General features: G+C 70.8%; 100 protein-coding genes (2 of these 100 running past the window's edge). 57 read left to right on the forward strand and 43 right to left on the reverse strand.

Going from position 1 to position 113,614, the window contains the following annotated elements; genetic code table 11:
* Nucleotides 1-1,016: the final stretch of a hypothetical protein gene (locus ACN20J_RS28165; protein ID WP_419667072.1), read on the forward strand. 1,165 nt of this gene lie to the left of the window's left edge; the window shows 1,016 of its 2,181 coding nt (coding positions 1,166-2,181); the start codon falls outside the window, past its left edge; it ends in the stop codon at nt 1,014-1,016.
* Between the two features lie 66 nt (nt 1,017-1,082).
* On the opposite strand, the gene ACN20J_RS28170 is transcribed toward ACN20J_RS28165, so the two are convergent.
* Nucleotides 1,083-2,378 carry an ABC transporter substrate-binding protein gene (locus ACN20J_RS28170; protein ID WP_419667073.1) on the reverse strand — a complete coding sequence of 432 codons (1,296 nt, stop codon included), beginning with the start codon at nt 2,376-2,378 and terminating at the stop codon, nt 1,083-1,085.
* 117 nt (nt 2,379-2,495) lie between these two features.
* On the opposite strand from ACN20J_RS28170, the gene ACN20J_RS28175 reads away from it, so the two are divergent.
* A complete protein-coding gene (locus ACN20J_RS28175) occupies nt 2,496-2,996 on the forward strand; it encodes an SCO4402 family protein (protein ID WP_269654783.1) in 501 nt (166 codons plus the stop codon).
* A gap of 90 nt (nt 2,997-3,086) precedes the next feature.
* Complete coding sequence (gene purU, locus ACN20J_RS28180; protein ID WP_189836917.1) at nt 3,087-3,953, forward strand: formyltetrahydrofolate deformylase; 867 nt, start codon at nt 3,087-3,089, stop codon at nt 3,951-3,953.
* A 212-nt stretch (nt 3,954-4,165) separates the two neighbouring features.
* On the opposite strand, the gene ACN20J_RS28185 is transcribed toward purU, so the two are convergent.
* Together ACN20J_RS28185 and ACN20J_RS28190 are read right to left on the reverse strand one after the other, a co-directional pair.
* Nucleotides 4,166-5,515, reverse strand: a complete 1,350-nt coding sequence (locus ACN20J_RS28185) for a zf-HC2 domain-containing protein (RefSeq protein ID WP_419667074.1) — start codon at nt 5,513-5,515, stop codon at nt 4,166-4,168.
* Nucleotides 5,512-6,075 carry a sigma-70 family RNA polymerase sigma factor gene (locus tag ACN20J_RS28190; protein ID WP_190228997.1) on the reverse strand — a complete coding sequence of 188 codons (564 nt, stop codon included), beginning with the start codon at nt 6,073-6,075 and terminating at the stop codon, nt 5,512-5,514. The genes ACN20J_RS28185 and ACN20J_RS28190 overlap by 4 nt, the downstream gene beginning before the upstream one ends.
* Nucleotides 6,076-6,486: 411 nt before the next feature.
* Between ACN20J_RS28190 and ACN20J_RS28195 the strand changes: the two genes are divergently transcribed.
* Both ACN20J_RS28195 and ACN20J_RS28200 read left to right on the forward strand, forming a co-directional pair.
* Nucleotides 6,487-6,861 carry an STAS domain-containing protein gene (locus tag ACN20J_RS28195; protein WP_189836920.1) on the forward strand — a complete coding sequence of 125 codons (375 nt, stop codon included), beginning with the start codon at nt 6,487-6,489 and terminating at the stop codon, nt 6,859-6,861.
* Between the two features lie 176 nt (nt 6,862-7,037).
* Nucleotides 7,038-7,550 (forward strand): EF-hand domain-containing protein, encoded by a 513-nt coding sequence (locus tag ACN20J_RS28200; RefSeq protein ID WP_364198105.1) that lies wholly within the window; start codon nt 7,038-7,040, stop codon nt 7,548-7,550.
* On the opposite strand, the gene ACN20J_RS28205 is transcribed toward ACN20J_RS28200, so the two are convergent.
* Entirely contained in the window at nt 7,529-9,040 is a 1,512-nt protein-coding gene (locus ACN20J_RS28205; protein WP_419667075.1) for a class I adenylate-forming enzyme family protein, read from the reverse strand. The two genes, ACN20J_RS28200 and ACN20J_RS28205, sit on opposite strands and share 22 nt — an antisense overlap.
* Nucleotides 9,041-9,193: 153 nt before the next feature.
* On the opposite strand from ACN20J_RS28205, the gene ACN20J_RS28210 reads away from it, so the two are divergent.
* From ACN20J_RS28210 to ACN20J_RS28225, 4 genes are all read left to right on the forward strand, one after another.
* Nucleotides 9,194-10,387 (forward strand): amidohydrolase family protein, encoded by a 1,194-nt coding sequence (locus ACN20J_RS28210; protein WP_143639786.1) that lies wholly within the window; start codon nt 9,194-9,196, stop codon nt 10,385-10,387.
* A complete protein-coding gene (locus ACN20J_RS28215) occupies nt 10,387-11,541 on the forward strand; it encodes an acyl-CoA dehydrogenase (protein ID WP_419667076.1) in 1,155 nt (384 codons plus the stop codon). The genes ACN20J_RS28210 and ACN20J_RS28215 overlap by 1 nt, the downstream gene beginning before the upstream one ends.
* A 4-nt stretch (nt 11,542-11,545) precedes the next feature.
* Nucleotides 11,546-12,430 carry an acyl-CoA dehydrogenase family protein gene (locus ACN20J_RS28220; RefSeq protein ID WP_419667077.1) on the forward strand — a complete coding sequence of 295 codons (885 nt, stop codon included), beginning with the start codon at nt 11,546-11,548 and terminating at the stop codon, nt 12,428-12,430.
* Nucleotides 12,431-12,910: 480 nt separating this feature from the next.
* The gene (locus ACN20J_RS28225) at nt 12,911-13,420 is read left to right on the forward strand and encodes an ATP-binding protein (RefSeq protein ID WP_259333292.1); all 510 of its coding nucleotides are present in this window, start codon (nt 12,911-12,913) and stop codon (nt 13,418-13,420) included.
* A gap of 572 nt (nt 13,421-13,992) precedes the next feature.
* On the opposite strand, the gene ACN20J_RS28230 is transcribed toward ACN20J_RS28225, so the two are convergent.
* Nucleotides 13,993-14,919, reverse strand: coding sequence for a cyclase family protein (locus ACN20J_RS28230; RefSeq protein ID WP_419667078.1), 927 nt, complete (start codon nt 14,917-14,919; stop codon nt 13,993-13,995).
* Between the two features lie 96 nt (nt 14,920-15,015).
* Between ACN20J_RS28230 and ACN20J_RS28235 the strand changes: the two genes are divergently transcribed.
* The 3 genes from ACN20J_RS28235 to ACN20J_RS28245 all read left to right on the forward strand — a co-directional run bounded on the left by ACN20J_RS28235 (nt 15,016) and on the right by ACN20J_RS28245 (nt 18,263).
* The gene (locus ACN20J_RS28235; RefSeq protein WP_419667079.1) at nt 15,016-15,921 is read left to right on the forward strand and encodes an SDR family oxidoreductase; all 906 of its coding nucleotides are present in this window, start codon (nt 15,016-15,018) and stop codon (nt 15,919-15,921) included.
* 127 nt (nt 15,922-16,048) lie between these two features.
* On the forward strand, nt 16,049-17,203 hold the full coding sequence (locus ACN20J_RS28240; protein WP_419668972.1) for an acyl-CoA dehydrogenase family protein: 1,155 nt from the start codon (nt 16,049-16,051) through the stop codon (nt 17,201-17,203).
* A 10-nt stretch (nt 17,204-17,213) separates the two neighbouring features.
* Nucleotides 17,214-18,263, forward strand: coding sequence for a Zn-dependent alcohol dehydrogenase (locus ACN20J_RS28245; RefSeq protein WP_189836928.1), 1,050 nt, complete (start codon nt 17,214-17,216; stop codon nt 18,261-18,263).
* 172 nt (nt 18,264-18,435) lie between these two features.
* Here ACN20J_RS28245 and ACN20J_RS28250 read toward each other — a convergent pair whose 3' ends face one another.
* On the reverse strand, nt 18,436-19,416 hold the full coding sequence (locus ACN20J_RS28250) for a GlxA family transcriptional regulator (RefSeq protein ID WP_361922163.1): 981 nt from the start codon (nt 19,414-19,416) through the stop codon (nt 18,436-18,438).
* A gap of 71 nt (nt 19,417-19,487) precedes the next feature.
* Here ACN20J_RS28250 and ACN20J_RS28255 point away from each other — a divergent pair, with 71 nt between their 5' ends.
* The gene (locus tag ACN20J_RS28255; protein ID WP_190229005.1) at nt 19,488-20,828 is read left to right on the forward strand and encodes an MFS transporter; all 1,341 of its coding nucleotides are present in this window, start codon (nt 19,488-19,490) and stop codon (nt 20,826-20,828) included.
* Between the two features lie 42 nt (nt 20,829-20,870).
* Here ACN20J_RS28255 and ACN20J_RS28260 read toward each other — a convergent pair whose 3' ends face one another.
* From ACN20J_RS28260 to ACN20J_RS28270, 3 genes are all read right to left on the reverse strand, one after another.
* The gene (locus ACN20J_RS28260; protein WP_419667080.1) at nt 20,871-21,494 is read right to left on the reverse strand and encodes a flavin reductase family protein; all 624 of its coding nucleotides are present in this window, start codon (nt 21,492-21,494) and stop codon (nt 20,871-20,873) included.
* Between the two features lie 61 nt (nt 21,495-21,555).
* Nucleotides 21,556-22,335, reverse strand: coding sequence for an enoyl-CoA hydratase/isomerase family protein (locus ACN20J_RS28265; protein WP_419667081.1), 780 nt, complete (start codon nt 22,333-22,335; stop codon nt 21,556-21,558).
* A gap of 482 nt (nt 22,336-22,817) precedes the next feature.
* Nucleotides 22,818-25,043: an acetate--CoA ligase family protein gene (locus ACN20J_RS28270; RefSeq protein WP_361922157.1), complete on the reverse strand. Its 2,226-nt coding sequence runs from the start codon at nt 25,041-25,043 to the stop codon at nt 22,818-22,820.
* Nucleotides 25,044-25,361: 318 nt separating this feature from the next.
* Between ACN20J_RS28270 and ACN20J_RS28275 the strand changes: the two genes are divergently transcribed.
* Nucleotides 25,362-26,699, forward strand: coding sequence for a hypothetical protein (locus ACN20J_RS28275; RefSeq protein WP_419667082.1), 1,338 nt, complete (start codon nt 25,362-25,364; stop codon nt 26,697-26,699).
* 389 nt (nt 26,700-27,088) lie between these two features.
* Here the strand turns inward: ACN20J_RS28275 and ACN20J_RS28280 are convergent, their stop codons facing one another.
* Nucleotides 27,089-28,294, reverse strand: coding sequence for a flavin-containing monooxygenase (locus ACN20J_RS28280; protein ID WP_419667083.1), 1,206 nt, complete (start codon nt 28,292-28,294; stop codon nt 27,089-27,091).
* Nucleotides 28,295-28,503: 209 nt separating this feature from the next.
* Between ACN20J_RS28280 and ACN20J_RS28285 the strand changes: the two genes are divergently transcribed.
* The 3 genes from ACN20J_RS28285 to ACN20J_RS28295 are packed head-to-tail and all read left to right on the forward strand — an operon-like array spanning nt 28,504 to nt 30,055.
* Entirely contained in the window at nt 28,504-28,953 is a 450-nt protein-coding gene (locus ACN20J_RS28285) for a DoxX family protein (protein WP_190229011.1), read from the forward strand.
* Nucleotides 28,954-28,984: 31 nt separating this feature from the next.
* Entirely contained in the window at nt 28,985-29,425 is a 441-nt protein-coding gene (locus tag ACN20J_RS28290) for a Zn-ribbon domain-containing OB-fold protein (protein ID WP_419667084.1), read from the forward strand.
* A 27-nt stretch (nt 29,426-29,452) separates the two neighbouring features.
* Nucleotides 29,453-30,055, forward strand: coding sequence for a GNAT family N-acetyltransferase (locus tag ACN20J_RS28295; protein WP_419667085.1), 603 nt, complete (start codon nt 29,453-29,455; stop codon nt 30,053-30,055).
* A gap of 194 nt (nt 30,056-30,249) precedes the next feature.
* On the opposite strand, the gene ACN20J_RS28300 is transcribed toward ACN20J_RS28295, so the two are convergent.
* Together ACN20J_RS28300 and ACN20J_RS28305 are read right to left on the reverse strand one after the other, a co-directional pair.
* The gene (locus ACN20J_RS28300; protein ID WP_419667086.1) at nt 30,250-30,933 is read right to left on the reverse strand and encodes a pyridoxine/pyridoxamine 5'-phosphate oxidase; all 684 of its coding nucleotides are present in this window, start codon (nt 30,931-30,933) and stop codon (nt 30,250-30,252) included.
* Between the two features lie 27 nt (nt 30,934-30,960).
* Nucleotides 30,961-31,386 carry a pyridoxamine 5'-phosphate oxidase family protein gene (locus tag ACN20J_RS28305; RefSeq protein ID WP_189836939.1) on the reverse strand — a complete coding sequence of 142 codons (426 nt, stop codon included), beginning with the start codon at nt 31,384-31,386 and terminating at the stop codon, nt 30,961-30,963.
* Nucleotides 31,387-31,621: 235 nt separating this feature from the next.
* On the opposite strand from ACN20J_RS28305, the gene ACN20J_RS28310 reads away from it, so the two are divergent.
* Together ACN20J_RS28310 and ACN20J_RS28315 are read left to right on the forward strand one after the other, a co-directional pair.
* Entirely contained in the window at nt 31,622-32,188 is a 567-nt protein-coding gene (locus ACN20J_RS28310; RefSeq protein ID WP_419667087.1) for a hypothetical protein, read from the forward strand.
* 141 nt (nt 32,189-32,329) lie between these two features.
* Nucleotides 32,330-32,941 carry a dihydrofolate reductase family protein gene (locus ACN20J_RS28315; protein WP_419667088.1) on the forward strand — a complete coding sequence of 204 codons (612 nt, stop codon included), beginning with the start codon at nt 32,330-32,332 and terminating at the stop codon, nt 32,939-32,941.
* Between the two features lie 149 nt (nt 32,942-33,090).
* On the opposite strand, the gene ACN20J_RS28320 is transcribed toward ACN20J_RS28315, so the two are convergent.
* On the reverse strand, nt 33,091-34,263 hold the full coding sequence (locus tag ACN20J_RS28320; RefSeq protein ID WP_419667089.1) for a thiolase C-terminal domain-containing protein: 1,173 nt from the start codon (nt 34,261-34,263) through the stop codon (nt 33,091-33,093).
* Nucleotides 34,264-34,387: 124 nt separating this feature from the next.
* Between ACN20J_RS28320 and ACN20J_RS28325 the strand changes: the two genes are divergently transcribed.
* Together ACN20J_RS28325 and ACN20J_RS28330 are read left to right on the forward strand one after the other, a co-directional pair.
* On the forward strand, nt 34,388-35,605 hold the full coding sequence (locus ACN20J_RS28325) for an acyl-CoA dehydrogenase family protein (RefSeq protein ID WP_419667090.1): 1,218 nt from the start codon (nt 34,388-34,390) through the stop codon (nt 35,603-35,605).
* Nucleotides 35,605-36,171 carry a nitroreductase family deazaflavin-dependent oxidoreductase gene (locus tag ACN20J_RS28330; protein ID WP_419667091.1) on the forward strand — a complete coding sequence of 189 codons (567 nt, stop codon included), beginning with the start codon at nt 35,605-35,607 and terminating at the stop codon, nt 36,169-36,171. The genes ACN20J_RS28325 and ACN20J_RS28330 overlap by 1 nt, the downstream gene beginning before the upstream one ends.
* A gap of 64 nt (nt 36,172-36,235) precedes the next feature.
* On the opposite strand, the gene ACN20J_RS28335 is transcribed toward ACN20J_RS28330, so the two are convergent.
* Nucleotides 36,236-36,883, reverse strand: coding sequence for a TetR family transcriptional regulator (locus ACN20J_RS28335; RefSeq protein WP_079052949.1), 648 nt, complete (start codon nt 36,881-36,883; stop codon nt 36,236-36,238).
* 135 nt (nt 36,884-37,018) lie between these two features.
* Here ACN20J_RS28335 and ACN20J_RS28340 point away from each other — a divergent pair, with 135 nt between their 5' ends.
* Both ACN20J_RS28340 and ACN20J_RS28345 read left to right on the forward strand, forming a co-directional pair.
* Nucleotides 37,019-37,870, forward strand: coding sequence for a VOC family protein (locus ACN20J_RS28340; protein ID WP_419667092.1), 852 nt, complete (start codon nt 37,019-37,021; stop codon nt 37,868-37,870).
* A 289-nt stretch (nt 37,871-38,159) separates the two neighbouring features.
* Nucleotides 38,160-40,517, forward strand: a complete 2,358-nt coding sequence (locus ACN20J_RS28345) for a serine/threonine-protein kinase (protein WP_190229021.1) — start codon at nt 38,160-38,162, stop codon at nt 40,515-40,517.
* Between the two features lie 379 nt (nt 40,518-40,896).
* Here ACN20J_RS28345 and ACN20J_RS28350 read toward each other — a convergent pair whose 3' ends face one another.
* From ACN20J_RS28350 to ACN20J_RS28365, 4 genes are all read right to left on the reverse strand, one after another.
* On the reverse strand, nt 40,897-41,403 hold the full coding sequence (locus ACN20J_RS28350) for a hypothetical protein (RefSeq protein WP_419667093.1): 507 nt from the start codon (nt 41,401-41,403) through the stop codon (nt 40,897-40,899).
* Nucleotides 41,404-41,530: 127 nt separating this feature from the next.
* Complete coding sequence (locus ACN20J_RS28355; protein ID WP_419667094.1) at nt 41,531-42,301, reverse strand: enoyl-CoA hydratase/isomerase family protein; 771 nt, start codon at nt 42,299-42,301, stop codon at nt 41,531-41,533.
* The gene (locus tag ACN20J_RS28360; RefSeq protein WP_189836948.1) at nt 42,298-42,753 is read right to left on the reverse strand and encodes a Zn-ribbon domain-containing OB-fold protein; all 456 of its coding nucleotides are present in this window, start codon (nt 42,751-42,753) and stop codon (nt 42,298-42,300) included. The genes ACN20J_RS28355 and ACN20J_RS28360 overlap by 4 nt, the downstream gene beginning before the upstream one ends.
* Before the next feature lie 52 nt (nt 42,754-42,805).
* Nucleotides 42,806-43,960 (reverse strand): lipid-transfer protein, encoded by a 1,155-nt coding sequence (locus ACN20J_RS28365; RefSeq protein ID WP_189836949.1) that lies wholly within the window; start codon nt 43,958-43,960, stop codon nt 42,806-42,808.
* 102 nt (nt 43,961-44,062) lie between these two features.
* Here ACN20J_RS28365 and ACN20J_RS28370 point away from each other — a divergent pair, with 102 nt between their 5' ends.
* A complete protein-coding gene (locus tag ACN20J_RS28370) occupies nt 44,063-45,697 on the forward strand; it encodes a fatty acid--CoA ligase family protein (RefSeq protein ID WP_281402053.1) in 1,635 nt (544 codons plus the stop codon).
* 107 nt (nt 45,698-45,804) lie between these two features.
* On the opposite strand, the gene ACN20J_RS28375 is transcribed toward ACN20J_RS28370, so the two are convergent.
* The 3 genes from ACN20J_RS28375 to ACN20J_RS28385 are packed head-to-tail and all read right to left on the reverse strand — an operon-like array spanning nt 45,805 to nt 49,428.
* Entirely contained in the window at nt 45,805-48,420 is a 2,616-nt protein-coding gene (locus ACN20J_RS28375; RefSeq protein WP_190229024.1) for an ABC transporter permease, read from the reverse strand.
* A 4-nt stretch (nt 48,421-48,424) separates the two neighbouring features.
* Entirely contained in the window at nt 48,425-49,189 is a 765-nt protein-coding gene (locus ACN20J_RS28380) for an ABC transporter ATP-binding protein (protein ID WP_189836951.1), read from the reverse strand.
* Nucleotides 49,186-49,428, reverse strand: a complete 243-nt coding sequence (locus ACN20J_RS28385) for a hypothetical protein (RefSeq protein WP_189838532.1) — start codon at nt 49,426-49,428, stop codon at nt 49,186-49,188. The genes ACN20J_RS28380 and ACN20J_RS28385 overlap by 4 nt, the downstream gene beginning before the upstream one ends.
* Before the next feature lie 303 nt (nt 49,429-49,731).
* On the opposite strand from ACN20J_RS28385, the gene ACN20J_RS28390 reads away from it, so the two are divergent.
* From ACN20J_RS28390 to ACN20J_RS28410, 5 genes are all read left to right on the forward strand, one after another.
* Nucleotides 49,732-51,012 carry a sensor histidine kinase gene (locus ACN20J_RS28390; protein ID WP_419667095.1) on the forward strand — a complete coding sequence of 427 codons (1,281 nt, stop codon included), beginning with the start codon at nt 49,732-49,734 and terminating at the stop codon, nt 51,010-51,012.
* On the forward strand, nt 51,000-51,659 hold the full coding sequence (locus ACN20J_RS28395) for a response regulator transcription factor (protein ID WP_190229026.1): 660 nt from the start codon (nt 51,000-51,002) through the stop codon (nt 51,657-51,659). The genes ACN20J_RS28390 and ACN20J_RS28395 overlap by 13 nt, the downstream gene beginning before the upstream one ends.
* 201 nt (nt 51,660-51,860) lie before the next feature.
* Nucleotides 51,861-53,066 (forward strand): serine hydrolase domain-containing protein, encoded by a 1,206-nt coding sequence (locus tag ACN20J_RS28400; RefSeq protein ID WP_419667096.1) that lies wholly within the window; start codon nt 51,861-51,863, stop codon nt 53,064-53,066.
* Nucleotides 53,067-53,320: 254 nt separating this feature from the next.
* Nucleotides 53,321-53,869, forward strand: coding sequence for a hypothetical protein (locus tag ACN20J_RS28405; protein ID WP_361922122.1), 549 nt, complete (start codon nt 53,321-53,323; stop codon nt 53,867-53,869).
* A 317-nt stretch (nt 53,870-54,186) separates the two neighbouring features.
* Nucleotides 54,187-54,507 carry a hypothetical protein gene (locus tag ACN20J_RS28410; RefSeq protein ID WP_419667097.1) on the forward strand — a complete coding sequence of 107 codons (321 nt, stop codon included), beginning with the start codon at nt 54,187-54,189 and terminating at the stop codon, nt 54,505-54,507.
* A gap of 85 nt (nt 54,508-54,592) precedes the next feature.
* Here ACN20J_RS28410 and ACN20J_RS28415 read toward each other — a convergent pair whose 3' ends face one another.
* The 3 genes from ACN20J_RS28415 to ACN20J_RS28425 all read right to left on the reverse strand — a co-directional run bounded on the left by ACN20J_RS28415 (nt 54,593) and on the right by ACN20J_RS28425 (nt 58,431).
* Complete coding sequence (locus ACN20J_RS28415; RefSeq protein ID WP_419667098.1) at nt 54,593-54,745, reverse strand: hypothetical protein; 153 nt, start codon at nt 54,743-54,745, stop codon at nt 54,593-54,595.
* 219 nt (nt 54,746-54,964) lie between these two features.
* Complete coding sequence (locus ACN20J_RS28420; protein ID WP_246575157.1) at nt 54,965-55,249, reverse strand: hypothetical protein; 285 nt, start codon at nt 55,247-55,249, stop codon at nt 54,965-54,967.
* 215 nt (nt 55,250-55,464) lie between these two features.
* Nucleotides 55,465-58,431: a BTAD domain-containing putative transcriptional regulator gene (locus ACN20J_RS28425; RefSeq protein ID WP_419667099.1), complete on the reverse strand. Its 2,967-nt coding sequence runs from the start codon at nt 58,429-58,431 to the stop codon at nt 55,465-55,467.
* A 223-nt stretch (nt 58,432-58,654) separates the two neighbouring features.
* Between ACN20J_RS28425 and ACN20J_RS28430 the strand changes: the two genes are divergently transcribed.
* The 3 genes from ACN20J_RS28430 (at nt 58,655) to ACN20J_RS28440 (ending at nt 61,802) form a co-directional block, all read left to right on the forward strand.
* A complete protein-coding gene (locus ACN20J_RS28430; RefSeq protein WP_190229031.1) occupies nt 58,655-59,887 on the forward strand; it encodes an amidohydrolase family protein in 1,233 nt (410 codons plus the stop codon).
* Between the two features lie 95 nt (nt 59,888-59,982).
* Complete coding sequence (locus ACN20J_RS28435; RefSeq protein ID WP_419668973.1) at nt 59,983-60,885, forward strand: LLM class F420-dependent oxidoreductase; 903 nt, start codon at nt 59,983-59,985, stop codon at nt 60,883-60,885.
* A 140-nt stretch (nt 60,886-61,025) separates the two neighbouring features.
* Nucleotides 61,026-61,802, forward strand: coding sequence for a response regulator transcription factor (locus ACN20J_RS28440; protein WP_419667100.1), 777 nt, complete (start codon nt 61,026-61,028; stop codon nt 61,800-61,802).
* Nucleotides 61,803-61,959: 157 nt separating this feature from the next.
* On the opposite strand, the gene ACN20J_RS28445 is transcribed toward ACN20J_RS28440, so the two are convergent.
* Together ACN20J_RS28445 and ACN20J_RS28450 are read right to left on the reverse strand one after the other, a co-directional pair.
* On the reverse strand, nt 61,960-62,751 hold the full coding sequence (locus ACN20J_RS28445) for a hypothetical protein (RefSeq protein ID WP_419667101.1): 792 nt from the start codon (nt 62,749-62,751) through the stop codon (nt 61,960-61,962).
* 109 nt (nt 62,752-62,860) lie between these two features.
* Nucleotides 62,861-63,595 carry a hypothetical protein gene (locus tag ACN20J_RS28450; protein ID WP_189836961.1) on the reverse strand — a complete coding sequence of 245 codons (735 nt, stop codon included), beginning with the start codon at nt 63,593-63,595 and terminating at the stop codon, nt 62,861-62,863.
* Between the two features lie 253 nt (nt 63,596-63,848).
* Between ACN20J_RS28450 and ACN20J_RS28455 the strand changes: the two genes are divergently transcribed.
* The 8 genes from ACN20J_RS28455 (at nt 63,849) to ACN20J_RS28490 (ending at nt 74,206) form a co-directional block, all read left to right on the forward strand.
* Nucleotides 63,849-64,625 (forward strand): SDR family NAD(P)-dependent oxidoreductase, encoded by a 777-nt coding sequence (locus tag ACN20J_RS28455; RefSeq protein ID WP_419667102.1) that lies wholly within the window; start codon nt 63,849-63,851, stop codon nt 64,623-64,625.
* Between the two features lie 110 nt (nt 64,626-64,735).
* Nucleotides 64,736-65,854: an LLM class flavin-dependent oxidoreductase gene (locus tag ACN20J_RS28460; RefSeq protein WP_189836963.1), complete on the forward strand. Its 1,119-nt coding sequence runs from the start codon at nt 64,736-64,738 to the stop codon at nt 65,852-65,854.
* A 120-nt stretch (nt 65,855-65,974) separates the two neighbouring features.
* Nucleotides 65,975-67,705 (forward strand): N-acyl-D-amino-acid deacylase family protein, encoded by a 1,731-nt coding sequence (locus tag ACN20J_RS28465; protein ID WP_419667103.1) that lies wholly within the window; start codon nt 65,975-65,977, stop codon nt 67,703-67,705.
* 46 nt (nt 67,706-67,751) lie between these two features.
* The gene (locus ACN20J_RS28470) at nt 67,752-69,203 is read left to right on the forward strand and encodes an aldehyde dehydrogenase family protein (RefSeq protein WP_190229034.1); all 1,452 of its coding nucleotides are present in this window, start codon (nt 67,752-67,754) and stop codon (nt 69,201-69,203) included.
* Nucleotides 69,204-69,726: 523 nt separating this feature from the next.
* Complete coding sequence (locus tag ACN20J_RS28475) at nt 69,727-70,491, forward strand: SDR family oxidoreductase (RefSeq protein WP_190229035.1); 765 nt, start codon at nt 69,727-69,729, stop codon at nt 70,489-70,491.
* A gap of 65 nt (nt 70,492-70,556) precedes the next feature.
* Nucleotides 70,557-71,456, forward strand: coding sequence for an SDR family NAD(P)-dependent oxidoreductase (locus ACN20J_RS28480; RefSeq protein WP_190229036.1), 900 nt, complete (start codon nt 70,557-70,559; stop codon nt 71,454-71,456).
* Between the two features lie 122 nt (nt 71,457-71,578).
* Nucleotides 71,579-72,307, forward strand: a complete 729-nt coding sequence (locus ACN20J_RS28485; RefSeq protein WP_190229037.1) for a TetR/AcrR family transcriptional regulator — start codon at nt 71,579-71,581, stop codon at nt 72,305-72,307.
* 231 nt (nt 72,308-72,538) lie between these two features.
* A complete protein-coding gene (locus ACN20J_RS28490; protein WP_190229038.1) occupies nt 72,539-74,206 on the forward strand; it encodes a serine/threonine-protein kinase in 1,668 nt (555 codons plus the stop codon).
* A gap of 33 nt (nt 74,207-74,239) precedes the next feature.
* Here ACN20J_RS28490 and ACN20J_RS28495 read toward each other — a convergent pair whose 3' ends face one another.
* Together ACN20J_RS28495 and ACN20J_RS28500 are read right to left on the reverse strand one after the other, a co-directional pair.
* Nucleotides 74,240-74,635: a nitroreductase/quinone reductase family protein gene (locus ACN20J_RS28495; RefSeq protein WP_190229039.1), complete on the reverse strand. Its 396-nt coding sequence runs from the start codon at nt 74,633-74,635 to the stop codon at nt 74,240-74,242.
* 133 nt (nt 74,636-74,768) lie between these two features.
* Nucleotides 74,769-75,800: a medium chain dehydrogenase/reductase family protein gene (locus tag ACN20J_RS28500; RefSeq protein ID WP_419667104.1), complete on the reverse strand. Its 1,032-nt coding sequence runs from the start codon at nt 75,798-75,800 to the stop codon at nt 74,769-74,771.
* 241 nt (nt 75,801-76,041) lie between these two features.
* Between ACN20J_RS28500 and ACN20J_RS28505 the strand changes: the two genes are divergently transcribed.
* From ACN20J_RS28505 to ACN20J_RS28520, 4 genes are all read left to right on the forward strand, one after another.
* Nucleotides 76,042-76,689 (forward strand): TetR/AcrR family transcriptional regulator, encoded by a 648-nt coding sequence (locus ACN20J_RS28505; RefSeq protein ID WP_189836972.1) that lies wholly within the window; start codon nt 76,042-76,044, stop codon nt 76,687-76,689.
* A gap of 120 nt (nt 76,690-76,809) precedes the next feature.
* Nucleotides 76,810-78,321, forward strand: a complete 1,512-nt coding sequence (locus tag ACN20J_RS28510) for an alpha/beta hydrolase (RefSeq protein WP_419667105.1) — start codon at nt 76,810-76,812, stop codon at nt 78,319-78,321.
* Between the two features lie 131 nt (nt 78,322-78,452).
* Entirely contained in the window at nt 78,453-80,330 is a 1,878-nt protein-coding gene (locus tag ACN20J_RS28515) for a protein kinase domain-containing protein (RefSeq protein ID WP_190229043.1), read from the forward strand.
* 1 nt (nt 80,331) lies between these two features.
* Nucleotides 80,332-82,587 (forward strand): protein kinase domain-containing protein, encoded by a 2,256-nt coding sequence (locus ACN20J_RS28520; RefSeq protein ID WP_419667106.1) that lies wholly within the window; start codon nt 80,332-80,334, stop codon nt 82,585-82,587.
* A gap of 321 nt (nt 82,588-82,908) precedes the next feature.
* Here the strand turns inward: ACN20J_RS28520 and ACN20J_RS28525 are convergent, their stop codons facing one another.
* The gene (locus ACN20J_RS28525; RefSeq protein WP_419667107.1) at nt 82,909-84,468 is read right to left on the reverse strand and encodes a CehA/McbA family metallohydrolase; all 1,560 of its coding nucleotides are present in this window, start codon (nt 84,466-84,468) and stop codon (nt 82,909-82,911) included.
* A gap of 237 nt (nt 84,469-84,705) precedes the next feature.
* Here ACN20J_RS28525 and ACN20J_RS28530 point away from each other — a divergent pair, with 237 nt between their 5' ends.
* The 3 genes from ACN20J_RS28530 (at nt 84,706) to ACN20J_RS28540 (ending at nt 88,939) form a co-directional block, all read left to right on the forward strand.
* Nucleotides 84,706-85,551: an LLM class F420-dependent oxidoreductase gene (locus ACN20J_RS28530; protein ID WP_362296595.1), complete on the forward strand. Its 846-nt coding sequence runs from the start codon at nt 84,706-84,708 to the stop codon at nt 85,549-85,551.
* A gap of 97 nt (nt 85,552-85,648) precedes the next feature.
* Nucleotides 85,649-88,234: a bifunctional FO biosynthesis protein CofGH gene (locus tag ACN20J_RS28535; protein WP_190229047.1), complete on the forward strand. Its 2,586-nt coding sequence runs from the start codon at nt 85,649-85,651 to the stop codon at nt 88,232-88,234.
* 138 nt (nt 88,235-88,372) lie between these two features.
* Nucleotides 88,373-88,939 (forward strand): L,D-transpeptidase, encoded by a 567-nt coding sequence (locus ACN20J_RS28540; protein WP_055613748.1) that lies wholly within the window; start codon nt 88,373-88,375, stop codon nt 88,937-88,939.
* A 19-nt stretch (nt 88,940-88,958) separates the two neighbouring features.
* Here the strand turns inward: ACN20J_RS28540 and ACN20J_RS28545 are convergent, their stop codons facing one another.
* The 9 genes from ACN20J_RS28545 to ACN20J_RS28585 all read right to left on the reverse strand — a co-directional run bounded on the left by ACN20J_RS28545 (nt 88,959) and on the right by ACN20J_RS28585 (nt 96,244).
* Nucleotides 88,959-89,474, reverse strand: coding sequence for a hypothetical protein (locus tag ACN20J_RS28545; RefSeq protein WP_419667108.1), 516 nt, complete (start codon nt 89,472-89,474; stop codon nt 88,959-88,961).
* Nucleotides 89,458-89,949: an RNA polymerase sigma factor gene (locus tag ACN20J_RS28550; protein ID WP_189836979.1), complete on the reverse strand. Its 492-nt coding sequence runs from the start codon at nt 89,947-89,949 to the stop codon at nt 89,458-89,460. Before ACN20J_RS28550 ends, ACN20J_RS28545 begins: the two co-directional genes overlap by 17 nt.
* Nucleotides 89,950-90,054: 105 nt before the next feature.
* The gene (locus ACN20J_RS28555; RefSeq protein ID WP_361916610.1) at nt 90,055-90,696 is read right to left on the reverse strand and encodes a class F sortase; all 642 of its coding nucleotides are present in this window, start codon (nt 90,694-90,696) and stop codon (nt 90,055-90,057) included.
* A 32-nt stretch (nt 90,697-90,728) separates the two neighbouring features.
* On the reverse strand, nt 90,729-91,112 hold the full coding sequence (locus tag ACN20J_RS28560) for a Tat pathway signal sequence domain protein (RefSeq protein ID WP_189836981.1): 384 nt from the start codon (nt 91,110-91,112) through the stop codon (nt 90,729-90,731).
* A 109-nt stretch (nt 91,113-91,221) separates the two neighbouring features.
* Nucleotides 91,222-92,232 carry an RNA polymerase sigma factor SigJ gene (gene sigJ / locus ACN20J_RS28565; RefSeq protein ID WP_419667109.1) on the reverse strand — a complete coding sequence of 337 codons (1,011 nt, stop codon included), beginning with the start codon at nt 92,230-92,232 and terminating at the stop codon, nt 91,222-91,224.
* Between the two features lie 7 nt (nt 92,233-92,239).
* Nucleotides 92,240-93,046, reverse strand: a complete 807-nt coding sequence (locus tag ACN20J_RS28570) for an SDR family oxidoreductase (RefSeq protein WP_419667110.1) — start codon at nt 93,044-93,046, stop codon at nt 92,240-92,242.
* 67 nt (nt 93,047-93,113) lie between these two features.
* Nucleotides 93,114-93,539 carry a hypothetical protein gene (locus ACN20J_RS28575; protein WP_190229051.1) on the reverse strand — a complete coding sequence of 142 codons (426 nt, stop codon included), beginning with the start codon at nt 93,537-93,539 and terminating at the stop codon, nt 93,114-93,116.
* Between the two features lie 90 nt (nt 93,540-93,629).
* Entirely contained in the window at nt 93,630-94,292 is a 663-nt protein-coding gene (locus tag ACN20J_RS28580; protein ID WP_055613755.1) for a response regulator transcription factor, read from the reverse strand.
* Nucleotides 94,293-94,384: 92 nt separating this feature from the next.
* Complete coding sequence (locus tag ACN20J_RS28585) at nt 94,385-96,244, reverse strand: sensor histidine kinase (protein WP_419668974.1); 1,860 nt, start codon at nt 96,242-96,244, stop codon at nt 94,385-94,387.
* A 253-nt stretch (nt 96,245-96,497) separates the two neighbouring features.
* On the opposite strand from ACN20J_RS28585, the gene ACN20J_RS28590 reads away from it, so the two are divergent.
* Nucleotides 96,498-97,097 carry a hypothetical protein gene (locus ACN20J_RS28590; protein ID WP_419667111.1) on the forward strand — a complete coding sequence of 200 codons (600 nt, stop codon included), beginning with the start codon at nt 96,498-96,500 and terminating at the stop codon, nt 97,095-97,097.
* Here ACN20J_RS28590 and ACN20J_RS28595 read toward each other — a convergent pair.
* On the reverse strand, nt 97,089-97,277 hold the full coding sequence (locus tag ACN20J_RS28595) for a DUF397 domain-containing protein (protein WP_419667112.1): 189 nt from the start codon (nt 97,275-97,277) through the stop codon (nt 97,089-97,091). The genes ACN20J_RS28590 and ACN20J_RS28595 overlap by 9 nt on opposite strands.
* Nucleotides 97,274-98,083 carry a helix-turn-helix domain-containing protein gene (locus ACN20J_RS28600; RefSeq protein WP_419667113.1) on the reverse strand — a complete coding sequence of 270 codons (810 nt, stop codon included), beginning with the start codon at nt 98,081-98,083 and terminating at the stop codon, nt 97,274-97,276. Before ACN20J_RS28600 ends, ACN20J_RS28595 begins: the two co-directional genes overlap by 4 nt.
* A gap of 101 nt (nt 98,084-98,184) precedes the next feature.
* On the opposite strand from ACN20J_RS28600, the gene ACN20J_RS28605 reads away from it, so the two are divergent.
* The 5 genes from ACN20J_RS28605 to ACN20J_RS28625 all read left to right on the forward strand — a co-directional run bounded on the left by ACN20J_RS28605 (nt 98,185) and on the right by ACN20J_RS28625 (nt 101,022).
* Nucleotides 98,185-98,652 carry an ATP-binding protein gene (locus ACN20J_RS28605; protein ID WP_189836989.1) on the forward strand — a complete coding sequence of 156 codons (468 nt, stop codon included), beginning with the start codon at nt 98,185-98,187 and terminating at the stop codon, nt 98,650-98,652.
* A gap of 267 nt (nt 98,653-98,919) precedes the next feature.
* Nucleotides 98,920-99,738 carry a helix-turn-helix domain-containing protein gene (locus tag ACN20J_RS28610; protein ID WP_419667114.1) on the forward strand — a complete coding sequence of 273 codons (819 nt, stop codon included), beginning with the start codon at nt 98,920-98,922 and terminating at the stop codon, nt 99,736-99,738.
* A gap of 133 nt (nt 99,739-99,871) precedes the next feature.
* Nucleotides 99,872-100,030: a hypothetical protein gene (locus tag ACN20J_RS28615; protein ID WP_362296571.1), complete on the forward strand. Its 159-nt coding sequence runs from the start codon at nt 99,872-99,874 to the stop codon at nt 100,028-100,030.
* A 76-nt stretch (nt 100,031-100,106) separates the two neighbouring features.
* Nucleotides 100,107-100,517 carry an Imm10 family immunity protein gene (locus ACN20J_RS28620; protein WP_419667115.1) on the forward strand — a complete coding sequence of 137 codons (411 nt, stop codon included), beginning with the start codon at nt 100,107-100,109 and terminating at the stop codon, nt 100,515-100,517.
* Nucleotides 100,518-100,665: 148 nt separating this feature from the next.
* The gene (locus ACN20J_RS28625; RefSeq protein ID WP_189836992.1) at nt 100,666-101,022 is read left to right on the forward strand and encodes a hypothetical protein; all 357 of its coding nucleotides are present in this window, start codon (nt 100,666-100,668) and stop codon (nt 101,020-101,022) included.
* Between the two features lie 48 nt (nt 101,023-101,070).
* Here ACN20J_RS28625 and ACN20J_RS28630 read toward each other — a convergent pair whose 3' ends face one another.
* Entirely contained in the window at nt 101,071-104,496 is a 3,426-nt protein-coding gene (locus tag ACN20J_RS28630; protein ID WP_419668975.1) for a S8 family peptidase, read from the reverse strand.
* A 372-nt stretch (nt 104,497-104,868) separates the two neighbouring features.
* Here ACN20J_RS28630 and ACN20J_RS28635 point away from each other — a divergent pair, with 372 nt between their 5' ends.
* Nucleotides 104,869-108,210 (forward strand): tetratricopeptide repeat protein, encoded by a 3,342-nt coding sequence (locus ACN20J_RS28635; RefSeq protein ID WP_419667116.1) that lies wholly within the window; start codon nt 104,869-104,871, stop codon nt 108,208-108,210.
* Nucleotides 108,211-108,364: 154 nt separating this feature from the next.
* Here the strand turns inward: ACN20J_RS28635 and ACN20J_RS28640 are convergent, their stop codons facing one another.
* Both ACN20J_RS28640 and ACN20J_RS28645 read right to left on the reverse strand, forming a co-directional pair.
* Nucleotides 108,365-108,880 carry a DUF2165 domain-containing protein gene (locus ACN20J_RS28640; RefSeq protein ID WP_419667117.1) on the reverse strand — a complete coding sequence of 172 codons (516 nt, stop codon included), beginning with the start codon at nt 108,878-108,880 and terminating at the stop codon, nt 108,365-108,367.
* Nucleotides 108,881-108,983: 103 nt separating this feature from the next.
* A complete protein-coding gene (locus ACN20J_RS28645) occupies nt 108,984-109,655 on the reverse strand; it encodes a TetR family transcriptional regulator (protein WP_419667118.1) in 672 nt (223 codons plus the stop codon).
* 176 nt (nt 109,656-109,831) lie between these two features.
* On the opposite strand from ACN20J_RS28645, the gene ACN20J_RS28650 reads away from it, so the two are divergent.
* The 3 genes from ACN20J_RS28650 to ACN20J_RS28660 form a co-directional block, all read left to right on the forward strand.
* Nucleotides 109,832-110,668, forward strand: coding sequence for an oxidoreductase (locus ACN20J_RS28650; RefSeq protein WP_327398528.1), 837 nt, complete (start codon nt 109,832-109,834; stop codon nt 110,666-110,668).
* Between the two features lie 28 nt (nt 110,669-110,696).
* Entirely contained in the window at nt 110,697-111,728 is a 1,032-nt protein-coding gene (locus ACN20J_RS28655) for a hypothetical protein (RefSeq protein ID WP_419667119.1), read from the forward strand.
* Nucleotides 111,729-112,435: 707 nt separating this feature from the next.
* Nucleotides 112,436-113,614, forward strand: the 5' portion of a protein-coding gene (locus ACN20J_RS28660; RefSeq protein WP_419667120.1) for a YcaO-like family protein. Its footprint extends 90 nt past the window's final position; 1,179 of the gene's 1,269 nt are visible here — the first part of the coding sequence; it begins with the start codon at nt 112,436-112,438; its stop codon lies beyond the right edge, outside the window.

Raw genomic sequence — 113,614 nt, forward strand, 5'->3', positions numbered from 1 at the left:
GCCGGGTCCGGCCGGACGGGCCGGGACCGGCGTCCGCAGGCAACGGCGCCGGACCCCTGCCTCCCGCCGTCGACCCCGACGCCCAGCCCACGCAGTTCATCGCGCCCGTACCGGCCCAGCCCGGCGCCGCGCAGTACGGGGTGCGCCCGGGCGTACCCGAGGAGCGGCAGCCGCCCGCCGACTTCGACAACCTCTTCCGGGCCGACGCCGGAGGCTCCACGCAGCAGTTGCCCCGAGTCGACCAGCCGCGCGGGAGACAGGGCGCCGCGGCCGGTTTCGGCACCCCGAACCGTCCCGGTGCCCCCGGCGGCCCGGGCGTACCCGAGGGTCCCGCAGGTCGCGGCGGACGCCGAGGCGCGGCGGACGGTGACAACGGCCGCGGTGGCCGCACCCGTTCCCGCGTGCCCGTGATCGCCGCGGTCGGCGTGGGCATCGCCGTACTCGGCATCGGCGCGGGCGCCCTGCTCAGCGGCGGCGGGGGCGACGACGGCGGCGACGACAACAAGACGGTGGCGGCGACCGCGCCCGCCACGGACGACTCGGCCTCCGCGTCCGCCGACCCGGCCAAGGCGCAGGCCGTGGCCCTGGACAAGCTCCTGGCGGACAGCGGCGACAGCCGTGACTCGGTGGTCAAGGCCGTCGGCAACGTACGCAAGTGCGCCAACCTGGGCCAGGCGGCGACCGATCTGCGCAACGCGGCCAAGCAGCGCGACGGCCTGGTCACCAGCCTCGCGGACCTCTCCGTCGACAAGCTGCCCAACAACGCGCAGCTGACCGCCGCGCTCAACAGCGCCTGGAAGGCCTCCTCCGCGGCGGACACCCACTACGCGGCCTGGGCCGACCAGACCGCGGGCAAGAAGGGCTGCCGCAAGGGCCAGGCCCGCAACACGGGCCAGACCGCGGCGGGCAACCGGGAGAGCGGCACCGCGACCACGCAGAAGGCCAAGGCCGCGAAGCTGTGGAACTCCATCGCCCAGACCTACGGACTGACGGAGCGCCAGCCCGGCCAGCTGTGACCGGTCGGGCCGACCACGGCGTCGGCGGAGGTCGGCCCCGGCGCCCGGTGGGTGCCGGCCGGTTCTTCAGGACGTTTCCGTGTTCTCCAGCACCTTCGACACGTTCACGAACCCCTTGCGGGCCGAGACCAGTTGGCCCTTGCGCACCACCTGGAACGACACGTCCGAGTTGACCAGCCGGGGGAAGCCGCTCACCGCGGTCAGATCGTCGAAGCTCCAGCTGAGCGTCGGCGTCAGCCCGCCCGTGTTGATCTTCAGACCGTCGTCGAGCGTCCGCCGGAGCGTGCGCGAGGACACCTCGCCGTCGCCCAGCGACTCGATCGTCTTCTTCAGCACCGTGTAGGCGACCCAGGTCGTCTGCACCCCGGGGTCGGACTCGTCGATCCGGTTGTCGCCGAAGGCCTCCTCGCGGATGACGTCGCGCATCGGCTTCCACCGCTTGTCGCGCGACGCCGGGTACCAGCCGGTGACGTACGAGCCCTCGTACGCGCTGCCCGTCGCGTCGATCACCGACTGGTCGACGCTGCCCAGCACGGACGCCGTCCGCACCGTCGGGTACGCCTCGCGGGCACGCCGGAACGAGTCCATGAAGGTGTCCGTGCGGTCCCCGAGCGCGGGCACCACACACCCCTCCTCCGTCGGATCCGCCGTGACCCGCCGCAGCGCCTGGTCGGCGTGGCCCGAGTACTCCGTGGCGTCCTCGGCGGCCCGCTGGTCGACGGCGGCCTTGTGCCCCGCGGCGCTCAGGCCCGAGTCGAGCAGCACGGGCAGTTCGTCGCCGGCGATCGTGTCGGGGCGTACGAGGGTGACGGGGCCGCAGTTCCTGGCGAGCTGCTGTCCGAGGCCGGCCAGGAGGGCGGGCTGGCCGCCGTTGACCGGGTAGGAGAGCGGGCTGGTGAACTCGTCGTCGGTGACGCCGTACCCGCCGAGATACGGGATGCCGGCCGCCTCCAGCGGGGAGAAGAAGGAGCGGGCGTGCTGGCTGTACGAGCCGACGACCGCGACGACGTTCTCGTCGACCGCCCGGCGGGCGCAGTTCGCGGCGGACACCGTGTCGTTGTGGTCGTTGCAGGTGAGGACCTTCAGCTTGCGGCCGTTGATGCCGCCCTTGGAGTTGATCCAGCGCGCGTACGCCAGTGCCAGGGCGGGCATACCGGGCTTGTTGGTCGCCTTCGTCTCCTCCGGCGCCCATGTCATCACCGTGATCGGGTCGTCCCCGGAACCCCCCGTGGTACCGGGGACGACACCGCATCCGACGGCTATCGACGCACACGCCGCCAACGCGCCCGCGGACAGCACTCTGGCCCTGGCGGGACGGTGGTGGGCGGGGAGGAGGGTGCGGGTGCGTCGCCTGCCGGTCATGGACACGCACGATTCCGTCACATCGCTACGGCAGGTGTGACCCATGGTCAACGCTTGGTGACCAGAAGGTGAACTCCGGGGTGCGGGGCGGGACGAATCGGCGAGAACGTACGATCGGTGACCGTGCAAGGTTCGGAGAACTCTTCCCGTCGCGGGCGTCGCTCATCCACCATGGGCGGCATGCCACTGAACGACATGCCGTGGTGGCGCTGGCGCAGCAATGTGCGCTCCGCGCTGCACATGCTTTCCGACACCGAGTTCCAGCGAGGGGTCTGGCTCGCGGGGGTCGACGGGTACGGGGATGTGACCGACGCCGTCTATCGCCTCGTCGAGGACACCTGGCTGGACAACTGGTCCGCCGAGAAATACGTGGGGACGATCTTCCGGGACTCTCAGGAGGCGGCCCTCGTCGATTCCGCTGTGCTTCGGGTGTTGCGGATCATGCATCAGGTGGGGCCTGATGCTGCCGTCTCCGTCTATCTCGAACATCAGGGGTGGCCCGAGGCCGTGCGGGCTGCTCGGGATGCGCACGTTCGGATGGCGGTGAGCGATGGGGAGGATCCCGATGTGCAGCCTCGGACGCTTGAGGTTCTGCGGATCATGACCCGGTCTGCCTGAGGTTCCGCGCCCCCCTGAGGGGCCCGGCCGGCAGTCCGGCAGGCGGGACGTGTGGTCTGGCTCGGCCCGACTTATGGGACCCTGGCGGGCATGAATGAGCAGTCCGTGACCGAGCAGTACGTCCTTACGCTTTCCTGTCCTGACAAGCAGGGCATCGTGCACGCCGTGTCGAGTTATCTCTTCATGACCGGGTGCAACATCGAGGACAGTCAGCAGTTCGGTGACCATGACACGGGGCTGTTCTTCATGCGGGTCCACTTCTCGGCGGAGTCGCCGGTGACGGTGGAGAAGCTGCGGGCCAGCTTCGCGGCGATCGGTGACTCCTTCCAGATGGAGTGGCAGATCCACCGGGCCGAGGACCGGATGCGGGTCGTGCTGATGGTCAGCAAGTTCGGGCATTGTTTGAATGATCTGCTGTTTCGGGCTCGGATCGGGGCGCTTCCCGTTGAGATCGCGGCCGTGGTTTCCAATCACACGGATTTCGCTGAGCTTGTGGCTTCGTATGATGTGCCGTTTCACCATATTCCGGTCAACAAGGACAACAAGGCGCAGGCCGAGGCGCAGTTGCTGGAGTTGGTGCGGGAGCAGGGTGTCGAGCTGGTTGTGCTCGCTCGGTATATGCAGGTGCTCTCCGATGATCTTTGCAAGCAGTTGAGCGGGCGGATTATTAATATCCATCACTCGTTCCTGCCTAGCTTCAAGGGCGCGAAGCCTTATCACCAGGCGCACGTTCGTGGTGTGAAGCTGATCGGTGCCACCGCGCACTATGTGACGGCCGACCTCGATGAGGGGCCGATCATCGAGCAGGAGGTCGAGCGGGTGGGGCACCAGGTCACGCCGGAGCAGCTTGTCGCTGTGGGGCGGGACGTGGAGTGCCAGGCGCTCGCTCGGGCCGTGAAGTGGCATGCGGAGCGGCGGATTCTGTTGAACGGGCGTCGGACCGTCGTTTTCGACTGAGGCGTTGCGCCTCTGAGGTGTGTTGCGCCTCGCTCTGTCGTGGGGGCGCGGGCCGCGCCGGTACGTCGAGTCCGCCGCGGCGGGGTGTACGGCTGTTGGTTTCCAGCAGAGCCGTTCCTGGAGGAGCCGTATGCGGCGGACTTTCGACGTACCGGCACGGCCCGCGCCCGTTGCGTAGGGCGGGTGCGGTTTGGGGGCTGGGACTTTTCGCGCTACATGCGGCTCAGTGACGCTGCTGCGAAGAGGACGTCTCTGATTGCCTCTCGGTCTCCTACCTGGCCTGCTGCTGCTTCCTCCGGGGAGACGTGGCCTGCTGCCAGTTGGCAGAACTCGACGCCGTCCAGGGCTATGTGGGCTACCTCGTGGTCGGGGGAGGGTAGGGCGCCGGGGGAGTCCAGGGGGATGAGCCATTCGCCGCCGCCCAGGCCCTCGATCTCCAGGCGGAGGCTGCGGCCGGGGGTGCCGGCCGGGACCAGGTGGCGGGTCTGGCCGGGGGTGGCGAGGCCTGCCTGGCGGCGGGCGGCCAGGGCCGTGGGGAGCATGCGGGCGCCCAGGTCGATCATGGCGTGCAGGTGGCGGGGCGACGGCGGTTCGTAGGGGTAGTCGACCGCCTCTGCGATGTCTCCCGCGTGGACCCAGGTCTCGAAGGCGCGGTCCAGCATCGAGTCCCGCAGGGGGAGTTCGAAGGCGCCGTACGAGACCGGGAGGCGGCCGGAGCCGCCGCCCGCGAAGGCGACCGTGCGGACCAGGTTGTGGGCCTGCTCGCGCCACGGGGCCCGTACGGAACGGGTGGGCGGGAAGTGCGAGGTCGTCCAGAAGGCCTCTGTGCGGGCCGCGGGGGTGGGGGTGTCGGCCTGGGCTTCCAGGGGGTCGTCCAGGCCCAGGGTCAGGGCTACCAGGCCGTCGACGGTGAGGAGATGGGCGATCACGCCCGCGACGGTGGTGCGGCGGCTGGTCTGTTCGTCGCCCTCGAACCAGCGCAGGCGTACGGGAGCGTGCCACTCCGCGTCGCCGATGTCCTGCAGGAGGGCGTCCAGGCGGGCCGTCTCCGCGTCGTACGGCGTTGCCCACTCGGGGACCGGGATGCGGGGCGGGCGGCGGTCCAGGCAGCTCTCCAGGACGCGGGTGCGCAGGGTGGGGTCCAGGTCGAGGCTCTCCGGCGGGTGCAGGAGGCCCACCGCGTCGCGCAGGCGCAGAGCTTCGTCCGCGCACGCGCCACAGGTGCCCAGGTGGTCCTCCACCGCTGCCGTCTCCTCGGGGGAGCAGGCCGCCAGGGCCCAGGCGCCGAGCAGGGACTTGAGGACCCGGTGTTCGAGGAAGAGGGGAGCGGGGGCTGGTTCGGGGAGGGGCAGGCCGGTGTCCTCGACCGATGTGCGTGGCATGGGTATGCGCGGGGGTTCGCCGGGGGTGTGGGGTGCGTTGGGGTGAGGGGGTTCTGGGCCCGATGGGCCGCCGGGGCCGTTCTCCGGGGGCGGAGTGTCCCTCTGGGGGCCCGCTTGGGCGTTGTGGTCCTCCGGGTCCGGCTTCTCGCCGTAGCTGTCGTGTGCCTCTGTGCCCGTCATTCGGCACCCCCGGAGCGGCCCGTGTCGTGGGCCGTCGACAGGAGCTGGAGGCCCAGGCGCAGGCGGCGGCGGGCCTCGTCCTCGGTGACGCCGAGGTCTACGGCGGTCTGGCGGTAGTCGCGGCGCTGGAAGTAGGCGAGCTCCAGGGCCGCGCGCAGCGGGGCGGGCATGGACGTGACGATGTAGTCGGCGCGGGCCGCCACCGAGGCGCGGCGGACCTTGCGCTCCAGCTCCTCGGTGCTGCCCGAGTTGTCGTGGGCCAGCGCGGCCGTCTCCGTCGCGCGCAGGCGCTGTACGGCGAGGCGGTGGGTCAGTGTGGCGACCCAGGAGCGCAGGGGGCCCTGCTTGGGGTCGTACGCCTCGGGGTTCTCCCAGACGTGGGCGAAGACCTCGCGGGTGACGCCGTCGGCCGCCCGGTCGTCTCCGAGCACGCGATGGGCGAGGCCGTGCACGAGCGAAGCGAATCGGTCGTAGAGCTCACCGAGCGCGGCCGCCTCCCCGCGTGCGAGCCGCTGTTGCATCTTGCGGTCCCAGCGGGGCGGCGCGTCCTTGTTGGTCATGCGGCCCCTCACCCCCGGTCGTGCGGTGCGCCTGTCCCTGTGTCCACCGGATTCTCCTCTCCGGCTTCCTCCCGAATGTAGTCGGCACCCCTGACAACGCACGCCCCTTTGTGGCAATGCGCGCCCCTCGCGGAGCTGCGGATGGTAGTGCCCCGATCACACTGTGCGTGCGGCTCCTCACGGTGTGCGTGTGTCTGCCGTGGCTTGGCTCGATCAGGATCGACCGTACTAGACCGTTCTCGACCGAAACAGCCCAACTGGGGCACGCTTCGATTCCGCATCCGGTGTTTCATGGAGTGAGGGTGGGGCAGCCGCGCACCAGGGAAGTGACAGGACCACTTCCGGTTCCGTTTCCGGGTCCGACGTCGTCGGGCCGTCAGGGTCCGACAACGTCGAGCGAGGGGCAGGCGCGTGACGCTCAGGGTGACCGACGGCGAGCAGCACGGCTGGGCCGTGATCCGGGTGTCGGGCGAGATGGATCTGGTGACGTCACCGGTGCTGCGGCAGCGCGTGCACGACGCCGTGGCCGACGGGCGGCACAGTGTCGTCCTCGATCTCTCCGGAGTCCTGTTCTGCGACTCCAGTGGTGTGGGGGTGCTGATCGCGAGCCGGCGACTGCTCCGCTCCTGCCAGGGACGCCTCCGCTTGATCCTTCCCGCGCAGGGCGCCGTGGACGGATCCCACGTCAACAGGGTGCTGGGCGCCCTCGGCGTGCGCCGGCTCTTCGACGTGTATCCCGATGTCGGCGCGGCGATCGACGACGAGCCGGACTCCCTTTCGGCGTGATTCGCGTCACGTGCGGGTCGCGGGGAAGGGAAGATCGTCCCGTGACTGCGCGACACGGTTGTCGCGGAATTCCCCCGGTCTTGGCACAAGCGTCGTTTTCCCGCTCCCCGAGGGCCCCGGTCGTCGTACGCTCCCTGCCAGACGTACCCACGTGATGTAAGGCGGCCCGAAAAGACATGGTCAGCACCGAGTACGAGCGAAAGATCGCCGCGCGGTTCGCCACCTTCGATCAGGACGGCAACGGCTATATCGACCGCGAGGACTTCAATGCGGCGACCAAGGCGCTGCTCGCCGAGTTCGGCATCGCGGCCCGGTCCGACAAGGGCCAGGCCCTCTACATCGGCGCGGAGGCCTTCTGGCAGGGCATGGCCGGCATAGCGGACCGGGACGGCGACCAGCGGATCACCCGCGAGGAGTTCGTCGGCGGCGCGGTGAAGCGGCTGCGGGACAACCCCGACCGGTTCGCCGAGATCGCCCGCCCCTTCCTGGACGCGGCGCTCGCCATCGCGGACGGCGACGGGGACGCTGCGGCGACCGTGGACGAGGTCGCGCGTGCCCTCAAGGCCCTCGGCGCGCCCGAGACCGTCGCCGCCGCCGCGGCCGGTGCGCTCGACGCGGACTCCGACGGCCGGGTCACCGAGCCGGAGATCGTGAGCGCCTTCGCCCGCTACTTCACGGTGCCCGAATAACGTTCCCTGAGCTTGTACTTGAGCACCTTCCGCAGGGTGTCGTTGCGCGGAAGGGCGTCCACCAGCTCCAGTTGCTCCGGCAGCTTGTGCACGGACAGTCCTTCCGCGCGTAGATAGGCCGAGACGGCTGAGAGCGTCAACTGCGGCGATTCGGGCTGCTGTTCGATCACCGCGCATACCCGCTCGCCGCGTTCCGCGTCCGGCAGGCCTATCACCGCCACGTCTCCTACCGCCGGGTGGCGGTGCAGCAGATCCTCTATCTCCTTCGCCGAGATGTTCTCTCCCTTGCGGATGATGACGTCCTTCAGGCGGCCCGTCAGGATCAGATGGCCCGAGGGTGTGAGGCGCCCGAGGTCTCCCGTGATCAGGAAGCCGTCCTCGTCGAAGGCCTCCGTGGTCTGCGCGGGGTCCAGGTAGCCCGTGCAGACGGCTTCTCCGCGCAGTCTCACCTCCCCGTCCACGATCCGGATCTCCATGCCCTGTGGGGGCCTTCCCTCGGTCGTCGCGAGGTTCTCCTCGGAGTCGTCGGGCGAGCCCATGGTGATCATCGGGACCTCGGTCATGCCGTATCCGTGGGTCAGTTGGACGCCCATCTCGCGTACGACGGCGTGGTGGACCTCGGGCGGCTTCGGGGCCCCGCCGCCCGCCAGGAGGCGGAGGGTGGGGATGAGTCTGGTGTCCGGCTGCTTGCGCTGTTCGGTCAGGAACATCGAGTAGAACGCCGTCGAGCCGCCCGCCACCGTCACCCCGTGCTTGCGGTAGCCCTCCAGGGCGTCCGGCAGCGCGAACTTCTCGAAGAGGACCGCCGGGAAGCCGTACAGCAGCAGCATGACCAGGTAGTCGGGGCCGCCTATGTGCGCGAAGGGGAACGCGATCGAGCCGATGTCGTCGGCCGACAGGTGCAGCGCGTGGGCGAGGCAGGAGCCGCCGGCGATCAGCGAACGGTCCGTGTGCAGTACGCCCTTGGGGTCGGACGTCGTCCCCGAGGTCCAGTAGATCCAGCGCACGTCCGTGCCGCTGGTGGGGGGTGGGGGCAGCACCGACGGGTTCCCTTCGGGGAGGGAGTCGTACGCCTCGAAGACGCCGGGTGCGTCGATGCGTTCGGCCATCGCCTTGTGGTCGAAGCCGCGCCACTCGCCCGGTACGGCGAAGTGGGCGGCCCCCGACTCCCGTACGGCGAAGGCGACTTCGCGGTCCCGGTAGAAGGGGATCACCGGGGACTGGACCGCGCCCAGCCTGGCCAGGGCCATCGCCAGCAGGACCGTCTCGATACGGGTCGGCAGCTGCCAGGCGACCACCGTGCCGGGGCGTACGCCCAGGTCGTGGAGGCCGGCCGCGGTCCGCTCCGCGCCCGAGCGCAGTTCCTCGAAGGTGAGGGTGCGGTCGTCCTGGAGGAGGACGGGGCGGTCGGGGGTGAGCGCGGCGCGGCGCTCGACGAGTTCCCAGAAGGTGCGGGAGGCGCCCAGTGCGTGTGCGGTGTCCGTCGTCATGGCCCGTACTCCTCACAGCTGACGGGTAGTCAGATTGGCTGGAGAGCGTAGGGCTCGGTGCCTTGTCGGTCCAGGGGTGCGGGGCTAGCCTTCTAGGGGACCTTTAACTGACGGTCCGTCAGATACCCGCAGTTGGCCCGGCGGAGGGGACTCATGACCGAACTGCCCCGCATCATCAGCGTCGACGACCATGTGATCGAGCCCGCGAACCTCTTCGAGACCTGGCTGCCGAAGAAGTACCAGGACCGCGGCCCAAAGCCGCTGACGGCCGGTATCGGCGAACTCGCCTACGTGGCGGGCAAGTACCAGATCACGATGGACCCGGACGGGCCGCCGACCGACTGGTGGATCTACGAGGACCTGAAGTTCCCGTACAAGCGCAACATCGCCGCCGTCGGCTTCGACCGGGATGAAATGACGCTTGAAGGCATCACGCGCGCGGAGATGCGGCCGGGGTGCTGGGATCCCGTCGAGCGGCTCAAGGACATGGACGCGAACCACGTCGAGGGTTCGCTGTGCTTCCCGACCTTCCCGCGGTTCTGCGGGCAGACCTTCGCCGAGGCGCACGACAAGGAGGTCGCGCTGGCCTGCGTGCGCGCGTACAACGACTTCATGGTCGAGGAGTGGTGCGGGGGGAGTGGGGGGCGGCTGATTCCGCTGTGCATCATTCCGCTCTGGGACATCGACCTCGCGGTCGCCGAGATCCGGCACAACGCCGCCCGGGGCGTGCGGGCCGTGACCTTCTCCGAGATCCCCACGCACCTCGGGCTGCCGTCCATCCACTCCGGCTACTGGGACCCGTTCTTCGCGGTCTGCCAGGAGACCGGCACGGTCGTCAACATGCACATCGGCAGCAGCTCCCAGATGCCCGCCGCCTCGCCCGACGCCCCGCCCGCCGTCCAGGCCTCGCTCAGCTTCAACAACGCCATGGCCTCGATGATGGACTTCCTGTTCAGCGGGGTCCTCGTGAAGTTCCCGCAGCTCAAACTCGCCTACTCCGAAGGGCAGATGGGCTGGATCCCGTACGCCCTGGAGCGCGCCGACGACGTGTGGGAGGAGCACCGGGCCTGGGGCGGGGTCAGGGACCTGATCCCCGAGCCGCCCTCCACCTACTACTACCGGCAGATCTTCTGCTGCTTCTTCCGCGACAAGCACGGCGTCGCGTCGCTGGACGTGGTCGGCCGGGACAACGCGACCTTCGAGACCGACTACCCGCACGTCGACTCGACCTTCCCGCACACCAAGGAGGTCGCCCTCGATCACATGAAGGGCCTCGACGACGAGACCGTCTACAAGCTGATGCGCGGCAACGCCATCCGCATGCTCGGCCTGGACCTCGACAAGTAATGGACCTCTCCTGCACGCCCGAGGAGGAGGAGTTCCGCGCGCGCCTGCGGGAGTGGCTCGCGAAGGTCCTCCCCGGGCTGCCCCCGAAACCCTCGCCCGACGACTGGCCCGGCAGACGCGCGTACGACCTCGGCTGGCAGCGCATGCTGTACGACGCCGGGTACGCGGGGCTCCACTGGCCCGCCGACGCGGGGGGCCGCGGGGCCACGCCGACGCAGCACCTGATCTTCCTGGAGGAGACGGAGAACGCGGGCGCGCCCTACGTAGGGGCCAACTTCGTCGGGCTGCTGCACGCCGGGCCCACCATCGCGGCCGAGGGGAACGCCGGGCAGCGGGCGCGCTGGCTGCCGCCCGTGCTGCGCGGCGAGGAGGTGTGGTGCCAGGGGTTCAGCGAGCCGGACGCCGGCTCGGACCTCGCAGCACTGCGCACTCGCGCGCGGCGGGACGGCGACGACTACGTGGTGAGCGGTTCGAAGATCTGGACCTCCCACGCGGAAGTCGCCGACTGGTGCGAGCTGTTGGTGCGGACGGACGCCAAGGCGCCCAAGCACCGGGGGATTTCGTGGCTCGCGATGCCGATGGACGCGCCGGGGATCACGGTACGTCCACTGCGTACGCTCGCGGGTTCGACCGAGTTCGCGGAGGTGTTCCTCGACGACGTGCGGGTGCCCGTCGCCAACCGGGTCGGTGAGGAGAACGACGGCTGGCGCGTGACCATGGTGACGCTGTCGTTCGAGCGCGGGACGGCCTTCGTCGGCGAGGTGGTGGCCTGTCGGCGCGTCCTCGGCGAACTCGCGCGCGAGGCCCGGAAGAACGGCCGCTGGGACGACGCGGTGTTGCGTCGCCGGCTCGGTCGTCTCAATGCCGAGTTCCGTGCGCTCTGGCGGCTCACGCAGTGGAACGTCAGCGAGTCGGAGCGGTCGGACGGAGTGCCGGGCGTCGGGGGTTCGGTTTTCAAACTGAGGTACTCGCGCGCGCGGCAGGACCTGTACGACGCGGCTGCCGACGTACTCGGTCCCGAGGCGCTCGACCTCGACAGCCGGTGGACGCTGGACCGGCTGTCGTCCCTCTCGTACACCATCGCGGCCGGCACCTCGCAGATCCAGCGGAACATCGTGGCCGAACGGATCCTGGGCCTCCCGAAGGGGCGATGACCGTATGGATTTCCAACTCACTGATGATCAACGGGCGTTGCGCGCGGGAGTGCGCGAACTGCTGGACCGGCGCTTCGGGCGGGAGCGGTTGCGGGCCGCCGTGGACGCCCCGGGGCTCGACCGTGCGCTCTGGCGGGAGTTGGGCGAGGCGGGCTTCTTCGCGCTGCGGCTGCCCGAGGCGGAGGGCGGGGTCGGCCTGGGACTTCCGGAGGCCGTGCTGGCCTTCGAGGAGGCCGGCCGGGCCCTGCTGACCGGACCGCTCGTGGCCACGCACCTCGCGGCCGGCGAGATACCCGGAGCGGCCACCGGCGAGAGCGTCGTCGCGGCCGTCGACGGCACGCTCGTCGAGTGGCTGGACGAGGCCGACGTCGTACGCGGCGATGTGACCGGAGCCGTCCCGATGCGCTCGGCGGACCCGCTGACACCACTGCACCGGTTGCCCCGCGCCGCGCCGCCCGACCCGGTGGCCGCGCTGCTGACCGCCGCCGAGCAGTTGGGCTCCGCCGCCCGCACCTGCGAACTGGCCGTGCAACACGCCCGGACCCGTGAGCAGTTCGGGCAGCCGATCGGGGCCTTCCAGGCGGTGAAACACCTGTGCTCCGAGATGCTGGTGCGCGTGGAGGTGGCGCGTGGTGCGGTCTACGCGGCCGCCGTCACGGCCGATCCGCTCGACATCGCGGCGGCCGGACTGCTGGCCGACGAGGCTGCCGAGCTCGGCGCCCGCGACTGCCTCCAGGTGCACGGAGGCATGGGCTTCACATGGGAGTCCGACGTGCACCTTCACCTCAAACGTGCCTGGCTGCGGGCCCGTCGCGGGCAGAGCGCGGCCGAGGCGGAGGAAGTACTCGCGGAGGATCTGCAGGTCGCCGCAGCAGGGCCCCGGACGTGAACTGTGCACGATCATTGCCGTCGATCGTGGCATGACGGAACGGGCCCGAACGGACGGATGTCACTGAACGTGGCATACCGGAATTACCGAGCGTTGATATCGGGTTGTGTCCTATGCGTGACTTGTCACGGCCTGGAGTCGGAGCCGTGCTCCGGTACCTTGTGTGGGATGCGAGTGGTTGTGAGGCCGGGTCATCACGGTGTTGCCCCTGAGGCAGCTCCGGATCCGGCGATGCGCACCGCTCGCGAGGCGGGAAGCAGGACCGTTCCTGCCTGTTCGACTCCCCGTGACGAGCGTCGCACAGTATGCCGCACGCGTACTCCTTCGCGCTGGAATATGCCCGAAGCGCTTGTTGGGGTGACTGTACGTCAACCATGCTGTCTCCTAAGGGAATCACGTTCCGTGAACCCTTTTCTGACCACGATCGTGGCCCTTGCGAGGCGCGAGGCGATGTGTCCGCCGGTTCGGATGGTGTGAGCGGTGCAGGTGCTTCAAGTGCAGCTGGAGATCCGGCCCGACCCCGCAGAGGTGGGGCGGGCCCGGAGGTGGGCCCGTTCGCGGCTCGCGGGGTCCGGGATAGAGGCCGATGAGCCGCTTGCCGAGACGTTGATCCTGCTCGTCTCCGAGCTGGTCACCAACGCGGTGGTGCACACGGGCCGTCCGGCCGTGCTGCGTCTGTCGCTGCCGAGTCTCGTGACCGGGCCCACCGCGGGCGAGCGGGCCGTGGCGGAGGCAGTGGCCACCGTCCGTCTGGAGGTGCTCGACGCCAGCGCCCGGCCACCACGCCCCCGATGCGCGGACGGCGACGAGACCAACGGCCGGGGCCTGGCCCTCGTCGACGGCCTCGCCGACCGCTGGGGCTGGAGCAGCGAGGGCGCGGGCAAGCGCATCTGGTGCGAGGTGGACCGCTGTTCGGCGACGGCAGTGACCGCGGTGACGTGCGACTCGGTTCCGGCTGCTTACCAGGACCTGGCGTTCGAGGTGGTCTGAGCGGGCCGCGCCCCTTCGGGGGTTGAGTGGGGCACGCCTCTGCGGGGTCGGCTTCCGCGGTCGACCGGCCGCGCTGTCAGGGGCGCGGGGCGGTGACATGGCGGCCCCGCCACGGGGCGCGACCAGCCCCCAGTGACCCGCACATGGCATCCGGACCTCCAGGCGGAGCACAGAAGCACAGCGCCCTCGCCCCACTTGTCCCGTGCTGCCCGATGCGCCGTGCCGTGCTTCCGCCCGTGGCGGCACAAAGAGGGGCGTAAGCCGTGAATCCCCGAACAGGTGTTGACGAGTCGTGTCCGTTTGATCACGCTTGTGGTCAGCGATTCGCCGTGAGGGGACGGCGAGGGTTCCGGTGACGGGAGCCCTTGGCGAGCGTGGGTCGCGATCGGCGTCGGCTCCTCCAGGGTCGGGAGCAGGGCGGGTACGCCGGAGCCGGATGGCGGCGCGCGGTGTCGTGCTCGGGGTGAGGTGGGGTCCCTCCCGCCCGGGCGTGACCGAGTGTGGGGGAGGCGCGCCGCCAGCCGACCCTCTGCTGACAGGGTCGACGGAGTGGGCATGGTCGGCAGGGTGTTTCAGAGGATCGCGACGGGTGCCACGGGGGTTCCGGTGGCGCCGACGAACGGTTCGGGCATCGCCGACAGCAGGAACGTATGGCGGGAAAGTTCTCCACAGGCTGTGGACAACTCTTCGAGATTCCAGTTCTGGCCCTGGAGCATGCCCATTTCGACCAGATCGAGAGCGTGCACGGGAAGCCACAAGTCCTCTATTTCCGGAGGAAATATCTCAAAGGTGAGGGTGTCGTTCGCGATGGCGGCCACATCGCGCGCGTGGAACCACTCCGGGGTACGGACGGACAGCCCGGGCGACGGGAACGCGTACGCGTGCTTGTCGCCCGCCAGATAGAGCTGCATCTGCCCGGTGCGTACGAGGACGATGTCGCCCGCGCGGACCTTCGTCCCGGCCAGTTCCTCGGCCGCTTCGAGGTCTTCCGGGGTCACCGTGTGCCCGCCGTCGAGGCGGTCCTTGCCGAGCGCGCGGGCCACGTCCAGGAGGATGCCGCGCGAGACGATGTGGCGGGGCTTGTCGATGCCGCTGAACTCGGCGCCGCCGTGGGCCGTGACGGTGGTCGCCGGGCGGCCGTTGTAGATCTTCCCCGAGTGCGAGACGTGGGTCAGCGCGTCCCAGTGGGTGGCCGCCTGGAGGCCCATGGTCACGGCGTCGTCGCTGCACGCGACCGTGCCGGGCCCGAACAGTTCCTGGTTGATCTGCACCATCGCGTGCAGCGGGTTCACCCGGCCCGGGATCATCCCGGTCTGCACGCCGTCCTCCTTCAGCGGGAGGGCGAGTGGGACGCGACGGCCGGTGCGCACCGTCGCGGCGGCCTCCCGCACCACCTCGTCGGTGATCAGGTTGAGCGTGCCGATCTCGTCGTCGGACCCCCAACGCCCCCAGTTGTTCACGCGCTTGGCGATCTCGTGGAACTCGGCCGGCATCGACATGAGTGCTCCCCGGGGCTTGTCTCCAGGTATCTGACGGGTCGTAGAATCTGAGTCGAATCTAACGGACCGTCAGAAACTGCGGGAAGGGGCCGGGGCGTGGGGAACTTCTTGGCAGGCAAGGTCGTCGCCGTGACCGGGGCGGGCCGGGGCATCGGGCGCGCGGTGGCGCTGGCCGCCGCGGCCGAGGGCGCACGGGTCGTCGTCAACGACTACGGGGTGTCCATAGAGGGCGCGGAGCCGACCAGCGAGATAGCCGAGTCCGTGGTCAAGGAGATCGAGGCGGCCGGCGGCGACGCGATCGCCGTCGCCGACGACATCTCGACGATGGCGGGCGGACAACGGGTCGTGGACACGGCCCTGGAGACGTACGGGCGCATCGACGGAGTCGTGTGCGTGGCCGGGATCCTCCGCGAGCGGATGCTCTTCAACATGTCCGAGGAGGAGTGGGATCCGGTCCTCGCCACCCATCTGAAGGGCACGTTCACCGTCTTCCGGGCCGCCTCCGCCATCATGCGGCGGCAGGGCTCCGGGACGCTCATCGGGTTCACCAGCGGCAACCACCAGGGGTCCGTCTCCCAGGCCAACTACAGCGCCGCGAAGGGCGGGATCATCTCGCTCGTGCGGAGCGCTGCGTTGGGGCTCCACAAGTACGGGGTCACCGCGAACGCGGTCGCACCCGTCGCGCGTACGCGTATGTCCGCGAACGTGCCGATGGAGTTGAAGGAGATCGGCGAGCCCGAGGACGTTGCCGCGCTCGTGGTGTACCTGCTGTCCGAGCGGGCGCGGGAGGAGCGGATCACCGGGCAGGTCTACACGATCGCGGGGCCGAAGATCGCGGTGTGGGCTCAGCCGAGGGAACTCCGTTCGGGGTATGCGGAGGGGTCTTGGACTCCTGAGCGGATTGCGGATTTTCTGCCGGGGACTGTGGGGGTGGATCCGATGCCGTTGCTCGAGCGGGTGGAGGAGATGGCTCGGGCGGCTCGGTCGAAGAAGGTGCCGTAGGGGCTGGGCTGGGTGGTGGGTGCGGGTCCGCTGTGGCTGAGCGCGCAGTTCCCCGCGCCCCTAAAAGCCTAAAAGACTGCGCAGTTCCCCGCGCCCCTGAAGGGGCGCTGTGGTGGGCGGAGGACATGTGGAGTTCGGGGTTACGGCGGAGGATGAGGCGTTTCGGGGCGAGGCGCGGGCGTGGCTCGCGGAGAACGTCTCGGGCGGGGCAGACCGGCGTACCTGGGAGCGTGTGCTCGGTGGAGCCGGGTGGATCGGGCTCGGGTGGGGTGAGGGCGGGTACGGGAATCGGTCGGCCGGGCTCAGTCAGCAGGTTGTCTGGGCTGAGGAGTATGCGCGGTCGGGGGCGCCTCCGCGGTCCGGGCACATCGGGGAGAACTTGCTCGCGCCCACTCTCATCGCTCATGGCGGTGAGGAGCAGAAGGCCCGGTTTCTGCCCGCGATCGCGTCCGGTGACGAGCTCTGGTGCCAGGGGTACAGCGAGCCGGGGGCCGGGTCGGATCTTGCGGGGATTCGTACGGAGGCCGTGCGGGAGGCGGGGACCTACCGGATCAGCGGGCAGAAGATCTGGACCTCGCTCGCCCATGAGGCGGACTGGTGTTTTGTGCTGGCGCGTACGGAAGCGGGGTCGCGGCGGCATCACGGGCTGAGTTTTCTGCTCGTACCGATGGATCAGCCGGGGCGGATCGAGGTGCGGCCGATTCGTCAGATGACGGGGACGAGCGAGTTCAACGAGGTCTTCTTCGACGGGGCGCACGCGCGCGTGGATCACGTCGTCGGGGGCGAGGGCAACGGGTGGCAGGTCGCGATGAGCCTGCTCGGCTTCGAGCGCGGAGTCTCCACGCTCGCCCAGCAGATCGGCTTCGCCCAGGAGTTGGGGCGGGTCGTGGAAGCGGCCGTCTCGACGGGCGCGGTCGACGATCCCGTCGTACGGGACTGTCTTGTGCGCCAGTGGGCCGAGTTGCGTGTCATGCGGTGGAACGCGCTGCGGACGCTGGGGAGTTCGGCGGACCAGGCGCAGGACTGGGGCGCTCCCAGTGTGGCCAAGCTGCTGTGGGGGCGGTGGCATCAGCGGCTCGGGGAGCTGGCGATGCGGGTGCGGGGCGCGGAGGCGGCGGTGGGGCCCGCGGACTGGTCGGCCTCGGCGCCCTACGAACTGGACGCGCTTCAGCACCTGTTCCTGTTCAGCCGGGCCGACACCATCTACGGCGGTTCGGACGAGGTTCAGCGCACGATCATCGCCGAGCGGGTGCTCGGCCTTCCCAGGGAACCGAAGGGTTGAGGTGGGCGCCATGCGGGGTGTGATTTTCGATGGGAAGCAGACCCAGGTGGTCGACGACCTGGAGATACGGGATCCGGGGCCGGGTGAGGTGCTGGTGGCGATCTCCGCGGCGGGGCTGTGCCACAGCGATCTCTCCGTGGTGGACGGGACCATTCCCTTCCCCGTACCTGTGGTCCTCGGGCACGAGGGTGCGGGGGTCGTGGAGGCCGTGGGTGTGGGCGTCACCCATGTCCAGCCCGGGGACCATGTCTCCCTGTCCACACTCGCGAACTGCGGGACCTGCGCCGAGTGCGACCGGGGGCGGCCCACCATGTGCCGCAAGGCCATCGGGATGCCTCAGCGGCCGTTCACGCGGGCGGGGCAGTCGTTGTACCAGTTCGCGTCCAACTCCGCCTTCGCCGAACGGACGTTGGTCAAGGCCGTGCAGGCCGTGCGGATTCCTGAGGACATTCCTTTGACCTCCGCCGCGCTCATCGGGTGCGGGGTGCTGACCGGGGTCGGGGCCGTCCTCAATCGGGCGCGGGTGGATCGCGGGGACACCGTGGTCGTCATCGGTACCGGGGGGATCGGGCTCAATGTGATTCAGGGGGCGCGGATCGCCGGGGCGCTGACCGTGGTGGCCGTGGATTCGAATCCGGCTAAGGAGGGGGTGGCTCGGCGGTTCGGGGCCACGCATTTCTTGTCCTCGACGGAGGGGGTGCGGGAGGTTCTTCCTACCGGGGCCGATCATGCCTTCGAGTGTGTGGGGCGGGTGGAGTTGGTGCGGCAGGCCGTTGATCTGCTTGATCGGCATGGGCAGGCTGTGTTGCTCGGGGTTCCGGCTGCTACGGCCGAGGCGTCGTTCCTTGTCTCGTCGATGTATTTGGACAAGTCGATTCTTGGGTGTCGGTATGGGTCTTCTCGGCCTCAGCGGGATATTGCGTTGTACGCGGAGTTGTATCGCGAGGGGCGGTTGTTGTTGGACGAGTTGGTGACTGAGACGTATCCGGTGGAGGACTTTGAGAAGGCTGCGGCTGATGCGGGGGCCGGGCGGGTTGCTCGGGCTGTTCTTACGTTCTGACGTACGTTGCCGGGGCGGCGGAGGGGTTTTTCGCCCCCGCCGCCCCTACCCATTCCCGTCCCTTTTCAGGGGCTTCGCCCCCGAACCCCCAAAAGATTGCGCAGTTCCCCGCGCCCCTAAAAGGGCGCGGGGAACTGCGCAATCTGCCACAGCCGGGCCGTAGGTCGGTTGGTCAGCGGAAGGTTCTGCGGTAGGTCGTGGGGGTTACGCCCAGGGTTGATTGGAGGTGTTGGCGCATTGATTGGGGGGTGCCGAAGCCTGAGGCGTGGGCGATCTGGTCGATCGAGAGGTCGGTCGACTCCAGGAGGTGGCGGGCTCGTTCGACTCGTTGCTGGGTGAGCCACTGGCCGGCGCTGATGCCGGCCTCCTCGCGGAAGCGGCGGGTGAAGGTGCGTACCGACATGGACTCCTGCTCGGCCATGTCCCGCAACTGGATCGGCTCGTGCAGACGCGCCAGCGCCCACGCACGAGCCGCCGTCGTGGACGCCAACTGCGGCTCGGGAACGGGGCGTTGGATGTACTGGGCCTGCCCTCCGTCCCGGTGCGGCGGCACGACCGTACGGCGGGCCACCTCGTTGGCGACCGCCGTACCGTGATCGCGGCGCACGATGTGGATGCACAGGTCGATCCCGGCCGCGACCCCGGCGGACGTCAGCACGTCGCCGTCGTCGATGAACAGCACGTCCGCGTCCACCCGCACCTTCGGGAAGAGCCGCTGGAAGTGCTCGGCGGACGCCCAGTGCGTGGTCGCCGGGCGGCCGTCGAGGTATCCGGCGGCCGCAAGAACGTACCCGCCCGTGCAGATGGATACGAGCCGCGTGCCCGGCCGGATCAGCGCGAGGGCCGCGGCCAGCTCGTCCGTGAGTACGCCCTCGTCGTGCACCGGGCCGAGCTCGTACGAGGCCGGAATGACGACCGTGTCGGCGGTGGCGAGGGCCTCCGGGCCGTTCTCCACGAGGATGGAGAAGTCCGCCTCCGCCTCGACCCGGCCCGGCGGCCGGATCGAGCAGGTCACCACCTCGTACAGGCGGCGGCCCTCGGCGTCCTTGGCGCGGCCGAAGATCCGCTGCGGGATGCCCAGCTCGAAGGGGAGGAGGCCGTCCAGGGCGAGGACGACGATGCGGTGGCGACGGAAGGGGGTCTGCGTACCCATGGCCCGATTCTAGCTAATGCTGTCCTTCTGGCCACTCGTTCGGAGAGTCCGCAGGCCGGAAGCTCTATGACGTGACACAGACAACAACCGATGCCGCAGGCGTAGAAGCAGTCGGGGACGGATCCGCAGCCGTCGAGGACTCCGGGAGCGGCAAGCGCCGGCGGCGGATACATCGGGCCTGGTTCGTCGCCGCCGTGACGTTCGTGACGATCATCGGGGCCGCGGCCTTCCGTTCGCTGCCGGGGCTGCTGATCGACCCGCTGCATCAGGAGTTCCACTGGTCGCGCGGCACGATCGGGCTCGCGGTCTCCGTCAACCTCGCGCTGTACGGGCTCACGGCGCCGTTCGCCGCCGCGCTGATGGACCGGTTCGGCATCCGCCGGGTGGTTGCCGCCGCCCTGGTCGTGATCGCAGTCGGTTCCGGCGCCACGGTGTGGATGACCACCGCGTGGCAGCTGCTGCTGTGCTGGGGCCTGCTGGTCGGCCTCGGTTCCGGCTCGATGGCCCTTGCCTTCGCCGCCACCGTCACCAACCGCTGGTTCACCGAGCGGCGCGGCCTGGTCACGGGCATCCTCACCGCGGCCTCCGCCTCGGGCCAGCTGATCTTCCTGCCGGTGCTGTCCTGGATCGTCGAGGAGCACGACTGGCGTCCGGCCGCCGTCACCGTCGCCCTGGCGGCCCTCGCGGTCGTCCCCTTCGTCTGGCTGCTGCTGCGCGACCACCCGGCGGACGTGGGCCTGAAGCCGTACGGGGCAACGGAGTTCGTCGAGAAGCCGCCACCCGTGCCCGGCGCGGCACGACGTACGGTGAAGGTCCTCTTCTCAGCCGCGCGCACCGGCCCCTTCTGGCTCCTCGCCGGAACCTTCGCGATCTGCGGAGCCTCGACCAACGGCCTGATCCAGACGCACTTCGTGCCCGCCTCCCACGACCACGGAATGCCGATCACGGCGGCCGCGTCGCTCCTCGCGGTCATCGGCGTCTTCGACGTCATCGGCACGATCGCCTCCGGCTGGTTCACGGACCGCTTCGACCCGCGCCGCCTGCTGGCCGTCTACTACGCCCTGCGAGGCATCTCCCTCCTCTTCCTCCCTCTCCTGCTGGCTCCCTCGGTCCACCCGCCGATGATCTTCTTCATCATCTTCTACGGCCTCGACTGGGTCGCCACGGTCCCGCCCACCATCGCCCTGTGCCGCGAGCACTACGGCGACGACAGCGCCATCGTCTTCGGCTGGGTCCTCGCCTCCCACCAGGTCGGTGCCGCCCTCGTCGCCTTCCTCGGCGGCGTGGCCCGCGACACCTTCGGCTCGTACGACGTCATGTGGTACGCCTCGGGCGCGCTGTGCGCCGCGGCGGCGCTGATGGCGTTGGTGATCCGGAGGCGGCCGGTGGCGGCGCAGACGGTTCTCGCCTGAACAGGTCTCTCGCCTGAACGCGTACGGAGCCGGCGCCCGGCCTCAGTCGGTGAGGCGGCCGAAACGGCCGCGATGGAACAGCAGAGGCGAGCCGTCGTCGCCGTCCGCCGTGCCCAGGGCGTCCACCCTGCCGACCACGATCAGGTGGTCGCCGCCCGTGTGGACGGCGTGGATCGTGCAGTCGATCCAGGCGGGGGCGCCGACCAGGCGCGGTGACCCGGACACCGGGGCCGGGTCGTGGGCCACCCCGGCGAACTTGTCGGCGCCGCTCACCGCGAAGCCGCGGCACAGGTCGCCCTGGTGGGCGCCCAGGACGTTCACGCAGAAGACGCCCGCGCGGGCGATGCGGGGCCAGGTCGTCGACGTACGCGCGACCATGAACGCGATCAGCGGCGGGTCGAGGGACAGCGCGGAGAAGGACTGACACGCGAAACCGGCCGGTCCTGCCGACTCACCCTCACCCGCCGGTGCGGTCACGACGGTCACGCCCGTGGCGAAGTTGCCCAGTACGCGGCGGAATTCGGCCGGGTCGATCGGTGCGCGTTCGTCGTCGCCGACCGCGCGCAGGTCCGGGCGTGGGAGTGGTTCGACCCGGCCCGCGGTGTCCGGGGTTCCAGCCGACCTGAGGTAGCGGACCGCCGCGGCGGCCATCCCTGCGTGTCCCATCACAGTGTCCATTGAAGCTGACGGAGTGTCAGATTGGAAGGGGTTCTCCCGATCGCCGGGCTCAGCAGCCGTGGAACTCCGGTCCCCTGCGCTCCACGAACGACGTCACCCCCTCCTGTGCGTCCGCCGTCGTCATGTTGATCTCCTGTGCGGTGGCCTCGGCGGTGAGGGCGGTGGAGCGGTCGGTGTCCAGGGAGGCGTTCACCAGTTGCTTGGTGAGGGCGATCGAGCGGGTGGGGCCGGTGGCGAGGCGTTCGGCCCAGGTGCGGGCCGTCTTCTCCAACTCCTCGTCCGGTACGACTCTGTTGACGAGCCCCAGGCGTTCCGCGTCCGCGGCCGTCAGGGCGTCGCCGAAGAACATCAGCTCCTTTGCCCGCTGGGGGCCTATCAGGCGGGGGAGGAGGTAGGCGCCGGCGCCGTCCGGGACGAGGCCTCGGCGTACGAACACCTCGATGAATCTTGCCGATTCGGCGGCTATGACCAGGTCGCAGGCGTAGGCGAGGTGGGCGCCTATGCCTGCGGCGGTGCCGTTCACCGCTGCGATCACCGGTTTCTCGCAGTCGAGGATCGCGGTGATCAGGCGTTGGGCGCCGTGGCGGATTACTCGGGCGACGTCTCCGGCCACTCGGTCCGTTGGTGGGCCGCCGCCGCGGAGGTCTGCGCCTGCGCAGAAGCCTTTGCCTGTTGCTGTGATGACCACCGCGCGTATGTCCGGGTTCGCGGAGGCCTCCTCGAACAGCCGGATCAGGTGGTCGCGTTGGTCCGGGGTCAGGGCGTTCATGGCTTCGGGGCGGTTGAGGGTGATCCATGAGATGTGGTTGGTGGTGGTGTGGAGTATCACGGGGTGGTCCGATCTGGTGAGTGGGTGAGTGGGTGAGTGGGTGAGTGGGTGCGGGTGGGTTGTGGCTGGGGTGCGCAGTTCCCCGCGCCCCTAAAAGCCAAAGATTGCGCCGTTCCCCGCGCCCCTGAAAGTGCGGGTGGGGCATCGCTGAGTGCGCGGTTCCTCGCGCCCCTGAAAGACAAAAGACTGCGCCGTTCCCCGCGCCCCTATGAAGTGCGGGTGGGACGTCGCTCGGTGCGCGGTTCCTCGCGCCCCTAAAGGAACCCGGCCCCCTACCCCTCCGGCGGCCGCCCTCCCGGCGAAGGGGGCGTGTCGGGGTTTCCGATCGCAGCACGACCTCTGATGGGCAACCAATGGGTGCTGGATGACACAGCTGCGATCGGATGCCCCGTCGCGGCCCCGACCCACGGCGAACGGCAGGCGCATCTTTTAGGGGCGCGAGGAACCGCGCACCCCAGCCACAACCGACCCGCAGACGAAACTCAGCGGCACACCGCCAACGCATCCAGCGCAACCGCCCCCTGCCCCCGAGGCAGCACCATCAGCGGATTGATGTCCAGCTCGGAAAGCTCCCCGTCCAGTTCGAGGGCCATGCGCTGGACGCGGAGGACGACCTCGACGAGCGCGTCGAGGTCGGCCGGAGGGCGCCCGCGGACGCCGTCGAGAAGCGCCCGCCCGCGGAGCTCGGAAAGCATGGACCGAGCCTGATCCTCCCCGAACGGCGGCACCCGCACCGCACTGTCCCGCAACACCTCCACCAGCACCCCACCCAGCCCCACAGTCACCGTCGGCCCGAACAACGAGTCCTGCGTGACACCCACCACCATCTCGACACCGGGCTCGACCATCTGGCACACCAGCACCCCGTCGAGCGGCACATCCTCGTACCGCGCGATATCGGTTAGGTCGCGATACGCGTCCCGCACCTGGCTCGCCGACGTCAACCCGATCTTCACCAGCCCGAGTTCGGTCTTGTGGGCGAGCTGCGCGCCGGACGCCTTCATCACCACGGGATAGCCGACGAGCCCGGCCGCCCGCACGGACGCCGCGGCACTCGTCACCAACTGCTCCCGCGGCACGCGTATCCCATACGCGCGCAGCAACTGCTTCGCCGCGTGCTCGCTCAACTGCTGCCCCGGCCGCATCAACGCCTGCGCCTTGCGGAACGAGGGAGACGACGTACGCGGCGCCTCGTCGAACGGCGAGCGGTAGAACGACGAGAACCGCGCGTGCTCCAGATGGGCCCGCACAGCCGTGATGCAGTTCGAGAACGTACGGAACGTGGCCACCCGCGACGACCCGAGCAGCGTCTCCCGGTACGCGGCCTCCGTCCCCACCGGCGACCCCCACACCACGCACACCAGCTTGTCGGTCTCCTCCGCCGCGTCCACCAGGTCCTGCGCCAACTTGTCGCTCATCGGCGGGAAGGGCCCGGTGATGGGACAGATCAGCACCCCCACCGCCGGATCGGCGAGGATCGCGTCGATGATCTTCCGCCCGCGCCAGTCGCCCACCGGATGCCCGCCGTTGTCGACGGGGTTGGACACGTCCAGGTACTCGGGGATCCACTCGTGCAACTCGGCCTGCTTGCCGGCCGACAACCTGGGCAGCGACAGCCCCGCCTCCGTCGCGAGATCCGAGAAGTGCGCACCCGTACCCCCCGAGATCGAGTAGACGACGACACCGTCGGCGGACGGGGGCCGGGCACGCGCCAACAACGCGGCCGTGTCCTGGAGTTCGTCGAGCCCGTCGACGCGGATCACCCCGTACTGCCGCATCGCCGCGTCCACCACCGCGTCCGCGCCGGTCAGTTTGCCGGTGTGCGAGGCGGCCGTACGGGCGCCGGTCTCGGTGCGGCCGACCTTGACCGCCACCACCGGCACCCCGCGCCGCGCCGCCCGGTCCGCGGCGAGGAGGAAGGACCGCCCGTCCTTCAGCCCCTCGACGTAGCAGGCGATGGCGCCGACCTCGGGCTGCTCGGCGAAGTAGGAGATGAAGTCGGCGCTCTCCAGGTCGGCCTCGTTGCCGGTGGGCGCCCAGTGGGAGAGCCGTACGCCCAGCTCCTGCATGGTGAAGACGGGGCGCCCCTGGTGCCCGGACTGGGTGATGAGCGCGATGGCCGGCCCGTCCAGATCCTCGCGGAACCGCTCGAAGGCGTTCAGGTTCGTGTTCGGCCCGAGCAGCCGCAGCCCGGACCGCTCCACGGCGGCGGCCAGCCTCGCCTGCGCGGCAGCGCCCTCGGCGCCGGTCTCGGCGAACCCGGAGGCGAAGGCGACCGCGAACTTCACCTTGGTCTCGGCGAGTTCCTCGATCACGGGCAGCGGATCGGAGACCAGCAGCACGGCCAGGTCGACCTCTTCGGGCAGATCCCCGACAGTGGCGACGCACGGAATGCCGAAGACCGACTCGCGCGTCGGATGCACCGGGTGCAGCTGCGCGCCGACCCGCTCGGACCAGGCGAGCAGTTGCCGGGTGATGCCGGTGTTCGGCCGTCCCTCGGCGTCCGAGGCGCCGACGACGGCCACGCGTTCGGGGCGGAAGAAGCGGTCCAGATCGGGTACGCCGGCGTACAGCGGCCGGCCGCTGACGTCGAGGTCGTCGGTGGCGGCGGGCCTGCCGTGCACGGCAGGGGCCGGTTGCTCGCCGCAGGCGATGACTCGGGCCCGGCGGGAGTCGGTGGTGAGGGTGCCGTGGGTTGATCCAAGCATCGGTCCGCCCGCTCCTGTGTGGCTGCCAATAACTGACGCAGTGTCAGATTACTTAACTGACGCCATGTCAGGAACTGGTCTGCACGCAAAGAACTTGTGGCGAGCACAGGGTTTGTACCCGGCAGGTCCTGCCCGGGAACGCGCCCGGTCCGCCGTATCCGGCTCGGCATGCCCGGCTCGGCGCGCCCCGGTCCGGCGTATCCGGGCCGGGGCCGGGCGCACAGGTTCCGCACAGTTCGTGCGCAACCATCAACTGACCACGCTGGTCTAGATGTTGCACATGTCGAAGGAGACACGACCGAGTCCCTTGGGGGAGACATGAGACCCGACTCCGTCCGGCGCGCCCTGCGCCTCGGAGCCTGTGCCGGTGCGATGGCCGGCCTGCTGACGGTGGGCCTGGCCCTTCCGGCAGCCGCCGCCGACGACGAACCGGAGACCGACCAGCTCTGGATCAACTCGCCGTACGAGCAGAGCCTGCCGCTCGGCACGGACGGCGGTGAGCCACCGGCCCGGACGCTCGACCTGGGCCTCTACCACGACAACAGCAACTTCACCGTGACCGACGGCAAGCTCACCGTGGACGTCTCGGGGCTCGCCGGAGTCGCTGAGGTGACCTGGCCGGACGCCTGCACGCCGAGCGGCACGACCGCCGTGTGCGTCGTACCGGACGTGCCCGTCGTCGGGGAGAGCGACAACAAGCAGATCCATCTGGAGGTCAGGGCGGCCGACGGCGCCGCGAGCGGTGCGCAGGGGCGGATCACGTACGAGGCGACCGCGACCGGCGGTCCGGACGGCGTCCTCGTGGCGCCGCAGGACAGTTCCGACACGACGCTCACGGTGGCGTCGGGTCCCGACCTCTCGATCCGTGACGAGGCACCGGTCGGCGAGACCGAGCCGGGGACGACGGAGACGATCCCGTTCGCGCTGTCCAACAAGGGCAACGAGGCGGCGAACGGCTTCACGCTGACGATGTACGCGTCCTACGGGCTCGACTTCGTGTCGACGTACCCCGAGTGCGAGTACACCGACGTCGTTCCGGTCGCGCACGCCACCTGCACGTTCGACGAAGTCCTCGCGCCCGGGGAGTCGTTCGAGCTGCCCGAGCCGCTGGAGGTGGCGATCGCGGAGCACGCGTTCAACGAGCGGCTGGACCTGAGCGTCGAGCCTGGTGGCGGTGCCACCGACCTCTGGAACGACGACAACTACGTGGCGATGCAGATCGGCGCCGCCAACACGGCGGACTTCGCGGTGCGCGGTGCCGCGGTCTCGGGTGCCGCCGGGGACACGGTGACGGCCTCGATCGCCTTCCAGAACAAGGGGCCGGGCTGGGTCGGCAACCTCGGTTCCGGGGACCCGGTGGCCAGCGTCGACCTGCGGGTTCCGCAGGGCACCACGGTCACCGGGGTTCCGTCCGGCTGCTATCCGCGGACGCTGGACGGTGGCTACTACCCGGGGTCCACGGGTGCGCCGCGCTATGTGTGCAACCTGCCGTACTGGGTGTCGGAGAGTGCGGAGCGGTCGTACGCGTTCACGTTGCGCGTGGACACGGTGGTGCCCGGGGCCAGTGGGGCGGTCATTGTTCGGCCGGAGCGGGGGGACGGGTTTCCGTTTGATCCGGATCGTTCGAACAACTTGGCGAGCTTGGTCGTGAACTAGGCGCTTTGCGGGGGCGGGGTGGTGGCTGCGGGCCGGTGGGGGGCCGGTTGCGCAGTTCCCCGCGCCCCTTGGAGGTGTGGTTGAGGTCGGATGCGTTGGTGCGGGTGGGTCGTGTCTAGGTGCGCGGTTCCTCGCGCCCCTAGAAGACACAAGACTGCGCCGTTCCCCGCGTCCCTGAAGGTGCGGGTGGGTCGTGGCTGGGTGCGCGGTTCCTCGCGCCCCTGAAAGGCACAAGACTGCGCCGTTTCCCGCGTCCCTGAAAGTGCGGGTGGGGCGTCGCTGGGTGCGCGGTTCCTCGCGTCCCTGAAAGGCACAAGACTGCGCCGTTCCCCGTGCCCCTTGAAAGCCAAACGACTGCCCGTCCCCGTGCCCCTGAACAGGGGTGCGGGTCAGTGTGTGATTCGGGACGGGAGGCGGCGGTCCGTGTCGCGGGATATTGTTTTGGCGATTTTTTCGGCGTCCAGGGCGAGTTCGCGGAACATGCCGCTGATGGGGTTGGTGAAGCCGGTGAAGTAGAGGCCGGGGGCGTTCTTGGGGGTGCGGGGGCCGTGGACTACCGGGCGGCCGCGGGCGTCCAGGACGTCGAGGTGGCCGACGACGCCCTCCAGGGAGCGCCGGTAGCCGGTGGCGGCGATCACGGTGTCCGGGGCGATGTGGTCGCCGCCCGCGAGGACGACCTTGTCGTCCTCGAAGCCTTCGACCGCGGGCACGACCTCGACGCGCCCCTTGCGGACGGCGTCGATGAGGCCGACGTCCTGTACGGGGATGGCCCCCTCGTTCACACGGGAGTACAGCCCGGTGTCGGGCCGCGGCAGCCCCTGCGCCGACAGGTCCGGCACGCTGACCTTGGCCAGCGGCCCGGCCATCCGGTCGACCAGCCCGACCGGCAGCCGCCGGCAGAGGATCCCGGTGAACTGGGCCGCCCAGCCCGCCGTGGACCGGCGCACGATGTGCGGCGCGGTCCGCACCGAGAGCCGTACGCGCGAGGCGCCGCCCTCCACGAGGTCGACGGCGATCTCGGCGCCGGTGTTGCCGACCCCGACGACCAGGACGTCGCGTCCGGCGTAGGGGCCGGGGTTGCGGTACTCGCCCGCGTGCAGGAGCTCGCCCTTGAAGGCGTCCCGCCCGGGCCAGTCCGGCAGGTGCGGTGTGTGGTTGTAGCCGGTGGCGACGACGACCGCGCTGCCGGTCAGCTCGCGCCCGCCGGTGGCGTGCAGCAGCCAGCCGCCGCCGTCGGCGGAGGGCTCCACGCGGGAGACCTCGACACCCGTGACGATCTCCAGCTGGTGGTACTCGGCGTACTTCTCCAGGTACCGCACCACGTTGTCGCGCGACACCCACCGCCCGAACGAGCGCGGCATCGGCAGCCCCGGCAGGCCTGACAGCCGTCGCGTGGTGTGCAGATGGAGCCGGTCGTAGTGCCGCCGCCAGGACGCCCCGACGCGGTCGGACTTCTCGAGCACGACGGCGCGTACGCCCTGCGCGCGCAGCGCGTGCGCCGCCGCGAGACCGCCCGGGCCGCCGCCGATGACGTACACGGGGCGGTCGGCGGGGGGCTGTGCCGCGGGGTCCGCGGGCGCTGTGGAGTCGGCCATGTGCCAGAGCGTATTCATCTAGTCACTTGATGGGTCTCGGTCAAGCCCGGAATTGGTTGCGGATTGATCACGGCTGTAGGAGGAGTGCGTGGGGCTCGTGGCGTAGGTCGTCTGGTTGTGGGGGCCTGGTGAGACGTGGCTCTTGCGCGTACGGCGTCCGTACGCTGAACTGACGTACCGTCAGATCCCGTTCGGCGGCAGGGGAGTTCATGGACACGATCTGGCTCACCGGGGCGGAATGGGTCGCCGTGCTCCGTATCGGTCTCGGGCTGTGGTGGCTGGAGAGCTGGCGGCACAAGGACAAAAAGGGCTGGTTCGAGCGCGGGACCGGGATCGCGTGGGCGTCGGACGTCGCGGCCAAGCACCGGTGGAACGCGGTGCGCAGCGGGTTCGATGTGGTCGTCGCGCCACGGCCGCGCACGATGGCGTACGTCGTCGTGTACGCGGAACTCGCCCTCGGGCTCGGTCTGGTCGTGGGCTTCCTGACCCCGATCGCCCTGGTCGGCGGGCTGCTCCTCAACCTCCTCTACCTCGTGCTGATGATCCACGACTGGGCCGAGCAGGGGCAGAACGCGATGATGGCGCTGATCTCCCTGGTCGCCCTCTTCGCGATGTCGTGGCAGACGTGGTCGCTGGACAGCGTGGTGGGCTTCTTCTGATGGCCGAGGCACTTCGGGTGGGGGTGTTGTTGTGACCGGGGCGCGGTTCGATCTGCCTGAGGTCGATGCTTTTACGCGGCCGTACTGGGACGCCGCCGCCGAGGGGCGGCTGCTGCTGCGCCGGTGCGGGGCGTGCGGGCGTGCCCACCACTACCCCCGCGAGTTCTGCCCGCGCTGCTGGAGCGAGGACGTCACCTGGGAGCCGGCGAGCGGCCGGGCCACGCTCTACACCTGGTCCGTCGTCCACCGCAACGATCTGCCGCCCTTCGGCTCCCGCACGCCGTACGTCGCCGCCGTCGTCGATCTTGCCGAGGGGCCGCGGATGATGACCGAGGTGGTGGGGTGCGGGGAGGGGGCACTGCGGGTGGGGATGGCGCTGGAGGTGGCCTTCCGCGCGGAGAAGGCGGAGAAGGCGGAAGGGGAGGGGGCGGGCGCCGTCGCGGTTCCTGTGTTCCGGCCTGCTTCCACCTAGTACGGGCGACCGTTGTTGAATGGGACGATGACCGACTTGTACGAGTCCCACGCCGCCCGTCCCTTTCCCGAGCTCCACGGTCACGGTCTGCGGCTGCGGCCGTGGGACGCGGAGGCCGAGTCGGATGTCGAGGCATGGCTGCGGGGGTGTTCCGACCCCGAGTTCAAGCGGTGGAACACGCCGCTCAGGGCGATCGAGGACCTGGACAGTGCTCGGGAGTCGCTGCGGGCGCGTGCCAAGGCGGCTGCGGAAGGTGTCGGGGCCTCCTTCCGTGTCACCGACGCGGAGAGCGACGTGACGCTCGGGCATATCGGGGTCAACGACATCGACCACGTCATACGCGTCGCGCGGGTCGGCTACTGGGTGCTGCCGGAGGCGCGGGGGCGGCAGGTCGCGACGCGGTCGCTGGCGCTGGCCGGGCGGTGGGCGTTCGAGGGGCTCGGGGTGCATCGGCTGGAGCTGGGGCACGCGCTTGGGCACGATGCGTCTTGTCGCGTTGCTGAGCGGTGTGGGTTTCTGTATGAGGGGACGTTGCGGGGGGCGATGTTCGAGGCGGGGCGGCAGGATGCGTTTCGGGATGTGCATCTGCATGCGCGGCTCGCCACGGATTCGGAGGTTGTCGTTTTCTGACGCCCCGGGCGGCGGGGGGCGGGGGCTTGGGTGGGTGTGAAGCTGCGGGTGGGTCGGTGTTGCTCGCGCAGTTCCCCGCGCCCCTAAAAACAGCAGTCCCCCGCGCCCCTGAAAACAGCAGTCCCCCGCGCCCCTGAAAACAGCAGTTCCCCGCGTCCCTAAAGACAAAGCCCAGGGCACCCCCCCCGTCGGGCCTACGGCCAAAGCAGTTCCCGGTGCCACGTGGACTCGGTGCGGCGGTACGCAAGGCGTACATGCCGACGCTGGGGGTCGCCCTGGAAGAACTCGATCTCGTCGGGGGTGAGGACGTACACCGTCCATGAAGGGGCGGGGGCGTCCGGCTCCTGGTGGGCCCGGTGCCAGGCGGCCTGCGAGGCGTGCTCCAACTCCTCGTAGGAGTCGAGGACTTCGCTCTGTCGGCCCACCAGCGCGGAGGCGAGGGCGCCGGTCGAGCGGGCGTGCAGGTCGGCGTGGGCGACCTCGGGCGGGGCGACGGTCACCCGGCCGCGCACCCGGATCTGCCGGCCCTGCACGGGCCAGTAGAAGCCGAGTGCCGCGTACGGCCGGGCCGCCAGCTGCCGTCCCTTCCGGCTGCCCGCGTGCGAGGCGAAGTGCCAGCCCTCCTCGTCGGCGCCGTGCAGCATCACGATCCGCACATCGGGCCTGCCCTCCTCGTCCGCCGTGGCCAGGGACATCGTGTGCGGCTCGGTCTGCCCTGCCTCCACCGCCTCCGCGAACCACTGCTCGAACAGCGGCAGCGGTTCCGCGGGGGCGGTGTCCGGGGTGAAGCGGGGCAGCTCGGTGTCCCAGACCCGCTGGGCCCTCAGCAGCCGTACGAACTCGGAGGGCGGCGGGGAGGAGGAAGACTCGGTGCTCATGGGGCGATTGTCGCGCGGGCCTCCGGCTCAGACCGCCCCGAGGTCCGACGACAGCCAGCGTTCGGGGCGCATCCGGACGATCACCTGGGTGCCGTGCTCCTTCCAGGAGAAGTCGACGTACTCGTCGACCTTGTCGGCCGGGAGGTAGCGAGCCGAGATCTCGTGGAGCTGCTCACGGGTGGCGGGGGTCGTGTCGAGGACCGGTCCCTCGACGGACACGTACCGGATGGTGGGTTCGACCCGGTCGACCATGAGGGAGAACCGGCCCGCCGCGCCGAGCAGTTGGTTCTTGCGGGAGTCCGCCTGGATCAGGATCCAAACGGTGCCGTCGGGCTCGTACTGGTACCAGATCGGCACCGTGAGCGGGGCGCGGCCCGCCCCGGCGTCGACCGCGAACGCGGCGATGTGCGGCTCTTTCAGGAACGTCTCTCGCTCTTCACGGGTCAGGGCCATGCGGGGTCCTCCGGAGTGCGGTCGGTGGTGATTCCCTTTGGCCTTTCAGCGTGTTCTGTCCAGTTGTCTATTCCGGTTCCGCGGGCCGGATACGGGCGTACCCCCCTTCCATGGTGGAGCCAGCACCACCATGGGTTCGGGTGTGGGCTGTCTCGTTGGGGCGGGCGCGCGACGGCATTGTTGAACCCAGTTGATCGCAGGGGTTCACGGCCCCGCCGCCCGGAAGGAAATCCCCATGAAGCCGCAGCTCGCGCAGCAGGCGAAGACGGTGGGCGACGTCGCTCCGGGGCCGTTCGCCTCCTTCGTCCGGTTCGTGGTGTGCGGCGGCGGGATCGGGGTCCTCTCCAGCGGTGCGGTGGCCCTGCTGGCCGGTGCGATGCCGTGGGCGGTGGCGAACGCGGTCATCACCGTCGCCTCGACCGTCCTCTGCACCGAGTTGCACGCCCTCTTCACCTTCGGGACCGGCAAGCGGGCCGGCTGGCGCCAGCACTGGCAGTCCGCCGGGTCGGCCACTGCGGCGTACGCGGTGACCTCCCTCGCGGTGCTGGTCCTGCACCTCGTGCAGTCGTCGCCTGGGATGCTCACCGAGCAGGTCGTCTACCTCAGCGCCTCGGGGCTTGCGGGGATAGGCCGCTTCCTGGTGCTGCGGTTGTTCGTCTTCGCGGGCGGCAGGGACGGGGGCCAGGACCGGGACCGGGCCTTCGTCCGCAAGGCTGCCGCTGCCCGGCGCCGGGTGGTCCCGGTGCCGACACGCCTGCCGAACCGTGTCCTCACCCCCGCGGCGTTCGCGGTCGGATCATGAGCCTCGGAGTAAGAGTCTCGGGTCGTGAGTCGCGAGTCGGGGGTTTCGCCGATTAGTTTCTCCCGTCCTCGCCGTCTACCCGACGACACAGAGACGAGACAGAGTTGACCGATCAGCTCTGCCGGAACCTGGAGGAACCTCATGAGGAAGATCACCGCGGGGCTGTTCATCTCGCTCGACGGCGTCGTCGAGGCGCCCGACCAGTGGCACTTCCCGTACTTCAACGACGAGATGGGCGCGGCCGTCGGTGCGACCTTCGGTACGGCCGACACCATGCTGTTCGGCCGTACGACCTACGACAGCTTCGCCGGGGCGTGGCCCGAGCGGGAGGCCGCCGGCGGTGAGGACGCCGGGTTCGCGAAGCAGCTCGGTGACGTGCGGAAGATCGTCGCTTCCAGGCGGAAGCTCGCGTTCACCTGGCGGAACTCCGAGCAGTTGGAGGGGGACCTCGTGGAGACCGTCACCGCGCTGAAGAACGAGGAGGGCGGGGACATCGCCCTCAGCGGGTCCGTCTCGGTCGTACGGCAGCTTCTGGGCGCGGGGTTGTTGGACGAGCTGCATCTGCTCGTGCATCCGATTGCCGTGCGGAAGGGGATGCGGTTGTTCGAGGAGGGTGACTCCTCGATTCCGCTGAAGTTGATTTCTTCGAAGACGTTTCAGACGGGGGTTGTGAGCCTGGTCTATGGGCCGGAGGGTGTGGCCGGGGCCGGTACGTATGAGGAGGCCAAGGGTCATCTTCCTCAGGGGGAGTAGGGGTAGGGCGGTTGTCGGGTGCGGGTGGGTGGAGTGCTGGTTGCGCAGTTCCCCGCGCCCCTAAAGGCCAAAAGCCAAAAGCCAGGGGCGCCGCCCCGCTTTTCAGGGGCGCGAGGAACCGCGCACCCAGCCCTCACCCACCCGCACCGTCATGACATCCCCCGCCCCAGCACCACCGTCCCCGACGAGCAGAACCAGCCGCCCGTTCCTGAGGCGACCGCCAGGTCGGGGAGGTGGCCGTCGGGGCGGTGGACCTGGCGGGGGCCCGCCTCGCCGCGGAGTTGGCGGACCGCTTCGACGAGGAGGAACAGTCCCCGCATGCCGGGGTGCTGGGCCGACAGGCCACCCCCGTCCGTGTTGACCGGGAAGTCGCCGCCGACGACCTTCAGGCGGCCCTTCGCCACGAACTCACCCCCCTCGCCCTTCTCGCAGAAGCCGAGGTCCTCCAGCGTCACGAGGGTCATGTAGGTGAAGGCGTCGTAGATCTCGGCGAAGTCGATGTCCTGCGGAGCAACTCCCGCCCGCCGGAAGGCGGTTCGGCCGCTCACCGCAGCCGGTGACACCGTGAAGTCGGGCCACTCCGACATCGTCGTGTGGGAGACGTGCTCCCCGGTGCCGAGGACCCGGACGGGAGTCGTACGGCAGTCCTGGACGTACTCCTCGGCCGCGAGCAGGACCGCCGCCCCGCCGTCGGAGCGTATGCAGCAGTGCAGTTTGGTGAAGGGGTCCGCGATCATCGGGCCCGACAGGACGTCGTCGACCGTGATGGGGTCGCGGAACATAGCGTCGGGATTCAGCGCGGCGTTGGCCCGCGCCTGCACGGCCACCGACGCCAACTGCTCCAGTGTCGTGCCGTATTCATACATGTGGCGGCGCGCGGCCATCGCGTACTTGGCGATCAGCGTGTGACCGTACGGGACTTCGAACTGCAGGGGTCCGCGCGCGCCGAACGACAGGTTGCCCGTGCGGCGGCCCGCCTTGATGTCCGCTCGGGCCGTGGACCCGTACACCAGCAGGACCGCGTTGGCGTGCCCGGCGGCGATCGCGTCCGCCGCGTGGCCCGCCATGACCTCCCAGGTGGAGCCGCCGACGGAGGTGGAGTCGACCCAGGTGGGCCGCAGGCCCAGATACTCGGCCACCTCGACCGGCGCCAGCGTGCCGAGCCCCGCCGAGGCGAAGCCGTCGATCACCGTGCGGTCCAGGCCCGAGTCGGCCAGGGCCCGGCGGGCGGCCTGGGCATGGAGCGCGTACGGCGTCGCCTCGTCCACCCGGCCGCAGTCGGAGAGGGACACCCCGACGACCGCCACCTTCCGCTGAGTCATGAATCTGACGGTACATCAGATCCGGTGGGCTTCGGCAGGGTGCAACAGGGCGTCACGCCTCTGTGCATCTGGCCGCCACCGCTCTAACATGACGCGCCGTCAGATGCGAAGGAGTGTGCTGCCCATGGACGCCACCTTCACCGCGGAGCAGGAAGAGATCCGCCGCACCCTCCGTGAGCTCCTCCTCAAACGCTGTGGCCCGGAGGAGGTCAGGACCGCCGTGCAGACTGCGGACGGGTACGACCCCGCCCTCTGGGAAACCCTGGCGCAGCAACTCGGGCTGCCCGGACTCGCGTTGCCCGAGGCGTACGGAGGAGTCGGCTGCTCCGTCACCGAACTCGCCCTCGCCAGTGAGGAGTTGGGGCGGAGTCTTGCCCCCTCACCCCTTCTCGCCACGGCCGTGCTCGGCGCGCCCCTGCTGCTGGCCCTCGGGAGCGAGGATCAGCGGGCCGCGCTGCTGCCCCGTATCTCCTCCGGCGAACTCACCGCCGCCCTCGCGGTGCCGGGCGCGAGCCTGACCACCGCCCTCGGGCTGACCGGCGACAACCGCGGTGACTGGGCGGGCGGCGGACGCGCGGGCGGCGTACAGGCGCGGCAGACCGACGGCGGGTGGCGGCTGTACGGGCAGGCCGACCAGGTGCTCGACGGCCACAGCGCGGGCCTGCTGCTCGTGGCCGCGCACACCGGGGGCTTCGCCCGCTCGCGGACTCTCCTCTTTCTTGTGCGGAGCCCTCTCGAACGGGACGGTTCCGGGAGTGCGGGGGTGACCCGCGTGCGGCTCACCTCCCTCGACGAGACGCGGTCGCAGGCGCGGATCCAACTGCGGGACGTGGAAGCCGAGTTGCTGGGCGACGACGAATCCGCCGATGTGGATGTGGCCGGGGTGCTCGCCGGCGTCGGTGACTCGGCCGCCGCCGTCCTCGCCGCGGAGGCCGTCGGCGCTGCCGACCGCGTACTGGAGCGGACCGTCGAATACGTCAAGCAGCGCGAGCAGTTCGGGCGCGCGATCGGGTCCTTCCAGGCCGTGAAGCACCGGCTCGCCGACCTCTACGTACAGGTGCAGGCGGCACGTTCGGCGGCGTACTACGCGGCCTGGGCGACGGGCGCCGGGGAGGAACGGGTGGGCGGGCTCGCGCTGGCGCAGGCGCTGGAGGCGCTGCGGATCACCTCCTCCGAGGCCGTGCAGCTGCACGGCGGCATCGGGTTCACCTGGGAGCACGAGGCGCATCTGTACTTCAAGCGGGCGGCAGGCGACGAGCTGCTCTTCGGGCCGGTGCACCGGCTGCGGGAGCACGCGGCGGACGCGGCCCGGCTGTTCGGCGGCGGGGAGGTGGCGGTCTGATGGGCGCCGGAGTAGGAGTTCGGATCGTGCAGAGGGTGTCCTCGACACCCGCCTTCGCGAAGGTCGCGCCGCATCTCATCCCCGCAATGGACCGAGCCGTCCACCGGCTCACCCGCGGAAAAGTCCTGCTCAGCGCCCAGATGCTGCCCGGCGTCATCCTGACCGCGCGCGGCGCGAAGAGCGGACTGCCCAGGCGTACGCCACTCGCCTGCATGCCGGAAGGAGGAAAGGGGAGGGAAGGCACGAGCTGGATTCTGATCGGGTCCAACTTCGGGCGTACCGACCACCCCGCCTGGACCGCCAACCTCCTCGCCCATCCCGACGCGGAGGTCAACTGGAAGGGCAGGGACATCCCCGTCACCGCGCAGCTTCTGCGGGGCGAGGAGCGGGACACGGTCTGGAAGGCGCTGCTGGAGTTCTGGCCGCCGTACGCGACGTACCAGGCGCGAGTGGAGCGGGAGATCCGGCTGTTCCGGATCGTCCGGCGCGAGGCACCCGGAACTTCCGGAACTTCCGGAACTTCCGAGAGTTCCGGGAGCGCGACAGGCGGCAGCCCACCTGAGTGAACTGCCGCCTGTGTGACAGGACTTGTGCCTGGAAGACCCGGCGTCCGGCGCGGGGTGCGGCGGACTACTTGGTCGGCTTCTTGCCGGTCACACCCAGATGCACCAACAGGGCGAGGTTCGGCTTCAGTTCGGCCTGCTTCACGCCCCAGGACTGGAAGCCCTTCTGGTGCGAGGCCACCGCCGCGAGCATCGCGACGAGGGAACCCGCCATCGCGGCCGGGCTGACGTCCTTGTCGACCTTGCCCTTCGCCTGAAGCTCCTTGACCGTGTCCGTGAGGGAGTTGTTCACGGAGTTCAGGATCTTCATACGGATCTTGTAGAAACGTTTGTCGCCCTCGGCGGCGCCCAGGTCGACGACTCGGAGGATGGCGTCGTTTTTGCGCCAGAACTCCAGGAAGCCGTCGACGAGTTCCTGTGCGGTCTGCCAGCCGGCCTTGCCGACCCAGGAGCGCCCTTCGAGGAGTTCGGTCAACCCGGCGCCCTCCGCCGCCATTTGCTCTGCAATCTCCAGGACGGCGCCCTCGACGTCCGGGAAGTACTGATAGAAGGTCGCCGGTGAAGTGCCCGCCTTCCGCGCGACGTCGATGACTTTGACGTCGCGGTAGGGCGAGGAGCTGAGCATCTCGCTGAGGCAGTCGAGCAGCTTCTGCCGCGTCGCCTGCCCGCGCCGACCGGCCACACGGCCGTCGACGGTACGCACTTGTCCTGTCATGCCGTCAGCTTACCGAGGGGTGATCGGAGCGCGATTCGGCCGACTGCAAATGGGGTGCGCGGGCCTTCGGAGCGGGCGTGCAGGCGGGGTGCCGCTCGCTCTGCGGGATGCGTGAAAGGCCGTTAGCTTGGCCGCATGGCTGGATCTGAAGGCTCTGCCGCTTTCGCCGAGGGCGTCCCCTGCTGGATCGACGCCCAGCTTCCGGACGTCGAGGCGGGCAAGCGCTTCTACGGCGAGCTGTTCGGGTGGACCTTCGAGCCCTTCGACAAGACGGAGGAGGCGACCGGGCCCTCCACGGGCGCCCCGCGCTCCTCGGTGGCGCCGGGCGACCCGGGCTCACCGGGCTCCCTGGAGTCCCCGGCCCCCGCGGCCTACGCGGGCCCCAGCCCGTACGCGGGCTCCGTACGGGCGCACCTCGACGGCGAGCCCGTGGCGGCCCTCGTGCCGAAGCGGGACGGGCGGATGCCCACCGTGTGGACGGTGTACTTCGCCACCCCGGACGCCGAGGACCTGGCCGAGCGGATCCGGGAGGCGGGCGGCCAGGTGATCACGGCACCGGTGCCGGTGGGCCCGTACGGCACGATGGCGCTCGCCGCCGACCCCGAGAGCGCGGTCTTCGGGCTCTGGGAGGGCGGTACGCTCCCCGGCTTCGGCAGGCGGCACGGGCCCGGCTCCTTCAGCTGGGTCGAGCTGTACGCCCGGGACACGGCCGTCGCCGACTCCTTCTACACCGGTCTCTTCCACGACGCCCTCTTCGGCCCCGGCACCACCCGCGACTTCGGCCGGGTCCTGGTCACCGAGGCCTTCCCGGCCGAGATGCCGCCCCACTTCCTCGTCCACTTCGGGGTGGACGATTGCGAGGCCCTCCTCGGCACGGTCGTGCGGCTCGGCGGACGGGTCCAGACGCCGCCTTTCGACACCTCGTACGGGCGCGTGGCGGTCGTCACGGACAACCAGGGGGCGTCCTTTGCCCTGCTGCAAACTTGAAATTCGCGGTGCTTCGGTACTGAAGGGCGTACGAACGGCGTGCGCAAAGCTGCGAAAGGCGTCGAAAAACACCGGGCGGCGTTGAAAAGCAAGGCGGGCACGGGTCTTTTGTCACGAGACGCGCTGAGACATCCCGATTCGGGCCCGGGTTCGCAACCGGAGCCGCGGCCAGGAAGAATCGGGGTGCGTGCCGCCGGAGAGGCTCGGTGGTGAGACGCTGCGCAGTGGCTGAAGCTGCGGATGGAACGGTGGCTGGAAGCGCGGCCGCGTACGGGGAGGTGGCAGGCAAGTGGTGGATCAGCTGACACAGCACGATCCGCGGCGGATCGGGCCGTTCGAGGTGCTGGGACGGCTGGGAGCCGGCGGCATGGGGCTGGTCTATCTCGCGCGCTCGGCCTCGGGCCGGCGGGTGGCGATCAAGACGGTCAGGACGGAGCTCGCCGAGGACCAGCTGTTCCGGGTCCGCTTCTCGCGCGAGGTGGAGGCGGCCCGCGCCGTCTCCGGCTTCTACACGGCCGCCGTGGTCGACGCCGACGCGCGCGCCGCCGTGCCCTGGCTGGCCACCGCCTATGTGCCCGCGCCCTCCCTCGAAGAGATAGTGACCGAGTGCGGGCCGCTGCCGGCCCAGGCGGTCCGCTGGCTCGCGGCGGGCGTCGCGGAGGCCCTGCAGTCCATCCACGGGGCCGGTCTCGTCCACCGCGACCTGAAACCGTCGAACGTCCTCGTCGTGGAGGACGGGCCGCGCGTCATCGACTTCGGTATCGCCTCCGGGGTGTCGAACACACGTCTGACGATGACCAACGTCGCCGTCGGCACCCCCGCCTACATGTCGCCCGAGCAGGCGAAGGACTCCCGCAGCGTGACCGGCGCGAGCGACGTCTTCTCGCTCGGCTCGATGCTCGTCTTCGCCGCCACCGGCCACGCGCCCTTCCACGGCGCGAACCCCGTCGAGACCGTCTTCATGCTCCTGCGGGAGGGCCCGGACCTCGAAGGCCTCCCGGACGAGCTGCGCCCGCTCATCGAGTCCTGTATGCAGATGGAGGCGACGGGCCGCCCCAACCCGGCCGACCTCCAGGCCCAGCTCGCACCCCACCTCTTCGGCTCCGGCTCCGACGACAGCGGTACGGCGTCCGCGTGGCTGCCCGAGCGGGCCGTGGGCCTGATCGAACAGCGCCGCGGGGGCCGCCCGGCGGCCAAGCCGTCCTCCGGCCGCAGCGGCGGACGTGGCGCCCCCGTGGTGCCGCCCCCGCCGCCCCACGACCCGCCGCCCGTCCCGGTCGGCGCCGGTACGGGCCGGCACGGCGGCGCGCCCGACACCGGGCCCGTACGCCTCGCGGGCGCCCAGGTGCCCATCGGCCCCGGCCCGCGGGTCGCCGACGCCCGCGCCGCCGCCGTGAAGGCACCTCCTCCCGAGGCGGGCCTCGCCGCCTCCTGGTCCCGGGCGCGCCCCGGCGTGAACGGCGCCGACTCCGCCGGGCCCGTCCCGGTACCCGCGCCCGCCCCCGGCCCCGACTCCGCCACCTCCTGGCGGCCGTGGCGCTTCCGCATGTCGAACGACGTCTGGGGCACCCCCGCCGTCGCCGGCGACCTCGTCTACGTCACGTCCTTCGAGGTCCACGCCCTGGACGTGGCCACCGGGCGGCGCCGCTTCAAGACCCGGGACGTCGCCTGGTCCATGGCGGTCGCCGGCGGCCGCGTCCACGCCTCCGACGGCCCCACCCTCTTCGCCCTGGACGCCCGCGAGGGCACCGACCTGTGGCGGCTGCCGACCGACGCCTGGGTGTACTCCCTCAAGGCCGACCGCGGCACGGTCGTCACCGGCACCCGCGGCGGCGGCGTACAGGCCTGGGAGGCCGCCAACGGCCAGAAGCTCTGGGAGATCACCGGCGCCCAGACCGACTTCGAGTCGCCCGAGGCCGGACCCGCCGTCCACGACGGCACGGTCTACGTCTGGAAGGACGCCCGCCTGCGCGCCCTGGAGGCCCGCACCGGCGAGGAGCGCTGGTCGTACCCCATCGGCGACGCGGCCTCCTGCGGCGGCGTGCCCGTCCGCATCACCCAGGCCGACGACGGATACGTGTACGTGTCCGCCGGCACCCGGGTCCTCGCCATCGACGTCGCCGGCGGCCATGTCCGCTGGCACTTCGAGGCGCCCGCCGTCTTCCTCAGCCCGCCGACCTTCGCGCCGGGGCCCGCCGTCACGGGCGGCGGGATCTACCTCGCCGACTACCTCGGCACGGTGTACGCGCTCGACGCCACCGACGGACGCGACCGGTGGCGGATCGCCACGGAGGCCCGGTCCTCCCTCGACCCCGTACTCGTCTCCGCGGGGCACGTCCACGTGGGGTCCGGCAAGGGGCTCTACACCCTCGACGCCGTCACCGGTACGCCCAAGTGGCGCTTCCAGGCGGGCGGCGACGTCGTGGGCGCGCCCGCCGTCGCCGACGGACGCATCCACTTCGGTTCCACCGACCATCTCCTCTACACCCTCAAGGCCGACGACGGGCGCCTGCGCTGGAAGCTCGCGACCGGTGGAGAGATCACCGGAGCCCCCGTCGTGAAGGACGGGGTGGTCTACGCCTGCAGCAAGGACCGATGCGTGTACGCCCTCGACGCGGAAAAGGGAACGGGGACGGCCCGCGCCTGATGGCGGGCCGGGGGTTCGTTTGTGGGTGCGGGTGGGTTGTGGCTGGGGTGCGCAGTTCCCCGCGCCCCTAAAGGCCACAAGATTGCGCCGTTCCCCGCGCCCCTATGAAGTGCGGGTGGGACGTCGCTTGGTGCGCGGTTCCTCGCGCCCCTAAAAGATCAGGGGCGTAAGCCCCTCTCTTAAGTGCCCCCTACCCCTCCGGCTGCCGCCCTCCCGGCGAAGGGGTCGTGTCGGGGTTTCCGATCGCAGCACGACCTCTGATGGGCAACCAAAAGGTGCTGGATGACACAGCTGCGATCGGATGCCCCGTCGCGGCCCCGACCCAACGACGAACGGCAGGCGCATCTTTTAGGGGCGCGAGGAACCGCGCACCCAGCCCTCACCCACCCGCACCATCGAGCGTCGGTACCGCCGGATCCGGTGGAGGTACGTACACGGGCTCCGCCCAGTCCCCTCGCACCCCCCGCCCCCGCCCACGCAGGACGACAGAAGCCAGCAGCAACACCAAACCACCGCCAAAGGCGAGCCCCGTGCCGGGGCCAAGGCCATTCCCCGGCTCGCCGGAGATCACGAGACTGCCCTCGGCCTGACCCACCCGGACCAGCCACACCACGGTGAAGCCGAGGACGATCACGCCGGCCAGAGCCACCAGCAGTCGCGACCGGAGCAGCAGCCCGGCCAGCGTGATCAGCGCGGCGCCCACGAAGGGCAGGAAGAGCGAGGCGAACAGCTCCGCGGGGACATTCGTGACACCGCCTCCGGAGAACAGGTCCCCGAGACGGTAGTGCCGACCGTGACGGCCGTCGTACCAGGCACGGAAGGGGCTCCATACGGCGGCCGTCGCTCCGGCGAGAGCGAGAACGGACCCGAGCAGGTTGCGGACCATGCGCGGACCTCCGTTCCCGGGCTCTCGATGCAGACGCTACGCCCGCTCCCCGACCCCCGCCACGCGACGGCCACACACAGTGACGACCCGGCGCCGACCCGGCGCCGACAGCGGCCCGCCGCGAGAGTCAGCGGGTCCGGAACGCCCCCCGACGGCCGGCGAACAGCCCCGCCTGCGCCTCGCTCGGAAGATTCCCCATCGACACGAGATGCGGCGCGTGCGCCAAGGCAGCCGTCCGAGTCGCCTCCTTAGCCGCCCACACGGCCCGTACGGTCCCCTGTACGGCCTCGGTCGGACAGGACGCGATGACGTCCGCACACCGCACACCGGCGGCGAGCGCCTCACCGGGCGCGGTGACCTCACTGACCAGCCCCACCTCGTACGCCCGCCGCGCGGAAACCCGCTCGGCCGTGCCCATCAGCGCCATCCGGGCGACCTCCCCGAACGGCATCCGCTGCGCCAGCAGGATGGACTCGTACGCGCTGACCATCCCGTACGTCGTATGCGGATCGAAGAACGTGGCCGTCTCGTCGGCGATCACGAAGTCCGCCTCGCCGATGAGGTAGAAGGCGCCCCCGCAGGCCATCCCGTTCACGGCCACGATGACCGGCTTCCACAGGTCGCACGCCTTCGGCCCGATCGCGACGAGCGGATCGTCCACCATGTAGGGGGAGTTGGGCTGCGGAACGTCGGCGTCACGGTCGAGCCCCGTACAGAAGGCCCGCTCACCCGCACCCGTGAGCACGATCGCGCGCACGGAGTCGTCGAACCGGAACTCCCGCCATACAGAAGCCAGTTCGTCCGCCGTGCTCAGATCGATGGCATTGAGTTTTTCCGGCCGGTCGAGGGTGACGACCGCCACCCCCGTGTCCTTGTCGGCGGAGACGCGCAGAGTCATGGCCGCTCCAGTACCCAGCGCGGCAGCGGCCCGCCACCGTCCTCGCGGCCCGCGCCGCCCTCACCCTCCGCGAACACCACCTGCACCTTCGCCCCGATCCGGATCCGCTCCTGGGCAACGGAGTTGATCGGCGCCTCGGGCCCGCTGACGAGGTTCCCCACGAGCCGTATCCGCGGGGCGTCCGCCAGCTCGACGACGATCACGTTGTACGGGGCCCGCGCCGCGTAGTCGGGCAGCAGCGGCGGATGCGGGACGACGTACGACCAGACGCGCCCCTTGCCGCTCATCCTGCGCCACTCGCTGTCGAAGGAGTGGCAGTGCGGGCAGCAGGGCCGGGGCGGGAAGCGGAGTTCGCCGCAGTCGGGCTCTGCGCAGGCCTGGACGCGCAGCTCGCCGCGGGCGGCGTACTCCCAGAAGGGGGCGCCGTCGTCGTCCACGACAGGTGTCAGCATGTCGGCTCCTCGGTTCGGCGGATGCTCGGCCGGTCGGTTGCTCGGAGCACGGTCAGGTCCTCAGGAGCAGGGCGGACGTCGGTACGCCCTCGCCCGCCGTGACCAGGCAGGTGGCCGCGTCCGGAACCTGCGCGGTGCTCGTGCCCCGGAGCTGCTTCACGCCCTCGTTGATGAGGTTGAAGCCATGGACGTACGCCTCCGAGAGGCCCCCGCCGCTCGTGTTCAGCGGCAGTCGTCCGCCGATCTCCAGGGCGCCGCCCTCGGTGAACGCGCCGCCCTCGCCCCGGCCGCAGAAGCCGTAGCCCTCGAGGGAGAGCGGTATGAGGGGGGTGAACGCGTCGTAGATCTGGGCGACGTCGACGTCCTCCGGGGTGAAGTCGGAGTGTTTCCACAGATGTCGGGCCGCGGTCCAGGCCGGGCCGGTCAGCGGGTCGTCGTTCCAGTAGTTGACCATGCCGTGGTGCTGGGCGGGCAGGCCCTGGGCGGCGGAGTGGACGTACACGGGCCGTTGCCGGCAGTCGCGCGCTCGCTCGGCGGAGACGACGACGCAGGCCAACGCCCCATCGGTCTCAAGGCAGTTGTCGAAGAGGCAGAGGGGCTCGCTGATCCACCGCGAGGTCATATACATGTCCCGGGTCAGCGGGCGTTCGTACATCATCGCCGCGGGATTCTGGTTGGCCCGGTTGCGGCAGGCGAGGGCGACGTTGAAGAGGTGGTCGCGGGTGGCCCCGTACTCGTGCAGATAGCGGCGGGTGAGCATGGCGATCTCGTCGGCGGGCCGCAGGAGCCCGAAAGGCCGCGTCCACTGGGCGGGGGTGGGAAGTTGGACGGCCGTGTTCTTCCACGGGCGCGGCCCGCTGCCTCTCTTCCGTGAGCGCCAGGCGACCCCGACCGTCGCCTGCCCGGTGGCCACGGCGGCGGCCAGATGCGCGACGGTGGCGCACGAACCGCCGCCCCCGTAACCGACCTTGCTGAAGAAGGTGAGGTCGCCGAAGCCGACGGCCTTCGCCACCTCCACCTCGTCGGTCTCCTCCATCGTGTAGGAGGCGAGCGCGTCGACCTCGGCGGGGGAGATCCCGGCGTCGTCGAGGGCGGCGAGGATCGCCCGGCAGGCCAACGCCTTCTCGCTCTCCGGGAGTTGCTTGGCGAAGGGGGTCTGCCCGATCCCCACGACGGCCGTGGCGTCCTTGAGTCCTGCCCCTGTCATGGGCGCACCTCCACCGTGGTCCACGAATGCTGACAGGGCGTCAGGCTACAGCTAATCTGACGGGTAGTCAGCTAGTGGGTGTCGACCGTGGGGAGGCTCGCCGTGCGCGGTGACATGGAGTGGGGCACCATTCCCGGGCTGGTGCGGGGGGCGGCCGAGCGGTACGCCGACGTGGAGGCGGTCGTCGAGGGCCGCACCCGGGTCTCGTACGCGGAGTTGGGCGCCCGGGTGGAACGCGCGGCGGCGGCCTGTGTCGCGAACGGCGTCAACCCTGGTGACCGCGTGGCCATCTGGGCGCCCAACACCCTGGACTGGATCGTCTCCTCGCTGGGCGCGGTGTCGGCCGGCGCGGTCCTCGTCCCGCTCAACACCCGCTTCAAGGGCACGGAAGCGGCGTACATCCTCTCCCGGAGCCGGGCGAAGCTGCTGTTCGTGACGGGGACGTTCCTGGGGACGTCGTACGTGGCGTCGCTGCGCCGGGCGGCCGGTGAAGGGCCGGGTTCGGCGGGGCAGGAGCCGGACTCGGGGGCGGATTCCGCGGGTCCGCTCGCCGGGCTCCCGCATCTGGAGCAGGTGGTGGTCCTCTCGGACGACGCCCCGGCCGACTTCCGTACCTGGAAGGACTTCCTGGCCAGCGGGGACGGCGTGGACGCGGCGGACGTACGGGCCAGGGCCTCGGCGGTCGAGTCGTCGTCCCCCTCGGACATCGTCTACACCTCGGGCACGACGGGCCGTCCCAAGGGCGCGGTGATCACCCACGCGCAGACTCTGCGGGCGTACGAGGTGTGGAGCGATCTCGCGGGCCTCCGCGAGGGCGACCGCTATCTGATCGTGAACCCCTTCTTCCACACCTTCGGCTACAAGGCCGGTGTGATCGCCTGTCTGATGCGGGGCGCGACGATGATCCCGCAGCCGGTGTTCAACGTGGACACGGTCCTCGCGAACGTGGCCTCGGAGCGGATCTCCGTCCTGCCGGGCCCGCCCACCCTCCACCAGTCGCTCCTGGACCACCCGGGCCGCGACTCGTACGACCTCTCGCCCCTGCGCCTGGTGGTGACGGGCGCGGCCGTGGTGCCGTTGCGCCTGGTGGAGCGCTTGCGGGAGGAACTCGGGGTCGGCACGGTCCTGACCGCCTACGGCCTCTCCGAGGCGAGCGGAATCGTCTCGATGTGCCGACGCGGGGACGAGCCGGGCGTGATCGCGTCCACGTCGGGCCGCGCGATCCCGGGCACGGAGGTGCGGGTGGTGGACGCGGCGGGCGTCTCCGTCGCCCCCGGCGCCCAGGGCGAGGTCCTGGTCCGCGGCTTCAACGTCATGGGCGGCTACTACGAGGACGCCCGGGCCACCTCCGAGGTCCTCACCCCCGACGGCTGGCTCCGCACGGGCGATGTCGGCGTCCTGGACCCGGCCGGCAACCTCCGGATCACCGACCGCATCAAGGACATGTTCATCGTCGGCGGCTTCAACGCGTACCCGGCGGAGATAGAGCAACTCCTCGGCCTGCACCCGGACGTGGCCGACGTGGCGGTCATCGGCGTACCGGACGCGCGGCTGGGCGAGGTCGGCAGGGCCTACGTCGTGCGGCGGCCGGAAGCCGTGGCGACCGCGGACGACCTCATCGCCTGGGCCCGACGCGAGATGGCCAACTACAAGGTCCCCAGGACGGTCGAGTTCGTGGCCGAACTCCCGCGCAACGCGAGCGGGAAGGTCGTCAAGGGCGAGCTGCGGGCGCGCTGAGGGGCTGGTTCGGGAACGGGAACGGGAGTACGGGCAGACGCGCGGCCGGAGTCGTCCCGGCCGCGCGTCTGCCCGTACTCCCGCTTCCGTTCTCGTCGCGCCCCGGGTTACTCGCGGGCGGACAGCGCATGGGCGGGGGCCGTGCGCAGGGCCTGCCGGGTGGGGAGTTCGACCGTGATGAAGGCCGTGCAGATCACCGTCAGCGCGACGGCGGGGAGCAGCCACACCGGGCCCGCGGGCCACGGCCGGTCCAGGAAGCCGATGCCGAGCAGCGCGAGGGGGATCGCGGACAGCAGCAGGCCGGCGGTGAGTGCGGCGGCCCCGATCACCGCGGCCTCGCGGCGCATCATCGCGAGGATCTGGCGCGGCGTGGTGCCGTTGAGGCGGAGCGTGGCGATCTCGCCCTGCCGCTGGGCGGTGGTGGCGACGAGCTTGTTGGCGATGCTGAGGAGGAGGTAGCCGAGGAGTACGACGATGAGGGCCAGGTTGATCCAGACCGTCGGCGGGGCGTCGCTCAGGCTGTCGCCCGATCCGGTGTCGGTGGGCGCGAGGGCCAGGCCGGGGCGGGCCGCGGCGAGGGCCGTGAGGGCGCGCTGGGCCGCCTCGGTGCCGTCGGTGCGGACGAGGACGCTCTGGTCGAGGCCCGCGGTGGTGTGGCCCGCGGCGAGGTCGTGGGAGAGGGCGATCGGGCCGAAGCCGAGGCCGCGGTCGTAGACGGCGACGACCTTGGGGCTGACCCGGGTGCCGTCCCCGAGGACCAGGGTGATGCGGCTGCCGAGCCCCGAGCCGGGGGAGCGGGCGACCTCGGTGCTGACGGCGACCGTGTCGCCCTTGAGGCGCGCCAGGCTGCCGTCCCGTACGCCGAGGTCGAGGACGCCCGACGCGGCCGGGGTCAGGACCATCGCCGAGCCGGATTCGACGACCGGGTCACCGAACTGCTCGTACTCCCGGATCACGGTGGTGTCGCTGACCGGGGCCGCCGCCTCGACACCGGACGTCCTGGTGACGGCGGCGAGGGTGCCGGCGGGCAGGCCGCCGAGGCCCGGTGCGGTCAGACGCTGCTGGGCGAGGGTGCCGGTGCGGGTGTCCTGCGCGGTGGCGCTCATGACGGTCGTCTGGGCGAGGGTGTAGGTCAGGACGAACACGACCGCCATGGCCAGGGCGCTGACGACCCCCGAGAGCCGCAGCGCGTAGCCGCGGATGTTGGACACCGCGAGCCAGGTCGGCGCCGAGACGCCGGGGCGGAGCCGTCGGCCCGCCGCGTCGCCGATGCCCCGGACCAGCGCGGGTCCCGCCAGGGCCAGACCGATCGCCCCGATGATCCCGGCCATGGAGGTGGCCGTCGCGCCGAGGACCGTACGGCTCAGCAGCGGTACGACGGACAGCGTGGTCGCGGCGACGATCAGCAGCAGACCGAAGCGGGCGCGCATCTTGGACGGCGTGCGGGGTTCGCTGCGGGACTCGGCGACCGCCTCGGTGGCGGGCATGCGCGAGGTGCGCCACGCGGCGCTGCGGGCCGACACCTGCACGGCGAGACCGAGCAGCAGGACGGTGGCGAGCGCGGGCAGCGGGCTGAACGTGAGCGGCAGCGCCTCCGGGATCACCCCGCGGTCGACCAGCATGCTCCGGAACTGTCCGGCCAGCAGATAGCCGAGGCCGACTCCGGGCACGACCGCCACGGCCGCGATGATCGAGGCCTGTCCGGCCGCAAGTCGCCTGATCTGCTTGGGAGTTGCGCCGACGGCCCGCATCAGGGCCAGATCGCGGCGCTGGCCGCCGATCGACACGGCGAGCGCGCTCGCCATCACGAACCCGATGATCAGCATGATGATCCCGCCGAGCGAACTGGCCAGCAGGATCAGCAGGGAGCGGGCGGCGCCCGCGCCGGGAGAGGCGATGTCACCGCGCTCGGAGCCGGTGGAGACGATCAGGCCGGCGGGGGCGTCGGTGTCCGTGCTTGCGCTTGCGTCGGTGCCGGTGTCCGTGTTCTTGGCGGTGCCTTTGCGGGTGTCCTTGATCTTCTCGCGGGCCGCGGCGGCCACCGAGGCCTCGGTGCCGGGCTCGGTGCGCAGGGCGACCAGGTCCACGGTCCCGGCGCGCTCTCCGTCGGCGCGGCCGGACAGCCGTACGGCCGTCGGGTCGGCGAAGAGGATACCGGTGTCCGGTGCGTCGACCAGTGCCGTGACGCGGTAGGCGGCTGCGGCGCGGCCGGCCGCGACGACCTCGACCTTGTCGCCCACCTGTACTCCTGCGGTGGCGGCCGTGGCGCTGTCGAGGGCGACCTCGCCGGTGCCGGCCGGAGCGGATCCGTCGACCTTCGCGTCCACGAGGAGCTTCGTCGAGGACCAGCCGTGCCCGGCGGTCCGCGGGTCCTGGGTCGGTACGACCTGACCGTCGGCGTCGACGAGGGCGGCGGGGAAGCTGATGTCGCCGACCGCCGCGGTGACGCCCGGCAGTTGGGCCAGCTCGTCGACCAGCTCGGCCGGGACCGTGCCGCGCTCCGGGAGGGCGATCGGCAGGTCGGGGCCCGAACTGAAGCTCTGTTCGGTGGAGACCACGACCTCCGCGCCCGCCAGCCGCCCGGCGGGCAGCTGGGAGCGGAACCCGGACTCGGCCAGCACTCCGGTGCCGGTGATCAGGGCCGCTCCGCCGAGGACCGCGCACGCCACCGCCAGCAGGGCGGTGATCCGGTGTCCGGCCATCCGGACCGCGAGATGCAGCATGGTTCTAGACCTCTCCGAGCTTGACGAGACGGTCGGCCAGTTCGGGGGCGGTGGGCTGGTACAGGCGCTCGACCACCCGGCCGTCGGCCATCACCACCGCGTGGTGCGCCTGGGCGGCGGCGGCCGGGTCGTGGGTGACCATCACCACCGTCTGGCGCAGCTCGTCGACGAGTTCGCGCAGCAGGCCGAGCACCTCGTGGGCGCTGCGCAGATCCAGCGCCCCGGTCGGCTCGTCGGCGAACACGACGGCCGGCTTGGCCACCAACGCCCGTACGATCGCGGCCCGTTGCTGCTGGCCACCGGAGAGCTCGGCGGGCCGGTGCGAGAGGCGGTCGCCGAGACCGACCCGGTCGACCAGGGTCCGCAGCCACTCCCGGTCGGGGGCCCGGCCCGCCAGCCGCAGCGGCAGCGTGATGTTGTCGGCGACGCTGAGGGCGGGGACCAGGTTGTAGGACTGGAACACGAACCCGATGTGCTCGCGGCGCAGTTCGGTGCGGCGGGTCTCGTTCAGCCCGGCGATCTCCTGGCCGCCGATCCGGATGCTCCCCGAGGTGGGGGAGTCGAGACCGGCGGCGCAGTGCATGAGCGTGCTCTTGCCGGAGCCCGAGGGCCCCATCACGGCGAGGAACGTGCCGTGTTCCACGGCCAGCGACACGTCGTCGAGGGCGTGGACGCCTCCCGCGTACGTCTTGCTGACGTTCTCCAGCACGATGGCGGGAGCGGTCCGGGTCGCCGCCGGGTGGGCGGCTCCCGCGTGGACGCCGCTCATCGCCGGCCCCGCAGGTGGCGGATGACGAGCGCGGTCACGCACAGCGCGGTGACGGCGCCGCAGGCCAGGTGGACCTGGGTGGAGGCGGCGCCGTAGGAGGCCACCATGTTGCCGACGGTGCTGATGACCAGCACCAGCCACAGCGCCGTACGCACGATGTCGGCCCGCTGCACGCCGGCCCTCGTCCGGTCCGGGGTCTCGGTGCCGCCGGTGAGGCGGTAGGGGTCCATGGTCGTCATCGCTGTTTCTCTCCGAACTCGTCGCGTTCCGGGGGCCTTTGGGCGGTCCCGCTGACATGCTTCGAAGCTACGGATCAGCACCCTGTGCGGCCGAGCCAGCCAGCAGCCCGACTCGGGGTACAGCAGGCTGTACCTCTAGGCTCCTGACCGAGCCCCCGGCCTGTGAGCCAGTGAGTCAGTGAGCCTGTGAGCCGTCAGAACCGCCCGACCGCGCAAAGCCGTTGGCGAAGGTGCGAAGGTGCGAAGGCAAGAGGGGTATGAGGCAAGAGGGGTATGAGGGACGAGAGGGAAGGGAGGGGGCGGATGTCGACCTCGACCCGGCACGGTGAGCCGGTCCACGCGGACCGGCCCGGGATCAGGGCGAGCGCGATCCGGGCCGCCGAGGCCGCGGGCGCCGCGCTCGGCCAGCTCATCGGCGGGCTCGGCACCGCGATGCTCGCGCTTGCCGTGCTGTTCTGGCTGGCCGTCACCGCCGTGACGTCCGTCGTGGGCGTCGGGCTGCTCATGGCCCCCGTCGCGCTGCGCGCCCTGCACTCCCTCGCCGACCGTGAACGCCACCGGCTCGCGCGGTGGGGTCCCGAGATCATCGGCCCCGACCCGGCCCCGACCCGGCTGCGGCTCGCCCTCGTCGACCCGACCACCCGGCGGGAGCTGCGCTGGCTGGCCCGGCACGGCACGCTCGGGCTGCTGCTCGGAGTGATCGCGCTGCTGCTGCCGCTGATGGCCGTACGCGACGGGCTGTTCCCGCTGTACTGGCGCCTCATGCCGGAGAACGCGACCAGTACGTCCGTGGGGCTCGGCCAGGCCCAGGGCTGGCCCGACGCCCTGGCCGTGACCCTGCTGGGGCTCGGCTGGATCGCGATCATCCTGGGCCTCAGCCCCGCGATGGCACGGCTCCAGGCGCGTCCGGGACGCCTTCTCCTCGCGGCCGGACCCGACACCGACCTGTCCCTGCGCGTCGCGGAACTCACCGCCACCCGGGCCGCCGCCCTGGACGCCCACGCCACCGAACTGCGGCGCATCGAGCGGTCGTTGCACGACGGCACCCAGAACCGCCTCGTCACCGTCACCGTGCTGCTCGGCGCCGCCCGCCGCATGGTGGCCCGCGACCCGGCGGGCGCCGACGAACTCCTCGAACGCGCCCAGAGCGCCGCCGAGCAGGCCCTGGCCGAACTGCGCTCGGTCGCCCGGGGCATCCTGCCGCCCGTACTGGCCGACCGCGGCCTCGAAGGCGCGCTCACCGGACTCGCCGCGAGCTGCCCGGTGCCCTGCCGGATCGACGTCGAGGCGCCCGAGCGGTGCGCCGCGTCCGTGGAGGCCAGCGCGTACTTCGTGGTCGCCGAGACGCTGACCAACATCGCCAAGCACAGCGGGGCGAAGAGCGTCACCGTCACGGTCCGCAGCCGCGGCGGCCGGCTGCGGCTGGACATCACCGACGACGGCCGCGGCGGCGCCGACGAGGCGGGCGGCTCCGGGCTCACCGGCATCCGCCGCCGCATCGCGGCCCACGACGGCACCCTCGACCTGGCCAGCCCGCCCGGCGGCCCGACGACTCTCAAGGTGGACATGCCATGCGGATTGTGATCGCCGAGGACGACCCGCTGCTGCGGGAGGGACTTGCCCTGCTGCTGCGCGCCGAGGGCCTCGACGTGGTGGCCACCGCCGGAACCGCCGACGGCATCCTCGACGCCATCGACACCCACAAGCCCGACGTCGCCATCCTCGACGTACGGATGCCGCCGACGCACACCGACGAGGGGATAGTCGCGGCGGTCGAGGCGAGACGCCGCAGGCCCGATCTCGCGGTCCTCGTCCTGTCGGCGTACGTCGAGCAGTCCTTCGCCACGGATCTGCTCGCCGGCGGGGTCACCGGGCTCGGCTACATGCTCAAGGAACGGGTCGGCCGCGTCGAGGAGTTCCTCGACGCGCTCAACCGGGTCGCCGCCGGGGGCACGGCCATCGACCCGGAGGTCGTCGCCCAGCTCTTCACCCGCAGCCGCCAGGACACCCGCCTGGAACGGCTCAGCCCGCGCGAGCGCGATGTGCTCGGGCTGATGGCCGAGGGCCTGGGCAACGGCGCCATCGCCGAACGGCTCGTCGTCACGGACGGCGCCGTCCACAAGCACATCCGCAGCATCTTCGCCAAGCTCGACCTGTCGCCCGCCGACCAGGTCGACCGACGCGTCGCGGCGGTCCTGCGCTACCTCGACGACGCGCGCCGCCGCACCTGACGTACCATCACCACCCCTTGATGCCAGTGGTGTTGGCCGAGGTCGGGGCGGGTCAGGTACAGCAGGCGCTACCGGCACGGTGGGGTGGGCACCCGCTCCGAACGGCCAGGCTGCCGGATCGTGACGCGGGGCCGGAATTCCTAGGTTGGTGATCACACCGCAACGGCGGTACGACGACCGACCCGCAAGGAGCCCGCCCGCATGAAGACGAAGCTCACGTCCCGCATTGTGGCCACGACGCTGGTGACCGCCCTGGCCGGTATCGGACTGACCCTGCCGGCGGCGGGCGCGACGGGGCAGGCGGCGAGCCCGACGCACGACAAGACGCTCAACAAGTACGCCAAGACGCACGACAAGGGTCTTCAGGCGGGCGTGGAGGCGATCCTGAAGACCGGGACCGTCGGTGTCGTGGCCCAGTCGACGGGGCCGCGCGGCTCCCGGTACGCCACCGCCGGGGTGGCAGACAAGGCCACCGGCGCCGCCGCCCGCTCCGGCGACCGGTTCCGGATGGCCAGCGCCAGCAAGACGTTCGTCGCCACGGTCGTACTCCAACTCGTGGGCGAGGGACGCCTGTCGCTCGACGACACGGTGGAGCACTGGCTGCCGGGAGTGGTGTCCGGCAACGGCAACGACGGCAGCAGGATCACCGTGCGGCAGCTGCTCCAGCACACCAGCGGACTGTTCAACTACACCGCGGACCTCCCGGTGCTGGCCAGCGTGGACGAGTACCAGGCCGGCCGCTACACCACCTGGACCCTGGAGCAGCTGGTCGGCATAGCGACGGGGCACGCCCCGGACTTCGAGCCCGGCGCCAAGTGGGCGTACTCCAACACCAATTACATCCTCGCCGGGATGATCATCCAGAAGGTCACCGGGAAGAGCTGGGAGCAGCAGGTCACCAAGCGCATCATCCGCCCGCTGGGCCTGCGCGACACCTCCGCCCCGACGACGGACTCCCGGATCCCCGGCCGCCACCTGCACGGCTACTCCGACTTCGGGAAGACCGGGCCGACGATCGACACCACCCGGTTCAATCCGTCGGCGGCCGGTGCGGCCGGCGCGATGATCGGTACGACGGCCGACCTGACCCGCTTCTACCAGGCGCTCCTGGGCGGCAAGTTGCTGCGCCCGGCACAGCTCGCCGAGATGAAGACGACCGTACGGGCCGCCGACCTCGACCCCGTGTGGCCCGGCGCGCGCTACGGCCTGGGCCTGCTGCAGGTCCCGCTGACCTGCGGCGGCTCCTACTACAGCCACGCCGGCGACTTCCCCGGCTACACCACCCGCAACGGCGTCAGCCCGGACGGCCGCCGGGTCGTGGTCCTGCACGCGACCGGCGACGGCGCCTCCGACCTCTCCACCGAGCAGGCCCAGAACGACCTGATCGACGGCGAACTCTGCGCCTGAGAGCGGGGTGCCCCGGCCGCGACGACCCTCCCTCCGGGGTTGTCGCGGCCTTGTGGTGCCCGCAAGACGCAGCTTTGTGGCGCCCGCAGGACTCGCGGTGCCCGCGGGAAAAGAGTGCTCGGACCTGCAACCTCGATGCGGCCGGAACGTCTGTCCGGGTGGAGGCGCCTCCGAGCCGAGGCCTTCGCCACGGGAAACCACCCGTTGGCGGCGGCCCGTCCGAAACAGCCACGATCGACGATTCGAGGAATCACATGTCCGCAGGTCAGACTGCCCGAGGCGGCCTCCGCTCGCGTCGGCTGCGCATCGCCGTCGCAGTCACCGCTGCCGCCGCCGCGATCGGTATGGGCGGCACGTTCACCGCCCAGGCCAGCGCCGGCAACCCCGCGCCCGCCCCGGAGAAGGTCCAGCAGGTGTGGTACTCCGACGTGTGCGAGGAGCCGGAGCCGGTCGACGCGGTGCCGGACAAGGGCGAACTCCCGAAGCCCGGCTCGTACAAGGACGTCGAGATCGACGACAAGGGCCCGATCGACCTCGGCGACGGGGACTCGGTCGAAGCGGTGCCCGGCAAGGCCGAACTCTCCAAGCCCGGCTCCTACACGGACGTCACCGTCGACGACAAGGGACGGATCGACGTCCGCTCCGGGGGCCCTATCGACGCGGTGCCCGCCGACGGTGACACGTGCGCGGAGCCCGGCCCCGGCGACGACGACCCGGTCGACGCGGTCCCGGGCGACAGCGACGACGTCGCGAAGCCCGACTCCTACAGCGATGCAAAGGTCAGCGCTCCTTCGAAGCGCTGAGGGACGGTGACCCGCGGGCCCGGGGACCCGCGGGTCACCTGGGGAAACGGGGGCGGGGGCTGCTGACCGGCGTCGGGTTGGTCAGCGGTCCGCCTGAGGTGAGGTGGCCGCCGGGCGGATGCCCGGCGGCTCCACCGTCCCTCGGTCCGGGTCCGTCCTGTGGGGTCCGGGCGCCGGGGGTGTCGTACCGGCGGGAGGAGATGCCCGCGGGCGGGCCGCCGCCTTGCGCCTGCTGACCCGGCGGCAGCCAGAGAGCCCCCGATGAGGCCCTGAAGCCCTGAAGTCCTCAAGCCCCGCGTGATCCCGGAGGAGTCGCGATGATCGAGTACGACCCCGGCTCCGGCCTGCCCCCGGATCCCCTCGAACAACGGCTGCGCGACGCCCTGCGGGCCCGGACCGACTCCGTCGGCCTGTCCGATCTGCGGCCCGCGGCCCCGCCGTCCGGTCGTGCCCGGTTCCGGCTGGCTGTCAGTCGTCCTGTCCGCCGCGCTGTTCTGCTGCTCGTGCTGGCCGCCGTGGTGGTCGGTGTCCTGTTCGCGTCGGCGCGCTGGGAAGGGCCGAGGCAGGCTCCTCCCGCGAACGGCCCGTCGGCGCCGCCCACCCCCACCACCCCCGGGTGCGGTGACCGCGTCGCCTGATGGTGGACGGCCTTGACCGAGGAGCGGAACCGGCCAGGGTGACGATGGGGGCCGAGCCCGCCCGGCTCGGCCCCCATCGGGTCTTCTACGGCGCGGAGTTGGCCGACGAGGCCACGGAAACGGCCGTGTCCGGGGCGGGCGCGGGCATCGAGTTGTCGGCCAGGGCCGGGCTCGCGGAGGCCGCGGCGGCGGTGAGTATCAGGGCGATCGTGGTGAGGATCTTCTTGGCTCGGGTCATGCCGGCTCCTGTGGGAGAGGGGACTTCCGGACATCAAGGGACGCTAGCGACAAGCGGGATGCCCGTTCGACGGCATCGAACGGTTCGGGCCACCGATTGGCCCGTACCCAAACCGTGCCCATACCCGTGCCCGTACCAGTCCCCGTACCCGGACAGACTTCGGCCGCGGTGGCTCCCCCTCCGCGCCACCGCGGCCGATCCCCGTCGGGTTGAAAGTCTCTACTTGCCGCCGTCGAGGTCCAGCGCCGGCGGGGAGGGCATGCCGTTGTCCATCGTCCGGATGTCGGCCGGCTCACTGGGCATACCGTTGTCGAGCGTGGTGACCTCGGGGTCCTTGACCGGCGGCGCGGGCATCCCGTTGTCCTGCGTGGTGGCGTCCGAGCCCTTCGCGGGCGGCGTCGGCATCCCGTTGTCGAGCGGAGTCACAACCGGGTCCTTGGCAGGCGGAGTCGGCATGCCGTTGTCCTGCGTGGTGAGGTCCGTTTCCTTCTTCGTCTCGCTCATGGGCCTGAATCCCTCCGTTGTGGTGACGAGTAAGGAACGCCCGCCCAGAAACTCCCCCGAGGGTCGCTGGACGGGCGTTCGGAGCCGCACATTAGCCGTTGGGCTCCTGGTCAGACCGTCTGCCCCCCGACGCGACGGTGTGACACGTACGAGAGTGCCGGGCGGAGATAAACGAATGCTGAACGTCCGCTACTGCCCCGTCACCGGCACCCCGTTCACGCCGCGGTGGCGGGCGTGAGCAGCGCGCGTACCTCCTCGGCCTGCGCGGCACCGCCGTGCTGTTCGTAGAGGTTGAGCGCCTCGCGCCAGCAGACCCTGGCCCGGTCCACCTGCCCCAGCATGGTGAGGGCCCGGCCGAGGAGTGTCAGCACGGTGCCCTGCATGCGGTCGCCGCCGATGCAGCCGAGCGCGAGGGCCTGCTCGGCGTGCTGGGCCGCCTGCGCGGGGCGACGGGCGGCCAGGTGCACCTCGGCGATCCGGAAGTTGGTCGTCCCCTCCCAGAGCCGCTGCCGGTGGCTGCCGAAGACGGACAGGGCGTCGGAGAACTGGCTGAGGGCCTCGGTGTGACGGCCGGCCCTCGTCAGGGCGATACCCAGGGTGAAGTGACCGTTGGCGAGGCGCAGGGTCTGGCCGATCTCCAGGTACGCCGAAAGGGCGCGCTGCGCGATCTCCACCGCCATGGCGATGTTCCCCATGCCCAGGTGCGCCCGCGACAGGTTGCACAGGCTGAGCGCTTCGAGCGGCCGGTTGCCGATCGTGGCGTATCCCTCGATCGCCTGCTCGAAGAACGGCTTGCTGTCCGCGTACTGCTCCTGGTGCATGAGGGTGAGCCCGCGGTCGTTGGCCGCCCAGCTCATGGCCATGGCGTCCTCGGCGGAGGCGGCGAGCTCCATGGCGAGCTGGGCCTGCTCGGCGGCCTGCTGGATGCGGCCGGAGACCAGCAGGACATTGGTGAACGTCGTCCGCGCTCTGCCCTCCGCGTGTGCGTCCCCCGCGGTCCGCGTGGCGTCGCACATCGCCCGCGCGGTCGTCTCGTACTGGTGGGAGTTGGCCCCGGACTCGGTGAGGTCCTTGGCGGCCCACAGCAGGTCCACCGCGCGCCGCAGCCGGTCCGTACCCGCCGACTGCCGTACGCAGGCCAGCAGGGGCGAGGCCTCGTTGTAGAGCCAGTCGAGGGCGGCGCTGCCGTCGGTGAACCGCAGCCCGGGGTACTCCGTCACCTCCAGGTGGTCCACCAGCCGGTCCCCGGGCCGCTCGATTGCGTAGACCCCGGCGGCCGTGGCCAGGTAGAAGTCGAGCATCCGCGACATCGCCGCCGCCCGCTCGCCCGGTGGCTGTTCGTCCCTCTCGGCGCACGCACGCGCGTAGAGGCGTACCAGGTCGTGGTAGCGGTAGCGGCCGGGTGCGGCCGACTCCAGCAGTGAGGTGTCGACGAGGGATTCGAGCAGGTCCTCGGTCTCCTCGACCGGCAGATCGAGCATCGACGCGGCCGCGGCCAGCGAGATGTCCGGACCGTCCGCCAGCCCGAGCAGCCGGAACGCGCGGGCCTGGGCGGGCTCCAGCTGTCCGTAGCCGAGCTCGAAGGTGGCCTTCACGGCCAGGTCGCCCGCCTGGAGTTCGTCCAGCCGGCGTCGTTCGTCGGCGAGCTTCGCGGCGAGGACCGAGACCGTCCAGGTACGCCGGGCCGCCAGGCGGGAGGCGGCGATCCTGATCGCCAGCGGCAGGAATCCGCACGCCGCCACCACGTCCAGCGCCGACTCGCGTTCCGAGGCCACCCGCTCCTCGCCCACGATCTTGGTGAAGAGCTGGAGCGCCTCCTCCGGCGACATGACGTCCAGGTCGACGAGATGGGCCCCGGCCAGGTCGACCATCCGCACCCGCGACGTCACCAGCGCCGCGCACCCCTCCATGCCGGGCAGCAGGGGGCGTACCTGGGCCGCGTCGCGGGCGTTGTCCAGCAGCACCAGGACCCGGCGGCCGTCCAGGGTGGAGCGGTAGAGGGCCGCCCGCTCCTCCAGGGAGTCCGGTATCGCCGCGTCGGCGGTGCCCAGGGCGCGCAGGAAGGAGCCGAGGACCGTCTCGGGCGCGACCGCCCGCGCGCCCGCTCCCTGGAGGTCCACGTAGAGCTGTCCGTCCGGGAAGGCGTTCCGTGCCCGGTGTGCGACATGGACGGCCAGCGTCGTCTTGCCCACGCCGCCGATGCCCGCCAGCGCCGACACCGCCATCACCCGGCCCTCGGACGCCGACGCCGCCGCCAGCACATCGCTCAGCTCGGACACGAAGGACGTCCGGCCGGTGAAGTCCGAGACGGTGGCGGGGAGTTGGGCCGGGCGCACCGGGGCGGCAGCGGTCTCGGCCGCCAGCGGGGCCGAGGGCTCCGCGAGGCCCGGGTCCGCCTGGAGGATGCGCTGCTGGAGTTCCTGCAGACCGGGCCGCGGGTCCACGCCCAGCTCGTCCGCCAGCAGCCGCCGGGTGTCCGCGTAGGCGGCCAGGGCCTCCGCCTGCCGGCCCGAGCGGTACAGCGCCAGCATCAGCAGCTCGCGCAGCCGTTCCCGCAGGGGGTGGGCGGCGGTGAGCGCGGTGAGTTCGGAGATCGCCTCCGCGTGGCAGCCCTGCTCCAGGTCCATGTCCAGCCGGGACTCGATGAGTTGGAGCCGCCACTCCTCCAGACGGGCGCGCTGGGTCTCCGCGTACGGACCCGGAACGCTCGCCAGGACCTCCCCGTCCCACAGGCTCAGCGCCTTGTTCAGCAGGGCGCGCGCATGGCACAGGTCACCCGTCGTCTTCGCCTTCTCCGCGTCGGCCGCCAGCTCCTGGGCCAGCGCGAGGTCCAGCGAAGCGCCCACGCCGGACTCGTCGGTGAGCCGGACGGCGTACCCGCCCGACTCGCTGACCAGCACACCGGGGGAGAGGACCTTCCTCAACCGCGAGGCATACGTCCGCACCGCCGCCAACGCCTGCGAAGGCGGCTCCTCCCCCCACAACGCGTCGATCAGCTCGCCCGCAGTAGCCGTGCGGCCCTCGCGGAGCAACAGGGCCGCCAGCAGGGCACGTTGTTGAGGGGACCCGGTGGGCAAGGAATCCGCCCCACGCCAGGCGCGCACCGGGCCGAGCACGCTGAAGCGGAGCGCCGCCGAATCATCGGGACGCCACTGCTCCGGTACTCGCGGTACACCGTCCATCGCTGCCCCCTGCCGAAACGTCATGACAACCAGGCCAGTTTGCCTTGTTCATGGCGGATGCGTCAGCCGTGGGAGATACCGATCACAGGCCGCCGTGCCGAGTGGCGCAAGCCCTCACAGAGCCCACACCCCCTCCCCGCAACCCCATGACGAGGTTCCCGCATTCCAGAGAGCCGCCGCACGATAGCTGACGGGCCGTCAGATCGGCGCTACCGTAAAACCCATGGAGACCTTCCCGAAGATCATCTCGGTGGACGACCACACGGTGGAGCCCCCCAACGTCTGGCGGGACCGGCTCCCGTCGCAGTACCGGGACCGGGGCCCGCGCATCGTCCGCGCCCCGCTCAAGGAAATGACCTTCCTGGGCGGCAAGTTCGCCCCGGTCATGGGAAACCCGGGGGACGACGGCCCGATCGGCGACTGGTGGGTCTACGAGGACCTGCACCGCCCCCTCACCCGTCTCGACACCGCCGTCGGATACGACAGGGACGAGATCAAACTCGAAGTCATCACGTACGAGCAGATGCGCCCGGGCTCGTACGACGTCCCGCAGCGCCTGGCCGACATGGACGTCAACCACGTCCAGTCCGCCCTCTGTTTCCCCACCTTCCCCCGCTTCTGCGGCCAGACCTTCACCGAGGCCAAGGACCGCGAACTGGGGCTCCTCTCGGTGCGCGCCTACAACGACTGGATGGTCGACGAGTGGTGCGGCCCCGATGCGGCGGGCCGCCTGATACCACTCACCCTCATACCTCTGTGGGACGCGGAACTCGCCGCGCAGGAGGTGCGGCGCAACGCCTCCCGCGGTGTACGGGCCGTCGCCTTCTCCGAGATACCTCCGCACCTCGGACTGCCCTCCGTCCATACGGACGAGTGGGATCCGTTCCTCGCCGCCTGCGACGAGACCGGCACCGTGATCGCCATGCACATCGGGTCGAGCAGCCGGATGCCCTCCACCTCCGCCGACGCCCCGCCGGCCGTCGGCTCCACGATCACCTTCGCCAACTGCTGCTTCTCGATGGTCGACTGGCTGATGAGCGGCAAGTTCGAGCGCTTCCCGAACCTCAAGGTCATGTACGCGGAGGGCCAGATCGGCTGGATCCCGTACATCCTCGAACGCGCGGACGTCGTGTGGGAGGAGAACCGCGGCTGGGGCGGCGTCGCCGACAAGGTCCACCGCCCGCCGTCCGAACTCTTCACCGAGCACGTCTACGGCTGCTTCTTCGACGACGCCTTCGGCCTGAAGAACCTCGACGCGATCGGCGTGGGGAACGTCCTCTACGAGACCGACTACCCCCACTCCGACTCCACCTGGCCCAAGTCGCGGGAGGTCGGCGAGGCGCAGATGGGCCACCTGGACGCAGACGTTGTCGACCGGATCGTACGGCGCAACGCGATCGAACTCCTGGGGCTCACGGAGGACGGACTGTGGGCCGGACCGGGCGGTGCCCGTTGAGCGCCTCCCTCGACGACACAGACCCCAGCAACACGTCCCCCAGCAACACGTCCCGCACCAACACTTCCTCCAGCAACGCGACCTTCACCTACGGGATCCAGCTTCCCGTCCAGTCCCAGAGCACCATGTACGCGGAGGCATGGGAGGCGGACGCGGGTCCCGACGACCTCGTCGAGATCGCCCGTACCGCCGACCGCTCCGGCTTCGACTACGTCGCGAGCTGCGACCACGTCGCCATACCGCGCCGCCTCGCCGCCGCGATGAGCACGGTCTGGTACGACCCGGTCGCCACCCTCGGCTTCCTGGCCGGAGTCACCGAGCGTGTACGGCTGTTGAGCCATGTCGCGGTCGTCGGGCTCCGGCACCCGCTGCTCACCGCCAAGCAGTACGCGACCCTCGACCACCTGAGCGGAGGGCGCCTGATCCTCGGGGTCGGCGCCGGACACGTACAGGAGGAGTTCGAGGTGCTGGGGGTGGACTTCGAGCGGCGTGGGGCCGTGCTCGACGAGTGCGTCGACGCGCTGCGGGCCGCGCTCGGGCCCGATGAATTCCCCACCCACCACGGGAAGTTGTACGACTTCGAAGGGCTTGGGCAGCTTCCCAGGCCCACGCAGGAACGGGTGCCCGTCTGGGTCGGCGGGTCCTCGCCCGCCGCCGTCCGGCGTGCCGCGGTCCGGGGCGACGGGTGGCTGCCGCAGGGGGACCCGCGTGATCGGCTGCCCGAGCAGATCGCCCGGGTTCGACGGCTCCGGGACGAGGCGGGCGTCTCCGAACCCCTCACCGTCGGCGCGATCACCGAGCCGCTGTACGTGGGGGAGCCGGGGTGGAGCGTGGGGCGCCGCACTCTCACCGGGGCCCCCGAGGCGCTCGCCGAGTCGCTGCGCGCGTACCGGGCGATGGGGGTGCACCAGATCCAGGTGCGGTTCCGCAGCCGGAGCCGTACCGAACTCACCGACCAGATGGCCGCGTTCGGGGCCGAGGTCGCCCCGCTGTTGTAGGTCGCTGTTGCGGGTCGCCGTTGTGGGCCGCTCCGGGGAACCTGTCTGACAGCCAGACAGTTCTTTCTTGAAACTTCGAACAACTTCCGCCTGTGCCGCGTATGTAAGGACGTCATGGCTTCGGCGGAAGGACACGCGAAGTGCGATCCCCCCGGCACGTCCGAACTTCCAAGCACAGTGCACAGCACGGCTCCCGGCCCAGCTCCGCGCCCGTCAGCACCACCGTGCCGACGGATCCCTCCCGCAAGCTGTCCGTCGCCCTGGCCTGCGCCGACGGCGACTGGCCGCACGAGGACTGGCCGGCCCCGGACGATCCGTACGTGGGCCGGGTGCTGCGCCTGTCCCCGCCGTACCGCGCGCTCCGGGAACTTTCGTCGGAGGGCGCGGTGGACGTCGTCGTTCTCCGCTGCGAGGACCCGTCGACAGCCTTCGCGGGGCTGTTGAAGGGCATGGGTGCGATGAGCGCCCCCGTGATCGTCCTCAGCCCCCGGCGGGACACGGAGACGGTGGTCGAGGTGTTCCGGGGCGGCGCGGGCTATCTGGTCGAGGGCGACTACTGCACCCACATGCTGTCCTCGGCGGTCATGGCCGCCACGGTCGGCCACACCTACCTCTCGCCGACCGCGTGCGCCGCCCTGCGCGACGCCGCCCGGCGGATACCGGGCGGCGGGGAGACGACGGAGCGGATGCGCGCCCTGCTCTCGCCCCGGGAGCGGGAGATCATGGAACTGCTCTCGACCGGCCTGGGCGCACAGGAGATCGGCCTGAGGTTAGGGCTGAGCGAGAAGACCGTCCGCAACAACCTCAGCAACATCTACGCCAAGCTGGACGCCCGCGGCGGCACGGACGCGGTGCTGCGGTGGCTCGGGGCCCCGTACAGCGACACCCTGGGCCCCCTGGGATCGACCGCGCGCTGAGGGGGGCGGCCGGCGCGGAAGGTGTCCGTGGCGGCGGGCACGGAGAAGCCCCCGCGTGATTCGCGGGGGCCGTTCGTGCCTTGGTGCCGTTGCCGTACGTCATCGCGTTCGCTCCCGATTACGGCGGTCGCGCCCGCTGTGCGGCTGTCGCTCCCGCCTACGGCGCCGGGATCTCGGACAGCGGGATCTCGACGTCCGCCACGTTCGCGCCGCCCTCCTCGAATCCGGGTTCCGTGCGGATGCTGTTCGACGAGTTCTGGATTCCGCTCGCCTCGGGAGTTCCGCACTTCACGTTGCGCAGCCAGAGGCGGCCGTCAGGGGTGCCGTTCTTCAGAAGCTGCGGATAGAAGACGTGCACGCTCGTGCCGCCCTCGCTGGGGGAGAAGAACACCTTCTGGCCGTTCTGCTCCTCCTTGTACGTGGCCTTGAGGAATCCGCTCACATCGGTGCGCTTCTCGGACCACATGAAGAACCCGAGGTGGTCGGCTTTGACGGTGTCGGTCCTGGAGAAGTCGAATCCGGTTCCCGTGTCGTCACGCTTGATGCTGAATTCCGTCGTGTTGAACTTGGCGCCTATCTCGAAGAACGAGTTGCCCAGCTTCGAGTCCGCGGCGGCCGTGAACCCGTCCTCAAGGGTGATGGACCTCGTCACCGAGGCCGACACGCTGAAGTCCTTCGTGGCGGCGGTAGTGGATCCGCAGTTGTCCGTCACGGTGGAAACGCGCTTGTTCGCGCCCAGGCTGTTCCTCTTGACCTGGACGTCGACGAATTCACAGTTGTCCAGCTTCGCGGAGTCCTCCGCGCAGTCCTTGGACACCTCGGAGGGGGTGGCGGCACCCGCCTGGTTCATCAGCGGAACGGCCACCGCGGCGGCCACCACCGGGGCCAGCATGAGGACGATGCGCTTCTTCTTGCTCCGGTGATGTCCCTTGCGGCCGGTGCGTGTCATGGTGCGTCTCCTTGGGGGAAGTGGGGGGAGGGGAGTCGGGTGACGGGGTTCGTCGGCCACGGCTGACCGGGCTGTCGGCGGCCCGTCGGCAGTGGGCGACCGGGCGCCGTCAGCAGTCCGTCAGGACCGGCTTGGCCACCCCGTCCGCGATTCCGGGGGCGCCGGCGGCTCCCGCCAGGACGACCGGCCCCTCGATGACCTCGGGCGCCGCGAAGTTCTGCTCGGGGCTGGGATTGACGGCGAAGCTCCCGGGATCGGCGTCGATCCGTACACGCCATTCGCCTGTCATGCGCTGCATCTTCGGCGTGAACTCCATGTGCAGGACCTTGCCGACCGGGACTTCCCGCGTCTCCGTGTCGCCGGCCGTCACCGACTTGATGGTCAGGTCGGTCGTGCCCTTGTGCTTGAGCCAGGACCCGCTCAGAAAGCCGAAGAGGCCTCCGCCGGCGCCCTGTTGTGTCGCGGTGTACTTGCCCTCGCCCTGGCCGACGGTCGCCTTCCAGGTGATGCTGACCTTCGCCGGGTCGGTGGCGTTCGGCTCGCAGTTCGGGAAGTCGATCGAGGCTTTCTCCTTGGGGCCGTCGAAGGTCTCGAAATTCGTCTCGGCGAAATCGCAGTTGTCGGCCTGGAATCCGTCCGCGAAGGCGCCTCCGAAATCCTCGACCGACCGTTTTTCGCCGCTGACGACCGCGGACCTCTCGCACATCGTCATGATCTGCTCAGGTGTCTTCTCCTCGGCCGCGTTCGCCGAGGGCAGCAGGGTGACGACCGCCGCGCCGGTGGCGAGTGCGGACCCAATGGCGACGAGCCGGATCTTCTTGTTCTTCAAGGCCCTCTTGGCCATGCCTTGCTCCGTCCTTGGGGGCTTCTTTGCCTTGCCGAGAAAGGATTATTGGTCCGCCTCAGCGGGCCCGACAGAGTCAAATGTCCCTACCGGCCGGTTACTTGACGTGTGCATTGCGACACACCACGAAACCTCCGGGGGTTCTCGCCCCCTTGCCTGACGGTGTGTCAGATACGACCATGGGCATGCTCGTCACCCGTGTGACGGCGCGTCAGAAGTGGTTCACGCGTCCGCGTCCCCGAAGGAGAAACCGATGGGCAAGCTCGACGGGCGGGTCGTACTCGTCACCGGCGCCGCACGAGGCCAGGGCGAGCAGGAGGCGCGGCTCTTCGCGGCCGAGGGCGCCAGGGTCGTCGTCGCGGACGTGCTCGACGACCAGGGGGAGAAGCTGGCCAAGGAGCTGGGCGCGCTCCATGTCCACCTGGACGTGAGCCGGGAGGCCGACTGGGCGTCCGCGGTTGCCGCCGCGAAGGAGGCGTACGGGAAGGTCGACGGGCTGGTGAACAACGCGGGCATCCTGCGCTTCAACTCCCTCGTCGACACGCCCCTCGACGAGTTCATGCAGGTCGTGCAGGTGAACCAGGTCGGCGTCTTCCTCGGCATCAAGACCCTGGCCCCCGAGATCGAGGCGGCCGGCGGCGGGACCATCGTCAACACCGCCTCGTACACCGGGGTGACCGGCATGGCGTACGTCGGCGCGTACAGCGCGACCAAGCACGCGATCGTCGGCCTCACGCGTGTGGCCGCGCTGGAGCTGGCTCCCAAGGGCATCCGGGTCAACGCCGTCTGTCCGGGCGCCATCGACACCGCGATGAGCAACCCGGCCCTGCTCGACCCGGCGGCGGACGTCGAGGCGTCCTCGGCCGGTGTGGAGCGGCTCTACCGCAAGCTCGTGCCGATGGGCCGGATCGGGAAGCCCGAGGAGGTGGCCCGGCTCGCCCTCTTCCTCTCCTCGGAGGACTCCTCGTACATCACCGGACAGCCGTTCGTGATCGACGGGGGCTGGCTGGCGGGTGTGAGCGTCATGTGACGGTCCATCAGGTATTGACGCCTCGCGGGCGCGGTGCAACAGTCGGCGGCAGATGGATCTGACGGTTCGTCAGGTTCGGCAGGATGACGGACAGGGGACGGTGAACCTCCTTGGAATTCGGGCTCTTTGTACAGGGATACGTGGGCAAGCGGGCCGAGACCGATCCGCTCGCGGAGCACAAGGCGCTGATGGAGGAGACCGAGTACGTCATCCAGGCGGACAAGTCCGGCTTCAAGTACGCGTGGGCGTCCGAGCACCACTTCCTGGAGGAGTACTCCCACCTCTCCGCGAACGACGTCTTCCTCGGCTATCTCGCGCACGCGACCGACCGCATCCACCTCGGCTCGGGCATCTTCAACCCGCTCGCCCAGGTCAACCACCCGGTGAAGGTCGCCGAGAAGGTCGCCATGCTCGACCATCTCACCGAGAACCGCTTCGAGTTCGGCAGCGGACGCGGCGCCGGCTCGCACGAGATCCTCGGCTTCCTCCCCGGCATCACCGACATGAACTACACCAAGGAGATCTGGGAAGAGACCATCGCCGAGTTCCCCAAGATGTGGCTCCAGGACGAGTACGTCGGCTTCCAGGGCAAGCACTGGCAGCTGCCGCCGCGCAAGGTCCTGCCCAAGCCGTACGGGAAGTCGCACCCCGCGATGTGGTACGCCGCCGGGTCGCCGCCCTCGTACTCCATGGCCGCCCGCAAGGGGCTCGGGGTGCTCGGCTTCAGCGTGCAGAAGGTCTCCGACATGGAGTGGGTCCTTGAGCAGTACAAGACGGCGGTGGTGGAGGCGGAGCCGATCGGGGACTTCGTCAACGACAACGTGATGGTGACGACGACTGCGATCTGCGCGCCCACGCACGACGAGGCGATACGGATCGCCGTGGGCGGCGGTCTGCACTATCTGCCGTCGCTGGTGTTCCGCTACCACGACACGTTCCCCCGGCCCGAGGGGTTCCCCGTGTGGCCGGAGACGCTGCCCGAGTACAACGAGGAGTTCATCGAACTGCTCATCGCCGAGGAGCTGTTGATCTGCGGGGATCCGGACGAGGTGCTCACGCAGTGCAAGCGGTGGGAGCAGGCGGGCGCCGACCAACTCAGTTTTGGTCTGCCGGTCGGTGTGCCCAAGGAGGAGACGCTGCAGACGATCAGGCTGATCGGGGAGCACGTGATTCCGAAGATCGATACGGATCCTGTGCATCGGACCAGCCGTTTCCGGCAGGCCGTGTGAGGGGTTCGTTTTCGGGTGCGGGTTCGCTGTTGCTGGGTGCGCAGTTCCCCGCGCCCCTAAAAGAACAGGGCGCGTCAGTGTGGCGGCAGTTAGTTGAGTGAGCCGGAGAGGGGCGTAAGCATGCTTGACCATCTGATCAAGGGCGCGACCGTCGTGGATGGGTCGGGTGCGCCCTCCTATACCGCTGACGTGGGGATACGGGGCGGGCGGATCGCCGTGATCGGCCAGGTCACCGAGGAAGCCCGTACGAGTGAGGACGCGAGCGGGCTCGTACTCGCGCCCGGGTTCGTGGACCCCCACACCCACTACGACGCGCAGCTGTTCTGGGATCCGTATGCGACGCCCTCGCTCAATCATGGGGTGACGACGGTGGCCGGTGGCAACTGTGGGTTCACGCTTGCGCCGTTGAACCCCGCGCGGCCGGAGGACGCCGACTACACGCGGCGGATGATGTCCAAGGTCGAGGGGATGTCGCTGGTCGCGCTGGAGGAGGGGGCGCCGTGGAGCTGGCATTCCTTCGGGGAGTATCTGGATGCCCTGGAGGGGCGGATCGCGGTCAACGCGGGCTTCATGGTGGGGCATTGCGCGCTCAGGCGGTATGTGATGGGCCCGGATGCCGTCGGAGGGCAGCCCTCGCCCGAGCAGCTGGAGCAGATGCTCGCGCTCTTCCACGAGGCGATGGAGTCCGGTGCCTGGGGGCTCTCCACCACGCAGTCCTCCACCCACTCCGACGGGGACGGGAAGCCCGTCGCCTCGCGGCACGCCAAGCCGGCCGAACTGCTCGCGCTCTCCCGGGCGGTGGGCGATCACGAGGGCACGCAGATCGAGGCCATCGTGGCGGGCTGCCTCGACCAGTTCAGCGACGACGAGATCGATCTGTTCGTGGAGATGAGCGCGGCGGCGGGACGCCCGCTGAACTGGAACGTCCTGACGATCGACGCCGCCGTCCCCGAGCGGGTTCCGCGTCAGCTGGCGGCAAGTGAGCGGGCCCGTAAGGCCGGTGGGCGGATCGTGGCGCTGACGATGCCGATCCTCACGCCGATGAACATGTCGCTGGGGACCTTCTGCGCGCTGAACCTGATACCCGGGTGGGGGGAAGTCCTCGGCCTCCCCGTGCCCGAGCGGATCGCGAAGCTGCGGGACCCCGTGGTCCGTCGCGAGATGCTGCGGCGGGCCGACTCCAAGGAGGCCGGCGTTTTCCGGCGCCTCGCCGACTTCGGGCGGTACGTCATCGGCGACACCTACAGCACGGAGAACGAGGGGCTGACCGGGCGGGTCGTACGGGACATCGCGGCCGAGCGCGGCCAGGAACCCTTCGAGTGCATCATCGAGATCTGCGCCAACGACGGTATGCGTACGGTTCTTTGGCCCATGCCGACCGACAACGACCCCGACTCGTGGTCGCTGCGGCAGGAGACGTGGCGGCACGAGGACGTGATGCTCGGCGGCTCGGACGCGGGCGCCCATCTGGACCGGATGTGCGGTGCGCCGTACACGACCCGGTTCATCGGGGACTGCCTGCGGGGCCGGAAGCTGACGACTCTCGAGCAGGCCGTGAAGATGCTCACGGACGACCCTGCGCGGCTCTTCGGACTGCGTGAGCGCGGACGGATCGCGGAGGGCTTCCATGCGGACCTCGTGCTCTTCGACCCGGACCGCATCGACGCCGGCAAGGCCACCCTGGTGCACGACCTGCCGGGAGACAGCCCGCGCCTCGACTCGAAGGCGATCGGCATAACGGCCGTCTGGGTCAACGGAGTCGAGGCGATACGGGGCGACGTGGTGTCGGGGGCCGTTCCGGGCAAGGTGCTGCGATCGGGCCGGGACACGCGAACGGTGAGCACGAAGTGACGCGACGACGACGGTGACCACGGCGACGGCGGGTGTGGGGGGCCAAGTGACGGACGGGCAGCGGCTGTTCATCGGCGGCTCGTGGGTGGAGCCGGACGGCGGCCACTACGAGGTGATCGACCCGGCGACCGAGGAGGTCGTCGGGCTGGCTCCGGAGGCCTCGCGGGATCAGGTGCACGCGGCGGCAGGCGCGGCCCGCGAGGCCTTCCGGTCATGGTCACGCACGGCACCCGAGGAGCGGGCCGCGGTCCTGCACCGGGCGGCCGAGGAGATCCGGCGCAACCTCGTCCCGTACGCCGAGCTGGCCCAGGCCGAGACCGGGGCCACGACCGGTACCGCGCGCGGGATGCAGGTGGGTGTCGGGGCGGCCCGTTTCCAGCGGTACGCGCGCGTGGAGCCCGTCGAGGAGCCGTTGCCGCCGCAGATCAACGAGGCGGGCCCGTTCGGCAGGGCGGCCGTGATGGGCGCCCTTGCCGTGCGCCAGCCCGTCGGCGTGGTCACCTGCATCACCTCGTACAACAACCCCTGGGCGAACCCGGCCGGCAAGATCGCCCCGGCGCTCGCGATGGGCAACACCGTCGTCGTGAAGCCCGCGCCGCAGGACCCGCTGTCCGTGTACCGGATGGCTCAGGCGCTGGAGGCCGCGGGTGTGCCGCCCGGGGTCGTGAACGTCGTCAGCGGTTCGCGTGCGGAGGTCGGTGAGGCGGCCGTCGACTCGGACGACGTCGACATGGTGAGCTTCACCGGCTCGACCGCCGTCGGGCGGCGTATCGCCGAGGTGTGCGGGCGCGGTATGAAACGGCAGTTGATGGAGCTGGGCGGGAAGGGCGCGGCGGTCGTCTTCGACGACGCGGACCTGGAGTCGGCGGTCCGGGGCATCGGAACCACCTTCTCGTTCTACAGCGGCCAGATCTGCACGGCCCCGACGAGGGTGCTCGCGCAGCGGGCGGTGTACGACCGGCTGGTGGCGCAACTGGCGGCGTACGCAGGGTATTTGAAGGTGGGGGACCCGCGGGCGGAGGACACGGTCGTCGGGCCTGTCATCTCCGCCGCCCACCGGGACCGGATCGAGTCGTACGTCGAACTGGGCCGCAAGGAGGGGGCGCGGGTGGTCTCGGGCGGTGAACGGCCGCCGTCCGACCGGGGGTTCTACGTCGCCCCGACCCTCCTCGCCGACTGCACGCCCGACATGCGGGTCGTCCGCGAGGAGATCTTCGGCCCGGTCGTCGTGGTCCTCCCCTTCGACGACGAGGAGGAGGCCGTCGCCCTTGCCAACGACAGCGACTACGGCCTCATCGACTACGTCTGGTCCGGCGACGTCGCCCGCGCCTTCCGCGTGGCCCGGCAGCTGAGGGCCGGTGGCGTCGGGGTGAACACGGTCGGCCGGAACATGGAGGCGCCGTTCGGCGGCTTCAAGCAGAGCGGGGTGGGCCGAGATGTCGGCTCGTACGCCCTGCACGCGTATTCGGAGCTCCAGTCATTGGTGTGGCCCGGCTGATCCGTTCTCGCCCCCGCCGCCCCTACCCATTCCTGTCCCCTGAGGGCTCCGCCCCCAGACCCCCGCATCGCGCTGAACGCGCTCGTCCTCAAACGCCGGACGGGCTAAGTGGGTGGGGCGGGGCTGACAGGGGTGGGCGGGGAGATCGGCCTGAACGGCCTCGTCCTCAAGCGCCGGACGGGCTGAGTGGGTGGGCGGGGCTGATGGGGGTTGGGTGGGTTGACCGTGAGTGGGCGAGGGCTTGCGGGGTGGAATGCGTACGGGTGAGTCGTGGCTGGGCTGCGCAGTTCCCCGCGCCCCTGAAAACCTAGGGGCGCGGGGAACTGCGCAGTCTTTTGGGGGTTCGGGGGCGGAGCCCCTGATTAAGGGACGGGAATGGGTAGGGGCGGCGGGGGCGAAACCTCCTCCGGACCACAACACCGTAGCGACGTTACGGCAAAGGTAGCGTTGCTACGGAATCGGTGTTAGCGTTGTTTCTGTCAGGGAGCGAAACCCGCTCCCCCGCCACGACAGGAGCACCGTCATGAGCGACCAGAAGCCCACCACCCCCACCCCCACATCCCCCCGCGTCGCGATCGTCACCGGCGGATCCCGCGGTATCGGCCGCGAGACCGCGGAGCGCCTCGCGGCGGACGGCTTCGCGGTCGTCGTGAACTTCGCGGGGAACCAGGCGGAGGCCGACAAGACCGTCGCGGCGATCACAGAGGCGGGCGGACAGGCGCTCGCCTTCCGGGCCGACGTGGCGGACGAGACCGAGGTGGCGGCACTCTTCGACGCCGCGGAGTCGACGTACGGCGGGGTCGACGTGGTCGTCCACGCGGCCGGTGTCATGACACTGGCCCCGCTCGCGGACTTCGACCTCGACGCCCTGGACCGGATGCACCGCACGAACATCCGCGGCACGTTCGTCGTCGACCAGCAGGCCGTGCGCCGGCTGCGCGAGGGCGGCGCGGTCATCAACTTCTCCAGCTCGGTGCTGGCCCTCGCCATCCCCGGCTACAGCGCGTACGCCGCGAGCAAGGGCGCCGTCGAGGCCATGACGCTGATCCTGGCCCGCGAGGTGCGCGGCCGGGACATCACGGTGAACGCGGTGGCCCCCGGCCCGACCGCCACCGCCCTGTTCCTGGACGGCAAGGACGAGGAGACCATCGCGCGGATGGCCGCCCAGCCGCCGCTGGAGCGCCTCGGCACGCCGAACGACATCGCCGGGGTCGTGTCCTTCCTTGCCGGCCCGGCCGGCCGCTGGGTCAACGGCCAGGTGCTCCGCGCCAACGGCGGCATCGCGTAAGCCCCGTCCCTCTCCTCTCCACCTTCCCCCTTCTCTCCTTCCCCTCTCTCCTCAGGAGTTCCGTCATGGGCAAGACGATCGTCATCACGGGTGCCGGTTCGGGATTCGGCGCGCTCGCCGCACGGGCGCTGGCCGACGCCGGTCACACGGTCTACGCGGCGATGCGCGACACGGCAGGGCGTAACGCGAGCCGGGTCGCGGAGGCCGAGGCGTACGCGGCCGAGCACCAAGTGGATCTGCGTACGGTCGAGTTGGACGTCCTCTCGCAGGAGTCCGCGGACGCCGCCGTCGCCAGGGTCCTGTCCGAGGCCGGCGCGCTGGACGTGGTCGTCCACAACGCGGGCCACATGGTGACCGGCCCGACCGAGGCCTTCACCCCGGAGGAGCTGGCCGCGGTGTACGACACGAACGTGCTCGGCACGCAGCGGGTCAACCGCGCAGCGCTGCCCCACCTGCGGGCGCAGGAGCACGGCCTGGTGCTGTGGATCGGCTCGACCTCGACCCGGGGCGGTACCCCGCCCTACCTCGCGCCGTACTTCGCCGCGAAGGCCGCGATGGACGCGCTCGCGGTGTCGTACGCGGCCGAGCTGGCCCGCTTCGGCATAGAGACGACCATCGTCGTGCCCGGCGCCTTCACCTCCGGCACCAACCACTTCGCGACCGGCGGCCACCCCGCCGAGCGGGCGGTCCTGCCCGCGTACGAGGAGCGGTACGCGGGCCTGATGGACCAGGTCGCCCAGCGCCTCGCCGCCCTCGCGCCCGCCGACGCCCCCGCGTCCCTGGTGGCCGACGCGATCGTCGAGGTCGTCGACACCCCGCCCGGCGAGCGGCCGTTCCGGGTCCACGTCGACCCCGCGAACGACGGGTCGGAGGAGGTCAGCCGGGTCGCGGACCGCATCCGCGCCGAGTTCCTGACCCGCATAGGCCTGGACGACCTCCTCGCCCCGCACAGGGCGACCGCGTGAGAGGGGGCCGTACGGCCTCGGAGAGTCAGGGTTCTTCGGGAGGCCGGGTGCCCGCGGGGGGCAAAGTGTCCCCGGGGGACCAGGTGTCCTTCGGTGCTGCCCCTTCGGTTAGCGTCGCTCCCGTGAGTACGAAAGCGCGCATTCTCGAAGTGGCGGCGGCCCTCGTCGCCGAGTCGCCGAACGGGGACGTCTCCACCCGGGCCGTGTGCGAGGCGGCAGGGGTCGGCGCCCCGGCCCTCTACCGCCACTTCGGGGACAAGGAGGGCCTCCTGTCGGCCGTCGTCGACCACGGCTGGGACAAGTACCTCGCGACCAAGCGCGACCGCGCCCCGGGCACGGACCCCGTCCAGGACCTGCGGGACGGTTGGGACACCCACGTCGAGTTCGCCCTGCACAACCCGAACCTGTACCGCCTGATGAATTCACCGGCGATGCGTACGCCCCCGGCGGCTGCCCTGGAGTCCCACCGCATCCTCACCGCTGACCTCCAACGGGCAGCGGAACAGGGCAAGTTGCGCCTCGCCCCCGAGCTGGCCGCCCAGATCATCATGTCCGCCAACGTCGGCGTGGCCCTGATGCTGGTCTCCCGCCCGGCGACGTTCACCGACGGGTCGGTGTCCCGCCGCGTACGGGACTCGGTGCACACCATGGTCTTCACCCCGGACGTGATGACGGCTCCGACGGCCACCCCCGATCCATTGGCTCCCGAGGCGGACGATTCCCGCCTCCCCGCCACGGCGGCCCGTCTCAACGCCCTCCTCCGCCAGGCCCCGGCCCCGGTCCTCAGCCCCGCCGAGGACGCCCTGCTCACCGAGTGGCTGAACCGCCTCTCGAACGCGCCCCGGAGCTAGGCAACTCTCCTCCCTTCCCTCTGCCCGACCCGACGACCCTCTGCCCGACCCGACGACCCCCTGCCGGACCCGACGACCGTCGCGGGAACGCCGGGGCGACTCTCGAACCGGGTCACGAATTCGGCGCCGGCGTGCTTGAATTCCCAGTTCGTACGATCTTTGCGATCTTGACGGGGTGGCCGGGCAGCGTGCTTCCGCTCCGGCGACCGGGGGGACAGGGGACGAGGGCCGATGGACCACGCGACTGAGGTGTTCCAGCCACTGCAGGCGGACGATCCGCCCATGGTGGCCGGCTATCGCCTCGCCGCCCGGCTCGGTGCGGGCGGCATGGGCCGGGTCTACCTCTCGCACACCCAGGGCGGTCGGCCTGTGGCGATCAAGGTGATCCGGCCGGAGCTGGCCGACGACCCGGTCTTCCGGCGGGGGTTCCGCAGGGAGATAAAGGCGGCCCAGCGGGTCCGGGGCGCGTACACCGCGGAGTTGATCGACGGCGACGCGGACGGCGTACCGCCCTGGCTGGCCACGCTGTACGTGCCGGGCCCCTCGCTGGCGGAGGCCGTCGCCCGGCGCGGACCACTGCCGGTGCCCGCGGTGCTGTGGCTGATGGCGGGGGTGGCCGAGGCGCTGCAGGCCATCCATGCCGCGGGAATCGTGCACCGGGACCTGAAGCCGTCCAACGTGCTGCTGGCCGCCGACGGGCCGCGGGTGATCGACTTCGGTATCTCGCTGGCCGCCGGCATCACCTCGCACACCGCCACGGGAGCCACCGTCGGCACGCCCCAGTTCATGGCTCCCGAGCAGGCGTCCGGGGGTGAGGTCACGGCGGCGACCGACGTGTTCGCGCTCGGCCAGACGGCGGCGTTCGCGGCGCTGGGCGAGCCGTTGTACGGGGAGGGCAACTCGGTCGGTGTGCTGTACCGGATCGTGCACTCGGAACCCGACCTGTCCCTGTTGCCCGCGCAGCTCCGTCCGCTGATGGCCCGGTGCCTCGCGGCCGAACCGGGGGAGCGGGCCACTCCGGCGGAGATCGTCGAGTGGTGTCGGCAGCGGCTGGGCCGGGGTGCCGACGCGGGCGCCGGGCCGGCCGTCTGGCGGGAGGTCATGGGACCGGAGGTCACGGTTCCGTCCCCGGTCCCGCACCCGACCCCCGTGCACACGATGCCGTTGCTCCCGCAGCCGCAACTGCAGGGGCGTCCGCAGCCGACGGTGCCGGACGGGCGGCGGGCCCGCCGGCGGCGTACCAGGGTGTTCTCGGCCCTGGTGACGGTGGGTGCGCTGCTGTCGGCGGGCGTGGCATGGACGACCCTGGACATGTCGGACCGGCTCCGCGACCGGAACGCGGCCGGGTCCTCGACGTCCGGCTCGGGGGCGTCCGAACGGTCGTCGGCATCGTCATCGTCATCGGCGTCCGCGCAGTCCTCGGGGTCGGGAAGCGGTGGCCGGACATCAGGAGGCTCGCGCCCCTCCTCGACCGCTTCCGAGTCGCCGAAACCGATCGCGTACCCCTTGGCGATGATGAACGCGACGAAACCCCTGGATCTCAAGGATCCCTACCGCTACCTCAAGGACGCCAAAGACATCAAGGACGACAGGAGCGCCAAGGAACGCAAGGGGGACATCCGCTTCGTCTGCGGGCAGACCTGCGCGCTGGAGAGCGACACGAGTCTGATCGACTGGGTGCCTTCCGAGAAGCCGGGCGCAACCCTGGAATCCTGTCGCGCAACCCTCGCCGACGCCGAGCACAGGCTCCCGCTCGCCATTGTGGCGGCCGGCAGCGAGATCTGCATCGAACACCCCTCCGGAGACATCGCTCTGTTCGTCGTCGACGTGAAGTCGACCGCGCTGCCGGACATCGGTTTCGTGAACGGCGCCCTGACGGTCTGGCGGGGGGCGGCCTAGCAGGTTTCGTCCGGCGTCGGAGGGCGGGGTCCCTCAGTCCGTCAGATCCACCCGCACCGTCAGCAGATTCGTCCCGACCGCTCGGACCGCGGCGCTGTTAGCGCGGGGGAGGGACTTCAGGCGGGTGCGGGCGTCGTCGTCGTGCAGCAGGTGGGCGGTGCCGTGGTGCCACCGGCCCTTGTCGCGGACCCGGACGGTCGGGTTCGCCTGGATGTTGCGTACGTACTGCGACTTGTCGCCGTACTCGGAGACGATCCAGAACTCCTGGCCGACCCGTCGCCCGCCGACCGGAGTCCGTCGCGCTAGCCCCGACTTGCGGCCGGTGGTCTCCAGCAGCGTCTGGAACGGCAGCAGCCTGGACACCGGGTTCACGACCCATCGCTGGATCTTCGTGATGACGCGGAACTTGATCTCGTGGTGGCGCGACATGTCGTTGGGATCCTCGTCCTGGGCGGTTGTCGGCCGAGGCCGTCGGTCGGTAGGTCGGCCGGTCGGTCGGTAGGTCGTGAGGATAGGGCTCGGCCGGGCGGCTCGGAATGCCGGGGTGGCGGCAGTTCGCGCGTTACGGGTTCAGGACGATCTTTCCGGCGACGGTGCCCGACTCGGCCAGGCGCAGGGCCTCGGCGATGCGGGAGAGCGGCAGCTGTGCGGCGATGTGGGCGGTGATCTCACCGCGCTGGAGGGCCGTCAGGACCTGGGTGAGGTCGGCGTGCAGCCGGGTCCGGAACTGGTTCTTGGCCAGGGCCCGTCCGGCCCAGATGTTGAAGAAGTAGGCGCGGCGGCGGTTGGGCAGCGCGTTCCACAGCCAGATCCGGCCCAGCAGCTTGAGTACGGGGAGTTGCTTGGAGCCCTCGTCGTCCCGGGTCGAGGCGCTGCCGTAGGCGACGAGCGTGCCGCCGGGCGCGAGGAGGTGCCAGGAGTCGATCGCGCTGCGCCCGCCGACGTGGTCGAAGACGGCGTCCACTCCGCCGGGGGCGAGCTCACGGACCCGGGCGGGGATGTCCTCGGTGCGGTAGTCGATGGGCGTGACGCCCTGGGCCCGCAGCGCGTCGTGGTGGCGCGCTGACGCCGTGCCGATCACCTTCGCGCCCGCCGCCTGGGCGAGCTGGACCAGGACCGAGCCGACGCCGCCGTTGGCGCCGTGCACCAGGACGGTGTGCCCGGCGCGGACGCGGGCCTTGCGGTGCAGCATCTGCCAGGCGGTGATGCCGTTGACGACCAGCGTCTCGGCCTCCGCCGCGCCGACCCCGTCGGGCACCGGCACGACGTCCGCCGCGTCGACGAGTACGTGGCTGGCCCAGCCGCCGACCTTGACCAGCGCGGCCACCCGGGTGCCGGCCAGGCCCGGCTCGACACCCTCGCCGGTCGCGGCCACGGTCCCGACCAGGTCGTAACCGGGGACGAAGGGGAACGCCGGCTGGTCGTAGTAGCGGCCCCGGCGCATCTGCTGCTCGGCGAAGGAGACGCCGGTCGCCTCCATCCGGATCACGACCTGACCGGGGCCCGCGACGGGCACGGCTCCGTGCCGGATCTCCAGCCCCTCCGGCTCGACCTTGCCCGGCAGCACGACCTCGACGAGTGCTTCGGCGTTCATGACTTCCTCCACTGCGCTCTGTGTTCGGGTTCCGCGTGAGTCACTCGGTGAGCGGCTCCGCGAGCGACTCGGTGAGTTACTCGCTCTCGCTTCTGTTAGAAGTTATAACTTCACGAGAAGGGCGACGTCAAGAGGTTCAGTGATAGCCTCTAACTAAATCTTGAACGTGTAGCCCGCAGGCGTCCCTGCGAGCATCCCCACGAGTCGCGAGCATCCCCACGAGTACGGAAGGCGGCAGGTCATGGCGGAGACCGGCACGACCACCCCGCGAGAGCGCTACCGCGCCCAGGTGCGTACGGAGATCAAGGAACGCGCGTGGGAGCAGATCGCCACGGCGGGCGCGACCGCGCTCTCCCTCAACGCGATCGCCAAGCAGATGGGCATGAGCGGCCCCGCGCTCTACCGGTACTTCGCCGGCCGCGACGAACTGATCACCGAGCTGATCAGGGACGCGTACAGCAGCCTCGCCGACGCCCTCCGGACGGCTGCCGAATCCGGCGCGGACCTCGCCGCGCTCGCGCACGCCCTGCGCGAATGGGCCCTCGCGGACCCCCACCGCTACTTCCTCATCTACGGCACGCCCGTGCCCGGCTACCACGCGCCGGACGACGTCACCGGGATCGCGAAGGGCATCATGGCGACGCTGCTCGACGCCTGCGCCGCACTGCCCTCGGACGGCCCCGCGACCCCGTTCGACACCCACCTCGAAGGCCACCGCCAGTGGGCGGCAGGCCACCCCGCCCCGCCCGCGGCCCTCCACCGGGGCCTGGCCCTCTGGACCCGGCTGCACGGCGTGCTGTCCCTGGAGCTCGCCGGTCACTTCAACGGAATGGGCTTCGACCCCTCGCTGCTGTACGAGGCCGAACTGGACGACCTGCTGAGCCGCTGACCGCGCCGGGCCGGGCAGGCGCCGAACCTCTCCTCCAGTGCCGTCGGTTCGGGAAACCGCCGTGCGGAGAGGCCGGGTGGCCGGATGGGGAGGGCGGCGCGGATTCGCGAGGCTCTTCCCATGACGAAGAAGAGCAAGCGGAACATCGCCCTGACCGCCGTCTCCGGCGTGGTCCTCGGCCTCGCCCTGCCGCTCGCCGCGACCGCTTCGACCGCCCCAACCGCCGTACGTGCCAAGCCCTTTGACTGGACGAAGTGCGAGGGGAGCGGGTTCGGCCCCCGGCAGGAGTGCGCGACCGTCGACGTGCCCATGGACTACGCCGACCCCGAGGGCGAGAAGATCAGTATCGCCGTCTCCCGCATCCGGAGCGAGAAGCCGGCCGTACGCCGCGGGGCCCTGCTGCTGATCCCCGGAGGGCCCGGCGGCAGCAGCCTCGAAGAGCAGTCGGCGAAGGCGCGGACGCTGCCGCGGGAGGTGCGGGAGGCGTACGACCTGGTCGTGTTCGATCCTCGGGGCAACGGGCGGTCCGCACCGGTGAGTTGCGGGTTCGAACGGCAGGACCTTGCCCCGACCACGTTCCGGCCGTGGCCCGCAGGACCGGACGGGTCCGTCGCCGGGAACCTGACCGCGGCCCGGCGGATGGCAGCCGCCTGCGAGCGCAACGGCGGGGAACTGCTGCGGCACATCGACACCGTCGCCAACGCGCATGACGTCGACCGCATCCGGGCGGCGCTCGGCGAGCGGAAGCTGTCCGCCTGGGGCGTCTCGTACGGCTCGTATCTCGGCGCCGTCTACAGCCAGTTGTTCCCGCACCGCACCGACCGGTTCGTCCTCGACAGCAATCTGGACGCCAACGCGGACGCCCACGGCGGCCAGGTCGCCCGTGGCCTGTGGGCCGGGTTCGAGAAGGGTGTCGAGAGCGTCTTCCTTGAGTTCGCCAAGTGGGCCTCGGCGCCCGGGAATCCGTACCGGCTGGCCGATACGGCGGCCGAGGTGCGGCCGATGTTCCTGCGGCTCGCCGCGCGCCTCGACCGCGAGCCGATCCCCTGGCCCGGCGCCAGTCCGGCCGAGCTGAACGGCAATGTGCTGCGGCAGAGCCTGCTCGACGCGTTCTACGACCCCGAAGGCTTCCCGGCCGCGGCCCAGTTGATCCTGGCCGCCCGGAAGGGCGCCGTCCCGCCCGCGCCCGAGCCGCCCCCGGAGGCGCTGCTGCAGAACGGCCTCGCCGTCGCCTCCGCGACCTTCTGCAACGAGGGGAAGTGGCCCGCGTCGGCCGCCCGCTACCAGAAGGAGGTCGACGAGAGCCGCGCCAAGTACCCGCTGACCGCCGGAATGCCGAGGAACGCGACCCTCTGCGCCGCCTGGCCGTATCCGCCGAAGCAGGACCCGGTACGGATCACCGACCGCGGACCCTCCACCGTCCTCATGGTCCAGAACGAGCGCGACCCCGCCGCCCCGCTCGCCGGCGCCCGCGAACTCCGCGCCGCCCTCGGCAAACGCGCCGTCATGGTGACCGTGAACGCCACCGGACACGACGCCTACCTCGGCAACGGCAACGCCTGCGGGGACGCGGCCGTCACCCGCTACCTGGCCACGGGGGAACGGCCCGCCAGGGACACGTACTGCCGATAGGAGCGGAACTGCCGTTGGGAACGGGACTGTTGACCGGAACGTGCCCGCCGACAGACGCCGGTCCCCCACACGTCACTCACGTCCCTCCCCTATCCTCAGGCGAACGCGCCGCCGGGGGAGAGGGAGCACGCATGGACGGGTTGGACCCGGCAGATCCGGGCTGGATCGGCGGTTACCGACTGCTCGGCAGACTCGGTGAAGGCGGCATGGGGCGGGTGTATCTGGCCCGTTCCGAGCGCGGCCGTACGGTCGCGGTCAAGGTCGTCAAGGAGGAGCTGGCCCGCAAGCCGGACTTCAGGCGGCGCTTCGCGCAGGAGGTGAAGGCGGCCCAGCGGGTCGGCGGCGACTGGACGGCACCCGTGCTCGACGCCGACACCGAGGCGCCGACGCCCTGGGTCGCCACCGGCTACGTCGCCGGTCCCTCGCTCGCCGAGGTGGTGGACAAGCAGTACGGACCGCTGCCCCCGAAGTCCGTGCGCGCGCTGGCGATCGGGCTCATCCGCGCGCTCCAGGCCATCCACGGCGCGGGCCTCGTGCACCGCGACCTCAAGCCCTCCAACGTGCTGGTGACGATCGACGGGCCCCGAGTCATCGACTTCGGCATCGCGCGCGCCCTCGACACGGCCGTGCAGTCCGCCGACGGGCTCACCAAGCCCGGGGCCCTCGTGGGGTCCCCGGGCTTCATGGCGCCCGAGCAGGTACGCGGGGAGCGGGTGACGTTCGCGAGCGATGTCTTCTGCCTCGGTGCCGTGCTGGCGTACACCGCGACGGGACGGCTGCCGTTCGGTACAGCCGAGGGCGGGATCCACTCGCTGCTCTTCCGTATCGCGGAGGAGGAGGCGGATCTTGAGGGCGTACCCGAGGCGTGGCAGGGACTGATCGCGGCCTGCCTCGCGAAGGACCCTGCCCAACGGCCCTCCCTGGACACGCTGTTGGCGTCGGCCGAGGAGGTACCGGGTGCACCGGTCGGCCGAGGGGGCAGGGGCGGCGCTTGGCTGCCCGGCGAGGTGCTGGCAGAGCTGGGCAGACACGCCGTACGCCTCCTGGACAGCGAGGACCCGCAGGGCCCCGCGCCGGCGTCGAGTCCCGCGTCCGGGGCGAGCGCCTCTGTGCGGATATCGAGCCCCGCACCGGCATCCGGTCCCATACCGGCATCGAGCCCCGTACCGGGCTTCGGCCCTCCCCTCGCCTACTCCCCGACGGCGCCCTCGTGGCAGAGCCCGCAGCCCGGCAGTCCTCACCCGCACAGCCCGCTGCCCGGCAGCCTCCACCCGCAGAGCCCGTTCCCCGGGGGCCTCCACCCGCACAGCCCGCCCCCGGGGCATCTGCAGGCCCCGCACTTCTCCGCTCCCGCCTACGGCTCCCGTTTGCCCACCCCTCGCTCGACCCGTGGGCTCTCGATCGCCCTGGCCCTCCTGCTCGCCCTCTTCGTCGTGCCGCTGCTGCTGCGGATCGCCGTCCTCGGGGTGGCCTACTCCCGGCTCTCCGCGGCGGCCAGTACGTCCGCCACCGACCTCATCGAGGACTACAAGTACCTGAGCGTCGCGTCGCTGGGGACCGAGGTGCTCACCGTGTTCGTGGGCATCCCGGTGGTGATCGTGTGGGCGTTCTGGTTCCAGCGCAGCCGGGGCAACGCCGAGGCCTTCGCGCCGGGCCACATCCGCCACGCGTCCGGGATGGCGGCCGGTTCGTGGTTCATCCCGGTCGTCAACTTCTACATGCCCAAGCAGATCGGCAACGACATCTGGACGGCGACGACCGGCAGGCCGGCCGGCGCCGGCCGGTGGCTCCTGCACACGTGGTGGTGGTTCTGGCTCGCCTACTTCCTGGCGTACGCGAACGACTCGTGGGCCAGCTGGTACGACAGGGACCTCGCCGTCGCGGCCACGGACACCATCGTCACCTCGCAGGCGGCCAACGTCATCGGCGTCGTGACCGCCGTACTTGCCATCTTCTTCGTGCGACGGCTCACCAACCTCCAGCAGGCCCGCATCGCAGGAGGCGCCTAGCATGCCGAGGCACGCCGGGGAGCCAGGGGCCATCGGGTCCATAGGCGGCTACGAGCTCGTCGACCGGCTGGGCAGCGGCGGCATGGGCGTCGTGTACCTGGCGCGCTCGGTCTCGGGGCGGCAGGTCGCGGTGAAGGTCGTGCACGCGCAGTACGCGCTGGACGAGGAGTTCCGGGCCCGGTTCCGGCAGGAGGTCGCGGCGGCCCGCCGGGTGAGCGGGGCCTTCACCGCCCCGGTGGTCGACGCCGACCCGGACGCCGAACTGCCCTGGATGGCAACTCTGTACGTGCCGGGCCGAACGCTGTCCGAAATGGTGGACAGAGAAGGGCCGTTGGGCGGGCCCGACCTGCGCGCGCTCGCGCTGGGGCTCGTCGAGGCGCTGAGGGACATCCACCAGGCGGGCGTGGTGCACCGGGACCTGAAGCCGAGCAACGTCCTGATGGCCGGGGACGGCCCGCGCGTCATCGACTTCGGCATCTCACGCGCCGCCGACAGCCAGGCCCTCACCGTGACCGGGCGGCTGATCGGTACCCCGCCCTTCATGTCCCCGGAACAGTTCGCCTCGCCCCGGGACGTCACCGCCGCCTCCGACGTCTTCTCGCTCGGCTCGCTCCTGGTGTTCGCGGCCACCGGCAACGGCCCCTTCGACGGCGGCAGCCCGTATGTGACGGGCTACCAGGTGATGAACGAGCCGCCGTCCCTGGACGGAGTCGCGCAGCCGCTGCGGGGCGTCATCGAGCGCTGCCTGGACAAGGACCCGGCCGCCAGGCCTCAACTGGCCGAGCTACAGGGCCTGTTCGGCTCCCTGCCGAACGCGGCCGCCCCTGCCGGGCCGGGCGTGTCACACCTGCCGAGCGTGCCGGGGAACGGGAATGTCCCCCGCGGGCCCGCCGCCACGACGACTTCCGCCACGACGCGTGCCGGCAAGACGCGTGCCGACACGACGACCGCGAAGGGCGGTGCCGCCGGCCGCGGACGCCGGGTACGTCGTCTCCTCGTGCTCGGCGCGGTCCTGGCCGTCGCCGCGGCGGCCGTGCCGGTGTACAACCTGGTGTCGGGTCCGGACGACACCACAGAGGGCGGGCCCGGCGACCGTGCGTCCGGGACCGGCGCCTCCGCCTCGCCCGCGCTGCCCGCCGGCTGGCAGCCCTGGCGGACGGACCTCACCCGAGCGGTGAAGAACGAGTCCGTGGTCACCAACGTCGACAGCGTGGACTCCGGCTGTGTCTCCGGCGGCGCTGCCCTGTACTGCGCGGGGACGGGCTTCACGGTCGCCCGGATCGACGCCGCCTCGGGCCGCGTGAAGTGGCGGTTCGGCAGCAACTCGCAGGCCGCCGAGCGCCCCCTCGGAGTCCGGGACGGGATCGTCTACACGCACGTCCAGCCGAACGAGGACTCCGTGTACTCGACCCAGGAGCTGGTCGGCGTCGACACCGACAGCGGCAAGCGCGTCTGGACCCGCACGATCGACGCGGGCCACCCCGCCGCCGTGTTCGACGGCGGCATCCTGGCGATGTCGGGCGAGGGCGATGAGTTCGTCGCCCTCGACCCGAAGACGGGCGAGGACCTGTGGCGCACCCCGGCCAAGTCGTCGGCCGGCACCGCCTGCGCCCCGACGGTCCTGGGCGGTGCCCCCTACGGAATCTGCGTGAACGAGGACGACCCCTTCAAGGGCGACGCCGGCTTCCTGCGCCTCGCTCCGGCCGACGGTACGGCGCGGGAACCCGCCGAGCTGCCCCTGCTCGCGGAGCCGCTCGGCGCGGTCGGCGGGCAGCCGCTGTTGGCCCTCCGGCAGAGCGAGGAGTCCCAGTCGCAGAACGGCCGGGACGAGCCGTACAGAGCACTGCTGCAGGTGAACCCGGACAACGGCGACGTCATCCGCGTCCCCCTCAAGGACACCCCGCGCGGCCTGCCCGCCCTCGTCGGCACCGCCGTGTACTTCGTCCGCCCCGACGGAACCGTCACCGCGACGGGGGCCGACGACGGCGCCCGCCTGTGGCAGCGGGAGACCCAGATCGAGAACCTGTCGGCGCCGGTCCTGTCCACGAAGTACGACCACCTCTACTTCACCAACCGCTACGGCCGCCTGCTCGCCCTCGACCGCGAAACCGGCACCATCCAGTGGACCACCAACAAGCTGGACGACCCAGGCACCTCAGCCGAGAACCGAATCCCGAGCACGCTACTGGTGAAGGACGCGCTAGTAGCCGTGGCAGGCGACACAGCCTTCTCCACAAGCCCCGACCGCGCCCTTTAGCCTTCAGGGGCGCGGGGAACGGCGCAATCTTTAGGCCCACGGGGACGGGCGCAGCCTTCAGTGGCGCGGGGGAACGGCCAGTCTTTTAGGGGCGCGGGGAACTGCGCAATCTTTTACGCCCACGGGGACGGGCGCAGCCTTCGGGGACGCGGGGGCCGGCCCAGTCTTTTAGGGGCGCGGGGAACTGCGCAATCTTTTACGCCCACGCGGACCGGCCCAGCCTTCAGGGACCCGGGGAACGGCCCAGTCTTTCAGGGGCGCGAGGAACTGCGCGGGCACCCCAATCCGACCGCCACACAACACACACCCTCACCCCCGCCCTCACCCCCGCCCAAGAAAGATCGGATTCGTGAACGCGGCCAACGCCCCAGGCAAAGGCCCGGCCGCAGCCTCATGCCGCACCTCGGCCCGCACATACGCCGCGTACTGAGCAGTCGTACGCCACTCCACCACCCCACCCCCGGACACGGGAAGAACCGCACTCGTGTGCAGCACCCCCTGGTCCGTGACGAAGCGAACCGTGCAGCGCGGCACCCCCGACGCCTCCAGGGTCACGGTGACCGGATCGTCCCGGTCGACCTTCAACCGCCCCCCGATCCCCGCGTGTTCACCCTTGGGGCCGGTCGCGGAGAACGACAGCGACACCTTCTGCGACTCCGCGACGTACGAGCGCCCCGCGCGGATCCCCTCCTGGATCGCCTCGCGGGTCAGATCGTCGGCGAGGACGACGGTCTGCGGCGTCCCGACCGGATCGGGATCCCGGTGGGCGTCACTGTTGCCCATCGCCGGAATCCAGTCCCGGCCGCCCCGCCCCTCCCGCACGGAGGCGACGAGCATGCTGTCCCAGTCGGCCAGCGACACCTCGTCGTCGGGTCCGAACGGCCCGTTCCACACCTCGACGGCGTCCGCCTCGCCGAACCCGAACTTCCAGTTGCAGCCCACGCACGTGGCGTGCGGATGCGCGGGCACGACCAGCCCGCCCGCCTCGCGGATCCGCCGCGCGTACTTGCCGAAGCGGTTGTCGCGCGCCCGGTAGCGCCAGTCGACGAAAGTCCCCGGATCCGTGCCGAGCGCGACGACGTGACCGTTCCTCGTCGTCACCTCCTCGCCCAGCATGATCAGCAGGTCGTCACCGGCCTCCGAGGCCCAATGGGCGTGCGCGGAGTGCGTGTTGTGCTCGGACGAGTTGATGAAGTCCAGGCCCGCCGCCCGCGCGAGGGCCGCGATCTCGGCCGGGGTGCGGCGGCCGTCGGAGTACCAGGAGTGCAGATGGCAGTCGCCCCGGTACCAGGCCCGCCCGCGCCCCTTGGCCCGCGACGGCGGGTACACCGGCTTCACGACCGCGCCCGGCTCGCCGTACGTCAGCGTGATGGTGACCTCGTACGGGAGCCCCTGCGGGGCCACGGTGTACGGGCCCAGCGCGATGTGCCAGGTGCCCTCCTTGACCGGGCCCGGGATGTAGCCCGGCGTCGCGTCGTCGGCGCGGATGAAGAACTCGGTGCGGGCCCCGCCCGACCAGCCGCGGAAGCCCTTGCCGCCCACCTCGGTGCCGCGCTGGTCGAAGATGCCGATGTCGAGCGCGTTGCCCGCGGTGCCCGCCGGTACGGGGGGCTTCTCGTAGGTGTACGCGACCTTGATCTCCCGTACGCCGTCCGGGACTTCGACGGGCAGGTAGACGAAGTCCGGCGAACCGGTGGGCAGGGTGCCGCGGACCGTCCGGGTCTCGGACGCGTCCGCCGCGTCGGCGGCCTCGCTCGGAAAGCTCACGCTCCCCAACGTAAGCGCGGCGGCGGCTCCCGTCACGAACAGCGCGCGTCTGCCGATGCCGTGGTTACCGCTGCGGCCATCGCTGCGGTCTCCGCTGTGGTCGTCCTCGCACATGTCTGCTGCTCCCGGGTCTCGTGAGTGGCTGAGTGGCATGTCGCGGTTCAGGTGCTGCGGGGGGTCGTACGACAACCCTGGTATTCAGCCGTGAACTGCGGTGCAAGGGAAGGGGGTCGGCGGGTTTCGGGTATGGAGCACTCGTAAGAAGCATTCGCGGGAAGCATTCGTGACAAGCGGGCAGAATCCCTACCGGTCGGTATGGACAGTTGGGGCTCGGGCCGGTAGGGAGGTGCCATGCGCATCTCCGTGACGATCTTCCTCACCGACGAGACGATCACCCCCACGCTGCTCGCTCGTGAGCTGGAGGAGCGCGGCTTCGCCGGGCTCTATCTGCCCGAGCACACGCACATACCCGTGGAGCGGGTCACCCCGTACCCGGCGGGCGGTGAGCTGCCGCCCGAGTACGGCCGGACCCTCGACCCCTTCGTCGCACTCGGCCAGGCGGCGGCGGTCGCCGAGTCGCTCGCGCTCGGCACCGGGATCACCCTCGTCGCCCAGCACGACCCGGTCGCCCTCGCCAAACAGATCGCGACCCTCGACCACCTCTCCGGCGGCCGTTTCACCCTCGGCCTCGGCTTCGGCTGGAACGTCGAGGAGGCCGCCGACCACGGTGTCGACTGGCGTACGCGGCGGGAGCTGGTCCGGGACCGGATGGCCCTGATGCGAGCCCTGTGGTCCGCCGAACCGACCGGCTACCAGGGCGAGTTCGGGTCCGTACGGCCCAGCCACGCCCACCCCAAGCCCGTACAGAAGCCGCGCGGACCCGTCGTCGGGCCGCGCACGCTCGTCGGGGGAGCGGCCGGGCCGAAGCTCTTCGCGCACATCAGCGAGTACGCGGACGGCTGGATGCCGATCGGCGGCCGAGGGCTCACGGAGTCCGTCCCCGTGCTGCGGGCCGCCTGGGCCGAGGCCGGCCGCGACCCCGAGGCCCTCCAGCTCGTGCCGTACGCCGTGCTGCCCACCCCCGGCAAGCTCACGCACTACGCGGACCTCGGCATCGAGGAGGTCGTCCTGCAGCTGCCGCCGGCCGGCGAGGGGGACGTACTGCGCGTACTGGACGAATACGCCAAGTACCTGTAGCCGGCCGCTGGTGTGTCACTGGTGCGCCGCTGGGGTGCCGCTCGTGACGTGGCCCATCTGTAACAGGGCCTGATCAATGCGATCGTATGCTCGAAGGATGACGACTTCCGCGACCTCCGGAACCGGGCCCACCGCGAACGCCATGCGTCGCGCCCTCAAACGCGCCCGCGACGGCGTCGCCCTCGACGTCACCGAGGCCGCCGTGCTGCTCCAGGCACGCGGCGCCGACCTGGACGACCTGACCGCGTCCGCCGCCCGGGTGCGTGACGCGGGCCTGGAGGCGGCGGGCCGCCCGGGCGTCATCACGTACTCGAAGAGCGTCTTCATCCCGCTCACCCGGCTCTGCCGGGACAAGTGCCACTACTGCACGTTCGTCACGGTCCCCGGCAAGCTCCGCCGGGCGGGCCACGGGATGTTCATGTCCCCGGACGAGGTCCTCGACATCGCCCGCAAGGGTGCCGAACTGGGCTGCAAGGAAGCCCTGATCACCCTCGGCGACAAGCCCGAGGACCGCTGGCCCGAGGCCCGCGAATGGCTCGACGCGCACGGCTACGACGACACGATCGCGTACGTACGGGCCATCTCGATCCGGATCCTGGAGGAGACGGGCCTGCTGCCCCACCTCAACCCGGGTGTCATGTCGTGGACCGACTTCCAGCGGCTGAAGCCCGTCGCGCCGAGCATGGGCATGATGCTGGAGACGACGGCGACGCGCCTGTGGAGCGAGCCGGGCGGCCCGCACTACGGCTCCCCGGACAAGGAGCCGGCCGTCCGCCTGCGCGTCCTGGAGGACGCGGGCCGCTCGTCGGTCCCCTTCACCAGCGGTGTGCTGATCGGCATCGGCGAGACGTACGAGGAGCGCGCGGACTCCCTCTTCGCGCTGCGGCGCGTGTCGCGCTCCTACCACGGCATCCAGGAACTGATCATCCAGAACTTCCGCGCCAAGCCGGACACGGCGATGCGCGGCATGCCGGACGCCGAGCTCGACGAACTGGTCGCGACGGTCGCGGTCGCCCGCCACATCATGGGCCCCTCCGCCTGCCTCCAGGCACCGCCGAACCTCGTGGACTCCGAGTACGGGCGGCTGATCGGCGCCGGGATCGACGACTGGGGCGGGGTCTCGCCGCTCACCATCGACCACGTCAACCCCGAGCGCCCCTGGCCGCAGATCGACCTGCTGCGCGAGCAGTCGGCGGAGGCGGGCTTCGAACTGCGCGAACGCCTCTGCGTCTACCCGGAGTTCGTGCAGCGCGGCGAGCCGTGGCTGGACCCGCGGCTGCTCCCGCACGTACGGGCGCTCGCCGACCCGGAGACGGGCCTCGCCGTGCCGGACGCGGTCGTGGAGGGCCACCCCTGGCAGGAGCCCGAGGAGGCGTTCACCTCGTCGGGCCGTACGGATCTGCACACCACGATCGACACCGAGGGGCGCACGTCCGACCGGCGCGAGGACTACGACCACGTGTACGGCGACTGGGACGCGCTGCGGGAGGCCGCGGCGCCCGGCATGGTGCCGTCCCGGATCGACACGGACGTACGGGCGGCGCTGGCGACGGCCGCCGACGACCCGACCCGCCTCACCGACGACGAGGCGCTGGCGCTGCTGCACGCGGACGGACCGGCCCTGGACGCGCTCTGCCGGATCGCCGACGACGTCCGCAAGGCGGCGGTCGGCGACGACGTCACGTACATCGTCACGCGGAACATCAACTTCACCAACGTCTGCTACACCGGCTGCCGCTTCTGCGCCTTCGCCCAGCGCCGCACGGACGCCGACGCGTACACGCTCTCCCTGGACCAGGTCGCCGACCGTGCCGAGCAGGCGTGGGACCTGGGGGCCGTCGAGGTCTGCATGCAGGGCGGCATCCACCCCGACCTGCCGGGGACGGCCTACTTCGACATCGCCCGCGCGGTGAAGGAGCGCGTGCCCGGCATGCACGTCCACGCCTTCTCGCCGATGGAGGTCGTGAACGGCGCGACCCGCACCGGCCTGTCGATCCGCGAATGGCTGACCGCGGCCAAGGAGGCGGGCCTCGACTCGATCCCCGGCACGGCCGCCGAGATCCTCGACGACGAGGTCCGCTGGGTCCTCACCAAGGGCAAGCTGCCCACGGCCACCTGGATCGAAGTGATCACGACCGCCCACGAGCTGGGCATCCGCTCCTCGTCCACGATGATGTACGGGCATGTGGACCAGCCCCGCCACTGGCTCGGCCACTTCCGGACGCTCTCCCGGATCCAGCAACAGACCGGCGGCTTCACGGAGTTCGTGACGCTCCCCTTCATCCACACGAACGCGCCGGTGTACCTGGCGGGGATCGCCCGCCCGGGCCCGACGACCCGGGACAACCGCGCGGTGATGGCGATGGCACGGCTCCTCCTGCACCCGCACATCCCCAACATCCAGACCAGCTGGGTGAAGCTGGGGACGGAGGGCGCGGCGGAGATGCTCCGCTCGGGCGCCAACGACCTCGGCGGGACGCTGATGGAGGAGACCATCTCCCGGATGGCGGGCTCGTCGTACGGCTCGTACAAGTCCGTCAAGGAACTGGTCGCCGTGGCGGACGCGGCGGGACGGCCCTCCCGGCCCCGCACCACCCTGTACGGCGAGGTGCCGGAGGAGCGGCAGCGGGCCGCGGCGGCCTCGGACGGGCACCTGCCGGAGCTGCTGCCCGTGCTGGAGTGACGGACGCGGGCGCGCGGGTCCCCGGGCGTGCGGACGCCGGGCCCGGGGCGGGTGGGCCAGGATCGGCCGAGGACCCCGTCGGAGTAAGATGATCCGACCCTCCGACGGGGTGAATCAGAGCTGAGGAGATGCGTACGCGTGCCTGCCCGACGGCTTCCCTCGTGGGTCTGGGTCTCCGGTCTGACCGCGGCTGCTCTGGTGGCGGTGACGTTCCTGGCCGTCAAGGCCGACAAGGGCCCGCAGCCCACGGCCTCGGCCTCGCCGAAGCCCTCCGCCTCGGCGACCGCCAAGCCCTCCACCGGCCCCGACGAGTCCAAGCCGGTCGCGGTGCCGGACGGTTCCGGCACCGGACGGCGCATCGTCTACTCCCTCGACCAGCGCCGCGTATGGCTCGTCGACGCGAGCGACGCGTCCCGGCGCAGCTTCAAGGTGTGGCCCGGGACGGTGAACCCGGCACCCGGCTCGTACACGGTCGGCACCCGACGCGAGGCGAGCACGGGCAGCGACGGTGTGGAGATCGAGAACATCGTCTTCTTCACCGTCAGCTCCGGCACCAACATCGCCTTCTCGAACGCCGTCGACGGCTCTTCCCCGCCGCCGCCCGCGTCCGGCGTACCGACCGGCGGGATCCGGATGCGTGCCGCCGACGGTGACGCGGTCTGGAAGTTCGGCACGGCGGGGACGAAGGTCGCGGTCGTCGACTAGCGGCCGGCGGGACGGGTCCCTACGGCCGGACGCTGCTCTCGGGCGTGGTGTCGACCTGGTCCGGAGCCGTCGACGGTTCGGACGGTGCCAGGGACGGCGGGGCCTGTGTCGGCTTCGGTGTCGGGACGCTGTCGGGGGCGGTCGTGGCGGTGGAGCCGTTCGGGACGCTGGGGCCGGCGCTCGGTGCCGAGTCGCTGGGGTTGCGGCTGGGGCTGGGAGTCGCGGGCTCGGAGGCCGACGGCGACGGGGTGGGCGGTGTCGAGGGGCTGCTCGCGGGCGGCGGGGCGAGCGGGACCGTCGGGGAGGCGGGCACTTCGGACGCGGCCAGGCGGAACGGCAGCGCGATCAGGGCGGCGGCGACGCAGGACAGACCGACCCCGGCCGCGGCGCGCAGCACCCGGCGGCGGGAGGCGTCACGGCGGATCGCCTCGAATCCGCCCGGGGGAGGGGCGAGATAGCCGGAGGCGGGCCGCAGGATGACGGCGAGGGGGTCGTCGGGCTCCAGGTCCGGACCGTCCTCAGAGGGTGTGATCAAGGCTTCTCCTCAGGTGGGCGCGGAGCATTTCTCGGGCCGCGTGGAGGTCGGCCTTGATGGTTCCTTCCTTGCGCCCGGTCAGCGCGGACACCTCCCGGATCGGCATGTCTGCGTAGTAGTGCAGCAGGATCGGTACGCGCAGTCGTTCCGGCAGCGACTGTACGAGCAGGCGCACCGACGGGTCGGCCTGTTCGTTCTGCGGCCGGACGGCCACCTCGTCGCTGACACGGCGTACGGCTCTGCGCTCGCGCTCCAGTTTGCGCCAGTGGTCCCGGACGAGGTTGGCGGCGGTGACGTAGAGGAACCCCCGGGGTTCCGACACGTTCGTCCAGCGGGCCCAGAGCCGGGTGAACGCCTCCGAGGCGATCTCGTGGGCCGTCTCGTCGTCGTCGACCAGGCGGCGGCACCAGCCGGCCAGGCGCGGGTAGAGGGCGGCGAACAGCTCGGACGCTGCCTTCTCGCGGGACCGTTTCAACGCTCTCCATGGTCGTGACGGACTCGTAGGAAGGATCCCGGGCCGTCGGCGTACCGTCCGTCCGTCGACGTACGGTGCCTCGGCCCAGGATCCTGGAGCTACGGGTTATTGCGTGCTGTCGGAGCTCAGCGCGGCGAAGACGATCACGCTGTCGCGGTAGCCGTCACCGGTGCGGGGGCCCCCGCAGGTGATGAGACGCAGTTCGGGACGGCCCACGTTCCCGTAGACCTCCTTCGTCGGGAACTCCGCCTGGGCGACCGTCCGTACGTCGGTGACCGCGAACTCCGCCGCCTTGCCGTTCTCCAGGCGCGCCACGATCCGGTCGCCCCGGCGCAGCCGTGAGAGGTGATGGAAGACGCCGTCACCGTAGGAGCCGACCGTGACATGGCCGAGGATCACCGACGGGCCCACCTGGCCGGGCGTCGGCGAGTGCTCGTACCAGCCCGCCTTGTCGTCCGCCGCGATCGGGGGCACCTCGACGGTGCCGTCCGAGGCCAGCCCGAGCCGCATGAGTGGGGTGTCGACCTGGATGGCCGGGACCTGCAGCCTGACCGGGACCGAACGGCCCAGGGCCTTCGCCGCCTTCGCGGGGGGTTGCGAGTTCCCGGTCTTCTCGGCTCCGGCCCGGTCGTCCGTGGTCCGGTCGTCCGTGGACCGGTCCGCCTTGTCGCCGTTGCAGCTCACGAGCAGCGACGCCATCGCCGCGGTGACGAACGCGCGCCGGGAGAGCGCGCGTCCGGAAGGCATGCGCCCGGAGGGCACGTGCTCGGGGGGCAAGGTCATTCCCCGGTCGCCCGCCGACGACGTACGACGAAGAACGCCGCTCCGCCGACGGCGAACGCCGCGGCAGCGCCCCCGGCGATCATCCCGCTGTCGGATCCGGACTTCGTCGACGTCGACACCTCACCGGTGTCGGGCGCGCCGCTCGGTACGACGGAGACCTCGTCGCCCGGCGCCTGGCTCGGCGCGGCGCTCGGCGCCACCGTCGGGGCCGTCTCGGCGGGCTTGCTCGGAGCCGGCGTCGGGGCCGTGTCGCCCGTGCCCTGGCTCGGGGCGGCGCTCGGCGCCACGGTCGGGGTCGACCCGTCGGCGAACGCGGGCACCGTGCTCGCCAGTACGGCGGTGCAGGCAAGTGCTATGGCGCTGAGGACAGTTCGGCGCATGAATCGCTCTCTTTCGTCGGCCCGCCCGCCCGATGATCCGGCGGACTGGGGTACGGATCGAGCGGAGAGACGAGACAGCGGCGGACCGGGTTGTAAAGAGCAGGCAAAGTCATCGGGCGGTCGGTGTATCGGTCCACGCGTGCAGCTTGTCCGGGTTGACCACGAGCCACAGGTCGGTGATCAGGCCGTCGCGGACGTCGGCGGCGAGGACGGCGATGGTCGTACCGGCGATGGAGACCGTGACGCCGGGGGTGCCGTTGATGTCGTCCTCGACGAGTTCCACGTCCGGCTCCCTGCGCAGGAGGCCGAGGAGGAAGCGCGCCACCTTGTCCGCGCCGGTGATCGGGCGCAGCGCCGCGCGCACCTTGCCGCCTCCGTCGCTGCGCGACTCGACGGCGGGGTCGAGCAGGGCGACCAGCGAGTCGAGGTCACCGGTCTCGCACGCCTCGCGGAACGCGGAGACGACCTGCCGGTGTTCCGTCGTCGTACCGCCGACGGGCCGCCGCTCGGCGAGGCGTCGCCGGGCGGAGGAGGCGAGTTGGCGGCAGGCCGCGGGGGAGCGGCCCACCGTCTCGGCGATCTCGGTGAAGGGCGTGCCGAAGACGTCGTGCAGGACGAAGGCGACGCGTTCCGCGGGCGTGACCGAGTCCAGGACCACGAGCATGCCCATGCTGACCGACTCGTCGAGCGTGATCCGGTCGGCGGGATCGTCCCCGCCCGTCGCGCTCGTCCGCCCCGCCCCGGCCGCGCTCGTCCAGGTGGTGCCGCCCCTGACCGGCTCGGGCAGCCACTCCCCGGTGTAGCGCTCACGGCGGACCCGCGCGGAGGCGAGCTGGTCGAGACAGATCCGCGAGGCGACCCGGGTCAGCCACGCCAGCGGGGTGACGATCGCCCGCTGCTGCGGTTCGGACAGGGCGTACCACCGGGTGTATGTCTCCTGTACGACGTCCTCGGCGTCCTGCACCGAACCGAGCATCCGGTAGCCGAGGTTGAGCAGCCGCCGCCGCTCGGCCATGAGGGAACCGAGACTGGGACCGGGGTCATGGGCGGGGCTGCCCTGCTCGGAACCGGGGCCTTGGCCGGAGCCGGAGCCGGAGCCGGAGGCGGGCGGTGTGGGCATGGGCCGCTCAGCCGCCCTCTCCGGGGCGCCCGTCGCGCCCGTGTCCGCCGTGCCCGTCGTGCGCGACGTGCCGGACGTTCTCGGTGAGCCACTCGTCGAAGGTCTGGGTGCCGCGGGAGCCCGGTCCGGTCGGCAGGTTGCCGCCGCCCTTCATGGCCTTCCCGACGGCGCCGGGGAGCGTGACCGGCACCAGCAGCTTGCGCCGGCCCTCGGCCCGCAGCACCTTGCGGACCATGTCGACGAGTTCCTCGACGCGCGGCCCGGCGAGCTCCGGCGCCATGCCCTGGGGCGGCCCGAGGACGAGCCGTACGAGATGCTGGGCGACCTCGCGGGCCGCCACCGGCTGCGTACGCATGCGGGGCACCATCGCGACCGGGCCCGGCATCCGGTCGAGGACCTGCTGCGGGAACTCCAGGAACTGCGTGGCCCGCATGATCGTCCACGGCGTCGAGCCGTCCTTGGCCACGACCTCCTCCTGCCGCAGCTTCCCCTTGTAGTAGCCGAGGCCGACCCGTTCGAGGCCGACGATCGACAGGGCCACGTGGTGCCGTACGCCCTCCCGGGCCTCGGCGCCCAGGAGGTTCCGGCCGACGCTCTCGAAGAAGGAGATCGCCTTCTTGCCGCTGGTGGTCTGCACGTTGCTGACGTCGACGACGGCCTCCACGCCCTCCATGGCGGCGTCGAGTCCGGCGCCCGAGACGAGGTCCACGCCCCGCGACCTGGCCAGTACCACCGGTTCGTGCCCCGCGGCGACCAGCTCGTCGACCACGTACCGCCCGACCAGCCCGGTCCCGCCCGCTACCGCGATCCGCATGACGGACCTCCTTCTTCCACCGTGTTCCTGTCCGCCCCGGCCCTGTCCATTCTGATCACGTACGCCATCATGTGTCCCCCTGTCGCCGCCCGGGGAGTACGGGCACGAGGAGAGCGGCCGACGACAGCACCAGCAGCGTCAGGGTGACGACGTTGAGGACCTGGTCGCGCGTCCCGTACATGCTGAGATGCTGCATGTGGTAGCTGAGGTGCAGCACGTTGAAGACCAGCCACACCGCGCCCGTGGTCTGCACGAGCCGGGTGTTCCGTACGGAACCCAGGGTGATGGCGGTGAGGATCGCCAGCGCCAGGAACATGGCCCCGGCGTCCTTGGCGAGGTGCTCGTTGTACGGGCCCAGCTGGGGCAGCCAGCTCAGCCCGAAGCCGGGAAAGCTCGCGTGCCACTCCTTCGGCGAGAAGTAGGCCCAGGCGCCTGTGTACAGCGCAGTCACGGCGAGAAAGCCGAGGTTGGCGTACCGGATTTTCGTGTTCATGCCCCTATGACGAGACAGCACACGAAAACGTGAGCCGACGCACCGCGGGGCAGGTCTGCACTGCGAGACCGGCCTGCACCGCCGGACCGGTCAGACGTCGCCCGGGTGGAGGCCGGCGTCGCGGGCGAGGAGGGCCGCCTGGACCCGGTTGTCGCAGTCGAGCTTGGTCAGGATGCGACTGACGTACGTCTTCACGGTGGCCTCGCTCATGTGCAGCCGCCTGCCCGCGTCCGCGTTGGACAGGCCCTCGCCGAGCAGGGCGAGCACATCGCGTTCCCGCGCGGTCAGCCCGTCGAGGCGGTTCCTGGCCTGCTCGGCGCGGGCGGTGGCGCCGGGGGAGGAGAGGGCGTCCACCACATGCCGGGTGGCAGCCGGTGAGAGATAGGCGTTCCCGGCCGCCGCCGCCCGCACCGCGTGGATCAGCTCGTCGGGCGCGGAGTCCTTGAGCAGGAAGCCCGCGCCGCCGTGGCCGAGCGCGCGCAGTACGTTGTCGCGCTCGCCGAACGTGGTGAGGATCAGCACCCGTACGTTCGGTGCGACCCGCCCCAGTTCGGCCAGGGCCGTCAGCCCGTCCATCACCGGCATCTGGATGTCCAGCAGGGCCACGTCGACGGCGGTGCCCCGGGCGTTCTCCACCGCCTCGCGGCCGTTGCCCGCCTCGGCGACCACGTCGATGTCGTCGGCCGAGGTGAGGATCATCCTGATACCGGCCCGGATGAGCGGCTCGTCGTCGGCGACGAGGACCCGGATCACACGGCCTCCTGCGCGGTTCGGTCGGGAGCGGATGGCATGGCCCCGCCATCATGCCCTGATCCGGCCCCGCGGTCATTCAGGAGCCTTGTGGGTCAGCTCTCGTCCTTGAAGGTCTGCTTCTCGACCAGCTTTCCGTCGCGGAAGCAGAACCGGAAGACGGTCGTGGTGTCGTCGGGGTCGTCGGACGCGAAGTGGCGGCAGGTCGCGTCCTTGGGCATCCGGGGGCCCTGGTCCGCCCAGGCCGAGGTCAGTACCGAGTCCTCGTCGGGCAGCTTGTCCTGCACGGCGGTCTCGGAGTCGCCGACCTTCGCCGACTCGTACACCCTCGGCGGGATCGTGGCCTTGTTCATCTCGTCCATCAGCGCGCTCACCCCCCAGATTCCCAGGGCGACAACGCCCACGACGAGGACGACGGCGGTGACGGCGCAGCCGATGGCCACGTTCTTCTTCCTGCTCATGGTGGCGGCGAACTCCCCTTGCGGATCGGACCGGTTGATGACCGCTCCACTGTTGTCCGCGGTGCCGTTGCCGGGCTGCCCCACAAAGTCGTTGTACGGGCCGACGGAGGTCGCGTCGTGGGGGTGGCGGGGCTGGGGTTCGCCGCTTTCGGTGGCGCTGCCGGCGCCCGCGCCCGGGCCCGCGCTGTAGGGCAGCATGCCCGCGATGCGGAAGCCGCCGTCCGCGGTGGGGCCGGTGTGCACCATGCCGCCGATGAGCCGGGCCCGCTCCTGAAGGCCCCTGAGCCCCTGGCCGCCGCTGATCACGGCCGGGGCGTCCGGTGCCCCGGTCGGCGCGGGCCCGTTGGCGACCTCCACCACCAGGCTGTCCGGTTCGTAGCGCAGGGCGAGGGTGATCGGGGCGCCCGGGGCGTGCTTGTGGGCGTTGGTCAGGCCCTCCTGGGCTATGCGGTACGCCGTGTGGCCCGCGGCGGGCGCCAACTGCCGGAAGGCGCCGGACCGGAGCAGCTCCACGGCCGCGCCCGCGGCCCGTGACGACTCGACCAGGCCGTCGATGGCGGCGACCGCGCGGGAGCCGGGACGCCCGCCGTCGGTGTCGGCGGCTTCGGCTGACTCTGTGCGCTCGATGCGCTCGGTGCGCTCTGCGTGTCCGGGCTCGGTGTGCCCTGGCTCGGTGGTGCGCACGTCGGGCCAGTTCCGGTGGTCCTCCCGATCCTCGTGGAGGATGCCGACGGCCTCGCGCAGCTCGCCCATGGCGGTCACGGAGGCGTCCCGCAGGATCCGTACGCCTTCCCGCTGTCGGTCGGTGAGGTCCGGATCGACCTGCAGTGCGCCCGCGTGCACGGCGATCAGGGCGAGCTGGTGGCCGAGGCTGTCGTGCATGTCCCGGGCTATGCGCCCCCGCTCCAGCAGGCGCGCCTGACGGGCCACCATCGTCTGCTCGCGCACGAGTTGGACGTTGTTCCGCTGCAGCGCGTCCAGCAGGGAGTGGCGCTGGGCCCGGTAGCGGGAGGCCAGACCCGGCACGATCGACAACGTCAGGAACAGTCCTGCGCTCAGCCCGAACGTGAAGGCCAGTGGGAGGTCGGAACCCGCGCTGAACTCGCCGCGGAACGACACCGCGGCATGCAGTACGAACGCCCCGCCGAACGCGGCGACCACCCGCCAGGGCTTCAGGATGCGGCTGCCCGCGGACCAGCTCGCGTAGATCAGCAGCGGTGCCGCGCCGGCCAGATCCCCGGCCGCGGCGGCCGAGACGACCAGCACCGTCGCCGGCAGCGAGCGCCGGATCAGCGTCAGCAGGGCAACTCCCGCGAAGACGACGGAGGTCCGTACACCGAACCCGGCCCCCGCGGCGTCGATCAGCCCGGCGAGCCCGCCGAGCACAACGGTGAGTACGGTCTCGCCGGCGATCCGCCCCCGACTCCAGGGCGACGCGGCGGCAAGCCGACGTCGGAGCGGCCATGCGCTGCGGGCGGTCTTCGCTTCGTCCAGTTCCACGGCCCGACGATAGGCAGTGCCGGGGAGCGCCCGCATCATCCCTGCGTCGCGCCACCGAACGACGAAAGTCGACGACCACAGTCGACCAGGGGACGACTACGGCCGGGGCGGTCGCTGTTGAGCGTTGTCGGCGCCGTAGCCGAAGGTCGCTGCGGGCCGCGACTTCCGAGGACTGATCCGGGCCGGCCGTCGCGGCGACGATGGCTCAGCAGGACACAGTGCAGGCGACGAAAACGGGAGACGTCACGTGGACGACATACAACTGCAGGCGCAGGAGCGGTTCAACGTCCGGCAGAAGATGACCCTCATGGCCAACCGGTACGTGGTGACCGTGGCCCGCCCGGACGGCTCCGAGGGCGAGGTCGTCGCCTACGCCCAGCAGAAACGGACCGCGATCAAGGAAGAAATGACCGTCTACTCCGACGAGTCCAAGAAGAGTGTCCTGTTCACCTTCAAGGCCCGCAAGCTCCTCGACGTCGGCGCCACGTACGACGTACGCGACGAGACGGGCATCCCCATCGGCACGTTCCGCAAGGAGTTCGCCGCGTCCTTGCTCCGCTCGACGTGGAGCCTGGACCAACCGGGCACGACACGACTGACCGGCCGCGAGCGAAACAGGGTGGTGGCCGTACTGCGCCGGGTCTGGGAGTTCCTGCCGCTCGTCGATTTCATACCGTTCGCATGGCCGTACCACTTCGACTTCACCGAGGGCGACAAGCGGGCGATGTCGGTCGACAAGAAGTTCGGCCTCCGCGACCGCTACGTACTCGACATGGCGAACCCGGACCTCGACCGCCGCCTGGCCATCGCCCAGGCGGTCGCCCTGGACGCCCTCCAGTCACGCTGACCGGCGGGCGTGGCCGACGAACTCGGTCCAAGCGGTGTGCGTGAAGGCGAGCTGCGAGCCGTGCTTGTCCTTGGAGTCGCGGACGTGGATGGTGGGGTCGGGGACGGCTATCGCGACCTCGACGCAGTCCGGCCCCTCGTTGCTGCTGTAGCTGCTCTTGAACCAATCAAGGGCGGTCATGTCTCTCCCAGTGCCTTCTCGATGAGGATCAGTGACTCCCGGGGAGTGAGAGCCTGGGACCGGATGATCCCATAGCGCATCTCAAGGGGCTGTACCTCTCTGGGATCGCTGATCAGGCGGTTGGAGGTCTGACCCTCCTCGTGAGCCACCGTGTTGCCGTTCTGGAGCTTGAGCAGACGGATCGGTCCGCCCATGCCGGCGTGGTCGTCACGATCCGTGGGCATCACCTGAATCTCGACGTGCCTCAACCTGCCGACCTCCAACAGGCGTTCGAGCTGCTGGCGTAGCACCATTTTGCCCCCGATGGGCCGTCGTAGAGTCACCTCTTCCTGGACGAAAGTGAGCGTCGGCCGGGGGATGCGCTCGAAGACGCTCTGGCGTGCCATACGCGCGCTGACGTGCCGGTCGATCTCGTCCTCCGTGTACGAGGGGCGCCGCATCGTGTAGAGGGACCGTGCGTACCCTTCGGTCTGCAACAGCCCGTGCACGTAATGGTTTGAGTACGCGCCCAGCTCGACCGACTCGTCCTCCAGCTTCGCCAGATCCCGGACCTTCTTTGGGTACCTGGCCTCGGTAACGTCCTTCTTCATCGCCGAGAGCTTGCCGCCCGCGTCGAGGACCTCATCCGCCTTGTCGAGGAACTCGGGCTGGGGAACCCGCCGCCCCCGCTCCACGGACGAGACCATCTCCTCGCCGTACCCGATCGCGGCGCCGAACTCCGACTGCCGCATCCCGGCGGCTTCCCGCCAGGCCTTGATCTGACGCCCGACAGCCTTGAGTACGGCCGTAGCCTCCTCGTCCTCCACAGGTTCACCTCTCCCACGTACGGACCGGACAACCGCGCACCGCATCCGTACCGCACCCGGACAGTCACGCTACGTACCGGCGTTGCCGCTGTTCAGGGTAGATGTACGCGGCCACGCTGAGTGACGTGAACAACGGAACCCATGCCCCCGCTCAACAGGTCGCCGCCGCCCTGCACTTCACGATCCAGCTCTCCTCGACGCGCCGCGGCGCCCGCCTGGCCCGGCTGCTCGCGGAGCGCCAACTCGTGGAGTGGGGGGCCGAGTCCGAGCCCGCGCTGCACGTGGTGGCCGAACTGGCCGCGAACGCCGTACTCCATGGGCGCGTCCCCGGTCGGGACTTCAGGCTGACGCTCCGGCTCGACGAGGCCGGCGTGCTGCGCGTGGAGGTGACCGACGCCCGGGGCGACCGGAACCCGCGTATCAAGGACCCGGCCGGTGACGGTGAGGAGTCGGGGCGCGGCCTGCTGCTGGTGGAGGCGTACGCGGACGGTTGGGGCGTGGTGGACGGGCCGGGGCCGGGCTGCAAGACGGTCTGGGCGGAGGTGACGCCGGATCGTGGACGGCCGTGACCCGGTGGGGCCCGACGCCAAGAAGAAAGAACCGGGAAAACAACCCACCCCACCCGACCCGGCCTGTCGCGCACCGCACCCCCTGGCCCCCGTTGGCCGCTGTCCGCTGATCACTCGGTCGGGTGATCGCGGCCAATTCGGCTGGCGGAGAGGCGGATTGGTCGGGCAGCGTCAGCGCGGACACACAACCGCACACATAAAACGGCCCCCGCCGGGACTGGCATCCCGAACGAGGGCCTGACCACCTAGGAAGAAAGCACCTTCCTGATGACTGAGCAGCACTTTAGCGCGCACGCGCGCACCCGGACCGGCCGTTCCCACCAAGGAGTGGGGCACGTCGACGAGCACCACGACGAGCGGTTCACCGTGGTCGGAAACCACCTCGCCCAGCACTCCGAGCTGTCCCTGACGGCCATCGGTCTGGCGGTCCACATCCACTCGCTCCGCAGCGGCACGCTCGTCGGCATCAAGGCGCTGGCGGGGAAGTTCCCGGAGGGAGAGACGAGGATCGCCTCGGCCCTGCGGGAGCTGGAGACCCACGGCTACCTGGCCCGCACCAAGGAACGCCTTCCATCGGGCCGAATCGTGACGCGCACGATCTCGTACAACAAGCCGAGAACGCACACGGCCCCGCGACCGCCGAAGCCGCACCCTGAACCGACGCGGCCCCCAACCCCACCCCCGGCGGCGCCGACATCACCCCCGCAGCCGGAGCCCCCCGCCCCTGCCCGCGACGTCCTCGCGGGCCTCCGCACCCACGACCCCCGACTCCACCTCAGCGAGCAGGACGTACGCCGCCTCGCCCCCGCGGTGGCCACCTGGCTGGAACGAGGCGTAGCCCCGGACGACGTACAGCGAACGCTCGCCGCAGGGATGCCAAAGGAAGGCGTACGCCACCCAGCGGCCTTCCTGGCCCACCGCCTCACGGCCCTCCTCCCCCCACCCCTCCCGGCCGCCCGCCCAGGGCCACCCCGCCCGTCCCCTCTCCAGAACTGCGACGACTGCGACCGGGCATTCCGAGCCCCGACACCGGGCCGCTGCCGGGGCTGCAGCGTGGCCCACCAGGCCCTGGCGGCAGCGGCGTAGGGAATGGCGTAGGAAATGAACGACGACTACGAACCCCTGATCCCGATGCCCGAGCTCACCCCTGACGCGCTACCTCTTCGAGGCCACGACAAACGCGCAGCGCACCCAGACCCTCGCCCCGCTGCGCGCCTTCGTGCACTCGTGGGCCGTCTTCGTCGCGATCGAACGGCACCCGCAGCGCGCCGCCCGCCTCCACGAACTGGAACGGATCGTGGACGCGGGGGACCAGGAGCCGACCGAGGCCATCGCCGAGATCCGCGCGATCAGGGCGGCGGCCGAGGCGGGCCTGTGACGGAGCTGACGATCAAGACGATGGATGATGGCATGCCGCCCCCGCCACTCCCGTGTGCCCCTGCTAAAACCCAGGCATGGCTTACAGATTCACGGCTCGTGCGATAGCTGCAGAGGTCGACCACGCCAACGACGTCATGCAGGCGGGTGTCGCCGAGGACGACAGCGGCGAGGGCTTCTTGCTCCTGTTCATGAGCAACCTCGGCGAACCGTCTCGCCAGAGCGTGTCGCTCGGCCTCGACACGCACTGCCTGGTGACTCAAGACCAGGGCACGGCCTATGGCTGTGTCCGCGAGGTGTCCCTGTCGGACAACGTGCTCAGTGTGTCGCTGGACCCTGGGTCGTTGGATGACTTGGAGTTGGAGTACGCGGAGATCGAGGCATTGCTCGACGTTCCGGAAGAGGACATCGAACGGCTGCGGGAGGTGCTTGGGCAGGTGCTGGCGTACGGGCGCGAGGATGCCCGTCCTGAACGTGTCGATCTCTAGGCCCGGCCCTCGGTCTCGGCGAATCACGACATTCGAGGGGCCGTAGTCACCCATGGTCGCCTCCGATGACGCCAAGCCGCCCCGGAAATAGGAGCATCACGCCGGCGCGAGCGTGATGGTCACTGCGCGAGTGGGGAAGACTGGACAGATGGCTCACGACCCCGGCGGACTTCTGTTCGTAGCGCTCGGTCTCGTACTTGTCGCCGCCGGATTCGTCTGGCGGGGACGTGTCCTGCGCCCTCTCTCGGTGAAACGGGCCCAGGCCGCCGCGACCCGGGACCGTTCCAGAAACCTGCTGCGTTCTGCGGACATGGCGATCGCCGAAGCGCGCCGCCGGGCCGCCTCCGGCGAACCGGCCATCGTCACAGTCGGGGACGTGACCAGTGTGGCCCGCCGGCACTACGGGCACCTTTCCGTGGAGCGCGAGGAGGCAGCTGCCGCCCTCCGCCTGCGCTATGAAGCCGCCGAGTGCCGGGTGGACTGCATGACCGACGCTTTCAACTGACTGCCTCCTCGGCGAGTGCTTGATGTCAGGGGTGTTGACGCGTTCTTGCTACTTGCCGAAGTACGCGTCGTACACCGTCACCGACGACCTGTTGCCCTGCTTGTCGGTGATGTTGGCCCGGAAGGCGATGGATTTCGTCTTCGCCGGGTTCTTCACCGTGATGCTGCCGTTCTTGACGGGTGTCTTCTTCCAGGTCGTGCCGCCGTCGTAGGAGGCGTACACCGTGAGCGACTTGAGATTGTTGCCCGCTGCCGCGCCCTGGACTGTTACCGGCACCGCCGCCGTCCTGTCGGCGGGAGCCCGGCCCGTCAGGTCCGTCTCTGGAGTGAAACGGGCCGTGGAGATGGGGAGTTGGGTTCGGGTCGTTGACGTCTCGCTACGGAACGTCCAGCTCGCGTCGACGCGGGTGGACGTCGTGGCGAGGGCCGGGTCTCTGCGGACCGACGTCGTCAGGCGGTAGGTCGCCGCGTCGGACGGGACCGTGAAGCCCTCCCCGTTGCCGTCCAGGGCGTCGGAGTTCTCCGTGAGTTTGACGCCGTTTCGGTAGAGGGTTGTGTGGACCGAGTCGTATCTCGTCCAGCCCGCATGCCCGTCGCCGTCCGCGTGCAGGGGCAGTTCGCCGGTGATCGTGTCGCCGTCCCTGGAGATGCCCTCAGCCCGGCTCAGACGCGGGCCCAGTACACCCGCGTTGAAGCGTGTCTCGTACGTGGCTCCGCCCTTGAAGGCTCGAGGCTCGTCGAAGGTGTAGAAGGACTCGGTGGGGGCGGTGCCCTCCTCGTTCGGGGTGCCGTTCTGTTCGAAGGCGATGTCCCACTTGGTGTTGTCCGGCGTGGAGAGGTGGACCGTGCGGGTGCGGGGGAGGTCCAGGGGGTCGGTGATCGGGGAGATGCCGCCGAGCTCCGGGAAGTAGCCGGCCACGAAAAGGCGGCCCTGCTTGCCCGGCGCCGACGCTCCCATGCCGACCTTGATCGTGGCGAGGTCGGCGGGGCGGAGATGCTTGCGGTAACCGGTCGCGAGCTTGCGGGTGTTGCCGCCCAGCATGACGTCGTACTCGGTGTCGGTGCCCTTCTGCCACACGCCGATCCACTGCTGGTTCAGCGAGCCGGTGGTGACCTCCGGGCCCAGATGCGCCGTACGGAGGCTGTCGAACGAGTCGACGTCCACGCCCGTCTCGATGTTGTGGTCCTCACCCGCGTACCAGTACCTCGGCGCCACCCACGTCGGCTTCGCCGCGCTGTCCGGCACGGTGATGTCGACCGGCTTCGCCGTGCGCGCGTCCACCGTCACCGTCATGTCGCCGGTGACGTCCAGCCGAGGCTGGACGAGCCAGTCCGTGCCCGCGCGGGAGTCCTCCGGGTCCTCGGAGATCGTGGTGTCGAAGAGGTAAGTCCCCTTCGGGAGGCGGACCTTGACCGTGCCGGACGCGTCGTGCGGTTCGCGGTAGCTGCCCCGCCCGTCACCGGCGATGCCGGAGAGGTACGACCAGTAGTCGGGCGTCGGCAGCCCGTCCCGGCCCACGAACTTCAGCGTCACGTCGTACGCCTCGGACTCGCGCTTCACCACCGCGGCGGTGCGTACGGACTGGCCTTCGCCCGTCGCCACGACGTACGCCGAGTACGTGCCGTCCAGCGTCCCGCCCAGCCTCGTGTCCGTCGTCAGGTCCACGGAGGCCCTGCCGCCCGCCGGGACGGTCAGCGTCCTCGCCCCGAGTGTGAAGAAATCGGCCGGGGCCGGGTCGCCCTTCGGGTCGGTCGCCGTCACCGCGAGGTCGAGCGTGATGTCCGTCGTACCTAGATTCCTGTACGTGATCTCCTTCGCGATCGGGGTGTCGTCGGTGTGCGGCCACTGCTGCTCGCCGAAGTTCACGGACACCGGCTCGGCGACCACCGTCTGCGCGAGGGCCCGGTCGACTGCCACCCGTCCCGAACCCTGTTGGTACGGCCGGTAGTTGGGGCCACCGAGCGTCGAGGCGGTCAGGGCGCCCTTCAGTTCGGCGTACGTCCAGTCCGGGTGCCGCTGCTTCAGGATCGCGGCGGCGCCCGCGACGTGCGGGGCCGCCATCGACGTACCGGAGATCGTCAGGTAGCCCTCCGGGTTCTGGCCGACCTCCTGCTCGATCACGCTGCCCGGTGCCGCCGCGGCCGTGATGTCGACGCCGGGTGCCGTGACGTCCGGCTTGATGCCGCCGTCGCCTACGCGCGGCCCTCGGCTGGAGAAGTCGGCGAGCCTGTCGTCGCCGTCCACCGCGCCGACGGTGAGCGCGGCCTCCGCGCTGCCGGGGGAGCCGATGGTCTGCTCACCGAACTCGCCGTCGTTGGCCGCCGACACGGCGAAGAGGATGCCCTTGTCGGCGGAGAGCTTGTTGACCGCCGTCTCCAGGGGGTCGAGGCCGGGGGCGTCGCCGCCGCCCAGGCTGAGGTTCACGACGTCGGCGCCCTGCTCGGCGGCCCACTCGATGCCCGCGAGGATGCCGGAGTCGTCGCCGGAACCCTCGTCGTCGAGCACCTTGCCGTTCAGCAGCTCGGCACCGGGCGCGACGCCCTTGAAGGCCCCGGCGGACCCCGCGGGAGACGCCGCGCCCGTACCGGCGGCGATGGACGCGACATGCGTGCCGTGGCCGTACTTGTCGGTCGCGTCGGGGGACGGGGTGAAGTTCCTGGCCGCCACCACCTGGTCCTTGAGGTCCGGGTGGGTCGCGTCGACGCCCGTGTCTAGGACGGCGATCCGGACACCCTTGCCGTCGTACCCGGACGCCCACGCCTTGTCCGCGCCGATCTGGGGGACGGACTTGTCGAGGCTGGCCCTGCGGACACCGTCCAGCCAGATGTGGGCGATGCCGTACGCGGTCCGCAAACTGCCGCCCTGCGCGGGTGCCTCGGTGACCGCCGCCCACAGGCCGGCCGGGTCCCGCGTGCTGACGGCCTCGGCGTTCAGCGACTTCAGCGTGCGGCGGACCTCGGTGTCGTCCGCCGCGCGTACGTCCGCCTTCGCGGTCCTCGCCGTGCCCTCATAGCCGACGATCACCTTCAGTCCCCGCCCGTGGGAGGCCCGGACCGCCTTTCCGCTCAGCTCGGTGACGTCGAAGAGCCGGCGGTCGAGCCTCCCCGAGGCGATCAGCCGCTGTGCGTCGGCCGGTACGACCAGCGAGTGGCCGGACTCGGAATCCGTGAGCGTACGGATCGCGATGTGCTCACGGCCTTCCGCGCGCTCGACGCCGAGGACCCGGCCTTTCGCGTCGACGGCGACCCGGTCACCGGTGATGAGCGTGACGCGATGCGCGACCGGTCCCTTGGCGACTGGTCCCTTGGGGGCCGGTCCCTTGGCGGCCGGGCTCGCCCCGACCGCCGTGGCCTTCCCAGCCCTCCCGGCCTCCCCGGCCGCCGTGGATCCGCCCGCCGACGCCGGGCCGGTCATGCCCGCCGTCAGCGCCACCGTGGCCGCCGCGGCGACCGTGGTGGCGTACGCCCTCTTCATCCGTCTGTTCAAGTCTCCCCCTGGAGATGACAGCAGTTCCCCGCGAACTCCGTTGGCAGGGACGGAAGTTGGTACCTCTTCAGGGACGTGAGTGGTCAGGCGGACAGTTGCGTCCCGGGGGGAAAGTCCATCGCGGGTACCGCTCGGTCCAGGACGGCGGTACCTGAGAGGGACCCGCTCGCGGCCCCCTCCATCGGACGACGGGTGACCGGAGGGTGGATGGCGGGAGACGGATGTGAGGAAGGGGCACCCCGCCTGCCAACTCCTAGGTCATCTCCGGCAGCCTGAGCCAGACTGGGACCCGGACCGGACCAGAAGCGGGACCGGGAGCGGGACCAGAAGCGGGACCAGGAGCGGCAAGGAGGCGGACGGGTGGCGCAGGCAGGGCCGTCGAGGCAGGAGCTGATCCAGCAGGGCAACCGCGCCGGATTCGTCGGCCGGGACACCGAACGGGCCGTGTTCCTGCGGAACTTCGACCTCCGGCCCGGCGACCCAGGACAGCGCTTCCGCTTCCACGTGCACGGCCCCGCGGGCGTCGGAAAGACCTTCCTCGTACAGGAGTTGCGGCACCTGGCACGTGAACGCGGGGCGCTCACCGCGTACGTCGACGAGCACGCCGGCAGCGTCCCGGAGGCACTGTCGGAGATCTGCGGGCAATTCGCCGACCAGGGAAGGCGGTTGAAGGACCTGGAGCGGCGGCTGACCGCCTACCAGGAGCGGCGGCACGAGGCGGAGGCGGCGGCCCTCGCCGCGCTCGCCGGCGGCCCCGCACCGGAGCCGGAGGCGGCGTCGGCCGGCAGCAGGGCCGCGGTGGGGCTGGGCCTCGCCGCCGTGGAGGCGACCCTGCCGGGCGGGGGCCTCCTCACGAGCGCCCTCCCGGCGGACCGGCTCGCGCTGGGTGCCGACCGCCTGCGCGCAGGCCTCGGCGCCCGCTTCCGCAACTCCGACGACATCGAACTCGTGACGTCACCCGAGAAGGTGCTCACGCCCATCCTGCTCCGCGAACTGCGCGCTGCCGCCGCCGCTGCCTCCTCCTCCACCACCTCCGAGTGGATCGTCCTGTTCTTCGACACGTACGAGCGGACAGGCCTGTATCTCGACCCGTGGCTGCACGAGATGATCACGCGCGGCACGGCGGACGGCGGGCTGCCCGCCACCGTCGTCGTGGTCACCGCCGGACAGCGTCGGCTGGACCCCGCCCGCTGGAGCGGCCTGGACTCGGTGGCGGACGTGCCGCTCGCGCCGTTCACCGAGACCGAGTCGCGCCGGCTGCTCGCCGGGAAGGGTGTGGTGGCCGAGCCGGTCGTCGAGGAGGTGCTGCGCCTCACGGGCGGCCTGCCCGTCCTCGTGTCGACGCTCGCGAACAAGCGCCCCGGCGACCCGGACGCCGTGAGCGACCCGAGCGCCACCGCCGTGGAACGGTTCCTGAAGTCGGAACCGGCCGTCCGCCGTAAGGTCGCCGGGATCTGCGCCCTGCCCCGGTGGCTCGACGCCGACGTCTTCCGGGTCCTGGTCGTCGACCGCCCGGACGACGAACTGGACCCGCTGTACGAGTGGTTGACCGGGCTGCCGTTCGTCGGTGAACGCGGGCAGCGGGTGCAGTACCACGACGTCGTACGGGCGCCGATGCTGCGCATGGAGCGGCGCAGGTCCCCTCGCGAGTGGGCCGGGCGGCACCGGCGGCTGGCGGAGGCGTTCGCCCGGTGGGGCGACGACGTGGGGGCCGGCCGGGAGCCCGAGGACCTGTGGGAGGACGAGGAGTGGCGCGGGCTGCGCCTGGAGGAGACGTACCACCTGCTCTGCGCCCGGCCGCCCGCGGCGCTCGGCGAGGCACTGCTGTCGCTGGTGAAGACCTGCCGTGAGGACGCGGTCGCCGGCCGTCGCTGGGCGCGGATGCTCGCGGAGGCGGGCGACGCGACGGACAACGCGGCCCTCAGGGAGTGGGGCCGGGAGCTGGGCGAGGCGCTCGCCGACGACGAGGCCGGGGTGGCGGGAGCGATGGACCTGCTCCTGGCCCGCCCGGGCCTTGACACCGGCGGCCGGGCGGCGGCGCACACACTGCGGGGCAGGGAACTGCGCCACGGCGGGGAGTACGGGCGGGCACTGGAGGAGTACGCCCAGGCGCTCGAACTCGATCCCGGGCTGGCCTGGGCCCACTACGGCCGCGGCTTCACCCACCGGCTGATGAACGACCTCCCGACCGCGCTGGCGGCCTTCGACCGGGCGGACGAACTGGCCCCCGACACCGGGTGGATCATCTCCGAGCGCGCGGAGGCCTACCGGCTCGCGGCCCGTTTCGAGGAGGCCGTCGCCGATTTCGACCGTGCCGTCGCCCTCGACCCGACCAACGACGAGGTCCTGACCGGGCGAGCCGTCTGCCGACAGGCTCTCGGGCGGTACGACGAGGCGCTCGCCGACTTCAACCGTGCGCTGAGCATCGACGGGGAGTACGTGTGGGCACTGGTGCGCAGGGCCCGGCTGCGCCGCACCAGAGGGGAGCCGGACGAGGCGTTCGCCGACTTCGACCGCGCGGTCGCGCTCGCGCCCGACGAGGCCTGGGTCGCGTCGGAGCGGGGTGACGCCTACCGGCGCGCCGACCGCTACGAGGAGGCCGTCACCGAGCTCGGCCGGGCCCTCTCCCTCGAACCGGACTACGCCTCGGCCCTGGCCAGCCGCGGTCAGGCCCTCCACGAACTGGGCAGGTACGAGGAGGCGTTGGCCGACCTCGACCGGGCGGTCGAGCTGGAGCCCGACTACTCCTGGGCGCTGGTGATGCGGGCCCACGCGAAGCACGAACTGGGCGACCGGGCAGGCCTGTTCGAGGACCTGCGGCGAGCCGTGGACACGGATCCCCACGTCGACTGGACCAGTTACGAACTGGGCGTGGCGTACCGCGACGCGGGCCTGTACGAGGAGGCGGTCACCGTCTTTGGCCGCGTACTGGAACGCAGCCCGGACGACCACATCACACTCGCCAGTCTCGGCGGGACCTACCGCGCCATGAAGGACTACCCGGTGGCCCTCCGCCACCTCGACCGCGCCCTGGAACTGAACCCGGACCACGGATGGGCCTACGCCTCACGAGCCCGCGTCGGCCTGGCGACCGGCCGGAGCGAGCGGGCGCTGGCCGACCTGGACCGGTGCGTCGAACTGGGGGTGGAGGAGGACTGGGCACGCCGTTCGGCCGTCGAGCTGCTGATGCTGTGCGACCGCTGGGACGAGGCGTTGGCCCGCCTGGCCGACGCCGACCGGGCGCCGACACCCGACGACGACCTGGACGACTTCCGCGTCGAGGCACACCGGCACGCGGGGCGGTGGACCGAGGCCCGGCAACTGGCCGAGCGGATGCGGGAGGCGGAGCCGATTCCCGGCACCTTCCAACTGGCGGTCACCGTCAGCAGATCCGAGGGACTGCCGGCCGCCGAACCCCTCTGGCGAGAACTGGCCGGGATGATCGAGGAGGGCGGCGGACTGGGCGAGCCCGAGCGTGCCCAGGGCCGCTGCTTCGTCGCCTGCGCCCTCGCCGACTGGCCCGCCGCCGACCAAGGCCTGACCGACTTCCTGGCCATGACCCCCGACTGGGACGACCTGGCCAACCTGGTCGCCGTCCTCACCGACGTACTGGAAAGCCCCGGCTCCGACCGAGCCCGCGTCACCCCCCGCCTGACAGAGGCCACAACGGCCCGCGACGCGATCCGGGCGCGTTATGCCTGATGACGAACACACGCCTCATGACGAACAACGGTGCCGCGCCCCGCCTTTGGGGCGCGGCCCCACTTTTCCAGGGGCGCGGGGAACTGCGCGCCCAGCCACAGCCGACCCGCACCCACAAACCAACCCCCACCCCCGCCCCCTCCGAGGACCGGAACTAGCCCTCGCCCCCCGAGCCGGACGACCCCCCGGCCCGATCCACCGGCAGATGAATCACCACCAGCACAACCCCGCTCAACAAGAAGACCCGCATAGCCGCATCGAGCCCGTTCCAGTCCTCCGACTGCCACATGGAGAACCACTCGCCACCGATGGCGATGAACCCCGCCCCGAAGAGCAGCATCAGCATCAACAGCCCGAGCGTGGAGGTCCGCCGAGCCCGGACATGATCGCGGCGAAGCCACTGGACCGTGCCCAGGATCAGGACGAGCGCGGCGACCGTCTCCCACACGATGATCGCTATGTACGCGGCGTCCTGGAGCCCCTTGGACTCGACGGCCCGCCACATCAGGTCGTCGTCCTTGAACGTGGTGTCCATGGCCAGGACGTGCTGGACGAACTGCTGGTTGGTGCCGAAGTCGGTGATGTTCCCGAACGCCACGAGCGTGATGTAGAGCGCGACCGTGCCGGTGAGCAGGGTCGCGGTGAGCGGAAGCGCGCGTGCTGCGGCCATTCTCAAGTCCTCCCGTTGACTGGTCTGTTGCTCAACGACGGGAGATCGACGCGTATGCCGAGTACGACCGTCGAATAGTCACAGCCATACGCATGACGGAGCGTCAACTGCGGGCGAGCAACCCCGCGAGCAGCACGCACAGCGTCTGGTGAAGGGCGTCCTCGAAGTTCGAGTCCATGAACGCGAAGCTCGGGTCGGCGTCATAGACGGCGCGTACCGCCGGCGCGGGGTGCGTGTGGGTCCACAGACCGCTGGTCAGGAGAATGACCAGGTTGGCGCCCTGTTCGGAGCGTGGTTGATCGAGTTCGGGAAGGACGTGCCGTAGGAACTCGGCCAGTCCGAGCAGACTGTCGCGGGCACCCTCCTTGTACCGGGTCGCGACCTCGACGGAGATGTTGTGCTCCAGCACGCCGGCCTGGGCGCTGAGCAGTTCGCACAGCATGGGCCGGGCGGCGAAGGACGCGGCCAGCCCGGACGCCACGGCTTCGATCCTGGCGTCCAGGGGTTCGCTCGGGTCGACCAGCGAGCGCAGCGGTTCGCCCGCTTCCGCCAGGAAGTCACGGGCGCTCTGGTCGAGCAGGTCGAGCAGCACGGCCTCACGCGTCTCGAAGTAGCGCAGCACGTTGGACTTGGCGAGCCCGACGCGGCGGCTCAGTTCGTTGAGGCTCATCGCGGAGACGGGCATCTCGGCGAGCATCGCCGCGGCGGTCTGCAGGATGCTCTGCCTGCGCACCGAGCGCTGTTCCTCGCTCCTCGCCCGCTGGAAGGTCGTCATGTGCAGAGTCTACAGACTCGCGGTCTTTTGATTACAGACCGCCTTCCTCTTGCGTATAGACCGACAGTCTCTTATGTTTGTGGCACCGCAAAGCCCTCCGGCCGGCGGCCCGACCACCGGGCTGTCCACCGGTCCCGGGCCCGACACGAACAGAGGAAAAGGTCATGTCGAACGTCATGTCGAACAAGGTCGCACTGGTCACCGGCGCCTCGTCCGGTATCGGCGAGTCCACCGCGCTCCAGCTGCGGAAGGCCGGCTTCACCGTCTACGGCGCCGCGCGGCGCGTGGACCGCATGGACGCCCTCGCCGCCGCGGGCGTACACACGCTGGCCCTGGACGTCACCGACGACACCTCGGTGAAGCACGCCGTCAGCAGGATCGCGGCAGAGCAGGGCCGTATCGATGTCCTGGTCAACAACGCCGGGTACGGCTCCTACGGGGCCTTGGAGGACGTGCCCCTGGACGAGGCCCGCGCCCAGATCGAGGTCAACGTCTTCGGCCTGGCCCGCCTCACCCAGCTCGTGCTGCCGCTCATGCGCACCCAGCGCAGCGGCACCATCGTCAACATCAGCTCCATGGGAGGCCGTTTCGCCACCCCGCTGGGGTCCTGGTACCACGCCAGCAAGTTCGCCGTCGAAGGCCTCAGCGACGCGCTCCGCCTCGAACTGAAGCGGTTCGGCATCGACGTCGTCCTCGTCGAACCGGGCTCCATCCGCACGGAATGGGGCGCGATCGCGGCCGACAAGGTCCGCGCCACCTCCGGGCACGGCCCCTACGCGGAACAGGCCAACGCCGTGGCGAAAAGCCTGGGGAGCAGTTCGCAGGAAGGGGCCCGGATGACCTCATCCCCTTCCGTGATCGCGAACGTGGTCACCAAGGCCGTCACCGCTCGCCGCCCCCGCACCCGCTACACCGTCGGCTTCGGCGCCCGCCCCCTCATCCTCCTCAGCCGGCTCCTGCCCGACCGAGCCTTCGACGCCTTCATCAAGCGGGCCTCCGGCGTACCGGCCTGACCCCTCACCCCCCACAGGAGGTCCACTGATGCCCAACCTCCCCGAGGCCCGGCCGCGAGCGCTCATCGTCCTCTCCTCCGCCCGGACTCTGCCCCTGAGCAAACCCGCCGACCACCCAGGAATCCCCACCGGCTTCTTCCTCGTCGAACTCGCCGCGGTCCTGGCCGCGTTCGAGGACGACCACGACTTCATCTTCGCCACTCCCGACGGCAACCCGCCCCAGCTCGACATCAACGGCCTTGCCCTCAACTTCCACGCCGCCGGCCGGCTGGGCAGCGCCACCGCACGCACCACCATCCAACGGGCCGCGAAGCACTCCACCCCCGAGGCGCTACGCGCCAAGAACCCCGGCCTGCTGGAACGTCGCACCGCGGAACTGGCACTTGCCCGGCGGCACCTCGGACGCATCCCGGTCTCCCAGGCCCTGCCCAGAACCGACAGCGAGGCCGCCTCCATCAGGGACGACGTCGTCGCAGGCTTCGACGCCCTGCCGCAGCACCACTACCGCTCGATCCCGGAACTGATACGGCGGCACCGCGACCCGGGCGACGACTTCTCCCTCGACGGCCTCGCGTTCGTCCACATGCCCGGCGGACACGCACCCATGGTCGACTTCCACGACAACCCATGGATGGGGGAGCTGCTGCACACCCTCCGCGAGAGTGCCGTACCGATCTCCCTCATCTGCCACGCGCCCGTCGCGCTGACCTCCGCCCGCCACCGCGTCGATGACGAAGGCACCGTCACGACCGATGAACGGCACCGGTTCAATGGCGCACGCATCACCACGGTTGCCCGCTACGGCGAGCGAATGATGCTGGAACTGCAGTACCCCAAGGTGCCCGGCGAAGCCACCCGCCTGCCCTACTACGTCGATGTCGCACTGGACGCGGACGGTTACGACGTCAGCCTCACCCTGAACCCCTCCGCGGTCAAAGTGGTCTGGGACGAGGAGCACGCTCTGCTGACCGGCAACGGGCCCCAGTCCGTCGACGCCCAGACCGAACATCTGGCCACCATTGTCTCTTCAGGGCGCCCTGATTCCATTTTGCGGCACTGAGAATCTATGAGACGCAATTATCGGCCGCCTAGGGTGCCGCACATGAAGATATTTCTTGGAATTGCCGCCACGTTGGTCGCCACCCTCGCGGTAATCACCGGCCCGACGCCCGCGCACGATGTCAACGCCGCCGAATGCAAGCCTGTCCGGCCCAGCTGCGGAAGCCCCGCGCTTCCGTAACAACGCAACGCAATACATACGCCTGATGGCTCCGAGTGCCCCGCGCACTCGGAGTCATCAGGCTTTTTCGTGCCGTACATAACGTATGCAACGCATGGCCCTTGCCATGCCCCCTTGCCATGCCCCGACTTCTGCCGCTGCGGCGTTCCGCGCCAATAAAGTTGGCACTTCTGTCCTATGGGCGGGCGGCTGCGGATCATAAAGTCGAATCAACCGCGCCGACCGGTCGCGGGAACCGAGAAATCGGTACGACCGATCCCTAGGAGGCCCTCATGGGTGCTGCCCGTCTTCTTACCGACCCGAATGTCCCGGGTGAGCTGTCGCAGCGCGAGCTGCAGCTGATCGACAGTGACTTCGCTGAGCCGCAGACGGACACCGAGGAAGCGAAGTGACCTTCGCGTGAAAGCGGTCGTGGGGGGCTTTCGGGGGCCGACCCCGGAAAGCCCCCCACGGCTGTCCCACGGTTGCCCGCGCATCGGCCGGCATCTCCGCACGACCAGCTCCGCACGACAAGAAAGGACACGCTCGTGACCACCGCAGCCCGGCTTCCCCTGTTTCAGTTCGGAGAGCGCTCCACGTCGCTTTCCGACGCTCTGCCCCGAGCCCTGTCCGCGGCCGACGCGGCGGGGCTGGATGTGGACCTCCAGCCGGCGGCCGAAACCGAGTTCACCGCCTGGCGCTGTGTCCTGCGACGTGACGGCCGCAGGCTCGCCGCAGGCATGGGCAAGGGCCGCAGCCGGACCGCGAAGGTGGGCAGCCTCTACGAAGCGCTGGAACACTATTACGCCCTGCCGTCCGTCCAGAACCCCGGGGAGTTCTTCGCTGTCCGCTCGCACGGGCTGCTGACCGGCGCACTGACAGCCGAGTGGTCCGTCAGTCTGCTGGACCAGTTTCCCGACGCTCCGATCGGCTGCGTGCGCTACGCGATGCTGGACGGCGGCGGGACGGCCGATGTCCCCGCGTACCTTTCATTACCCGCCTACCCGGAGCTGCGCAGCGAGCCGCTGCGCGCACGCATCGGCGACTCGTGGGACTACCCGGGCACCCCGTTGGCCAACTACTCGGTGAACAACGGCTGGGGTGCGGGCGGTGACCTTACCGAAGCCACCGTGCACGGCATCAACGAACTCGTCGAACGTGACGCCCTGTCCCTGCTGCTCGCCCGCCAGTTCCTCGCCCCGCGCCCGGGCCCGCTCACCGTCGTCGACCCGGACACCCTGCCCGACGACACCGCGCTGCTGCTGGAGCAGGCCGAGCGCCAGACCGGCGGCCGGGTTCATGTCCTCGACATGACGACGGACCTCGGGATCCCCTCGTACTTCGCCTACCGCGAACCGCAGACCCCCATGTCGTCCAGGGTCCGCGGCATGGGCACCTCGCTCTCGCGCGAGTACGCGATCACCAGGGCGCTGTTGGAGGTCGTGCAGACCAGGCTCGCGGCAAACATCGCTCCGCCCGTCGATCTGCGGCTGAACCACGATCCCGACGCGTTGCGGCCGTACCCGCGGCTGCACGCCGCCTTCACCGGCGACTTCACCGGGGCATTGCGGCAGGCCGACGTGGTGCCCTACAGCGAGACGACGGCGCCCGAGAACCCGGCAGGCCATCTCGCGCGCCTCCTGCGGCTGCTGGCGGAACGGGGGTACCCGGTCCTGCGCAGAACCGTGGTGGACAACGGCGGGCTCGCGGTTGTCAGCATGGTCGTT

Source organism: Streptomyces sp. 2-1 (assembly GCF_048564895.1).
Classification (GTDB): Bacteria; Actinomycetota; Actinomycetes; order Streptomycetales; family Streptomycetaceae; genus Streptomyces; species Streptomyces phaeochromogenes.

Coding starts and splice junctions, on each gene's coding strand:
- ACN20J_RS28170 (WP_419667073.1), bottom strand. CDS start 2,378: ATGACCGGCAGGCGACGCACCCGCACCCTCCTCCCCGCCCACCACCGT.
- purU (WP_189836917.1), top strand. CDS start 3,087: ATGAATGAGCAGTCCGTGACCGAGCAGTACGTCCTTACGCTTTCCTGT.
- ACN20J_RS28185 (WP_419667074.1), bottom strand. CDS start 5,515: ATGACGGGCACAGAGGCACACGACAGCTACGGCGAGAAGCCGGACCCG.
- ACN20J_RS28190 (WP_190228997.1), bottom strand. CDS start 6,075: ATGACCAACAAGGACGCGCCGCCCCGCTGGGACCGCAAGATGCAACAG.
- ACN20J_RS28200 (WP_364198105.1), top strand. CDS start 7,038: ATGGTCAGCACCGAGTACGAGCGAAAGATCGCCGCGCGGTTCGCCACC.
- ACN20J_RS28205 (WP_419667075.1), bottom strand. CDS start 9,040: ATGACGACGGACACCGCACACGCACTGGGCGCCTCCCGCACCTTCTGG.
- ACN20J_RS28210 (WP_143639786.1), top strand. CDS start 9,194: ATGACCGAACTGCCCCGCATCATCAGCGTCGACGACCATGTGATCGAG.
- ACN20J_RS28215 (WP_419667076.1), top strand. CDS start 10,387: ATGGACCTCTCCTGCACGCCCGAGGAGGAGGAGTTCCGCGCGCGCCTG.
- ACN20J_RS28220 (WP_419667077.1), top strand. CDS start 11,546: ATGGATTTCCAACTCACTGATGATCAACGGGCGTTGCGCGCGGGAGTG.
- ACN20J_RS28230 (WP_419667078.1), bottom strand. CDS start 14,919: ATGTCGATGCCGGCCGAGTTCCACGAGATCGCCAAGCGCGTGAACAAC.
- ACN20J_RS28245 (WP_189836928.1), top strand. CDS start 17,214: ATGCGGGGTGTGATTTTCGATGGGAAGCAGACCCAGGTGGTCGACGAC.
- ACN20J_RS28250 (WP_361922163.1), bottom strand. CDS start 19,416: ATGGGTACGCAGACCCCCTTCCGTCGCCACCGCATCGTCGTCCTCGCC.
- ACN20J_RS28260 (WP_419667080.1), bottom strand. CDS start 21,494: ATGGGACACGCAGGGATGGCCGCCGCGGCGGTCCGCTACCTCAGGTCG.
- ACN20J_RS28270 (WP_361922157.1), bottom strand. CDS start 25,043: ATGCTTGGATCAACCCACGGCACCCTCACCACCGACTCCCGCCGGGCC.
- ACN20J_RS28275 (WP_419667082.1), top strand. CDS start 25,362: ATGAGACCCGACTCCGTCCGGCGCGCCCTGCGCCTCGGAGCCTGTGCC.
- ACN20J_RS28280 (WP_419667083.1), bottom strand. CDS start 28,294: ATGGCCGACTCCACAGCGCCCGCGGACCCCGCGGCACAGCCCCCCGCC.
- ACN20J_RS28285 (WP_190229011.1), top strand. CDS start 28,504: ATGGACACGATCTGGCTCACCGGGGCGGAATGGGTCGCCGTGCTCCGT.
- ACN20J_RS28295 (WP_419667085.1), top strand. CDS start 29,453: ATGACCGACTTGTACGAGTCCCACGCCGCCCGTCCCTTTCCCGAGCTC.
- ACN20J_RS28300 (WP_419667086.1), bottom strand. CDS start 30,933: ATGAGCACCGAGTCTTCCTCCTCCCCGCCGCCCTCCGAGTTCGTACGG.
- ACN20J_RS28305 (WP_189836939.1), bottom strand. CDS start 31,386: ATGGCCCTGACCCGTGAAGAGCGAGAGACGTTCCTGAAAGAGCCGCAC.
- ACN20J_RS28310 (WP_419667087.1), top strand. CDS start 31,622: ATGAAGCCGCAGCTCGCGCAGCAGGCGAAGACGGTGGGCGACGTCGCT.
- ACN20J_RS28315 (WP_419667088.1), top strand. CDS start 32,330: ATGAGGAAGATCACCGCGGGGCTGTTCATCTCGCTCGACGGCGTCGTC.
- ACN20J_RS28320 (WP_419667089.1), bottom strand. CDS start 34,263: ATGACTCAGCGGAAGGTGGCGGTCGTCGGGGTGTCCCTCTCCGACTGC.
- ACN20J_RS28325 (WP_419667090.1), top strand. CDS start 34,388: ATGGACGCCACCTTCACCGCGGAGCAGGAAGAGATCCGCCGCACCCTC.
- ACN20J_RS28330 (WP_419667091.1), top strand. CDS start 35,605: ATGGGCGCCGGAGTAGGAGTTCGGATCGTGCAGAGGGTGTCCTCGACA.
- ACN20J_RS28335 (WP_079052949.1), bottom strand. CDS start 36,883: ATGACAGGACAAGTGCGTACCGTCGACGGCCGTGTGGCCGGTCGGCGC.
- ACN20J_RS28340 (WP_419667092.1), top strand. CDS start 37,019: ATGGCTGGATCTGAAGGCTCTGCCGCTTTCGCCGAGGGCGTCCCCTGC.
- ACN20J_RS28350 (WP_419667093.1), bottom strand. CDS start 41,403: ATGGTCCGCAACCTGCTCGGGTCCGTTCTCGCTCTCGCCGGAGCGACG.
- ACN20J_RS28355 (WP_419667094.1), bottom strand. CDS start 42,301: ATGACTCTGCGCGTCTCCGCCGACAAGGACACGGGGGTGGCGGTCGTC.
- ACN20J_RS28360 (WP_189836948.1), bottom strand. CDS start 42,753: ATGCTGACACCTGTCGTGGACGACGACGGCGCCCCCTTCTGGGAGTAC.
- ACN20J_RS28365 (WP_189836949.1), bottom strand. CDS start 43,960: ATGACAGGGGCAGGACTCAAGGACGCCACGGCCGTCGTGGGGATCGGG.
- ACN20J_RS28375 (WP_190229024.1), bottom strand. CDS start 48,420: ATGCTGCATCTCGCGGTCCGGATGGCCGGACACCGGATCACCGCCCTG.
- ACN20J_RS28380 (WP_189836951.1), bottom strand. CDS start 49,189: ATGAGCGGCGTCCACGCGGGAGCCGCCCACCCGGCGGCGACCCGGACC.
- ACN20J_RS28385 (WP_189838532.1), bottom strand. CDS start 49,428: ATGACGACCATGGACCCCTACCGCCTCACCGGCGGCACCGAGACCCCG.
- ACN20J_RS28390 (WP_419667095.1), top strand. CDS start 49,732: ATGTCGACCTCGACCCGGCACGGTGAGCCGGTCCACGCGGACCGGCCC.
- ACN20J_RS28395 (WP_190229026.1), top strand. CDS start 51,000: ATGCGGATTGTGATCGCCGAGGACGACCCGCTGCTGCGGGAGGGACTT.
- ACN20J_RS28400 (WP_419667096.1), top strand. CDS start 51,861: ATGAAGACGAAGCTCACGTCCCGCATTGTGGCCACGACGCTGGTGACC.
- ACN20J_RS28405 (WP_361922122.1), top strand. CDS start 53,321: ATGTCCGCAGGTCAGACTGCCCGAGGCGGCCTCCGCTCGCGTCGGCTG.
- ACN20J_RS28410 (WP_419667097.1), top strand. CDS start 54,187: ATGATCGAGTACGACCCCGGCTCCGGCCTGCCCCCGGATCCCCTCGAA.
- ACN20J_RS28415 (WP_419667098.1), bottom strand. CDS start 54,745: ATGACCCGAGCCAAGAAGATCCTCACCACGATCGCCCTGATACTCACC.
- ACN20J_RS28420 (WP_246575157.1), bottom strand. CDS start 55,249: ATGAGCGAGACGAAGAAGGAAACGGACCTCACCACGCAGGACAACGGC.
- ACN20J_RS28425 (WP_419667099.1), bottom strand. CDS start 58,431: ATGGACGGTGTACCGCGAGTACCGGAGCAGTGGCGTCCCGATGATTCG.
- ACN20J_RS28430 (WP_190229031.1), top strand. CDS start 58,655: ATGGAGACCTTCCCGAAGATCATCTCGGTGGACGACCACACGGTGGAG.
- ACN20J_RS28445 (WP_419667101.1), bottom strand. CDS start 62,751: ATGACACGCACCGGCCGCAAGGGACATCACCGGAGCAAGAAGAAGCGC.
- ACN20J_RS28450 (WP_189836961.1), bottom strand. CDS start 63,595: ATGGCCAAGAGGGCCTTGAAGAACAAGAAGATCCGGCTCGTCGCCATT.
- ACN20J_RS28455 (WP_419667102.1), top strand. CDS start 63,849: ATGGGCAAGCTCGACGGGCGGGTCGTACTCGTCACCGGCGCCGCACGA.
- ACN20J_RS28465 (WP_419667103.1), top strand. CDS start 65,975: ATGCTTGACCATCTGATCAAGGGCGCGACCGTCGTGGATGGGTCGGGT.
- ACN20J_RS28475 (WP_190229035.1), top strand. CDS start 69,727: ATGAGCGACCAGAAGCCCACCACCCCCACCCCCACATCCCCCCGCGTC.
- ACN20J_RS28480 (WP_190229036.1), top strand. CDS start 70,557: ATGGGCAAGACGATCGTCATCACGGGTGCCGGTTCGGGATTCGGCGCG.
- ACN20J_RS28490 (WP_190229038.1), top strand. CDS start 72,539: ATGGACCACGCGACTGAGGTGTTCCAGCCACTGCAGGCGGACGATCCG.
- ACN20J_RS28495 (WP_190229039.1), bottom strand. CDS start 74,635: ATGTCGCGCCACCACGAGATCAAGTTCCGCGTCATCACGAAGATCCAG.
- ACN20J_RS28500 (WP_419667104.1), bottom strand. CDS start 75,800: ATGAACGCCGAAGCACTCGTCGAGGTCGTGCTGCCGGGCAAGGTCGAG.
- ACN20J_RS28505 (WP_189836972.1), top strand. CDS start 76,042: ATGGCGGAGACCGGCACGACCACCCCGCGAGAGCGCTACCGCGCCCAG.
- ACN20J_RS28510 (WP_419667105.1), top strand. CDS start 76,810: ATGACGAAGAAGAGCAAGCGGAACATCGCCCTGACCGCCGTCTCCGGC.
- ACN20J_RS28515 (WP_190229043.1), top strand. CDS start 78,453: ATGGACGGGTTGGACCCGGCAGATCCGGGCTGGATCGGCGGTTACCGA.
- ACN20J_RS28520 (WP_419667106.1), top strand. CDS start 80,332: ATGCCGAGGCACGCCGGGGAGCCAGGGGCCATCGGGTCCATAGGCGGC.
- ACN20J_RS28525 (WP_419667107.1), bottom strand. CDS start 84,468: ATGTGCGAGGACGACCACAGCGGAGACCGCAGCGATGGCCGCAGCGGT.
- ACN20J_RS28530 (WP_362296595.1), top strand. CDS start 84,706: ATGCGCATCTCCGTGACGATCTTCCTCACCGACGAGACGATCACCCCC.
- ACN20J_RS28535 (WP_190229047.1), top strand. CDS start 85,649: ATGACGACTTCCGCGACCTCCGGAACCGGGCCCACCGCGAACGCCATG.
- ACN20J_RS28555 (WP_361916610.1), bottom strand. CDS start 90,696: ATGCCTTCCGGACGCGCGCTCTCCCGGCGCGCGTTCGTCACCGCGGCG.
- ACN20J_RS28560 (WP_189836981.1), bottom strand. CDS start 91,112: ATGCGCCGAACTGTCCTCAGCGCCATAGCACTTGCCTGCACCGCCGTA.
- sigJ (WP_419667109.1), bottom strand. CDS start 92,232: ATGCCCACACCGCCCGCCTCCGGCTCCGGCTCCGGCTCCGGCCAAGGC.
- ACN20J_RS28570 (WP_419667110.1), bottom strand. CDS start 93,046: ATGCGGATCGCGGTAGCGGGCGGGACCGGGCTGGTCGGGCGGTACGTG.
- ACN20J_RS28575 (WP_190229051.1), bottom strand. CDS start 93,539: ATGAACACGAAAATCCGGTACGCCAACCTCGGCTTTCTCGCCGTGACT.
- ACN20J_RS28595 (WP_419667112.1), bottom strand. CDS start 97,277: ATGACCGCCCTTGATTGGTTCAAGAGCAGCTACAGCAGCAACGAGGGG.
- ACN20J_RS28605 (WP_189836989.1), top strand. CDS start 98,185: ATGTACGCGGCCACGCTGAGTGACGTGAACAACGGAACCCATGCCCCC.
- ACN20J_RS28610 (WP_419667114.1), top strand. CDS start 98,920: ATGACTGAGCAGCACTTTAGCGCGCACGCGCGCACCCGGACCGGCCGT.
- ACN20J_RS28620 (WP_419667115.1), top strand. CDS start 100,107: ATGGCTTACAGATTCACGGCTCGTGCGATAGCTGCAGAGGTCGACCAC.
- ACN20J_RS28625 (WP_189836992.1), top strand. CDS start 100,666: ATGGCTCACGACCCCGGCGGACTTCTGTTCGTAGCGCTCGGTCTCGTA.
- ACN20J_RS28630 (WP_419668975.1), bottom strand. CDS start 104,496: ATGAAGAGGGCGTACGCCACCACGGTCGCCGCGGCGGCCACGGTGGCG.
- ACN20J_RS28640 (WP_419667117.1), bottom strand. CDS start 108,880: ATGGCCGCAGCACGCGCGCTTCCGCTCACCGCGACCCTGCTCACCGGC.
- ACN20J_RS28645 (WP_419667118.1), bottom strand. CDS start 109,655: ATGACGACCTTCCAGCGGGCGAGGAGCGAGGAACAGCGCTCGGTGCGC.
- ACN20J_RS28650 (WP_327398528.1), top strand. CDS start 109,832: ATGTCGAACAAGGTCGCACTGGTCACCGGCGCCTCGTCCGGTATCGGC.
- ACN20J_RS28655 (WP_419667119.1), top strand. CDS start 110,697: ATGCCCAACCTCCCCGAGGCCCGGCCGCGAGCGCTCATCGTCCTCTCC.